This is a genomic window from Enterobacter sp. MF024 (genome assembly GCF_005843915.1).
Taxonomy (GTDB): Bacteria; Pseudomonadota; Gammaproteobacteria; order Enterobacterales; family Enterobacteriaceae; genus Enterobacter; species Enterobacter barmai.
The window spans coordinates 111,279-222,543 of the sequence record NZ_VCBB01000001.1 but is presented as its reverse complement, the minus strand read 5'-3'; the positions used below and the strand labels follow the sequence as shown (position 1 = coordinate 222,543).

The window sequence follows — 111,265 nt, the reverse complement described above, 5'->3', positions numbered from 1 at the left end:
TCACTGGTCTGGTTGAACGTCAGCCCTGCCGACTGTCCGTTTCTTGCCAGCATCAGCATGCGGTCGGCAGTCAGGCCTGCAGTGTTCCCCGAAAGTACCAGAGTTTTGTTGAAATCAGACAGAGTAGAAGAGCCCTGGTACCAGGCATAAAAAAGCGCGCCCGTTGCGACCGAAAGTGCACCGATGCCGAGCATCAACGGGGAAACCGTACCAGTCAGGGCTCTGAAGGTTGGCATGATCCCGCCAAAGGAATCTTTTACCTGCCCACCCTGCTGGAGCAAAATAAGCCAGGGGTTCTGACCACCCGCCAGCTGCGTTGCCACATCAGTAAACTGCGCCGGGAGCATACGCATTGCTGCGTTATACTGACCAACAGAGATTCCGGCCTTACGCGCGGCATTCTCCTGGCGGCTGAATGACTGCTGGATCCGCAAAGCAGAGTCGTTCGCAGCATTACCCGTTTGCCTGAATTCTTTTTTGACGTAGCTGATCTGCTCGTTAAATTTCGTCGAGTTGACGTCAAGATTAACGACCAGATCACCGACTGCCGTCTGGGCCATAGCGTATACCTCCAGAAATACCTTCCGCCTTCGCCATCAGCGCATCGTCGTCCGGCTCTGCTACATCAACGGGTTCAGATACAGGTGAAAGAATGCTGAAACTGTCCGGGGATAATTCCGGGTCGGCAAAAAACAGGGCTGAAATGGTGTAGAGCAGGCCGGAGAAATGGGCGTCCAGCTGCGCATCATGAAAGAAATTATCCTGGTAGAAGATTTTCCAGTCGCCATACTCCGTAGAGGACATGCCAGCAAGCATGGCGCGCCAGTCAGGGCGACTAAACTCACGCGCCAGTTTCAGGACGAACGTCAGCTCACTGGCGAGGGCTTTTCCGCCGTAACAGGCTCTGCAGGTTCGCTGATGCCAACCTGCGCATCTTCCAGCTGCGGTTCAATCATGCCGGAGAGGAGTTTCACCTTAAAATCCGCTTCAGCAATAAGCTCCGTCGGCCAGGTCTGCAGGACTTCATCCTGAATTTTCGCCACTTCCGCCGGCGCGCCATCAGGAAGCGTACCTTTCAGCGCATGACCATGCCAGAGCGACAACGCCACCAGGTAAGCACCATTTTTCACGGTGAGGGTGATAGCGGTCTGGAAATCACCTTCTTCAACCGCTTCCAGCTCTTTCAGGTATTCGAGGTGTTCAATGCGCTGCAGCGCGGACAGCTGGTACAGTGTCACGCTGCTGCCGTTATGCTCGAGCAGTTCAGTTTTAAGAAACATATTCACTCCGGAGTACGGGGCTCACGCCCCGGGATTCAGGAAACGGTCACCTTGCAGATTGCCGCAAAGTTACCGCTATTGGTCATGACAATAATTTCAACGGTGCCCGCCGCCACGCCGGTGACGGTCAGTACTGAACCATTGACCGTCACTGTTGCTTTCGACGGATCAGACGTCGCGACGCGGAAGGAAGCATCTGAAGCGCTGGCTGGCAGGACCGTCACTGCCAGTTGCGTGGTCGCACCGACAGCAACCGCTGCAGTGGATTTATCCAAGCTGATACCCGTCACGCCAATTACCGCAGTACCGCTGTCTTCTGCCAGTGAGGGTTTGCCGTTATTGGTGATCTTTGCCGTTCGGGTCATCACTTCTTTAGCCGAAACGGTCTTCCCAAGGCTGCTCACCCAGCCTTTAAAGACATCGACGGCGCCATTCGGGTACTTGATTTTGTATCCTTTAACCGTGCCGTCATCGAACCAGTTCACCAGGTCCTGCTGACCGCTTTCACCCGGCAGCCATGCCAGAGTAAAACTCGTGTCGCCTGCCGATTTCTGACCCTGCATGGATGAAGCCCAGTCGGCGTTGTCGTCATCGATATAGGTGTCGTCCTCTGACTCGGCGGTGAGTTCGCCTGGCTGCAGATCCTTGATCTTTGCCAGACGCAGCCAGTTAACATCCGAAAGGGGACTGGCGTAGGGATCGCCGCTTCCGGTGTAAATCCAGAGGGTGGTGCCGGCCCCTTTCGTCGGTGCCAGCGGGTTAGGTGTGGTCATAACGTCCTCACATTTCGTAGGTGATGGAATATTTCAGATCGGCTGAACTCCAGAGTCCGATATCATCATCGCGCTGGTAGTCATAGCCCTGCTGCACCATATTGGTGATAAGGGATGCAAGCCCCGGGATCTCCGCCAGAACCGGGTAAACACGCGCTTCCATCCATTCATCCAGCTCCGAATCAGGCACCCTGGCAGGAAGAAAGACTTCAACATGAAGAGTGGCCTGCCAGACATCGGCATCCAGGTCTTCCCCGGTATACTCCGCGTCGGTGAGATAAACGGCGACGGCCGGGAAATCTCCCTCTTCGAGCACTGCTGGCCTGCCGTCAAAATAAATGGCGTCAGTACCCATCGCGCTTTCCAGTGCGTCAAGAATCAACTGTCGGATATCACTGTGTTTCATTTTGTCATAATCAACCTGAGTTGGTTTGTAAGGGATGCCCGGAGCTCTTTGGGCATATCCGAGTCCATGAGCTTCGGCAGCTCAGCTTTAAATGCCGTGGTTAAAGGGGCTGCCAGAGGAATGCTGACCACTTCGATCGGATAACGGGGCTTTGCTGTTCGCCTCATGACGTGCCAGCGACCGTTTTTAAGCTGCTGAATGAATCCGCCCGGGAAACGGAACGGTCCAATGCGCAGCACGCTGTTGGCCCCTTTCTTATCCCGTTTTCTGCGGGAAAGGCGCACGCTGGCGGTACCCAGTTTTATGGCCGGTAAATTGCCTCGGTTTACACGGATAAGCGCGCGGGGTTTATTAACCGTCGCACGTCTCAGCCTGGCGCGTTGCTTTACCAGTTTTCGCGGGACCCGGGTATCTTTTGACACAACTGCCACGCTGCGGCTGACAGCCCGGTTTGCCACGCGGTTAACGGCCTGTGCCGACGCTCGCGGGACGGCGGTGTTGCTGATGCTGTTGAGATTCTCTATCGCCTGCTCAAGGCCTTTAATGGACATGCAGCCTCCTTAACGACGGCGGGTACCGGCGGGCGGGCTCCCGTTACCCAGCCAGATATGGCAGGAGCCACAATCGTCAGGGCCAATTCGCTCAACCCAGAAAGCCCGCCCGTTAATCATCAGAGTGTCCATACGCTCCAGTTGCTGGACAGTGGCTGATTTCACAAATAAAGACGGGCTGGTTCCTTCAATCCGTACCCCTGCCCCGGCATAACCAATATTCTCAGGATCATCGAAAACACCGTGGATCGTGACGCCCGACAAAGCGCCGGACGTCACCGTTGCATCAGCGCCCATGACGCCGCGAATCGTGTCATCCGCCCGTGACATAGCTGCATCAAAGAGATTATCGAAATCAGCCATGCGGTCCCCTTCAGACTTCTCTGGCCAGCCCCTTTGCGATCAGCTCGTCTGCATCCTGTTCGGATACGCGAATGATCACGCCGGGCTCAGCGATGGACACCGGTTCGTTACGCGTGGCATGCAGCGCGTCAATATGCAGGGTTGCCAGCGTTTCTACTGTTACCCGGTCATCGGTTGTGGTCGCTGTCGTTTTTTCTTTCGCCGCGTCAGCAATATCACCGTCGGTGCTGCCGGTGCTGCCGGTGCTGCCGGTGCTGCCGGTGCTGCCGGAAGCATTCTCCTCGCCATTTTCACCGTCAACCGGACCGGCATCTCCATCCAGCTCCTCTTCAAGCTCAGCAATACGCATCGACAGCTCCTGGATGGTGCCGCTGGTATTCACGTCACGGCCAAGCATTTTGCCCAGCTCTTTCAGCCGGGCGATCAGTGTCTCTTTTTCAGTCATGGAAGCTACTCCGAAAAATTGGCCCCGAAGGGCCACCGGGTGGAAGTTACGCGAGTTTGACGGACACAAACTCGTCCGCGTCTGCCAGCAGCATCAGCGGCGCGGACTGGATCATGGTGAATTCACGTGCCGGATCACCGGTCTGCACCCAGTTTTTTGGATAGCGTGCAGAGGCGTTAATGCCCTCGCGCTGCGCGTCCACATCCTGGATACAGCCATAGGTTCGCAGACCGCGCGCCTGTGTGTTACCCAGTACCATAGTGTTATCCGGCAGGTAATTCTTCTGCACGCCCCCTTCAACGTACTGACCGGCATACACGACGATTGCCACATCGCCGTACATACCCTTGTAGGAAACCGCCTGACCGAGATCCTTGAGTGCGGTTTCCAGCTCAGAGTTAGAGCCGCGGCGGGTATCCAGCTTGTCCTTGACGGCCTTGAAGGAACGGAACAGTGACCAGCCTTTTGGATCGAACACGATGATGTTGACCACGCCACTGGCATTCACCGCATACGTCTCGATGTCATCGGTCGGATCATAGGTTTCCTTGTCCCGGGCGGACCAGGCCGCAGCACCTGCCTGAACAATGTTGTTTCTGGCGCTGCGCTGCATATCCACCTCCACCGGCTCGAACGCCTCCCCGGTCATGGTGTATTTACCGCTGAGTACGGCGGATACGGCCTGCATCTCTTCTACCTGCGCAATCGCCAGCTCTTCATCCTTCATGTTCTGAAGAATGATGCGGCGGCGGCGATAGGCAGGATCCGCCAGGTTCTGTGGATCTTCATCCGGCAGACGACGCAGGGTCATCTGCGGGTTTATTTCGTGCTTGGGTTTGACATATCCAGGTGTAAATTCTGAGGTGGTACCCCCGCGGGAACGGATGACCTTGCCGGAAATAACAGGCGAGACATAGAGTGCCATGTTCACCAGGCCCGGGATTTGCGACAGGTACACTTTCTCAGTGCTGAAGGGATAGCTTTCGCGGAAGAAAATGCGCAGGAAAAGCGGATCGAACTTAAATTTCTTCTCATTGACCGCCAGCAACTGGGCAGTGGTATACGTTGACATAGATTTTTCCCGAAAAAAAAGCCGCGCTGGCGGCCTTTATGGATGAAAGAGACTGATATGAAGCGACTTAGACGATGCTGATGCCCGTGCCGGTGAATGCATTGCGCTTAATGTGGTCGTCGGTGACGGCAGAAGGCCAGAGCACATCTTCGATGCGGAATGAACCGGATTTATAAAATGCCAGTTCTGCACTGTTCTGGTCAGCAGTAACCGCCAGAATGCCGCATGCTGCACCTGCATGCTCGCCGTCCCAGATGGTCAGTTTACCGGACGTAGCATCGAGCATGAGCGGGGTCATTGCCGGGGCGGATGCCGTCAGTGCGCCCGGTGCATACGCGGTGTGTGCCGGATCGCTGTTACCGAGCGGCTGGTGATGAGTAAATACTTCAGTGATTGCCATGTTAGCCTCTTAAACGGGGGTGTTTAACAAATCGTCGCCGGCCTCAGCAGAGGCATTCCCTGTTGAAAGCGCACCTGGTGCGGTTTCCATCAGACGATCCAGCGCCGTATCGGTACGCGCCTGGGCGCTTTGCGGTGCCGCGGCCAGAATGCGCTGCGCACTCTCGACCGTCATGCCCGGCGTTTCGGCCAGCGCACGGGCCTGTGATTCGCGACCTTTTGCCTCTTCACAGTTCAGAATACCCATGATGCGACCATTCTCTGCGGCTACGGCTGCCGATACCTGAGCGCTGAGATCTGCCGGGGCCACCAAGGCAGCGGTTGTTGTGTCAACGGTAGTGACCTGCTCAGCCGGTGCAGTAGTCTGTGTAGCTGTCTGGTCAGCTGGCTGATTGGTCGCTGCAGATGCAGAAGGTGATGGCATAGTTCCTCCAGTGGTTGTTTTTTTGCGTCTGTCGAGTGCTTCACGCATCACGCCGAGCGCATCGGTATTGTTAACAAGTTCATCCGCCAGACCGTTATCCACGGACTCCTGGCCGGAGAAGACAGCCGCCTCGGTGTCTAGTACGGCCTGCACAGACATGCTGGTATAAGCGGAAACCTTTTCGGCAAACATCTGACGCGTGGCGTCGATCCGCGTCTGAAAATCATCGCGAACATCTTTCGGTAGTTTTTCGTAGGGGTTGCCATCAACCTTGTGATCGCCGCTGTAAATCAGTGTCACCTCGACGCCCTGCGTTTTCAGGGCAGCGCCGTAGTTGCTGTGCGCCATCATCACGCCGATTGAGCCCGTACGCGCGGTCTGGGTGACCAGGCGGCGGGAAGCGGCGCTGGCGATAAGCTGCCCGGCGCTGCAGTTCATATCGTTTGCCAGCGCCCAGATGGGCTTGATATCGCGCATCCGTGCAATAATGTCGGCGCAGTCGAATGCCCCGGACACCATCCCGCCAGGCGTATCCATATCGAGGAGAATGCCGTCGACGCCAGGATCGCTCATGGCCTGCTGCAGGCGGGCAATGATCCCGTTGTATCCCGTCATGCCGGAATAAGGCTGCAGCGAACGGGTTTTACTGACCAGCGAGCCGGAAACGGGTAGCACTGCGATGCCGTTCGTTATCTGGTAACTGCGCGCTGGCCGGGGTCCCATTTCCTCATCTTCGCCAAACAGTGCCAGCGGCTCTGCAATTTGTTCAGCGCCGAGCGTGACGCCCGACACCGTATCCGTCAGTCGGGTGATACCCAACTGGCCTGCCAGGGCGCAAAAGAAAACCCGCGCATAGGCGGGTTCTAGCATCAGCGGCTCATTAAAGGCCATGCTGGCAATATGCGGGAGATTACGAAGCTCTGGCGTCATCTTTATCCTCCTCGTTTGTTTTTTTCAGCCCGGATTCAAAAGCGGCTGCCGCCCAGGCCGGGGGGTTAAGGCCCGCGCTCCGGCGCTCCATAGTTTCACGTACCTGCTGAGAAAATATTTCCTGATAGTCATCCCCGCGTTTGGCGCACTCCTTCTCATAAGTACTGAGACCGGCCTCGATAAGCATTACAGCCTCCTGCACCTCCTTCAGGCCATCAATAGCCATGCGCCCCGAACCGATCCAGTTTGCGTTACCCCATGAAGTTCTCGCTTCCTGGAAGCTGAACCTGGCTTTGGATGGGAGGGTGACAACCCGGCGCGCAATCGCCTCTTCCAGCCAGCAGACAAACATCTGACAGGCCTGCCGGGCTGCGACGAACTTGCGTCGACCCATAAAGAACGCCCAGGATTCATTGGCGCTGGCGCGTGCGGTGGAGTAACTCATCTGGGAATAGTTACGCGAGAGCTGCTCGTATGAGACCCCCAGCCCGGCGGCGATATAGCGCAGCAGTGACTGCTCAAAGGTTGAAAAACCGTTATCCGTATCCTGCGCTGACTGCAGATTCAGTGAATCACCAGGCATCAGGTGCGGGACTTTGGCACCACCGAGCCGAACCGGCGCCGCGGTGTAATACGATGCCATCTCACCGAGCCAGCCTGTCATTTTGCTTTGCTGGTCTTTACTGTCAGAGCCGAGGATAAAGTCCATTGCCGTCTGCGTATCCAGTTCGCTTTCGATGGTGGCTGCATACATCGCTTTCACGATCGCACTCTGTAGTTGCGTGTTTTGCAGGGTGTCGAGCATCTTCATCTGCTCCATCACGCTGTAAAACACGTTGGCACCGCGGGTTTGCCCGTCTTCGAGCGGCTCGAACACATGGATAAACGATGGTCTGCCCCCGGGCAGTTCGCGGGGAATATACGTCCATTTCTGAGCCATCCAGCCCGGGTAACCGTCCTCACTCACGTAATAACCCAGCGCTGCACCAGCATCGTTTATGCTGACACCGGCACGGCAGTTCCGGGTGTCCCCCATGTTATTCGGGTTGCTCACGCGCTTCGGGCTGACCATTTTGAATTGCGTGCGGAAAAGCCGCGTTGAATCACTGTCCCAGGTGGGCTGCACGCACAACTCACCGTTGAATGCATGCGTCGCGACCCCCTCACGGATCATCATCGTAAACGTTCGCTTGCGCTCGGCATCAATTCCGCAAAAGTCATCTTCAGCATACTCATACCAGGCGGCTTCAACCTCCCTGGCAAACGCGCGGCTCTCCTCTTCTTTAATGCCGAGATAACGCCAGCTCGGGCAGTAACTCAGTCTGAAAAATGACCCGACTATGTGATCCTGGTGAAGTTGCACGGCGTTTGCTGCGTAGCCGTTATTTCGTACAAGATCGTCAGCACGGGCATTTCCACGTGAGAAATTAGGCAGGAGCGCCGCATCAGCACTTTCGATGGGCGGATTCCAGGATCGCAACTGGCCGCCAAATCCGCCGCCACCGCCGTGATACCCAGCATATTCGCGCAGGGATGTTTTACCGTCCGGCCCCACTAAAGCTGGTAATTTCATACATAAAACCCTGCCGGTCCCCGGCGCCGTGAAGTGGAGCCAACCTGAGATTCAAGGTCAGCAATATATTTTTTCAGCTCGCTGACTGAGGTAGCTGTAAATTCCACCCTTCGGCCATCTTTCTGTACCGTTGCCACCCGTTTACCCATCATGAGGTCATGTAATGCAGCGCGTGCTGCCTCCAGGTCAGCCTGTGTCGCCATTATTCTTCTCCGGATAATGCCCGGGCGTAATCAGCCAGGGTTTTGTGAATTTTACGCCCACTGTCTTCCTCCAGCAGACTTGCCAGAAGAGAATCGAGATTAAGCTGCCATCGCGAAATGCTGATCCGCAGGGCTGCAAGTGCGTAGACAAAGCAGTCGAGCGCCTCATTTCGTCGCTTTTTGCTGTCCCAGACGATCTTTTTCTTGCCGTCCACCCACTTTTCGACCTGCTCCTCAGCTGTCAGCTGCTGAGCTTCGGCTAAATCATAGATGTCAGGGTTATTAGGGAAATGAACTGCCCCGGCGAGGGGGTCACCGGTCTCTGGCACGAGGGTGAAACGGTTATAGATTTGCTCTTTAGCCGTGTCGGTGCCCACTTCCGTGAGATAAACACCGTTTTTGTTGCGTTTTCGCGGCATGCTGGCAACCGGTTTACCGTAGACAGATGCCCCTTTAATAGGTATCAGGCGGAACAGGCCATGCTTTTTCGAGCGGTTGTAGACGATGGTCGGGTCGATACCGCCGATATCCCAGCAGATGCGTGAAACCGACATTTCCACCCCATTTTTCCGGGTGTATGTCCGGTTGATAGCCTCATCAACCCTGAGCAGAGTGGCTTCATCGTCATGACGGCCCATGATGATCTGCCTGTCGATAAGCCAGCTTTCCTCGCCGGGCCCCCAGCCCCAGACCCGCATTTCATAACGGTCAAGCTGTGAATCGATACCGGCTGTCAGGTAGGCCACCCGCTCCGGTACCGCGGCGCCAAAGTGCTCCTTACGTTCGGCCATTACGTCAGCATCGGGACGGTCGCCAATTTTCGGCTCCCATGTCTCACCAAGCGTGGTGTTCACGAAAGTCTTACGCTTGCCGGTGTCCCCTTTGGTCTTGATCCAGTCTTTGACGATTTGTACCCAAGTCGTGAAGGGACTGTAGGCGGTCCAGATATGAAAAGTGATGCTGTCAGGTGGGTCAATTTCGGTACCGGATGATGAAAACCAGCACAGACCGTCCCGCGTCCAGATCCCCGTCTCCCCGCAAAGGTAACGGGCCTGCGCAAAATCGAGCTCCTGCTGCTTAATCACACAGGCATTATGCTCACAAAGGTAAAACACACTCGCAGGCTCACCCGGCGTCCACTTGAAGCCGAACGGTGTCTCTTTATCGCCGAATTTCAGGTACTGCTCTTCCCCGCAATGCGGGCAGGGAACATGGAACCGCAAAAAGTGCTGCGACTCTTTCGCGGCACGCTCAATCTGGCAGGTGCCCCTGACTTTTGGCGTGGATCCGCGGATGGACTTGGGCCAGACCGAGCCTTCAATACGCTTATCACCCAGAAACGTCGGGGACCCCTCTTTCTCGATATCTTCATCAAAGGCGGCCAGTTCGTCATAGCCCGCCACATCGACGGATTTCTCACGATAGTTTTTTGCGGCCTTCCCACCCAGACACCAGAATCCACGCCCGTTTGAAAAACGCTTCATACTGAGGGTATTGTCCCGGTGTTTTTTGCCATACCAGGGAGCAAGGGACAGGAGCGAGGGAATATCACGGATTGTCGGCTCGACATGCGACTTCATAAAGTTTTCGGCATCGCCGTCAGTCGGCAACCAGATAAGGGAGTTTCGCTGCTTATGCTGGATAAAATACGCATACACCCCGAGCAGCATCTTTGAATAACCAACACGGGCAGATTTCACGACATTCACTTCACGGATATAGTCGTTGCCCATGGCATTCATGATCGCACGCTGGAAGGGTAAGGTTTCCCAGCGCCCCTCCTGATAAGCAGACTCTTTCGGGAGGTAATAGTTATCGTCTGCCCACTCAACAGCTGTCTGCGGCTCGGGCCGGAAAAGCGAACGGAGTCCCGCACTCACAGAGTGCTGCAACCCCTTAGCCTGACTGTTCGATATATTCACTCAGCAACCCCGGTATCATTTCATCCAGCGCAGCTGCTTTGTTCATGGCCTTAATGACGTCCTTCTTGAGGAAATCAATATGTCGGTTTTCCAGTTCCGGGAAGCGCCGCTGAACCGACAGAGGCACTCCATCGAGAATACTGGCAATTTCTCCGGCTATCCGCGACAGCACGAACGTGCAGAATGCGGTCTCCACAACCTCAGCGGACTCTTTGGCATTTTTAAGTTCCTGAGCGTCAGCCTGTGCTCGGGTAAGACGGTGTCGCTCATATTCAATGGTGCCAGGTTGAAGATCGGACTCGGAGGCAATGCGCAGATCCTCAACCTCTTTCCGTAATTTTTCATTTTCAATGGCAGCATCCCGCGCGGAATACCATTCGATAACAGCGGCGGAATCATACATAACTTCGTTCCCTTTCCCGCCTCCTCGCGCTACCGGCATCCCCTGGTCCTGCCAGTTCTGGATGGTACGAACGCTGACGCCGAAAATCTCGGATAAGAGTTTTTTGTTAACCTCCATTGCTCACTCCTGGCATAAAACAGAGAAAGGAAACGACAGACGCCAAATCACCATTTCCTGGGCTTCACCATTTCCTTTCTATTGAAGGGGTGTTTTCAGTAAAAACAGCAAGATAGCCAGAAGAAGAACGGAAACGGCAAATACCCGAAAATTTTCATAAATAGCGATAATCTGCGAGGACGCCGCCCCGTAGCAGGCCGATATGCCGGAAAGGACCCGCAAACGATAATGAATATTAATTGCATTGATACGCATGCGATGTGCAATAAAAAAGGCCGCTTTTGCGACCTTGTGTTTAGAAGGTGAGATTAAAGTAGTTTAATTTTTACGTCGTAACCTTCAAGGCCTGTCATCGTTTCACGAGCAACAAATTGAATTTCAGAAATTTCTTTTCCGGTTTTTTTTCGTAGTTCTGAAATTTTTTTGGCTATCAGAGCAGCAATGTCTTCTTCTGCCTTTTGCGTCAGATCTTCAATTTTCATTTTTTACCTCTTCTAATTTATTTACCGTTTCCATTCTCCAGAACGGTGGCAGTTTTTGATTAATAGTCCTCAACCATAACTGTATATAAATTATAGACCATCAATATTGCAGACGCTGCATGCACAAGGAAATCGCTTGCATAATCATTTGCATAGCGACCTCACCATGTTAGTTCTGCTCACGTTGATGTCGATAAAAAGCCCCTGTATCACTACAAGGGCTTTGGGCATATGGTGCCGGGTGCCTCCCGGTGAGCCATTGGGGTAACCACCCGTGACTCGCTGCTTCAGACTTTCATGATGAGCGCCAGTGAAGAAGAGTCATCAGGTTAATTAGCCCCACCGCTTAGGGGGATTCACCATAGTTTGATGTTAGCGGAAAAATTCTCACCAACCTGTTTCATTTCCATAAAAGCTCGCTTGCAACACAAACTTTCTTTTTAAAGCCAGGTTTCAACTACTTTACAGAAATTTATTCACTGCATTTACTACTTCATCACGCGAAAGCTCCCTGTCAGAAGCGACATATATTTCAATTTGATCGCCCGTAATGGAGTGAATACCTGCAAGTGATATTGGCAAATGCATTTCTTCGCCACCAGGATAATTTCTCGCAATCGTAGTAACACCCTCCAGAGTCTCAACGACCTCTGCAGGGTTTGAATTAAAGAAAACCAGAACCTTTTTCATAGATTTGCCTCAATCCCGTCATACGTCTGTCTTAAGGCAAACGTGTTTTTGACATCGCTAAACGCTAATTTTTAGAAAAGGCCATGCAAATGCATGGCCTTTATTAGTACCGCTCATCTTTCAAGTCTTGATGCTCCGGAGCCACCCGGGAGAGCAAGGACTGAATGCTAACCGATACACCAGCCTGAATGACTATTCAGGTAAGGTGGGTTGAGTCTATACGTTAAAAAAAAACATAAACTCAAAAAAAAGGAATGGTTGTATTTATACCGCAGGATGGAACATATATTGGCATATATGCTTCCGATATAGCATATTGTTCTACTTTTTTTGCATGAAGATATTTTTTCAAGCCAACCCGCATATGAATTTTGCTATTGGGAGTCCCGATATTCATTTCACAGCGTTGTACCAGGCCTGCCAGCGGTATTTATCTAGCCGCAGCTGGCGCAGGCATTCCGCAGTTTCGATATCAGTCTGCAGGTCTTCGTCGCTATTGGTACCTGCATTACTTGCCCTGCACGGCTCCTGCATCAAATCCGCTGATGGAGTTGGCAGTGTCGATTGCACGCTGGCGCAGCTGCACAGCAGCATCGTCAAACTGGCACACAGTACGATCCGGAGACTGAACATATTTCACCACGTCACGGGTTATGGTTCGGTAGATGATCCGGCCTTCGTCGCTGGCCTGCGCGGCCTTCTGCTCAACAGGCTGAATCGCCTTCTGTGCTTTGGCGCGCTTATTGGCGGCCAGGGCGTTGATGTAGTCGGCGTGGGCACTCCAGCCAGAACGCCAGGCGATTATCCCGGTGACCGAGATAGCGACCACCAGCGCCAGCAGCACATATCGCAGCTTCATGACAGCGCCGCCTGCGCCCGACTGTAGCGCACCTTACGGTCAGCCAGCCCATTCTGCCCGCCGTTGATGATCTGAGTGACGCGCACGATATCTCCGGAGTACAGCAGGCAACCGCGTAACGCGAAGAACCAGGCCGCCGACCGGGCAGCGTGTCGCTCCTGCTCCAGCAACTCTGGCGTACTGACCAGATCCAACTTGAGGGCAGTGCCGCATTTGGTGTAGTTCTCACGCCCGGTGATCTGCAGCAGGCCACGGCCACGATATTTCCAGCCGTCGCCCTCAGCGATGTTGCCCATGCGTCCGCCGTATACCAGGTTGGCGATTTGAGACTGACGGGCCGTCTGCTTACCATCAACGCGGCCCAGCATCTCGCACTGATACGCCGTCAGGCGCTTGCCAAAGGTTTTCTTCAGGCCGTCGACCGAGTAGTTGAAGTTCTCCACCAGCGAGGTAAAGCCTGCCGACTCGTGACCCAGCTGCGCGATGAACATGGCCTGATCGTTAACCGCGCTGATGCCGAACTCTTTCATTGCCGCGTCGATATGCGTATACCAGCGCGCAGCTAACCCGGCGCTTAGTCCAGCCGCCTTCTGAAATTGTTTCTGATTCACTACTAACCCCTTATTAGGATCGGCGAGCATTAAGCTCCCTTGATGCTATGCAATCTATAAATCGAAGACATAAAAAACCCGCAAAAGCGGGACGGAAAATTTATGTTAATCAGTCAGCTTAGAGGTGGCTCTGTTAAACTGCTCTTTGAGCTCGTCGATGTGTCAGCATCGGCGCACATGCGAATGAGGGATAGCTGATTACCTCTGAAGGAGAAACTATGTGGGTTATTCATCAAATTTCATTTCTTAATCCAGAAACTGTCTCAACGAATATCAAACCAACACTTCACCTTACCGACAATCAGGGCGAAGGACGATCCATCAAGATTGATATGAGCCCTGAAGACATTCGCAAACTGTCCATAGGTCAATTGGAAGATATAGCTAACGGAAGGCTAACTATTGCTGAGGCTTTGCAATAGCCTGACTAAGCTTGGCAATGTCACTTGCCACTGAAGAATCAATGCAACTCAATGCGTTATTAGTATTATCGAGTTGCATTTTCAATTCTTTTACCTCTTTTTCTATTGCCTCTATGCGTTGCTCTAAGGTCATAATAATTCCTCGGAAACAGGAGAATGAAAAAACGCGACGGTTAACAAGTTGCCTACAGAAATTGTGCTTGTTTCATGGGGTTCCTCACTTGGTGTCACCACCAAAGCGGACGTTAATAACTCGGTTTGCCACCGAACGGACCTGCTCGACGCCGACAAAGCCCAGCGCCCCGCCGATTGCAATGGAGAGGGATTGAGGAAGGTTTACGTAATCCAGAGCGGATACAGCCGTTAACGTCATGGCGCCGCACATCAGGCCCTCCAGCAACATCTTTTTCCAGCCGCCGCCGCCGTAGGCAATTCTCAGCACTGCCATCACCACTGAAAGCAGTACAGCGCCAATGGGTGTTTCACCACGCCACCAGCTATGGAGCAGATCAATTAACTCCGTCCAGGAGTGAGGGTCGTTGTTCATTTTCATGTCTCTCACCTCGCTTGTTCGCGGGTGTCGTATGGGAAGGGGTCAGGCTCTCCGGATGAATTAACGACAGGACCTTGATGGGGGTTCCGGGAGCCTGAGATAAAAAAAGGCCCGCGTTTTAAGCGGGCCTAACTGAGTTGGAAATCTAAGTAGGTAGGCATTTTACCTCGCCATCATCCATACAGCAGCTGTGTCGGGCAGCGTTACTGGTCGGTCAGGATGTCCGGTTAATGGTTCTGGCTTGGCTCACGATTAAATAATAGCACTACTAACGAAGCGCATACAAAAAAGCCTGCTTTACTAGCAGGCGATATTTAACTCAGAAATGGAGAATAAGACAGGTGCCCGGTGCCTCACGGTGACTCGTTACCAGTTATACGAGCCGCAAGCATATTTACACTTTCATCAACTGGATTGCCCCACCGCACAGGGGGATTCACCACTTTTAAGCCTACACTATATATTGAAACGCAGCGGCCTTTTTTAAACGTGTGGCGGTGTTAATGGCCCAGCTAAAATCTCAGCCTCTCCGTTATCGCAAATATCATCGCCCTGTGTGAGGTGCCAGATACCTGTGATGATTCTGCCTGTTTCAAGGTCTTCGGTTTCGCCGTTGGTGTAGTAGGCAACCTGAACCCTGCCGTTGTGCTGTATCCAGTAGAAACCTTCTTTCATAAGGATTGTCCTCTGCAAGCTCTGACAGAACTCTTCAAGGCGACATTATCTAATCTGTAAGCCGGAATCCAGGCTTGCTGTGCGCTACATAATCTACATCAGGGCGGACAAAGAAATGCATGATTGGGTGTGATGCCGGGTGCCTCCCGGTGACTCTGCGCCAGACCACAGAACCGCGCTCTATACACCTGCCATGTCTGGTCGCCCCGCCGCATAGGGGGATTCATCACAGGCACAGCCTAGTCTTCTTCCTGCCATAAAGCTATTTATATTTGTATATTTATTCAGTATGAACAAAAAGACCAACAGTGCTGTGCTAGCCAGGGTCATGTAAAACAAAAAGGCCGCCAATCGGCAGCCTTAGAAATAAATGATATTGAAGATGTGATGCCGGGTGCCTCCCGGTGACTCTATGCTAGACCACAGAATCGCGTCATTCACCTCCCAGTCTAGTCGCCCCACCGCTTAGGGGGATTCACCACAGACGCAGCCTAATCGCTTTCCTGCAATAAAGCTAACTTTATCTGTTTATTTATTCAGTATGAACGAAAAAGACCGGCGGTACTATGAAGACCAGAATCATATAAAACAAAAAGGCCGCCAATCGACAGCCCTGTAAATAGATGATGCTGAGGTTGTGGTGCCGGGTGCCTCCCGGTGACCCTGTGCTAGACCACAGAATCGCGTTTACAAACCCGACTCGTTTTGCCTAGCCGCCCCACCGCTGAGGGGGATTCACCACCCGCGCACTGTACGTGGCTTGCATCTTAAAAGATACATATTATTTACTATTTATTAATAATAAAAAACCCCGCCGGAGCGAGGTTTCGTAATTTGTTTGATAAAGGCTTTTCGTCGCTGCCATCGTGGCGCAGCTCTGCCAAGCATGAATGAATTATTCATCTTTCTGGCCCGTTTTCAATATAAATTGAAATATATTTTAATTGGCCTCTCAGTTTTGCTCAGCTTTCATCTGCCGGTGTACGCTCAAAAAGACCTTTGCCTGGAAGATTTCAAGGCACCAGCGCACGCGTTTACGCGCTTCGCCGTCAGTTAGCCAGGGAGCCACGTGCTGCAATTCACGGGTGATGTCGGAGATCTTCTTCCGGGTGGTATAGAACTGCAGGCCAACCAGGTACACCGGGTCGTGCAGGTCGAAGGTGTTCAGCATGGTCTGCTCGATAAAGTCAGCATCATCGCGGCGCTCGCTCTCTTCGATTAACGTTGACAGGGTCACCGGCCACAAAATGGCCCGGGCACGCAACGCCGCCTGCACGCCACGGAACCCCTCTTCCCTCGCCTGCCCCAGCGCCTCAGTGATGCGCGACAGCTGACTGTCCGACCACTCCGATTGCTTAACCTCAGACCAGAACTGGCTGCAATTCTCTAGGCGGTATTGCGCGCGGGTTTTACCGCCGACGCATTCGCCCCAGACCGTCAGCAAGGATTTGATCCACGCTGACTGAACACCCGTTAATGGCGTGAACTTGCCGAGCCAGCTTTTGCGCGGTGCAGATGCTGCTTTACCCAGACCTTCGATATGAATGCGGCGTTGACGTGGTGTCATCCTGTACTGCTCCTTAAGCCAGAACGCCGAGCGCAAAGGCCCGGTCCAGCACTCTGATTATCATTTCCGGCTGAGTACCGTGCTTACGCTCGAATTTCACCGGATCGTTATGTAGTTCGGTATGGTGCTGACGGCACAGGGGGATCACGAGACTGTCGTGCGCCTTCGTTCCCATGCCTCCCTGGCCCCAGCCGATTAGATGGTGTGGATCATCTGACGGCCTGCCGCAGCACTCGCAGGGCTGCGTCTTAACCCATGCCAGATATTTGGGTTTATCCCAGCGGGTCCGTTTTGGCCGCTTCATCAGGGTCTGCGGGGACTCGGGATCCACCAGCATGCCTACGATTGGTTTAATGGCTGGTGCTGGTGGTACGCCTGCAGGTAATGAGCGGGCCTTCTCGGCGATGATGCTGGTGGCCGGTACCGCCGGTACGATCTCGCTCTCGCGGTAAGTTTCTTTCGCGGCAGGCAGACGTAAAGCTTCGCGGGCAACTGATTCTGGAAGCGCCTCGATAACGCCTGCACGCACAGCCCACCAGCACAGTTCAGCCAGAGAAATCTCTCGGGTTTTGTCGAGCGCCAGCGCGTTGCGGGCAATGTCCAGCACCCAGTTGATAACGTTCTGGCGCGCCAATTCTGCCAGGCGTTCGGTGAATTGCTCGCGCAGCTGGTTGTCGCAGTGGCCGCAGAGGAGAATCGCACCGGGCTCATGCCGCATGGTGGTCAGTTCGTGATAGTGATAGTCGCTATGCGGGTACTGGCAGGTGCCGCCGCCGTGTCGCAGCAACCAGTATTCCAGGCCAGCCAGCCCACCAGCAGCAGTGATCACTTTTCCGTTGAGGAAGAAAGGCCGCAGAGCCGGGTTAACCGCCAGCGGCTGACGCAAATCAGGCACCCGTCCGGTCTCAAAGCTGGTCATGCTGTCTGGCTGGCTTTCCACCAGCACGCGTCCTGAAATGAAGATGGGCATCAGCTCGCTGCCGGGCTTCAACAGCACAACGCCCAACTCCCGGGCGATAACCGGTTTCAGCAAGGCGCGCATCAGGCGATCTCCCCGATGATAATCTGCCCTACTTCTCCCCAGCGCTTCGTCACGCGTGAATCCCAGACATGGGCGTCATCCGCATAGATGGCGTCCATCAAGGCTTTCTCCAGATTATCTTTGTCAGGCTTCTGTTGGTGGGGTTTCCCCGCCATCTCCTGGCGCTTCTTCTTGCTCCAGCTCGGGGGCATCGGAAGGATAAACGTAATGTGTGAGCCTGCTTCCGGTAGCTCGACGCCCAGCAGCCGAACGTGATCGCAGAATGCGCGGTACCGGAGAACCTCCGGCCGCTTTTTCCACTTATCAGCGCGCGTCATCCTGGGCTTGCCCATCGGGGTGATGTTGTAGGTCTTCACGCTTCCCTCCAGAGCTTTTGCTGGAAGGTTTTATCCTGCCGTGGGGCTCTGTTTGCCTCAGGCAGATAGGCGGTGAGCGTCCAGTGGGTGAGATCGAAATCAAGGCTGCGCACAGTCCGCACGTCATTGACGCGATAGCGGGCCTCGAGTTCGTCCACTTCTTTCGTGGTGAGCTGAGTGTGAATAAAGCTGGTTTTCTTCATGCTGTCACCCCTGAGTGAGCATGCAAAAAGAAACCGCTGATTCCGAAAGGAACCAGTTTAGATGTTTTTTTGGTAGGTTTTTGCGCCATGGTATCTCTCCAGTGGCGCAGCAGGTATAGGTTGTTCAGGCCTATGACGGGAGTTTAACAGAATTAAGCGAAACGCGGTAACCTGCCCGCTCCAGCATCTGCGTAAAGAGAGTTGGCGACCCTACAATCTCATCATCCAGAAGCGGCGTAAACGACACCTCATCACCTCGCCTGTACATCAGCGCGCGATCAAATTCAGGAAATGAGTGCAGCCGTGCAACGATAACCCCATCGTGACATCTGATGACTGCATAACCCTTTTTTGGAAATTTTTCTGTTTCTTTCACCGCACCCTCCACCCAGGAAACTAATTACATGCTGAATTAATAAAACCAGTCGTCAGCGCTTTCCCAGGTCTGCTGAAGGATTTCTTCAACCGTCTTTTTAATCTCTTTCTCACCACCATAAACACTTAACCCATCCGAGCCTGCGCGACGTATCACCAGACTGCAATCATCGAAATGGTTCTGGAGTCGTTTTAATAGTTCTTTTTCCAGAGCCGGGACAGCGCCCTTAGGAAGTTCTTTAGTTCTATCAATGCTTAACTCAACTCTCATAATAGCCTCCGCTGCATTTACTGTATGAATATACAGTATACCTGTAGGCCGGTTTGATCAATGCTTTAGGCACACAAAATGCCAATAAGAACTATGAAAAATGAGAGCATAACCCCGTTTGCCGCACGGTGTGCAAATCGCTCGTTCCAGTCTGTAAAGTTCAATAAGCGCTAACAGAGTCCCGCTTACAGGGGAAGTTAAAGAATAACTTCCGTTTTGTGCCAATAGCGGACGTTATTAAGCTCATGCAGTATGGATTAACGAATAAAAGGCATTATATTTTGTCCTGATTTACACGGGATGAAAGCTCCTGATGGCTCTCTTTTCGCTCGCTGTAACGATCCGCAAGATAGCCGGTTTGTCCCTTAAGCAGCAGCGTGATTTTAAACAGCTCCTCGGCTACATCGACGATGCGGTCATACCATGACGAAGGTTTCATACGTCCATTTTCATCGAATTCCTGCCAGGCTTTAGCCACAGAAGACTGGTTGGGGATCGTAAACATCCGCATCCAGCGGCCCAGAATACGCATCTGGTTCACTGCATTGAAGGACTGGGAGCCGCCGCAGACCTGCATTACCGCAAGTGTTTTGCCCTGTGAAGGACGAACCGCGCCTTCACTTAATGGTATCCAGTCGATCTGCGCCTTCATAACTGCGCTCATAGCCCCGTGCCGTTCCGGAGAACTCCACACCATCCCGTCACACCATCTGACCAGACCGCGTAGCTCTGTGACTTTAGGATGCGTGTCCGGAGCATCATCCGGCAGGGGTAAACCGGAGGGGTTAAAGAGTTTTACTTCCGCGCCCATTGCCGTCAGCAGGCGACCAGCTTCTTCCGCGGCAAAGCGGCTGTAGGAGCGTTCCCTTACTGAGCCATACAGGATTAGAATCCGTGGCGGCTCCTGCAGGTGCAGGCGTTCAGCGATGTGTTGATCAAAGCATTCGGTGTTCAGGGCAGGAAATTGTTCCATTTTTCTCCTCCGGAAAGAATAGATGATTTCAAAGTCAATACATATGATTTACCATATGTATATTCTAAAGGGAATGGAGTGATAAATGCTACAACCTGTTCAGCTTTTCAAAATCCTGTCGGATGAAACACGGCTCACCATCGTCATGCTTCTCCGGGAGTCCGGTGAACTGTGCGTCTGCGATATCTGCGCGGCCACCTCCGAATCGCAGCCCAAAATCTCGCGACATATGGCTATCCTGCGCGAGGCCGGGCTGGTACTTGACCGTCGTGAAGGCAAATGGATCCACTATCGTCTGTCACCCCACATACCGGCATGGGCAGCTGAGACAATCACTACGTCCTGGCAGTGTATGCGGGAGGATGTGCGTGAATGGCTGGATAAATCAGCCTGCACCTCCTGCTGAGAAAGAAAAACACATTTACATAATCATATATAACGGAGTCTGAGATGCTTCTGGCAGGGAGTACATTTTTACTGACGCTGGTACTGGTGATCTGGCAACCCAGAGGCCTGAGTATTGGCTGGAGCGCGAGTATCGGGGCTGTGCTGGCGCTGGGAACCGGTGTCATCCATATCGCTGATATTCCCGTTGTCTGGAATATCGTCTGGAACGCGACAGCAGCATTTATTGCAGTCATCATTATCAGCCTGCTGCTCGATGAGTCCGGCTTCTTTGAATGGGCTGCACTACACGTCTCCCGCCGGGGTAACGGACGTGGCCGCCTGCTGTTTACCTGGATAGTGTTGCTCGGTGCCGCTGTTGCTGCGTTGTTTGCCAATGACGGCGCCGCGCTGATCCTGACGCCGATTGTGATTGCGATGCTGCTTGCACTGGGGTTCAGCCAGGGCACGACTCTGGCTTTTGTCATGGCCGCAGGATTTATCGCAGATACGGCCAGCCTGCCGCTCATTGTTTCTAACCTGGTGAATATCGTCTCGGCGGACTTTTTCGGTCTGGGCTTTACGCAGTACGCCTCCGTTATGATCCCTGCGGATGTGGCAGCGATTGCGGCCACCCTGGTCATGTTGCATCTCTTCTTCCGCAGGGATATTCCGGCCACGTATGACGTTTCGCTGCTGAAGACGCCTGCCAGTGCGATCAAGGATCCGGCAACCTTCAGGGCGGGCTGGATTGTCCTCTTATTGCTGCTTGTCGGTTTCTTTGTCCTGGAGCCGCTGGGGATCCCGGTCAGTGCGATAGCAACGGCTGGCGCAGCAGTGCTGTTTGTGGTGGCGAAAAGAGGTAATGCCATCAACACCGGGAAAGTCCTGCGCGGTGCGCCATGGCAGATCGTTATTTTCTCGCTCGGCATGTACCTGGTGGTCTATGGCCTGCGCAATGCAGGGCTCACGGATTACCTGTCTGGCGTGTTGAATCTTCTGGCAGATAAAGGGTTATGGGCAGCGACGTTCGGCACCGGTTTCCTGACGGCATTTCTCTCATCGGTGATGAACAATATGCCGACGGTACTGATTGGCGCGCTCTCGATTGACGGGAGTACGGCGACCGGCGTCGTCAAAGAGGCAATGGTTTATGCCAATGTGATTGGCTGCGATTTAGGCCCGAAAATCACCCCGATTGGCAGTCTGGCAACCCTGCTGTGGCTGCATGTGCTTGCTCAGAAAAATATAAAGATTACCTGGGGATATTACTTCCGTACCGGCATTGTCATGACTGTGCCGGTGCTGTTTGTTACTCTGGCCGCGCTGGCGTGGCGGCTCTCTGTCACTTTGTAATGAGATACTAATATGAGCAATATAACCATCTATCACAACCCGGCCTGTGGCACCTCACGCAACACGCTGGAGATGATCCGCAACAGCGGTAACGAACCGACGATAATTTATTATCTCAATACCCCTCCGACCCGGGATGAGCTTATTAAACTTATTTCAGATATGGGAATTACGGTGCGCGCCTTGCTGCGTAAAAACGTTGAGCCTTATGAGCAACTGGGACTTGATGAAGAGAAATTTAGTGATGAGCAGTTGATTGATTTCATGCTTCAACATCCGATCCTGATTAATCGGCCGATTGTCGTTACGCCGCTTGGCACTCGTCTTTGCCGTCCTTCAGAAATAGTGCTGGATATTCTACCGGAAGGCCAGAAAGGGGCGTTTACCAAAGAGGATGGCGAGAAGGTCATTGACGAAACGGGGAAGCGGGTTAATTAATCAACCCACTTCAAAATATCGGACGCCTGTTTACGCTATGCTGGCGCCCGATTTTCGCTCATAACCGCCCTAAAAATCCTTACCGGGCGGCTTGGTAATAGTTGATCCTCAAGCTTTAGTTTCATTTCGCCGTCATACGATGGGTGTAACGCTCCATGTCAAAGTCGATAACTGCCCGCTGGTCGCGGAAGACGCCGCAGCGTCCGTGGCGGATAAGATGACCCTGCTCTATGGCAGCCCGGATGTACTTCTCGGCGGTGGTGCGATGCAGGCCGAACATGGCGACGACATCACTGGTCGTAGCGCGGCCATTCTTTCTTACCAGCTCAATAATCCAGGCGATGAACAGGGTACGTTCCCTGTGTGTTTTTGGTCTTGGCATCAGTCAGGCCCTCCCCGCCTGGCGCAGGCACTCTTTGCGGCGTTTGGCGATCCGGGCAACCTCCACAGAGCTGCAGGCAATGCCGAACATGTCCGAATACACCGCTGCAGCGCGGCGCCACAGCCCCTTTTCTTCCAGCGCCTTCGCTTTCTGTTCAGCGGCCTGCATCTTCACCGGGTCGCTTTTCTCCTCCATGCACGGAAGGATCACATCCGGAATATCGGCATGTGGTACCGCCGCATAGGTGTACTGAACGCTGTTGCGGGAGCGGGTTATCACTCCGTCGTCACTCAGCTCGCGCAGCAGTTTGCCTGCTGTTGCACCTGACATATCCAGCGCTTCGGAAACATCGCCGACGGCGCAGTTCGGTTGGTAGCGCACAAAAACTGCCACCTGCTCTTTCTGGGTTAATGGTTTGGTCATTGGTCAAAACTCGTTTAGTTATTTCACAAGCCGTAAATGGCTCACGTTTTTGCGGTAACTTCCCCAGGTGAAATTCACCCAGATGCCGTTATCCATGGTCAGGCGATCCATTGCGCGCTCGCCAAGCGTTTTCGATAACTCCTCAAAGTTCAGGTTTGTCAGCACCCCCACAGGTTTCATTGCCGCCAGGCGGCGATCGATAATTTGATTCAGCAGCACCCACTCGTTACGTGTATCTCGCTGCACCCCAACTTCATCCAGCACCAGCAGATCCACTTTGCAAAGGTCGTCCAGCAATGCAGATTCGGACTGCCCCTCGTCGTAGCACTTGCGTGCACGCAGCATCAGGTCAGGAACGGTCACCACCAGAACAGTGTGATTACGCTGCAACAGGAAGTTGCCCACAGCTGCCGCAAGATGGTTTTTCCCGGTACCGCAGCCGCCACTAAACACAAAGCTGGCAAAACCGCTGCCGAAGTTCTGGGCGTAACTCTTTGCCAGCGTCAGCGCATTCTTCTGCCCCTCGTTGCTGACCTGGTAATTCGCAAAAGTACAGTTGCGGTGCAGATCGCAAATACCGGAGCGGCCAAAAATCTTCTCTGAACGTGCGCGCTGATTTTCTTTCTCCAGCTCCGCCGCTCTCTTACGCCCCTCCTCCTGCTGCCAGGCCATCAACTCCGCGGCGCTGGTAAACTTTGGCTGAATGCCTTCGGGGATCAGCCGATGAAGGCGCCCCAGAATGTCGCTCGTCGTTTTCATCGTTACCCCCTGAATCCCGGTGGTATTGCATTGTCAGGTGTCGATACTGACAGGGCTGGCTGGCGGCGCTGGCCTTTTGCCTGCACCGATGCTTTGGCGCGAGACGTTCTCAGACTGGTCGCAAAGGTCTGCTCCCACTGAATTTGGTGTTTTACTTTTCCCTCGCACTGCCAGTAATCGCGGAACTGCTGCAGCTCTACAGTGGTATACCCCGGATGCTCACCAAGGTTGATGCCCCATAGCGCAGCCTGACCTACGAAATCAGCGCCGGGGATCCAGTGGCTGGTGATCGGAAATTTTCCAAATGGTGGGGAAAATTGGTCTTGCGCGCTCTCCTCTCTCTCTGGGTTTTCTTTTAGATCTGTATCTGTATCTGTATCTGTATTTGTAGTAGCCGTAGGAGCGCTACAGTAGTCATCTACGTAACTACGCGTAGCATCTACAGTCGTTATTTCTCCTGCTACAACAGCCAAAATGACCGCTTTAATGCACTCGCTTTCAGTAAACCACTCGCCCTCAACCCGATACTGTTCAAAAGCGGCGTGAATTGAGCTCTCCGACTTTTCTACGGTCTTTATCGTAGCTACTACGGACAAATCACTACCGTAGTTCCTACGTAGTTCAGAAAGGCGAGCCCAAGGGTTTTTGGAGTAGCCAATTTTTATCAGCCCTGTGGCGGGATTTTTGATGAAATAGACATATCCATTGAAGCCCTTCAGGGTGTCTCCACCCGGTAACTTTTTCCCGCGGGGCGAGGTGAGCACTGCTTCGATATCACGTTCGATACGCAGGTGGATCCAGCTTTCGCCATCATCTTCAAAGAACTCTGTAAGAACGGGCTGAAGCTCAGCCCAGCGCGAATCAGATACGCGAGCAATCTTCGCCAGTCGGTTTTTAGGAATTGGCCTTCCTGTCTGCCAGTAATTGAACATCAGCAGCAGGTAAGCCCCGTGCTCTTCTGTAGACAGATGCATGGTGTCCGCCAGGTAATCAGCAATGTAGAGTTGCATATAGGGCAGCGCTGCCATGTTTACTCCTGTTGCCCGGCTTGCCGGGTCGTATGGTCATTGGTCAAAACTCGATTACGTAAAAAGTGGAGCCAACTCCTGAAGGTGGGCGATCACAACACCGGCCAGTTCTCCTGGCATCAGAGCTGCGTTGGCAAGAAGGTTTTCAAAACCTTCCTTCGCCTGCTTTTTGCTCGGTAGGCCCAGCAACTTCGCCTGGTGGTGCTCACTACTTTCTTTCATGGCTCTGGCCACTAATTCTTTCTCGCGTTCCACCAGCTCCATCTCATAAGCTGCTTTCTCTTCTTCAGTTTTTTCATCGAGTCTCCAGCCATGCTTCTTGGCGATTTCAAGCGGCATTGCCATGATGATTGAGTTCGCGAGTTGCATGACATAGGCGGTGTATTTGCCGGAATTGGTTTCGTTTTTCAGGTAGCGGTAAAGGTTTTGTTTATTCACAGTGATCCCCCGCCCACCGTCTTTTGCCCATTGCTCGGCCACCAGCTGCGTAACAACATCCTGAGACTGACCCGGGATAGTTGCCTCCCACTCACGAACGGCAGACAGAATCGTGCGATGGCGCGTTGAGTCCCGGCGCCGATGCTCAATCTGATTTCGGGTTTTCAGCGGAGCGGCGTTCTGCCGGTTAAGATGTTCAAACGTTACTGATTGCATTATTTGGCTTCCTTTTGAGGCAAACCATCAGTGGGGTTCGGGTAGAGATCAGGGCGCAACTCGTGCGGAGTTACCTGCCAGTCCAAAGCCCTGCAGGCATTAAGAACTTCAGTGCTGGCAACTTGAGTGCGAAACCAGACTGATACTGTCTGCGAGTTCTTACCTAGGCGACGAGCAAGTTCAGACTGACTTCCACACAAAGAAATAATTTTTTGTTGAATGGCTTCGTTCATGGTTCCTCCTAGTTTAAGAATCACATGATTGATAAATAATTTGTCAATGTCAAGAAACTTAATCAGTCACAACTGAAAAGAAACTTTGTATGCTTGCTGATAGGTTTAATTTGGATCCGAATATGAACTTCGAAGAACGACTATTAAGAGCTCTTGAGGAAGCTGGCATATCTCAATCTGAGTTAGGCAGGAGAGTTGGCGTCAATTCTCAAACAGTCAGTAACTGGTGTAATACAGGTAACTTTCCTCGCAAGGAAAAGCTCGCATTATTCCCTCAAGCCCTTGGAAAACCACTGTATTGGTTCTTCATGACTGACGAAGAAGAGGCTCAACTTAAGGCCACTACTGCCAGCAAAACAGTGTTAACTGAAAAGCAGGCTGCTTTACTAGAGGTGTTTGATCAGCTTCCAGAGGTAGAACAAACACGCTTCGTTCAGTCGGCTAGCGATCGCCTCGAAGAACTCGATAGGTTTATGGCAGAGTTCTTGAGCAAGAGAAAAATAGAACCGACCCCGAGCAAAGACTAAGACAGAACAAAAAACGCCGCTTTTAGCGGCGTTTTTTTTGTGCCTCACCAACCTAAAACCCCTTCTAAAACAATCATTGAAATAAAATATGTCATAATCAGTTTGACTGATGACAAATTTATTTGTAGTCTGATTTCACAAATTCAGTCATCCAGGCAGGACGCCCACGTAGTAGCTGCCGGCGGCACATGAAACACCGGATGAGATGACAAAAACTAACGCGCAGCAGGCTTTACCGTTCCGTCGGCCAGACGCAAAGGGCAACAAGGAGATAATCATGATCGACTACGCACGTAACCCCGTTGGGCAGCAGGCTATTCGCCTCAACATCGTTGAAGTTTTGATCCGCAAGTTCTGCTACCTCATGGCGCAGAAAGGTAATCCAGAGCTCAACGCATGACGCCTCTCTTCGCCTTAATCGTTACCGTCTGCGCCCTCACCGGGGAATGCTCAGACATCATGCTCGGCGTTTATAACACCGAGGCGGTTTGTGAAGCAGCTGCCGCAGAGCAGCACGTGAAAGGACAGTGTTACCCATACAAATCGGCTGACGACCAACAGCCAGCGTTACATTTTTAATCGAGTTTCGACCAATGGCTGTTACCAGCCTGATGCCAGGTGCACATGGCATCGTGATGGTAATCCCGCCATCTCAACCAAACAGGAGTCGATGACCTGTTCTGGTTAAATTGGAAAAGTTGTCTTTGCCCGTCACCCGTGGCGGGCCTTTTTTCCGGAGGATTTATGTCAGCAAACGAACTGGCATTGCGATACAGCAGCGCGCCAGCCGAGCAGTTAATTGGCGTTCTGCCTGTTCTTGAAGTTAAAGAGGCACTGCGGGTTGAAGTCGAAGAAGAAGTGATGGATGACGTCTGGCAGGAGCACCAGTTTGAAATGGAGGCTGTTGAGGAGCAGACCGAGGAAGCGAACCGCCTGGCTCAGAAGTTTGAACTGGTAGCGGAGACGTTCGGGACGGCGATTAAGCTGGCACTGACCCTTCCATACGGCGAAGCGATTCAGGTTCTGCAGGATGCTATTGAAGATAACCCTGGCTACGGCCGGGATCCGGTGAAGGGATAGACCATGGAATTTGGAATGAAACGAGTCATGGCATCTGTCCAGGCTGTTGCGGTTCTGGAAAGAATCTACTGCGGCAAGCCAGTGCCCCTCGCAACACTGAGTAAAGAATCGAAGCTCTCGGTTTCCTACCTGGAGCAAATTTTTAAGCGACTGCGCAGCGGCAAGCTGGTCACTTCGCACAGAGGACCGGGCGGCGGATATAGCCTTCGTGAAGGTGATATCTCAGTTTCAGCTGTCATCCGCGCAGTCAGCAAGATCCCGTCGAATACCACGTTCGACCCGGTGCTTGATGCACTTGATGGAGTGCTTATCTCTCAGCTGGCGAACAAGCCCAGCGCCCAATAAGCACAAAACCCGCGCAAGGCGGGTTAAGTACCCGGTCAGCCGACCAAAGCTTTCCGGAATCGAGTTTTGACCAATGACCACTACCTAAGCAGCGCTCATTAGCTGTTGGGTATCTTACACCCAAACGAGGCTCCAAGATGGAATTTTTTTATCATATTAAGGCGACTCAAAAATCCGGCAAACCTGACGGTGTTATCTGGTTCAGTGCCAATACGGCGTCACGCGCTGCGCTGCAGCTGGACGTCGCGCTGGAAGATGTAGGTATCGAAACTGGCCGCGGTAAAGACTACGCCAAGCCTGTCCGCACCGATTTCCCGGTGTTTAATGACCTGCCCGAAGAAAGCACCATCGATTACACCTGGTGTGAGCGCTATACCTTGGCCGACGACCAGCGCACCTGGAACGTGATCCCCGGCACTGCGCCACAAGTTGAGACCGCCCTCGCCCCGGCCAGCACCACCACCAGCGATGCGGATCTGCCTGCCGCGCCGGCAACCTCCATTGATACCGCAAACGCCGGCAGCACCTCTCTGCTTGAAAATCGCACCCCGGCTATCCGCTTCGCCGTCCATTTGCTGGGAGACAAATACCATTCTGAGATCAGCCAGGAGCAGCAGATCGTTGCCAACGAACTGGCGTTTGATGAGGGAAATGTTTACTTCCAGAACCTGCTACAGGCCAAAAATGATGTTCCTGAGTTGGACGATCTCAGCTTGCACGCCGAGTGGAAACTGGTGCAGGCCGTCAAAGACGTTTTCCCGCAGGATAAAGAACACGAACCCGCGCTGCTGGCCGCCTTCATGTCGGGCTGGATTAAAGCCGACGCTGGCGATCGCAATCAGCTGGTTGATGACTGGAAGAGTGGAAAGCTCCCGGCCAAGGATGAACCGGACTACTGGTATGAGAACGGCCTGCGGGTACTCAAAAACGACGATGGGTCTACTCGTTACGCGGTATGCAAACTGCCGTTTCGCCAACAGCTGCTGGCTCAACTGACTGTGGACGAACTGCGCCATCATGTCACCCGCGGCGAACATGCGGAACTGCATGCGCTGGAGAGTGATACCGACAATAGCTATGTCCAGACTCTTCTGCTTGCTGCTGAAAGCTGCCCAGAGTTGAAGGATTTCGATACCAAGGCCCTGTGGAGCTATACCGACGCGATCCGGAAAGTATTCATCCAGGAAAAACGTCAGGAACTGGCTCTGGTTCTTCGCTTCACCAGAATGTGGGTTGCCACTGAAGACTGTGACCACGAAACCCTGACCAGTGAATGGGCTGCCGGCCATCGCACTGAAGCTGTCGGTATTTCCAAAGACCAGCAATCAGAAGAGCCACAACCTTCCGAACCCTATAAACGCGCGGTGCCGCAGAACATGGCGAACCTGAGCATCGAGATTGCGATCGCCTTGCTGTACCCGGATACCATACCCGGCAAAATTAACCGCGCGCAGCTCATGGCGGCCAAAGAGCTGGCTGACAAAAAAGATGAGGCCCACGCCAGAGCGCTTAAGGTGCTCGGTAAAACATCTGACATTACCGATTACAACGCTGACAGTATTTTTGGTATTTCCCGTGCAATCCCCTGGGGTGGAGAGATAACCACGGTCGAACTGCGTAAGCAGGTTCGTGAATGGTTCACCGCGAACGGCATCTATGAAAATGGCGAGCGTTCGAAGGGCTATCCAGAGTGGGATGAAGATCCCCGTGCAGACCGCCAGGCGATAGTGGAAGAGCCAGCAACTACCAGCCAGCCGCAGGTCGCGAACCTCGGCGGCGGCGTCTTCTCCATCGAAGGCCTGATGAACGAAAACAAACCACAAACAGATGACCGTTCACCGGTTACAGAGGAGACCACTAGCGATGTGCAGATGGAAACGACTGACCCGGCGGAAGGAGAAAGTGTTGACGCGGTTCCACCAGGCCAAGGCGCTGATGCAGCAGCTGCGCAAACAAATGCCGTAGCGGGAACCATATGCACTGGTTGTGGTACCGAAGGCGGCGGCGGTTGCCCTGACTGTGGCGCCGCGGTTGGCGATGCAACTTCTATGGGAATGGAGGCGGGTCTGGAAGAGGAACTGGAGACTCTGGGGGCTGATACCTCAAACTCGGAAACCATGTTCACGCACATGATGGTGGATCTCGAGACAATGGGTAAAAAACCGGGCGCGCCGATCGTTTCTGTGGGGGCAGTATTCTTTGACCCGGCCAGCGGGAAAACCGGTGCTGAATACTATCAGGTGATTAGCTTGGAATCGTCGATGTCATTCGGGGCCAGGCCAGATGCCAGCACCATCCTCTGGTGGTTGAAGCAATCGCCGGAAGCACGATCTGCAATCGTGGTGGATGATACGGTCGGCCTGGTGGAAGCGTTGGAGCAATTCCTCGACTTCATTGCTGAAAACGCGGCTAATGGCTCGAAGAATGTGCAGCTCTGGGGGAACGGTAGCTCTTTCGATTGCTCACTTCTGGAAGCAGCTTTCGAACTAGCCGACACGCCTTTCACGATCCCGCACTGGAACTATCGGGATGTTCGTACTGTTGTCGAACTGGGCAAAGCTGTTGGGCTGAACTCGCGCTACGACATCCCTTTTGTAGGCGATCAGCATAATGCCCTGGCCGACGCCCGCCACCAGGTCAAATACGTATCAGCTATCTGGCAGCGCCTGACAGCAATCTGATTTCAGTTTTTCAGCCAATGGCCCGTTTCTGGGCCATTATGAGGTAAAGCATATGATCCAGATGTTAACTCTCGAAGAATGGGCCGCTGAAAAATATAGAAGCAACCCTCCAAGCGTGTCGACACTTCGACGATATGCGAAGCAGAATCAGTTCTCTCCACCTGCTATGAAGCAGGGCCGCTTATGGCGTGTTCGTGAAGATGCTGAACTGGTAGGTGAATTGACTGCGCCGGTAGTTAAGAAGAACGACTCCATATTGCTGCAAAGGATTTTGAACGATGGCTGCCAGACCACGTAAAAACAATGTATCTGTTCCGAACCTTTACCCCCTCTACAGCAGGAAGGTGAATAAGGTTTACTGGCGTTATAAACATCCAATCACTGGCAAATTCCATGCGTTGGGCACTGATGAGGCCGAAGCTGTAGCGATCGCCACGGAAGCAAACGAGCGCCTGGCAGAACAGAGGACCCGGCAAATTCTGGCGATCAGCGACAGGATCGCCACCAGCAAAGGTAAGGCGATTACGGTATCAACATGGCTCGACCGATACTGGAAAATTCAGGAAGAGCGTCTGGCGACGGGCGATATCAAGCTGAACACGTTCAAACAGAAAAGCAAGCCGGTTTCGTTGTTGCGAGAGCGTGTCGGAATGAAGTTGCTGCCATCAGTGGATGTCCGCGATATCGCCCAATTGCTTGATGAGTACGTCACAGCCGGTCAGCCGCGAATGGCCCAAGTAGTTCGGACAGTGTTGGTTGATATTTTTAAAGAAGCGCAGCATGCGGGTGAGGTTCCTCCGGGTTACGATCCTGCCTCAGCGACCAAAAAACCCCGCCGAAAAATCACCCGCCAGCGCCTTAGTCTGGAGGAATGGCAGAGGATTTTCGATATTGCAGACAGCACCCATCAATATATGGGGAATGCAATGCTGCTGGCATTGGTGACGGGCCAGCGCCTCGGTGATATTTCCAATATGAAGTTTAGCGATGTTTGGGATGATCACCTGCACGTACTTCAGGAAAAGACAGGGAGCAAAATTGCCATCCCTCTCTCGCTTCGCCTCAACGCAATAAACTGGAGTTTGCGGGATATAATTTCTCGTTGCAGGGATTATGCGGTCAGCCCTTATCTGGTTCATTTTTTCAGAGCCACCTCTCAAGCAGAACGAGGCTCGCAGGTTAGATCCAATACGCTGACCACAAATTTCAGCAAGGCACGTGACAAAGCAGAGATACCACTGGAAGAAGGCAAGACGCCGTCTACTTTTCACGAGCAGCGTTCTTTAGCGGAAAGGTTATATAAAGCGCAGGGTGTTAACACGAAAGAGCTTCTTGGACATAGGTCCCAGCAGCAGACTGATGGCTATCATGATGACCGTGGGAAGGACTGGACGACAATCGCGATATAGGATTTTGGGGTGGGGTTTTGATAACTTGTTTTGATAAACTTTTGATAACCGTTCGAAAGCTAATAATAAAAAACGGGAACCGTAAGGCTCCCGTTCGCATACAACCCGAAAAGCGGATTACATGTTTTCGATGATCGCGTCACCAAACTCTGAACATTTCAGCAGCTTAGCGCCTTCCATCAGACGTTCGAAATCGTAGGTCACGGTCTTGTTGTTGATCGCGCCTTCCATACCTTTAACGATCAGGTCTGCGGCTTCGAACCATTCCATATGACGGAGCATCATTTCTGCGGACAGGATGATTGAACCTGGGTTCACTTTGTCCTGGCCCGCGTACTTAGGTGCAGTACCGTGGGTCGCTTCGAACAGCGCGCACTCGTCGCCGATATTCGCGCCTGGTGCGATACCGATACCGCCAACCTGCGCCGCCAGGGCGTCAGAGATGTAGTCACCGTTCAGGTTCATACAGGCAATAACGTCGTACTCAGCCGGACGCAGCAGGATCTGCTGCAGGAACGCATCGGCGATCACATCTTTAATGATGATCTCTTTGCCGGTGTTCGGGTTCTTGATCTTCTGCCATGGGCCGCCGTCGATCAGTTCACCACCGAACTCTTCCGCCGCCAACTGGTAACCCCAGTCTTTGAACGAGCCTTCGGTGAACTTCATGATGTTGCCTTTGTGAACGATGGTCACAGAGTCACGGTCATTGGTGATTGCGTATTCGATCGCTGCACGAACCAGGCGCTTGGTGCCTTCTTCGGAGCACGGCTTGATGCCGATACCGCAATGTTCAGGGAAGCGAATTTTCTTCACGCCCATCTCTTCGCGCAGGAACTTGATCACTTTCTCTGCTTCTGCGGAGTCCGCTTTCCACTCGATACCTGCATAGATATCTTCGGAGTTCTCACGGAAGATAACCATGTCGGTCAGTTCAGGGTGTTTAACCGGGCTAGGCGTACCCTGGTAGTAACGTACCGGGCGCAGACAGACGTACAGGTCGAGTTCCTGACGCAGAGCAACGTTCAGGGAGCGAATACCGCCACCGACTGGCGTAGTCAGCGGGCCTTTGATGGCAACGCGGTAGTCACGGATCAGGTCAAGAGTTTCAGTTGGCAGCCAGACGTCCTGGCCGTAAACGTGGGTAGATTTTTCACCGGTGTAAATTTCCATCCAGGAAATTTTACGCTCGCCTTTATAGGCTTTCTCAACAGCGGCATCCACCACTTTCAGCATCGCTGGGGTTACGTCAACACCGATACCGTCACCTTCGATGAACGGGATAATCGGATTGTGTGGGACGTTCAGCTTACCGTCTTGCAGGGTGATCTTTTTACCTTCCGCCGGAACAACTACTTTGCTTTCCATTAACCTCTCCTTCGAGCGCTTCTGGTTGTTACTGATCTTATGTTAATAATTTGTAATGAGCCCATCGATAGTACCTGAATGTCTGGCGCCATGAAAGGCATTCGTTATTAGGCTATAATGCGGCAATTGATAACGTCTGAAAATACCATGCAGAAAACTTCTTTTAGAAATCACCGGGTTGAACGATTCAGCAAACGACAAGCGTCCAGACCGCGCAAGCAAAGCGCGCCGACACGCGTTATTTTGTTCAATAAACCTTACGATGTCCTGCCGCAGTTTACCGACGAAGCCGGACGCAGCACCTTGAAAGATTACATCCCTGTCCAGGGGGTCTATGCCGCAGGCCGGCTCGATCGCGACAGCGAAGGGCTGCTGGTGCTCACCAATGACGGTGAATTGCAGGCCAGGCTGACCCAGCCCGGTAAGCGCACCGGCAAAATCTACTATGTGCAGGTTGAAGGCGTGCCGGACGAGGCAGCGCTGACGGCGTTGCGTCACGGGGTGATGCTCAACGACGGTCCTACCCTGCCCGCAGGTATTGAGCTGGTCAATGAACCAGAGTGGCTCTGGCCGCGCAACCCACCGATCCGCGAGCGTAAATCCATTCCCGTTTCGTGGATCAAAGTGACCCTTTATGAAGGCCGCAACCGCCAGGTGCGTCGCATGACGGCCCATGTCGGCCATCCGACATTGCGCCTGATCCGCTACGCCATGGGCAGTTATACGCTGGATAGCCTCGCCAACGGTGAGTGGCGGGACGTAACTCAACAAGGAGAGCCTCATGTTTAAACCGCACGTCACGGTGGCCACTATTGTGCACGCCCAGGGCAAATTTTTAGTGGTGGAAGAAACCATCAACGGCAAGGCGCTGTGGAACCAACCTGCGGGCCATCTGGAAGCCGACGAGACGCTGGTTCAGGCGGCAGAGCGCGAGCTGTGGGAAGAGACCGGCATTCAGGCTAAGCCCCAGCATTTCATCCGTTTGCATCAGTGGATTGCCCCGGACAAAACGCCGTTTATCCGTTTTCTGTTCGCCATCGAGCTTAGCGAAACGTGCGCCACTGAGCCCCATGACAGCGACATCGACCGCTGCCTGTGGGTGGATGCTGACGCCATTCTCAACGCGACAAATCTGCGCTCGCCGCTGGTTGCGGAGAGTATTCGCAGCTACCTCTCCGGCCAGCGTCTGCCGCTGGAGACCATCGGGGAATTTAACTGGCCGTTTACAGAGGGTGTCAATGCCGGGGGCGCGTGATAGAATACGCCGCCTTGAAGTTCAATGTCGTGAGTATTCCAATGTCTGAAAGCCAAAAAAAAGTGATCGTCGGCATGTCCGGCGGCGTCGATTCTTCCGTCTCTGCCTGGCTGTTGCTGCAACAGGGCTATAAGGTTGAAGGCCTGTTCATGAAGAACTGGGAAGAGGACGATGGCGAGGAATACTGTACGGCTGCTGCGGATCTGGCTGATGCCCAGGCGGTCTGCGACAAGCTTGGCATTGAACTGCACACCGTCAATTTTGCCGCAGAGTACTGGGATAACGTCTTCGAGCATTTCCTGGAAGAGTACAAAGCCGGCCGCACGCCGAACCCGGATATTCTGTGCAACAAAGAGATCAAATTTAAAGCCTTCCTCGAGTTCGCCGCTGAAGATCTGGGTGCTGATTACATCGCCACCGGCCACTACGTGCGCCGCGCCGATGTCGACGGCAAAAGCCAGCTGCTGCGCGGTCTCGACGGCAACAAAGATCAGAGCTACTTCCTCTATACCCTCGGCCACGAACAGATTGCCCAAAGCCTGTTCCCGGTGGGCGAGCTGGAAAAACCGGAAGTGCGTAAAATCGCCGAAGAGCTGGATCTGATCACCGCGAAGAAAAAAGACTCCACCGGTATCTGCTTTATCGGTGAGCGCAAATTCCGTGAATTCCTTGGCCGCTACCTCCCTGCCCAGCCGGGTAAAATCATCAGCGTGGATGGCGATACCATCGGCGAGCACCAGGGTCTGATGTATCACACCCTCGGCCAGCGTAAGGGCCTGGGTATCGGCGGTATCAAAGAGGGTAGCGAAGATCCGTGGTACGTCGTCGATAAAGACGTCGAAAACAATATTCTGATTGTGGCGCAGGGTCATGACCATCCGCGTCTGATGTCCGTCGGCCTGATTGCCCAACAGCTGCACTGGGTCGACCGCGAGCCGCTGAAAGGCACGCTGCGCTGCACGGTGAAAACCCGCTACCGCCAGACCGATATTCCCTGCACCGTGACCGCGCTGGACGACGAACGCATTGAAGTGCGTTTCGACGAGCCGGTTGCTGCCGTGACCCCGGGCCAGTCTGCCGTCTTTTACAGCGGCGAGATCTGCCTTGGCGGCGGCATCATCGAACAACGCCTGCCGCTGACCGCGGTTTAATGCGATAACACACAGAAAGGAGCAAGTGTGGCGAAGAACTTTTATGACATCACCCTGGCGCTGGCGGGAATTTGCCAGTCTGCCCGTCTGGTGCAACAGCTTGCGCATCAGGGTCACTGCGATGCTGACGCGCTGCACGTTTCGCTCAACAGCGTTGTGGATCTGAACCCCAGTTCAACCCTCGGCGTGTTTGGTGGTAGCGAAGCGAATCTTCGCCTGGGTCTGGAAACTTTGCTCGGTGTATTAAATGCCAGCAGCCGTCAGGGGCTGAACGCTGAACTGACGCGTTATACCCTCAGCATGATGGTGCTGGAGCGCAAGCTGCATGCCGCCAAAGGGGCGATGGACACCCTCGGTGACCGCATTAGCGGCCTGCAGCGCCAGCTCGACCATTTCGAGCTGCAATCCGATACATTACTCAGCGCCATGGCGGGCATTTATGTGGATGTCATCAGTCCACTGGGGCCGCGTATCCAGGTCACCGGCTCCCCTGCCGTGCTGCAAAGCCCACAGGTGCAGGCCAAAGTGCGCGCCTCCCTGCTGGCCGGTATACGTGCCGCGGTGCTGTGGCATCAGGTCGGCGGTGGCCGCCTGCAGTTAATGTTTTATCGTAATCGCCTGACGACTCAGGCAAAACAAATTCTTGCTCATTGTTAACCTCCCGGAGTTGCGAACTATGGAATTATCCTCACTGACCGCCGTTTCCCCTGTCGATGGACGCTACGGCGATAAAGTCAGCGCGCTGCGCGGGATCTTCAGCGAATATGGCCTGCTGAAATTCCGTGTACAGGTTGAAGTACGCTGGCTGCAAAAGCTGGCCGCGCAGGCAGCAATCAAGGAAGTTCCTGCTTTTGACAGCCAGGCAAACGATTACCTCGATAAAATCGTCGCAGAATTCAATGAAGAAGATGCCGCGCGCATCAAAACCATTGAGCGCACCACCAACCACGACGTAAAAGCCGTTGAATATTTCCTGAAAGAGAAAGTCGCCAGCGTCCCGGCGCTGCACGCGGTGTCTGAATTCATTCACTTCGCCTGTACCTCAGAAGATATCAACAACCTCTCCCACGCGCTGATGCTCTCTACCGCGCGTGAAGAAGTGGTGCTGCCGTACTGGCGCAAAATCATCGACGCGGTCAAAGCGCTGGCGGTCGAGTATCGCGATATCCCGCTGCTTTCCCGTACCCACGGTCAGCCAGCGACCCCATCCACCATCGGTAAAGAGATGGCCAACGTCGCCTACCGTATGGAGCGTCAGTACCGCCAGCTGGAGCAGGTGGAGATCCTCGGTAAAATCAACGGCGCTGTGGGTAACTACAACGCGCACATCGCCGCCTACCCGGAAGTGGACTGGCACCAGTTCAGCGAAGAGTTTGTGACCTCTCTGGGTATCCAGTGGAACCCGTACACCACGCAGATTGAGCCGCACGACTACATCGCCGAACTGTTCGACTGCATCGCGCGTTTCAACACCATTCTGATCGACTTCGACCGCGATGTGTGGGGTTACATCGCCCTGAACCACTTCAAGCAGAAGACCATCGCCGGTGAAATCGGTTCGTCCACCATGCCGCACAAGGTTAACCCAATCGACTTCGAAAACTCCGAAGGCAACCTGGGTCTGGCGAACGCGCTGCTGCAGCACATGGCCAGCAAACTGCCGGTTTCCCGCTGGCAGCGTGACCTGACCGACTCCACCGTACTGCGTAACCTGGGCGTGGGCATTGGCTACGCGCTGATCGCCTATCAATCCACCCTGAAAGGCGTGAGCAAGCTGGAAGTGAACCGCGAGCGTCTGCTGGACGAACTGGATCACAACTGGGAAGTGCTGGCGGAGCCAATCCAGACCGTGATGCGCCGCTATGGCATCGAGAAGCCGTACGAAAAACTGAAAGAGCTGACCCGCGGCAAGCGCGTTGACGCCGAAGGCATGAAGCAGTTTATCGACGGTCTGGCCCTGCCAGAAGAAGAGAAAACCCGTCTGAAAGCGATGACTCCGGCAAACTACATCGGTCGCGCGATTGCGATGGTTGATGAGCTGAAATAACGCTTTTAACCCTCTTTCCGCCCGGAAAGAGGGTTCCTCCCCTTCGGTTTACGAAATGTTTATCCCCGCCGCAACATAATCAGCGTTAAACTACTCTGACCATTCATATTAGGGAGAAGCGATGATGCGCGTTCTGGTTGTTGAGGATAATGCGTTGCTACGCCATCACCTGAAAGTTCAGCTTCAGGAAATGGGACATCAGGTGGATGATGCCGAAGATGCAAAAGAAGCCGATTACTATCTCAATGAACACCTTCCCGATATCGCCATCGTTGACCTGGGTCTGCCTGATGAAGATGGCCTGTCGCTGATCCGCCGCTGGCGCAGCCACGATGTCTCTTTGCCGGTACTGGTCTTAACCGCCCGCGAAGGCTGGCAGGATAAGGTTGAAGTGCTCAGCGCCGGCGCCGACGACTACGTCACCAAACCTTTCCATATCGAAGAGGTCGCCGCGCGCATGCAGGCCTTGATGCGCCGTAACAGCGGTCTGGCCTCGCAGGTGATCTCCATCCCGCCGTTTCAGGTCGATCTCTCCCGCCGCGAGCTGGCGATTAATGACGAGGTCATTAAGCTGACGGCCTTTGAGTACACCATTATGGAGACGCTGATCCGCAACAGCGGCAAGGTGGTGAGCAAAGATTCTCTGATGCTCCAGCTCTACCCTGACGCAGAGCTGCGCGAAAGCCACACCATCGACGTGCTGATGGGGCGTCTGCGCAAGAAAATTCAGGCGCAGTATCCGGAGGATGTCATCACCACCGTGCGCGGCCAGGGCTATCTTTTCGAATTACGCTAAATGAAAAATCTCTTTCGTCACTTTCTGCCTCTGTCGCTACGGTTTCGTTTTCTGCTGGCGACAGCGGTAGTGGTGCTGGTGCTCTCGCTGGCTTACGGGATGGTGGCGCTGGTGGGCTACAGCGTCAGCTTCGACAAAACCACCTTTCGCCTGCTGCGCGGGGAGAGCAATCTGTTCTATACCCTTGCTCGATGGGAAGACAATAAAATCAGCATTGATATGCCGGACCATCTGGATCGCCAGAGCCCGACCATGTCGCTGATTTACGATGAAAAAGGCAAACTGCTGTGGGCCCAGCGCGACGTCCCCTGGCTGATAAAAAGCATCCGCCCGGAGTGGTTACGCACCAACGGTTTTCATGAGCTGGAAGCGAATGTCGATGCCACCAGCGTGCTGGTGGGTGACAATCACAATATGCAGCAGGAGCTGGCCGAGATCCGCGAGGACGACGACGACAGCGAGCTGACCCACTCGGTAGCGGTAAACATCTACCCCGCCACGATCGCGATGCCCCAGCTGACGATTGTGGTCATCGACACCATTCCGGTAGAGCTAAAACGCTCTTATATGGTGTGGAACTGGTTCGTGTACGTGCTAGCCGCCAACCTGCTGCTGGTGATCCCCCTGCTCTGGCTGGCCGCCTGGTGGAGCCTGCGGCCCATCGAGTCGCTGGCGAAAGAGGTGCGCGAGCTGGAAGAGCATCACCGGGAGAAGCTCAATCCGAATACCACCCGGGAACTCACCAGCCTGGTGCGTAACCTGAACCGTCTGCTGAAAAGCGAGCGCGAACGTTACGATAAGTACCGCACCACCCTCACCGATCTGACCCACAGCCTGAAAACGCCGCTGGCGGTGATGCAGAGCACCATGCGATCCCTGCGCAGCGCCAGGCTGAGCGCTGATGAAGCGGAGCCGGTGATGCTGGAGCAGATCAGCCGTATCTCCCAGCAGATCGGCTACTACCTGCACCGCGCCAGTATGCGAACCGGCAGTACCCTGCTGAGCCGGGAGCTGCATCCCGTTGCCCCGCTGCTCGACAGCCTGACCTCGGCCCTGAACAAGGTGTACCAGCGTAAAGGGGTGAACATCACTCTGGATATCTCGCCGGAAATCAGCTTCGTGGGCGAGAAAAACGATTTTATGGAAGTGATGGGCAATCTGCTCGATAACGCCTGTAAATACTGTCTGGAGTTTGTCGAAGTCTCTGCCCGTCAGGGAGAGGATCAGCTGCACATTATTGTTGAGGATGATGGCCCCGGGATCCCGCAGGGTAAACGCGACCAGGTCTTCGATCGCGGCCAGCGCGCCGATACGCTGCGTCCCGGCCAGGGTGTTGGTTTGTCGGTCGCCCGCGACATTGTGGAGCAGTACGACGGCAGGATCGAGACCAGCGACAGCCTGCTGGGCGGTGCCCGAATGGAGGCGATTTTTGGCCGCCAGCACCTGACCAGCGACGATAGTTGAGCGCCTGGGTGAAAAAAGCGTGATTCTCACACGCAGGCTGCCGTGCTTCCGTTATAATCCGAGCAAGTAAAAGCCTGCGGAATATAAATATGGATTATCAATTAGCGCTCAACTGGCCCGACTTTATCGAACGTTACTGGCAAAAGCGTCCGGTTGTTCTGAAACGCGGCATCGCCAACTTCGTCGATCCCATCTCTCCTGACGAACTGGCCGGCCTGGCCATGGAGAGCGAAGTCGACAGCCGTCTCGTCAGCCATCAGGATGGGAAATGGCAGGTCAGCCACGGTCCGTTTGAAAGCTATGACCATCTGGGCGAGAGCAACTGGTCGTTACTGGTGCAGGCGGTTAACCACTGGCACCAGCCCGCCGCAGCCCTGATGCTGCCGTTCCGCGCCCTGCCCGACTGGCGCATGGACGATCTGATGATCTCCTTCTCCGTGCCCGGCGGCGGCGTTGGCCCGCATCTGGATCAGTACGATGTGTTCATTATTCAGGGTACCGGCCGCCGCCGCTGGCGCGTGGGTGAGAAGGTGCCGATGAAACAGCACTGTCCGCACCCTGACCTGCTGCAGGTCGATCCCTTTGTCGGCATCATCGACGAAGAGATGGAGCCGGGCGATATCCTCTATATTCCACCGGGCTTCCCGCACGAAGGTTACTCTCTTGAGAACTCGATGAACTATTCAGTGGGCTTCCGCGCGCCAAGCGGTCGCGAGATGATCAGCGGGTTTGCCGATTACGTTCTGCAACGCGAGCTGGGCAGCCATCGTTTCAGCGATCCGGCGGTGCCTTCCCGGGAACATCCGGCCGATATTCTGCCGCAGGAGCTGGATCAGCTGCGCGGGATGATGCTGGATATGATCAACAAGCCTGAGCATTTCAACCAGTGGTTCGGGGAGTTTATCAGCCAGTCCCGCCACGAGCTGGACGTCTCCCTGCCGGAGCCGCCGTATCAGCCGGATGAAATTTACGATGCACTGCAGCAGGGCGACAAGCTGGCGCGTCTGGGTGGATTACGCGTGTTGCGCATTGGCGAAGATGTTTTCGTCAACGGCGAACAGCTGGATTCCCCGCACCGTCCGGCGCTGGAAGCCCTTGCCAGCCATATGGTGCTGACCGCCGAGCATTTCGGTGATGCACTTGAAGATCCGTCGTTCCTCGCGATGCTGGCGGCGCTGGTCAACAGCGGGTACTGGTTCTTCGAGGACTGAGTGGTTTTTACGTTGCCGGGTGGCGGCTACGCCTTACCCGGCCTACGAATGGGCCCGGAGAACCGGGCAATTCTCTACTGCTGCTTCGCCGTTAACTCGGCAATGCGCACAATCACCTGTACGGCTTTCTCCATTCCCTCGAGCGTCACAAACTCATGCTTGCCGTGGTAGTTATAGCCGCCGGTAAAGAGGTTCGGGCACGGCAGTCCCATAAAGGAAAGCTGGGCGCCATCGGTGCCACCGCGGATCGGTTTGAGCTGGGGTTCGACGTCGCAGTCGCGCATCGCCTGCTGCGCCACCTCGAGGATATAGGGATGCTCGATCACCTTTTCGTGCATATTGTAGTAGCTGTCTTCAATCACCAGCTCAATGTAGCAGTCCGGGTGCAGCCCTTTACCCACCTTTTTGGCAATGTCCATCATCTTGCGTTTACGCGCTTCAAACCCTTCGCGATTGAAATCGCGGATGATGTAGTGCATGTCCGCGCGATCTACCGTTCCTTTGATGCTGGTGAGATGGTAGAAGCCTTCATAGCCGTCGGTTTTTTCCGGGCTTTCCTCCGCCGGGACTTCGGCATGAATGCGGGCCGCCAGCGACAGCGCGTTGACCATCACCCCTTTCGCGGTACCCGGGTGAACGTTATTGCCAACGATGCGGATATTCACCGAAGCGGCATTGAAGTTTTCAAACTCCAGTTCGCCCACTCCGCCGCCGTCGACGGTATAGGCCCAGCGGGCATCAAACGCCGCAACGTCAAAATGCTTCGCCCCTTTCCCCACTTCTTCATCGGGGGTGAAAGCGACGCGAATATCGCCGTGCGGGACGTTATTATTTTTCAGTACCGCCAGCGCGGTCATGATCTCGGCCACGCCCGCCTTATCATCGGCACCCAGCAGCGTTTTGCCGTCGGTGGTGATCAGCGTCTGGCCGAGCAGCTGGTGTAACACCGGGAACATCACCGGCGAAAGCACTTCATCACCGATGCCGAGGGCGATATCGCCGCCCCGATAATTCTCAACAATCTGCGGATTGACGTTTTTACCGCTAAAATCCGGTGAGGTATCGACATGGGAAATAAAGCCGATGGCAGGAATATCACCGCTGACATTCGCAGGTAGCGTGCCCATCACAGTCCCCTTTTCGCTTAAGGTCACGTTGATGAGGCCCATCTCCTCCAGCTGGTTTTTTAACAGCTGTAACAGTTTCCACTGGCCTTCGGTGCTCGGCACCTGGCGGACACCCGGCTTAGATTGGGTATCCAGCGATACGTACTGTAAAAAACGCTCAAGTAATTTATCCATGCAGTCACCCTCACTTTTTGTGACAACATTATCAATAAGCATCAAAACCCAAATATTGCGTCAGGTCACTTTTATCCCGTAAACGAGAATATTTCCGTTTATCTCGCCGTTTGCTAATAAATGTAGCTTATCAATGGGTAACAAGGATTGGCGATTGCAGAGGTTTCCCGTAGAATGTCCGCCCTCATTACGTTTCACCAAGGTGGTTAACCACAAACCCCGCTGCGATAAGTATTTGCAGCGTCGATATGGGACTGAATCAAAAATTGAATACACAACCAGCTTCACTGTCACCGTTGGTGCAACTGGCCGGAATTCGTAAGAGCTTTGACGGAAAAACCGTCATTTCCGACCTCGATTTAACCATCAACAACGGCGAATTTCTTACACTACTTGGCCCCTCGGGCTGTGGTAAAACGACAGTGCTTCGCCTTATCGCCGGGCTGGAAAACGTCGACCGCGGTCATATCCATCTGGAAAATCAGGACATTACTCAGGTTCCTGCTGAACACCGCCACGTTAATACCGTCTTTCAAAGTTACGCGCTTTTTCCGCACATGACGGTTTTCGAAAACGTCGCCTTTGGTCTGCGGATGCAAAAAACCCCCGCCAGTGAAATCACCCCACGCGTTACCGATGCCCTGCGCATGGTGCAGCTGGAGGAGTTTGCCCAGCGTAAACCGCACCAGCTGTCGGGTGGACAGCAACAGCGTGTCGCCATCGCCCGCGCCGTGGTCAATAAGCCGCGCCTGCTGCTGCTGGATGAGTCCCTCTCCGCGCTGGACTACAAGCTGCGCAAGCAGATGCAGAACGAATTAAAAGCGCTGCAGCGTAAGCTCGGGATCACCTTTGTGTTTGTCACCCACGATCAGGAAGAGGCCCTGACCATGTCCGATCGCATCGTGGTGATGCGCGACGGCAAGATCGAGCAGGACGGCACCCCGCGCGAGATCTACGAAGAGCCAAAAAACCTGTTTGTTGCCAGCTTTATTGGCGAAATCAACATCTTCAGTGCTACCGTTATTGAACGTCTCGACGACCAGCGCGTGCTGGCTAACGTCGAAGGCCGCGCCTGCAATATCTTCGTTAACTTTGCCGTAGAGCCGGGACAGCAGCTGAACGTCCTGCTGCGTCCGGAAGATCTGCGCGTTGATGAGATCCACGACGAAACCGAAGTTGAAGGGTTAATCGGCTATATTCGCGAGCGCAACTACAAAGGGATGACGCTGGAGTCAGTCGTTGAGCTGGAAAACGGCAAGATGGTGATGGTCAGCGAATTCTTTAACGAAGACGATCCTGATTTCGACCACTCGCTCAATCAAAAAATGGTCATTAACTGGGTAGAGAGCTGGGAGGTTGTGCTGGCTGATGAAGAACACAAGTAAATTCCAGAATGTGGTGATCGCCACTATCGTCGGTTGGCTTGTGTTGTTTGTCTTTTTACCCAACCTGATGATCATCGCCACCAGCTTCCTGACCCGTGACGACGCGCACTTCGTCTCGCTGGTCTTTACGCTGGATAACTACGCGCGCCTGCTCGATCCGCTCTATTTCCAGGTGCTGCTGCATTCGCTCAACATGGCGCTGATTGCCACCCTGGCATGCCTGATACTTGGCTATCCCTTCGCCTGGTTCCTGGCGAAGCTGCCGACGAAGGTGCGCCCGCTGCTGCTGTTCCTGCTGATTGTGCCGTTCTGGACCAACTCGCTGATCCGCATTTACGGCCTGAAAATCTTTCTCAGCACCAAAGGCTACCTGAACGAGTTCCTGCTGTGGCTGGGGGTGATTGATACCCCGATCCGCATCATGTTCACCCCCAGCGCGGTGATCGTCGGGCTGGTCTATATCCTGCTGCCGTTTATGGTGATGCCGCTCTACTCCAGCATTGAGAAGCTGGATAAACCCTTACTGGAAGCGGCAAGGGATCTGGGTGCCAGCAAAATGCAGACCTTTATCCGCATCATCGTTCCGCTGACCATGCCGGGGATCATTGCCGGCTGCCTGCTGGTGATGCTGCCGGCGATGGGTCTGTTCTACGTCTCCGACCTGATGGGCGGCGCCAAAAACCTGCTGATCGGCAACGTCATCAAGAGCCAGTTCCTGAACATTCGCGACTGGCCGTTCGGCTCGGCCACCAGCATCACCCTGACTCTGGTAATGGGCCTGATGCTGCTGATCTACTGGCGTGCGTCTCGCCTGCTTAACAGTAAAGGTGATCTTGAATGATCGGTCGACTGCTCCGGGGCGGTTTTATGACCGCCATTTATGCGTATCTCTACATTCCGATCATTATTCTGATCGTGAACTCGTTTAACAGCTCGCGCTTTGGCATCAACTGGCAGGGTTTTACCACCCAGTGGTACAGCCTGCTGATGAACAACGACAGCCTGCTGCAGGCGGCGCAACACTCCCTGACGATGGCGATCTTCTCGGCCACTCTCGCCACCCTGATTGGCTCGCTGACCGCGGTGGCGCTCTACCGCTACCGTTTTCGCGGCAAGCCTTTCGTCAGCGGCATGCTGTTCGTGGTGATGATGTCCCCGGACATCGTGATGGCCATTTCGCTGCTGGTGCTGTTTATGCTGCTGGGGGTGCAACTGGGTTTCTGGTCCCTGCTCTTCTCGCACATCACCTTCTGCCTGCCGTTTGTGGTGGTGACGGTTTACTCCCGTCTGAAAGGCTTTGACGTGCGGATGCTGGAGGCGGCAAAGGATCTCGGTGCCAGCGAGATGACCATCCTGCGCAAAATAATCCTGCCGCTGGCGATGCCCGCCGTGGCGGCGGGATGGTTGCTCAGCTTTACTCTGTCGATGGATGACGTGGTGGTTTCGTCGTTTGTCACCGGGCCGAGCTATGAAATTCTGCCGTTGAAGATCTATTCAATGGTGAAAGTCGGCGTCTCACCGGAGGTGAATGCGCTGGCGACCATTCTGTTGATGTTATCGCTGGTTCTGGTGATCGCCAGCCAGCTTATTGCTCGTGATAAAACAAAATCTCAGGGGACGTTAAAATGAAAAAATGGTCACGCCACCTGCTCGCGGCAGGCGCTCTGGTAATGGGTATAAGCGCTGCGCACGCGGACGACAGTAAAACGCTCTACTTCTATAACTGGACCGAGTATGTGCCGCCAGGCCTGCTGGAGCAGTTCACCAAAGAGACCGGCATCAAGGTGATTTACTCGACCTACGAGTCGAATGAAACCATGTACGCCAAGCTCAAAACCTATAAAAAGGGCGCCTACGATCTGGTGGTCCCGTCGACCTATTTTGTCGACAAGATGCGCAAAGAGGGCATGATCCAGAAGATCGACAAAACGAAGCTGACCAATTTTTCAAACCTCGATCCTGAGATGCTGAACAAGCCGTTTGACCCGAATAACGACTACTCTATTCCCTACATCTGGGGCGCAACGGCTATCGGGATCAACAGCGAGGCGATGGATCCGAAATCGGTAACGAGCTGGGCCGACCTGTGGAAACCGGAGTATAAGGGCGGGCTGCTGCTGACCGACGACGCCCGCGAAGTGTTCCAGATTGCCCTGCGTAAGCTGGGTTACTCCGGTAACACCACCGATCCGAAAGAGATTGAAGCGGCTTATCACGAGCTGCAAAAACTGATGCCTAACGTCGCCGCCTTCAACTCCGATAACCCGGCTAACCCGTATATGGAAGGGGAAGTGAACGTGGGGATGGTATGGAACGGTTCAGCGTACGTGGCGCGCCAGGCCGGCACGCCGCTTGAAGTGGTGTGGCCTGCCGAAGGTGGGATCTTCTGGATGGACAGCCTCTCTATTCCGGCCAATGCCAAAAACGTGGACGGGGCGCTGAAGCTGATTAACTTCCTGCTGCGTCCGGATGTGGCAAAACAGGTGGCAGAGACTATTGGTTACCCGACGCCAAACCTCGCCGCCCGCAAGCTGCTGAGCCCGGAGGTGGCAAATGACAAGTCGCTCTATCCGGATGCGCAAACCATCAGCAAAGGCGAGTGGCAGAACGATGTCGGCGACGCGAGCCGCCTGTATGAAGAGTATTATCAGAAGTTAAAGGCGGGACGTTAATTTCGTGCGGTCTGGGCCCCTCACCCTAACCCTCTCCCCTATGGGGAGAGGGCCGGGGTGAGGGGAAATATGCCTACAATCCCTTTAATAATTTATCCACGAATTCCGGCACCACAACGCTTGCCAGTCCGTAGGTTTTCTCTTCAAATTCGCTGCCCACCTGGCTCGGCTCTAGGTTTAACTCCACCGTGTGCGCCCCATGCAGCTTCGCTTCGTGAACAAATCCCGCCGCCGGATAGACATGCCCGGAGGTGCCGATGGCGATAAACACGTCCGCCATCGCCAGCGCGCTGTAGATGTCGTCCATCCCCAGCGGCATTTCGCCAAACCAGACCACGTGCGGGCGCAGCGTAGACGGGAACTGGCAGCAGTGGCATTTGTCATCGCTGGTCACGTCGCCGGTCCAGTTAAAGACCTGCCCGCTGCCGGAACAACGCACCTTCAGCAGTTCACCGTGCATATGAATCACGTTGCGGTTGCCCGCGCGTTCATGCAGGTTATCGATGTTCTGCGTCACCAGCAGAAAGCGGTCGCCCAGCGCCTCTTCCAGCTTCGCCAGCGCCAGATGCGCCGCGTTAGGGGCGATCTCCGGCGACTGAAGCTGACGGCGGCGGGCGTTGTAGAACGCCTGCACCAGCTCAGGATCGCGGGCAAAACCTTCCGGCGTCGCCACGTCTTCAACCCGATGCTCTTCCCACAACCCGTCGGTCGCGCGAAACGTTCGAATGCCCGACTCGGCGGAGATCCCCGCCCCGGTCAGGACCAACACTCTTGGTTTTTCCATCAGTTCTGGCAGTGCCCCATCCTGGAAGAAGATTCGCTGGCGTAAGCGCTCACGCAAGCGGCGTTTGTTTTTGCGAAAACGGCTGAGTCGAAGTGACCGACGCGACAGCATAAAAACCTCGTATGGCTAACGGGTGAGATGGAGGAACGCGGCGCCGCGCATTCCCCCGGCATCGCCATGTCGCGCGCGCTCAATGCGCGGGACGCGGGCAACCGGCAACAGATGACGCGGCAACCGGCCGGACAACCGCTCGGCGATAGCCGTAAAGTTCGACAATCCTCCGCCGATCACCAGCAGGTCTGGATCGACAATGGTCAGGATGTTACCCAGACAGACCGCCAGCAGATCGAGATAGCGCTCGACGTGTGCAACGGCCTGTTCATCGCCCTGCTCCCACAGCGCAATGATTTCTGGTGCCTCACGTTTTTGATGATAGAAGTGTTCATAAAGCCATGCAAATCCACGGCCGGAGAGGTAATTTTCGATGCAGCCGTGCTGGCCGCAGCCGCAGCGGATCAACGGGAAATCGCGCCCGACCACCTCCAGCGCGTCCACCGGGAGACGAATATGACCAAACTCGCCGGTGATATAGCTGCGCCCGGTCACCGCTTTGCCGTCGACCACAATCCCTCCGCCAACGCCGGTCCCGAGGATCAGACCCATCACCAGCGGATACTGCTGGAACTCATCGTCCCAGGCTTCGGAGAGGGCAAAACAGTTGGCGTCGTTGTCGAGGCGCACGTCGCGCTCAAGAAGACGTGTCAGGTCGGCGCGCAGCGGCTTGCCGCTGGCAGCAGGGACGTTGGCGGCATAGAGCGTACCGTCGTCGGTTTCCGGCATCCCGGGAATGCCAATCCCGACAGTGCCCTTCACGCCGAAGCGCTCATCGGCCTGGGCCACCAGCGCGGCAATGGCGGTTAAAAATTCATCATAGCTTTCGCGGGGAGTGGGGACACGGGTTTCCCACTGCAGCTTCAGGTTGGTATCAAATACGCCCAGCGCGATTTTGGTGCCGCCAATATCAAATCCGTAATACATAGTGCATTCCTCTTTCTGATTCAGCGGCCTCGCGACCGCTAAATCATGACGTAATTACTGGCCACTTAATACCCTCGCCGGATCAATTCGGCTTGCGCGACGCGCCGGATACCAGCTTGCCAGCAGACTCAGTAAAAGTGCCGTTACCAGCACATAAAAAACGTCCAGCCAGTGCAATTCAGACGGCAGGAAGTCAATAAAATAGATATCGCCCGACAGGAACTGATGGCCAATCAGGGCCTCAATACCGTTGATAATCGGCGTCAGCTGCAGGGAAACCACCACGCCGATGACCACGCCGCACAGGCTGCCCAGCAGCCCCGCCAGCAGACCATACCAGACGAAGATGGCACGAATAAGACCGTCTTTTGCCCCAAGAGTACGCAGCACCGCAATGTCGCCGCTCTTGTCTTTCACCGCCATCACCAGCGTAGAGACGATGTTAAAGCAGGCCACGCCAATCACCAGCACCATCGCCAGGTACATGATGGCGCGGATCATCTGAATATCGCGGTACATATAGCCGTAGGTGCCGATCCAGCTCTTGATGTAGACGTAGCTGTCGGTCACTTCTCCGGCGTCGCGCACCAGCTTGTTGGCGTTAAAGACGTCGTTCACCTTGATGGCGATGCCGGTGACGCTACTGCCCATATCCAGATACTGGCGGGCATCTTCCAGCGGCACCATGGCGAAGCTGTGATCCAGCTGGCCGCTCAGCTGCAGAATGCCGGTGACGTGCAGACGCACGCGCTTCGGCTGCTGCAGCTTATGATCGGCGCTGGCGTTTGGGATCATGATCGACACCCAGTCGCCCTGCTTGACCTTCAGCGCGTCGGCGACGCCCTTGCCGATAATGATCTGCTGATCGCCGGCCTTAAAGTTCGCCCAGGCATCTTTCTGGATAAACTGCGGCAGCGCGCTGAGCTTCTCTTCCTGGCGCGGGTTGACTCCTTTCACCTGAATGGCGCGCAGGTTTGCGCCGCTCTCCACCAGCCCGGTGAAGTTGATGTACGGCGCGGCCGCGGCAATGCCCGGCACTTTTTCCACCTTGTTAAGGGCGTCGTTCCAGTTATTCCACGGCTGGTTAACCGGCTCGATTTCACCGTGCGGCACTACCGCCAGAATGCGGTTGTTCAGCTCACGCTCGAAACCGTTCATGGCGCTGAGGCCAACAATCAGCACCGCCACGCCCAGCGCGATACCGATGGTGGAGATAACAGAGATCAGCGACACCATGCCGCTGCGACGGCGGCCCCGGCTGAAACGCAGACCGATGAGTAACGATAACGGTGAAGCCATCAATCTGCCCCCATCAGGGTCAGCTCGGTATTCAGATGCCCGTCACGCATCTCCAGCTGGCGGGACATGCGTTTCGCCAGCTGCAGATCGTGGGTCACCACCAGAAACGCGGTGCCCTGGGAGGCATTCAGCTCGCCGAGGAGCTGGAAAATGCTGTCGGCGTTGCGGGCGTCCAGGTTACCGGTCGGTTCATCTGCCAGCACCAGGCGCGGGTTGTTCACCAGCGCACGGGCAATTGCCACGCGCTGGCGCTCGCCGCCGGAGAGTTCCGAAGGACGGTGATTGCCGCGATGGCCCAGCCCGACCGCCTTCAGCATATCGCTGGCGCGGGCGTTGATTTCAGCCGGTTTCTTTTTGCCGATCAGCAGCGGCATCGCCACGTTTTCCAGCGCCGTAAAATCAGGCAGCAGGTGGTGGAACTGGTAGATAAAGCCCAGCTCGCGGTTACGCAGCTCGGCCTTGGCGCTCGATGACATCGTACTCAGCGGGGTGCCGGAGAAGACTACGTCGCCGGAGGTTGGCGTATCCAGCCCGCCGAGCAGGTGCAGCAGAGTACTTTTGCCGGAGCCGGAGGTGCCGACGATCGCCATCATCTCCCCAACGCCTACGCTGAAGCTGACATTGTGCAGGACATCCGTCTGCACCGTGCCTTCCTGATAGCGTTTGCACAGGTTGTCGCATTGCAACAGGATCTTATTCATAACGTAAAGCCTCAGCGGGTTGAGTGGCGGCAGCGCGCCATGAAGGATAAAGCGTGGAGAGTAAGGCAATGGCCATCGCAGCCAGCGCAATGCCCACCACCTGCAGCGGCTCAATGGCCACCGGCAGCGCCGCGCCGTCGAGCAGCGCGCCGATAATCGGCATTAAATTGTTCAGCTGGCTGGCAAGCAGCGTACCGAGCACCGCGCCCAGCAGCGCTCCGACAATCCCGGCGCTGGCGCCCTGCACCATAAAGACCGCCATGATCTGCCGCGGCGTCAGCCCCTGGGTTTGCAGGATCGCCACCTCGCCCTGTTTCTCCATCACCATCAGGCCAAGGGAGGTAATAATGTTAAACGCGGCGACCGCCACAATCAGGCTCAGCAGCAGGCCCATCATGTTTTTTTCCATCCGCACGGCCTGGAACAGCTCGCCCTTGCGTTCGCGCCAGTCCTGCCATTTTGTCCCTTCCGGCAGCGTTTGCTGGCTTAAGACATCCACCTTCAGCGGCTCGTTGAGCCACAGACGCCAGCCGGTGATATTACCGAGCGGATAGCGCATCAGACGCGACGCGTCCTGGATATTCACCAGCATCTGGTAGCCGTCCACTTCGCTGTTGGCGGCGAAGGTGCCGATCACGTTAAACAGGCGCTGGCTCGGCAGACGTCCCATCGGGGTGAACTGGCTGGCAGACGGCACCATCACCCGCAGCTGGTCGCCCCGATTGACGCCCAGCTGTCCGGCAAGCTGTTCGCCGAGGATGACGTTGTACTGGCCGGGAGCCAGATCGGTCTGTTTGACGTTAACCAGGTATGGCGTCAGGGGATCTTTTTGCGCCGGGTCGATGCCCAGCATCACCCCCACCGCCACGCTGCGGGCGCTTTGCAGCACCACGTCACCGGAGGTGATCGGCGCCACACGGCTGACGCCCTGCAGCTTCACGGCGCTTTCGGGCAGCTGCTGCGGATTAACCGACCCGTTGCTGGATGAGAGGATGGCCTGCGGCATCAGCCCCAGAATGTTGTTTTGCAGCTCGCGCTCAAAGCCGTTCATGACGGAGAGAACCGTCACCAGCGCCATCACGCCAAGCGTAATGCCAATGGTTGAAAGCCAGGAGACAAAGCGACCGAAGCGGTCCGCGGCGCGCCCACGCATATAACGCAGGCCTATGAATAGTGCGACAGGTTGGTACATGAAATCCGTCTGTTTGCTGATAGCAGACCCACGAGTATATAAGCGAATCCGCAAAGGGTAAATGACTGAAACCCTAAGCTTTGCTTACCGGTTGTCTGAAAAAGCACGATAAATCAGCGTAATAACCGCATCTGCCCGCAAGCCTGACGCCCGGGGTTGTTTGCAGCTTTTCTGAAAATCGTACGGATACAGACTCTTACCCATTACATCCTGCCCGCCGCCCAACACACTTACCCGTTCGAACAAGGTAACAACAGGACCCGGTAAGCGATGAAACAAAAAACACTATGGATTAACCAGATAAAGGGGCTCTGCATCTGCCTGGTGGTGATCTACCACTCGGTCATCACCTTTTATCCCCATCTGAACGCGCTGCACTCACCGCTGTCGGCGCTGCTTGCCAAATGCTGGGTCTATTTCAATCTCTATCTCGCCCCGTTTCGCATGCCGGTGTTCTTCTTTATTTCAGGCTATCTCATCCGCCGCTATATCGACGAGGTGGACTGGAAAAACAGCCTCGATAAGCGGCTCTGGAGCATTGTCTGGGTTCTGATGCTGTGGGGCGTGTTGCAGTGGCAGGCGCTGACCCACCTCAACGCCTGGCTGGCACCGGAGCGCGAGCTTAACACCACCTCAAACGCCGCCTACGCCGACTCGCTGACCGGCTTTATCACCGGCATGCTCACCGCCAGCACCAGCCTGTGGTATCTCTACGCCCTGGTGGTCTATTTCACCCTCTGCAAGCTGCTGAGCCGCTGGAAAGTGCCGCTGGTCGGGCTGCTGGCCCTGGCGAGCATCGCCATTAACTTTATGCCGCTGCCGTGGTGGGGGATGAACAGCGTGGTGCGCAATATGATCTATTACAGCCTGGGAGCCTGGTACGGCGTGCAGCTGATGACCTGGATGCAGGCCAGGGTGTGGCGACGCGACTGGGTGGCGGTTGCGGCTTTCGCGGCGGTTTCGGTCGTGCTGTGGTTCGCGAACGTGCCCCTGCCGCTGTCGCTGCTCTCTATTTTACTGATCATGACCCTGTTCTCGCGTCTGGAGCAGCGCTTCGCCGTCGGGCCAGACAATCTGCTGAACGTGATTGGCTCGAACACCATTGCGATTTACACCACCCACCGCATTCTTATCGAAGGGATGAGCCTGTTTTTGATTCACGAGCTGAATGGCGGCGCATGGCCGGTATGGGCAGAGCTGACCCTGGTGCTGTTCTACCCGTTTGCCAGCCTGCTGCTCTGCACGCTGGTGGGCCTGGCTGCCCGCAAACTCTCCACTGCGCTGACAGGGGATTTCTTCTTTACCCCGCCTGCCCGTCTTACGCCGGTTCAGGCCGCGCGCTAACGCCCCTCAGGGGGCGTCTTCACCCTGTGTGCGGTTACGGTTTGCTAATGTAAAACGATCAAGGATAATAAAGACATTGTGTATCAGTGATATGCCCATAAGAGATCCTGACAAAGCCATGCCTGAACAAAATCGTTTTTCCCTGCCCGGCAAAGCGGGCGACCAACGCCAGTTGGGTGAACTGACCGGGGCAGCCTGCGCCACGCTGGTTGCGGAAATTGCAGAGCGTCATCAGGGCCCGGTGGTGCTGGTCGCGCCTGACATGCAAAACGCCCTGCGTCTGCATGATGAGATCCGACAGTTCACCGATCAGCTGGTCACCAGCCTTGCCGACTGGGAGACGCTGCCTTACGACAGCTTCTCGCCGCACCAGGAGATCATCTCCTCGCGCCTCTCCACGCTCTATCAACTGCCCACCATGCAGCGCGGCGTGCTGATTGTGCCGGTTAATACGTTGATGCAGCGCGTCTGCCCGCACAGCTATCTGCACGGTCACGCCCTGGTGATGAAAAAAGGCCAGCGCCTCTCAAGGGATGGCCTGCGCGTGCAGCTCGACAGCGCCGGCTATCGCCATGTCGATCAGGTGATGGAGCATGGGGAATACGCCACCCGCGGCGCGCTGCTCGACCTCTTCCCGATGGGCAGCGCACAGCCTTATCGTCTGGACTTCTTCGATGACGAAATCGACAGCCTGCGCCTGTTTGATGCCGACACCCAGCGCACGCTGGAGGAAGTGGAATCCATCAACCTGCTGCCGGCCCATGAATTCCCCACCGACAAAACCGCCATCGAGCTGTTCCGCAGCCAGTGGCGCGATAAGTTTGACGTCAAGCGTGACGCCGAGCATATCTACCAGCAGGTGAGCAAAGGCACCCTGCCGTCGGGGATCGAATACTGGCAGCCGCTGTTCTTCAGCGAGCCGCTGCCTCCCCTGTTCAGCTATTTTCCGGCGAATACCCTGGTGCTGAACACCGGCGATCTGGAGGCCAGCGCCAACCGCTTTGAGAGTGAAACCCGCGCCCGCTTTGAGAATCGCGGTGTCGATCCGATGCGTCCGCTGCTGGAGCCCGAGCTGCTGTGGCTGCGCACTGACGAACTGTTCAGCGAGCTGAAACGCTGGCCGCGCGTGCAGCTCAAAACCGAAAGCCTGCCGGACAAAGCCGCCAACACCAACCTCGCCTATCAGCCGCTGCCGGACCTCGCGGTGCAGGCGCAGAATAAATCGCCGCTGGATAACCTGCGTAAATTCCTCGAATCCTTTACCGGGCCGGTGATCTTCTCTGTAGAGAGCGAAGGCCGTCGTGAGGCGCTGGGCGAACTGCTTGGCCGCATCAAAGTAGCTCCGAAGCGGATCCTGCGTCTGGACGAAGCCAGCGGCACCGGGCGCTACCTGATGATCGGCGCTGCCGAACATGGGTTTATTGATACCATCAATAATCTGGCGCTGATCTGCGAAAGCGATCTGCTGGGTGAGCGCGTGGCGCGCCGTCGGCAGGACAGTCGTCGCACCATCAATCCCGACACGCTGATCCGCAACCTGGCGGAGCTGCATACCGGCCAGCCGATTGTCCATCTGGAGCATGGCGTAGGCCGTTACGCGGGGATGACGACCCTGGAGGCCGGTGGCATCAAGGGCGAATACCTGATGCTGATGTACGCTAACGACGCCAAACTCTACGTGCCGGTCTCCTCCCTGCATCTGATCAGCCGCTACGCGGGCGGTGCGGAAGAGAACGCGCCGCTGCATAAGCTCGGCGGTGACGCCTGGGCCAGAGCACGGCAGAAAGCGGCGGAAAAAGTGCGCGACGTGGCGGCGGAGCTGCTGGATATCTACGCCCAGCGTGCGGCGAAAGCGGGCTATGCCTTCAAGCACGATAAAGAGCAGTATCAGCTGTTCTGCGACAGCTTCCCGTTTGAAACCACGCCGGATCAGGCCCAGGCGATTAACGCCGTCCTCAGCGACATGTGTCAGCCGCTGGCGATGGACCGGCTGGTCTGCGGCGACGTGGGCTTTGGTAAAACCGAAGTGGCGATGCGCGCCACCTTCCTGGCGGTAGAAAACAACAAGCAGGTGGCGGTGCTGGTGCCCACCACCCTGCTGGCGCAGCAGCACTACGATAACTTCCGCGACCGCTTTGCCAACTGGCCGGTGCGCATCGAGATGATGTCGCGTTTTCGCAGCGCCAAAGAGCAGGCGCAGATCCTGGAGCAGGCAAGCGAAGGCAAGATCGATATTCTGATCGGCACCCATAAGCTGCTGCAGAGCGACGTGAAGTGGAAAGATCTGGGGCTATTGATTGTCGATGAGGAGCACCGCTTCGGCGTTCGCCACAAGGAGCGCATCAAAGCGATGCGTGCCGACGTGGACATTCTGACCCTCACCGCCACGCCGATCCCGCGTACGCTGAACATGGCGATGAGCGGCATGCGCGATCTGTCGATTATCGCCACCCCGCCTGCCCGTCGTCTGGCGGTGAAAACCTTTGTCCGCGAATACGACAATCTGGTGGTGCGTGAGGCGATCCTCCGTGAAGTGCTGCGCGGCGGCCAGGTCTACTATCTCTATAACGATGTGGAGAATATCCAGAAAGCGGCCGACCGGCTGGCGGAGCTGGTGCCGGAAGCGCGTATCGCCATCGGCCACGGCCAGATGCGCGAGCGCGAGCTGGAGCGGGTGATGAACGACTTCCACCACCAGCGTTTTAACGTGCTGGTGTGTACCACGATCATTGAAACCGGTATCGATATTCCTACCGCCAACACCATCATCATCGAGCGGGCCGATCACTTCGGCCTCGCGCAGCTCCACCAGCTGCGCGGTCGCGTCGGGCGCTCGCACCATCAGGCCTATGCCTGGCTGATGACCCCGCATCCGAAAGCGATGACCACCGATGCGCAGAAGCGCCTGGAAGCTATCGCCTCGCTGGAAGATCTGGGTGCCGGTTTTGCGCTGGCCACCCACGACCTGGAGATCCGCGGGGCGGGTGAGCTGCTCGGGGAAGATCAGAGCGGCTCGATGGAGACCATCGGCTTCTCGCTCTATATGGAGCTGCTGGAAAACGCCGTCGATGCGCTGAAGGCGGGGCGCGAGCCGTCGCTGGAAGATCTCACCAGCCAGCAAACGGAAGTGGAGCTGCGCATGCCAGCCCTGCTGCCGGATGATTTTATCCCGGACGTTAACACCCGCCTCTCGTTCTACAAGCGTATTGCCAGCGCCAAAGACGAGGCCGGTCTCGACGAAATTAAGGTAGAGCTGATCGACCGCTTTGGCCTGCTGCCGGATGCAGCGCGTAACCTGCTGGATATCGCCCGGTTACGCCAGCAGGCGCAGAAACTGGGGATCCGCAAGCTGGAAGGGAATGAAAAAGGCGGCATGATTGAGTTTGCCGAGAAGAACCATGTCGATCCGATGTGGCTGATCGGCCTGCTGCAGAAACAGCCCCAGCACTACCGGCTTGATGGCCCGACGCGCCTGAAGTTCACCCAGGATCTGGCTGAGCGCAAAACCCGCATGGAGTGGGTGTGCAACTTTATGCGTCAGCTGGAAGAGAACGCCGTAGCCTGACCCCGTGCCGGGCGATGTTGATATCGCCCGGCATGATTTCCCCCGCGCAATTTACAACTCTTTGCAATCCGCCTGGACTTCCCGACACACTCATTCGCCATAATTATCGATTAACGTTCAGATAATAATAATCTTTATTGCTATGGATTCTGGTGATGAAAAAAACGTCGCGTTTTACCCGTTGGATACCCCTGGTTGCGCTCCTCGCGACCCTGGCGCTTGCCCTGCCCGCCCGGGCCAATACCTGGCCCTTGCCCCCGGCGGGCAGTCGGCTGGTGGGCGAAAATCGTTTTCATGTGGTCGAGAACGATGGTGGCTCGCTGGAAGCCATTGCCAAAAAATATAACGTCGGTTTCCTGGCCCTGTTGCAGGCAAATCCGGGCGTTGACCCCTACGTTCCCCGCGCGGGTAGCGTGCTGACTATCCCGCTGCAAACCCTGCTCCCCGACGCGCCGCGGGAAGGAATTGTGATCAACCTGGCCGAGCTGCGGCTCTACTATTACCCGCCGGGTAAAAATGAGGTCACGGTTTACCCCATCGGCATTGGTCAGCTGGGGGGCGATACCCTGACGCCAACGATGGTGACTACGGTGTCGGACAAACGCGCCAATCCGACCTGGACCCCAACCGCCAACATCCGCGCCCGCTATAAAGCCCAGGGTATCGATCTGCCTGCGGTGGTGCCCGCCGGGCCGGAAAACCCGATGGGACATCACGCCATTCGCCTCGCAGCCTACGGTGGGGTGTATCTGCTGCATGGCACCAATGCCGATTTTGGCATCGGCATGCGCGTGAGTTCCGGCTGTATTCGCCTGCGGGACAATGACATCGAGACGCTGTTCCGTGTCATCCAGCCCGGCACCAAAGTGAATATCATGAATACGCCGATCAAGGTGTCGGAAGAGCCAGGCGGCGTGCGTCTGGTGGAGGTACACCAGCCGCTGTCGAAGCAGCTGAATGACGATCCGCAAACCCTGCCGATTATCCTCAATGCCGCCCAGCAGGGTTTTAAGGCCAGCGCTGACGAGGTGGTGATGGAGCGCGCCATGGAAGCGCGTTCGGGTATGCCGGTGGACGTGACGCCACATCCTGTAACCCAGTCGATGTAAACTGCACAAACAAAAAACGCTCTGCACAGGCAGAGCGTTTTTTTTCGCAGTGGCATTAATGAGGGTTAAGCCATGCTTATTTGTAGATCACCGCAGTACCGTGCAGGGTGTTTGGGCCGGTAACGGAAGTGATACGGTAAGATTTCGCACCCATTTCATCCGCTTTTTGCGCTAACTGGCTTTCCAGTGAATCCAGGTTAGTCCCACCCGTCGCGGCGATAGTGCCCACTTTTTGTTGATCGGCAGGGGTAGACTGCACCTGAACTGCTGCAAAGCTGGCAAATGAGAGTGAGCTAAGTACGGCGGCGGCGATCACTGTTTTTACGTTTTTCATGATAAAGACCTTTTGCAAGTGAAGGGATGTCGTAAGCATTAACTTAACGATCGATAACAAAATGATAGGTGTGATCTGCATCACACGTCAATTTATTTTTATAACGATCATTAAAATAATTTTAAAAGCGTTAAAATTCATATTGATATGATGAATAAATTTTTATCCATTCAGCGCTGGTCGCAGAAAGGGATTATTTTTATAATGGTCGTTCAACAAACCAACAGAGGTACAACGGCTCATGACAACCGATGACACGCGTTGCGAAAAGAAAAGCCGTGGCCGACCAAAAGTGTTCGACAGGGAAGCGGCGCTGGATAAGGCCATGACGCTGTTCTGGCAGCATGGGTATGAAGCGACATCGCTGGCAGACCTGGTTGCCGCGACGGGGGCGAAAGCGCCTACGCTGTATGCAGAATTTACCAATAAAGAGGGGCTGTTCCGCGCGGTGCTGGATCGCTATATCAGCCGCTTCGCCGCACGCCATGAAGCGCAGCTGTTCTGCGAAGAGAAGCGCGTCGAACAGGCGCTGGAAGACTACTTCACCGCAGTGGCGACCTGCTTTACCAGCAAAGATACGCCTGCGGGCTGCTTTATGATTAATACCTCGGCGACGCTTGCTGCCTCTTCGGAAGAGATTGCCCACACGGTGAAATCACGCCATGCCATGCAGGAAGAGACGCTGTGCCGGTTTTTACAGCAGCGTCAGCTGCGCGGTGAGATCCCGGCCCAGAGCGATCCCCATAAACTTGCCCAATATCTGAACTGCGTTTTACAGGGCATGTCCATCAGCGCCCGGGAAGGCGCCAGCCTGGAAAAACTGCTGACCATAACGCAAATTACCCTGCGTCTGTGGCCCGAACTTCTGAAAGCCTGATCGTCAGGGCGGCCTGCCGCCCTGATCCCCTCCTCTCAACTATACTTTCTCAAAGCTTGGCAAAAATTACTCCCCTGGCTCTGCTGTTTGCTATTCTTTATTGTGTGATTATTGATGTGCTAATGATTAGGCGCATGAGTTGTGGCGGAGAAGTTCTGGCTATACACATTCAGAAGGAGAATATAAATGATTTTGCTATTACCTTTATTCAAGGTGTTAATAGTAATTACATTGTTATTCGGTCTCTGGGTTTTATGTGGTGGGTCAGTTTTATTTGCTTTTCTTTCCGTACTGATAACGGGATTTTTGCTGCTACGCCAGTATCACGAATTCGACCTCTAACCACTCTTACCCTGCTGTATCCCGATAAAGACCTTAGTCATCGCGCAACCGGCGCCGGTGTTAAGGTCTTTTTTTTGCGCAAAAAAAGCTCCCCAGCCTGAGCGAATGGGGAGCTAAATGCAGAGAACAGATTTTTTTATGCTTTGTTATTCAGTACCAGCTGACCGTCGCCGTTAAGCGGGATCTGGGTGCCGGGATCTTTATCCATACGGATCTTGCCCTGCTGATCGCCAATTTTATAGGTCACATCATAGCCGAGCATTTTCTCTGATTTGTCATAGACCGTCTTACAACGCTGTTGGGTCGTGGTGTAGGTATCGCGCTCCTGCAGAGCACCCTGCGCCTGATTCCCGGCGTAACCACCACCTAAGGCACCCACTACCGTTGCGACATCTTTACCGCGGCCGCCACCAAACTGGTGACCAATCACCCCGCCGGCTACCGCGCCAAGAACGGAACCGGCGATACGGTTTTCATCCTGCACAGGGCGGCGATGCGTTACGGTCACGTTGCGGCACTCCTGGCGCGGTGTTTTTACCGTCTCTTTGATAGGTGTAGCCGAAACCACCTGCGCATATTGTGGGCCACGATCAAAAACATTAAGACTGGCAACGGCCGCCACACCTAATGCGGCAACCACGCCAATCCCTATACCTGCCACCATGGATTTATTCATGTGACGTTCTCCTTTTTATTGCTATTAGTAACAATTTTGCAACGAAAGGTGTACGCAGGCAAATCAGAGAAAGGATTAAAAATGCGGCGACAAGCGCAAAACTGGCTGGTTTAGGAGGACTCTTAGACCCTGAGAGGGCGTTTTGCAGAACGATATGCTAAAAAAGCCCCACCGCGGATGCGGAGGGGCTTAGAACTCAGTGCAGTTTCAGTCGCGGACGGATCACGCGGTTGATGCTGCCAACCACCATCATCAGCCCGGTTTTGAAGTAACCGTGCAGCGCAACCTGGTGCATACGGTACAGGGAGATGTAGACGAAGCGGGCAATGCGCCCCTCGACCATCATTGAACCGCGCATCAGGTTACCCATCAGGCTGCCCACGGTGGAGAAGTTCGAAAGCGAAACCAGGGAACCGTGATCTTTATAGACGTAGCTCTTCAGGGTTTTGCCCTTCGCCTGGGCCAGGATGTTGTGCAGCGCCAGGCTTGCCATCTGGTGAGCAGCCTGAGCGCGCGGTGGTACGAATCCACCCTCCGGGCGGGCGCATGAGGCGCAGTCGCCAATGGCGTAGATGTCCGGATCGCGGGTGGTTTGCAGCGTTGGCTCAACCACCAGCTGGTTGATGCGGTTGGTTTCAAGACCGCCGATCTCTTTCATGAAATCAGGCGCTTTGATCCCTGCCGCCCAGACCATCAGATCGGCTTTGATGTGCTCGCCGTCTTTGGTGTTCAGGCCGTGCTCATCGGCACTGGTCACCATTGTCTGGGTCAGAACACGCACGCCCAGCTTGGTCAGTTCGCTATGTGCAGCGCCGGAGATACGCGGCGGCAGTGCAGGCAGAATACGTTCGCCCGCTTCCACCAGCGTCACGTTCAGCGCGTCGTTGGTTAAGCCTTTATAGCCGTAGCTGTGCAGCTGTTTCACCGCATTGTGCAACTCCGCAGAGAGCTCAACGCCCGTCGCGCCACCGCCGACAATAGCAATATTTACCTTGCCGCTTGCGCCGAGGTTATTGGAATATTTCAGGAACAGGTTCAGCATCTCCTGATGGAAACGACGCGCCTGATGCGGGTTGTCGAGGAAGATGCAGTTCTCTTTTACGCCCGGGGTGTTGAAGTCGTTGGAGGTGCTGCCCAGCGCCATCACCAGCGTGTCATACGCCAGCTTGCGCTCCGGCACCAGCAGCTCGCCCTTCTCGTCACGCAGCTCTGCCAGCGTAATAGTTTTGCTTTCACGGTTGATATCGACCACTGAACCCAGCTGGAACTGGAACCCGTGGTTGCGCGCATGCGCCAGATAGCTCAGCGCGTCCACGCCCTCATCCAGAGAACCGGTGGCGACTTCGTGCAGCAGCGGTTTCCACAGGTGGCTGTGGTTGCGATCGACGAGCGTAACTTTGGCTTTTTTACCGCGGCCGAGCTTCTTACCCAGCTGCGTAGCCAGCTCCAGCCCGCCTGCGCCGCCGCCCACAATCACTATCTTTTTCAATGGTGTAGTCAACGTGACCCCCTAAATTATTAACCAATTGTTAACTAAAAGTTATTAAAATAACCTTTAATTAACAACAGGTTACAGCACTGAAACCATTCAAGCGTCATGAGAATAACATGTTCGGTGCATTGGTCATACCAAAATTGATGTGCATCAAGTTTTGCCGCTTAAAATTCACCCAAGCTTAGCAAAAAGAAAGCCCGGCTCACGAAAGTGGCCGGGCTTAGTTGGAAAAATGAGCCTTATCCTAAAGTCTTGAACGCTTTGATACGCTGCAGATGGGGGGCAATATTCTTGAACTTGTGCGTCTGCTCTTCGTCCCAGACAATTTCGTAGTAGTGGTGCAACAGCTCCGCTGCACGGGGGCTGTTCAGCGCCTCATCGTTGCGGGAGAGGATCACCAGACAGCGATCGCGGTTTTTCTCACGAAAATTGCTCACGCACTTGGTAGCGATATCAACATACTCTTCCGGCCTGTCGATTTTGCCTTCCATGTTCTCGTTCGGGAACAGGTTAGGATTGAACACCACCTGGCGAATATCACACAGGAACCCAATGCGCTCAGCCCAGTACCCTCCCAGGCCGACGCCACAAATCAACGGACGGTCGTCAACGTTCAGCTGCAGCATTTTGTCCACTTCTTTCAGCAGATGCTGCATATCATGCTTCGGATGGCGCGTGCTGTAGCTAATCAGACGCACATCCGGATCGATAAACTGCAGCTGCAGTACTTTCTCGTGATTACCGGGACTGTTCGAATCAAAACCGTGCAAATAGATGATCATCGTATCCTCGCCACACTACGCTTGTCAGGAGGGATTACTGCCCCGCTTTATGCGCTTCCCAGCGCTCATGAAGCGCCTGTAACTGCGCGTTCACGGTTTTCCAGCGTGCGGAATCCCGCAGCTCCTGACGGCTAAAAGAACCTTTATGATACAATTGTGTAACACGTTCAGCCTTGATCGGCGACAGGTTATCCAACACGCTCACTGCGCCTTTACGATTATTGCAGACCAGGATCATATCGCAACCCGCATCCAGCGATGCCTGACCCCGTTCAGCGTAGCTGCCCATGATCGCCGCCCCTTCCATCGACAGGTCGTCGGAAAAAATCACCCCGTTGAAGCCCAGCTCCTGACGCAAGACCGTTTTCAGCCAGTGCGGCGAGCCGCTGGCCGGACGGGGATCGACATCGGTGTAGATCACATGCGCGGGCATGATGGCGTCGAGCTTGTTGTCGCTGATAAGCGATTTGAAAATCGACATATCCCGGGCGCGGATCTCCGCCTGTGGCCGTGGGTCGCGCGGGGTCTCTTTATGGGAGTCCGCCGTGACGGCGCCATGACCCGGGAAGTGTTTACCCGTGGTTTTCATCCCCGCTTCGTGCATCCCGTCGATAAAGCGGGTCGCCACCTGCAGCGCCTTCTGCGGTTCATCATGGTAAGAACGCTCGCCGATAGCGGCGCTGATATGGCCCACGTCCAGCACCGGGGCGAAGCTGATATCAATATCCATGGCGATCATTTCGCTGGCCATCAGCCAGCCCGCCTCCTGCGCCAGCTTGCCGCCCTCTTCCAGCCCGAGCAGTGCCGCAAAGGACTGGGCAGCCGGCAGACGGGTAAAGCCGTCGCGGAAACGCTGCACGCGTCCCCCCTCCTGATCCACCGCCACTACCAGCCGGTGATGGGAAGCGTCGCGGATCTGGCGGACCAGCTCGCGCAGCTGCGCCGGATCGTGATAATTACGGGTAAACAGGATCAGGCCACCCACCAGCGGGTGCGCCAGGATCTCGCGCTCCTCCGCATCCAGCTCATAACCTTCCACATCCAACATGACCGGACCCACACGAACCTCTCTTATTCTCTCGTTGCTAACTGGCGCCAGACTTCATCGGCCAGGGTTATAAATTGTTTGTTTTGTGATTGCTGCCAGCGCAGCTCAAACCAGCCCGCCATCAGCATCAGCACCCAGGGGCGCCAGCGCTTCACCTGTCGTTGCAGCTGCGTCAGGTCAAGCTGTGCGGCCTCTGCATAGGCGGCGAGCAATGCCTGACGCCCGGCGTCACCATCGGTCCAGACGCTGGCAAGCTCCAGCACCACGTCACCATCACCGGCGTACTCCCAGTCCAGCAGCCGACTGCCGAGGTCGGTATGCACGATATTACCCGCATGAACGTCCATATGCAGCGGCGCCAGGCGCAGCGGGCGCGGCTCTCCTCGTTTTAGCAGGCGCTTGTGCCATCTCAGCCATAGCGGCGTGCGTCGGGAGGGCGAGGCCTGTAGCCAGTACTGTTCCAGCAGCGGCGTCAGGGTGATGCGCCAGCCGAACGTCGGCTGTTGATGGAGATGATACAGCATTGCGGCCAGCGCAGGTGCGGCGGGCAACGTGGTTTTGATATCGCCCGCCAGATAATCCACCGCCATCCAGCCAGGACTGTAAAAACGCGGTTGAGGAGCAATGTCGGCGGGAAGATGGCGCAGGGCATGGTACTGACGGCGAAAATGGGCAGGCGTTGCCAGCCCGGCATGGCACTGGCGCAGCACCAGACGGTGTCCAGCATGCTCAATAATGCAGCTCGCGCCGCTCAACCCGGCGTGGGCTGGCGGCGCGATGATGCGAAACTGCGGGAAAAAGCGCGACAGCAGCGTGTCGCGCGTCAGGTTACTGTTGCTGAACTGCACCTTTACCCGACCAGATAATTTCACCTGTCTGAACCAGCATCAACTGCATTTGCAGCGCCGGGGAGTTAACATTACCGGTCGCGCTGGAATAGAGCACGTACTGGGCGCCCACGTTACGGGCAATACCGATAGCTTTGCTGCGCGAGCCCAGGCTGTCCTGCGCAGAGAGGCCCAACTGCTGTTTGGCCACCGCAAGCTGCTGCGCGGATACCAGCGTGAACTTCCCGTTATTCGCCAGCGCATTACGCAGCGTTTCGGTGGCTTCACCCGCATTCAGGCTGCCGTTAGTGCGGTTGTTGACGCTGTCCACCAGCAGCACGCTGCCCGCTGTCACGCCCTGCGCCTGCAGCATCTTGCCGACCATCGGTTGCATTGCCCCGTTCCAGTCGTAGTGACGTTCACGCGGTGTGGGCTGAGCAGGCTGCTCCTGATGCTCGATCGGGCCTGGCTGCTCCGGTACTGACGGCACGGTCGGTACGGTTGGGACTGGCTGGGTTGGCTCAACCGGCTGCTCAACGCCCGGTTTAACCTCTTCCACCGGTGCCGGTGGTTGCTCAGTGCGGCTAATACAGCCCGACAGGAACAGTGCAAAAGCCGTGACAAGCGCGTAACGACTGAAGTTATTAATCAAAATTCACCCCTCAGAGATATAAATAAAGTCTGACCTTATGCGCACCCAGGTAGTTTGCGCTGCCGTAAAGCTTAACCGACGATTTTGCCGGTATGATTACGCTGCGCGGCGCTTCCAGTGGATGCATCTCCAGGCCACGGTTGTCATACCAGAAAAAGCGGTAGTGAACGGTAACCGGCTCATCTCTTTCATTAAACAGCACAGAGGAGGCGGACGGTTGAATTTCGCTAGTGGTAAGCGAAGGCTGATCCGCGGTGATCCCTGCAGCCAGCACCGATGACTCCATTACCAGCGTCTGATCGTCATTGACGGGTATCGAGGGTTGCGAGCTGCATCCCGCTAACACCGTCGCCATGACCAGAGCCGCCATCCATCCTCTTTGCATCTTAGAGACCTTTATGCGCCAGCATCGGGCCCAGCGGACGTCCGCCCAGCAGATGCATATGAATGTGATAAACTTCCTGCCCACCGTGGCGGTTGCAGTTCATGATCAAACGGTAACCCTCCTCGGCAATCCCTTCCTGCTCAGCGATTTTCGCTGCTACTGTCAGCATACGGCCTAATGCCAGTTCATGCTCAGTTTTCACGTCATTTACCGTAGGAATCAGAATATTGGGGATAATAAGAATGTGGGTAGGCGCCTGCGGGGAAATGTCGCGAAAAGCAGTAACCAGTTCATCCTGATAGATGATATCTGCCGGGATCTCGCGGCGGATAATTTTACTGAAAATGGTTTCTTCAGCCATGAGGTTTTCCTTATTCATTTAATCTGGCGACGTGACCGGAGACAACCCGCCCGGTGCAGGCGCATTATTTTGTGACACGACTCAAGAGTATGAGCGACTTTCTCCAGTCCTTTCAACCTTATCCCACGATTTCTTTGCTGGTTCGCCCCGATCTGCTCGCTGAATGACCATCTCTTCCCTGCTCCGTCTGAAACATTATTTCACTTACCACCGCAACATCTGTTTACAGTGATAAATCGAATGCGTATATTTCGCATTTGCATTTTCATGCGCAATTAATACCTAGAAAACTATTTCAGCTCGCTTAAGAGACTGATGCACACCATTCACCGTTCATAAGGGTTTGATGATGTCTTTCACCATTCAATCCAGGGAAGGGCAATCTCAGTCTGTCGCAACACCTTCGTTGCTGGCAGCCTGCATTGCTATGGCATTGATGCCTACCGCCAGTTTCGCTGCTCCTTCTGAGGAAACCGTCATTGTCGATGGTACCTCACAGTCCGATGCATCTGGCGATGACAGCCAGGACTACAGCGTAAAAACCACAACCGTCGGCACCAAAATGCAGATGGTCCAGCGTGACATTCCGCAGTCGGTCACTATCGTCAGCGAGCAGCGCATGGAAGACCAGCAGTTGCAGACGCTGGGCGACGTGATGGACAACACGATGGGGATCAGCAAAAGCACCACCGATTCCGATCGCAGCAACTTCTACTCCCGTGGGTTTGAAATCGACAACTACATGGTCGATGGCATCCCAACCTACTTCGAATCGCGCTGGAATCTGGGTGATTCTCAGTCTGACACTGCCCTGTTTGAGCGGGTTGAAGTGGTGCGCGGCGCCAACGGTCTGATGACCGGAACAGGCAACCCCTCTGCGGCGATCAATATGGTGCGTAAGCATGCCACCAGCCGCGAATTTAAGGCCAATTTGTCTGCGGAATACGGTAGCTGGAACAAACAGCGCTACGTGATGGACATGCAAAGCCCGCTGACGGATGACGGCAATCTGCGCGGCCGCATCGTGGCGGGTTATCAGGACAGCGACTCCTGGCTCGACAACTACAACCAGAAGCGGACCTTCTTCTCCGGAATTCTTGACGCCGACCTGGGCACCAGCACCGCGCTGTCGGCGGGCTACGAATACCAGCGTATCGACATCAACAACCAGACGTGGGGTGGTTTACCGCGCTGGAACACCGATGGCAGCGTCAGACACTACGATCGCGCACACAGCACGTCACCAGACTGGGCCTACAACGACAAAGAGTTCAATAAGGTCTTCTTTACGCTGAAGCAGCGTTTTGCCGACGACTGGCAGGCCACGTTAAATGCGACCCATACCGAAGCGAAATTCGACAGTAAAGCGATGTACCTTGATGCCTATGTCAACAAGAGCACCGGCATGCTGGAAGGTCCTTACGTGAACTACGGTCCGGATTACGGCTACATTGGCGGTACCGGCTGGAACAGCGGCAAGCGTAAAGTGGATGCAGTGGATCTCTTTGCTGACGGTGGTTACGAGCTGTTAGGTCGTCAGCACACCGTGATGATCGGCGGCAGCTTCAGCCGTCAGACTAACCGTTACACCAACTCCTGGGCCAACGTCTTCCCGGATGAGTTCGGCAGTTTCTACGACTATGACGGTAACTTCCCGGAAACTAACTGGGGATCGCAGTCCCTCGCCCAGGACGATACCACCAACATGAAGTCGCTGTATGCGGCAACCCGTATCTCGCTGGCCGATCCGCTGCACCTGATCCTCGGCGCGCGCTATACCAACTGGAGCATTGACACCCTGACCTACGGCATGGAGAAGAACCACACCACGCCTTACGCGGGTCTGGTCTACGACATCAACGACAACTGGTCTGCCTACGCCAGCTATACCTCTATCTTCCAGCCGCAGAACTACCGCGACAGCTCGGGCAAATATCTCGACCCGATCACCGGTAATAACTACGAAGCGGGTCTGAAATCCGACTGGATGAACAGCCGTCTGACGACCACCCTCTCCGTCTTCCGCATTGAGCAGGATAATCTGGGACAAAGCACCGGCCGGACCATTCAGGGCTCGACGGATACGGCTTACGAGAGCGTAGACGGTACCGTGAGTAAAGGCGTTGAGTTTGAAATCAACGGCGCGCTGACGGATAACTGGCAGATGACCTTCGGTGCGACGCGTTACGTTGCAGAAGATAACCAGGGCAAGGCGGTTAACCCGCAGCTGCCGCGTACCACGGTGAAACTGTTTACCAGCTATCGTCTGCCGGTCATGCCTGAGCTGACCGTAGGTGGCGGCGTTAACTGGCAAAACAGCGTGTATACCTATCAGGACACGCCGTACGGCACATGGCGAGCGTCACAGGGCAGCTACGCGCTGGTTGACCTCTTCACCCGTTATCAGGTCACGAAGAACTTCTCTCTGCAGGGTAATGTGAATAACCTGTTTGATAAGACTTACGACACGAATATTGAAGGCGCGATTGTCTATGGCGAACCGCGTAACGTCAGCGTGACCGCAAGCTATCAGTTCTGATACAGCATCCGTTACCGAAGGGAGCCAGAAGGCTCCCTTTTTATTTATGTAACTATATGATTTTTAATGTGTATCTCTTTTATTGATCCACATATTGACCATAAGTGGCGATTGCTGGTTCTTCATAGCACAAGCGATAGCTGATCCTCTCCATGATGACTTCGCGGAAAAACATTCTGAGGAACCAGGGCGCCGGGGGCTGGCTGAGTCTGGTTTAGTGAACCGTCTATTTCCGTCATGCTGGTGAAACAGTATCCGCACAACATATTTTGACATTGATGATAGCTGCGCCGCACAAGCAAACTCAGCTCTACGCTGGTTCTGGTTTTTGCTACTGCACGGCAGCGAGGACAGCGCATTGCCATACGCGGGCCTCCTTTTTGGACTGGTTAATATCACGGCAATTATAACGCCTAAGACGACTAATCGTCACTCTCCGCTGTCCAGTCATCGATTTTTACTTCCAGTTCCAGCGACGTGGTAAACCCTCCGGCGCCAATGTCATGAACGCACCGCGTTATCGTCCAGCTTCCGCTGTCGATCGTGGACTTAAAGCCGTAGACACTGGCGGGCTGCTCAGGGTACAAATCCGCGCGGCCACGCGCCAGGGTGATGCTGAACGTAGCCGCCCCGCGCTGTAACTCACGCCACTTAGCGGCGGCGGCACGCTTTGCCGCCTTTTCCGTTTTGAATGTTTTGCGGATCACGAAAACGTTGCCCTCAGCCCCGGCAAGATAATCCCCCTCCTTGCTACTGGATGCAGATGCTTTCTTGTTTGCCTGGCTGGTTCGGCGCTTGCTGGCAGTTTTCTTCACAGAAGTGGAGGGTTTTTTGCCAAAATTGAGATCAAGCCAGTACGCAGTTACGCCCGTGTATGCGTCTCTGTCGGCGATATTAAACCGGTGCTTGTCACCGCTTGACCTGACTATCTCGATCGCCGGAAGCGGCTTGCCGCTTTGCGTCACTCCTTTGCCCGGCGTGATAAACAGAAGCATACCGTTTTTAATGGTTGCCACCGCGCCCAGCATTTCGGCCATGCGCGTTAAGAAGCTGATATCTGATTCACTCGTCTGATCTGCATGGTCTATCTCAACCTTCGCCAGTTCTTCGCTGACACCCGCACGCAGATCGTAGCGGCTGGCAATACTGGCGACCACATCCCCTACGGTTATATCGTGCCAACTGTATTCCCTTTTCACGTTGAAGGTATCGCGAAAATCCGCGCTTCTGGCGCTGATCGTTAACTGATCTGGTGGGCCAGCGTGTCCGATCTCGTCAACCGTATACAGGCCCTTAAAAACCAGCGGATCATTATCCCAGCCCAGCGCCACCGATATCTTTGCGCCGCGTGATGGTAATGCTACCTGACCGTCTGCATCATCCAGCGTCAGATCCAGCGTATCCGCTTCAAAGCCCCGGTTGTCTGTCAAACAAAGAGAGATCAACCGGTTATCCAGCGCTGTAAGCTGCTTACCTTCAATCTCAATACTGAACGCCGGGCGCGGCGAATATCGGTTTTCTGTTGTGTCCATAGGCACCCCTTAACATGATGGGGTACATCGTCGCCACGCGCGCGCGTATGAACAACGCCCGGTCATTGTTGCGGGTTGCTGACAATCCTTATTCATCGCATCCGCCAGTTATTGCCGCAATGATATACGCAGTCATTAAACTGGCGAGGCAAATACATGGCCCTTAACTACCATCACGGTGTAACCGTCACGGAAACCACCGACCTTAGCACGATGATCACCGACATTGATTCGGCGGTGATCGGCGTTGTCTGCATTGCTGATGATGCAGACGAAACAGCGTTTCCGCTGGATACACCTGTACTGATCACCCGCGCGGCTAACATGCTCGGCAAGGCAGGTAAAACCGGCACCCTGTTTACCACCCTGAAAGCGATTTCAGACCAGGCCAGTCCGCAAACTATCGTGATCCGCGTTGCCGATGCTGCGAATGTCGAACCGCCAGAAGGCGGCACCGCACAGACGCAGGATCAACTGGTTATTGGCGGCACCGATGCAAACGGGCGCTTTACCGGCATGTACGCGCTGCTGTCTGCCGAAATGCGTGTAGGTGTGCGCCCGCGTGTCCTGGCTGTTCCCGGGCTTGATACGGAAGCGGTGGCCGCGCAGCTCGGCGTCATTGCCGAAAAGCTGCGCGCGTTTGCATACGTGGCAGCAAACGGCTGCAACACGATCGCCGAAGTGAAGGAATACCGCCAACAGTTCGCACAGCGCGAAATGATGGTTATCTGGCCTAACTTCATCTGCTACGACACCAACGCCGGGGCCAATGCCACCGTGCCCGTGGGTGCCCATGCGGTTGGGATGCGCGCCAAAATCGACGCAACGCAGGGCTGGCATAAAACCATTTCTAACGTGCCCGTTAATAACGTGCTGGGGATGGATCGGGATATCTATTTCACCTTGCAGGGCACCGATACCGACGCCGACGAACTGAACGCCGCAGGCGTTACCACGCTGATTAAGCAGGACGGCTACCGCATCTGGGGATCGCGCACCTGCGATGCGGAAACGTATATCTTCGAAAGCTATACCCGAACCGCACAGATCGTTGCGGATACCATCGCCGAAGCCCATTTCGCCTACGTTGATAAACCGCTTACCCCGTCGCTTGTTAAGGACATCGTGGACGGCATCAACAGGAAACTGACCTCATATGTGACGGCTGGCAAACTGCTGGGCGCGCGGTGCTGGTATGACCCGGAACCGAATACCTCGGAAACCCTGCGCAATGGTCAACTGACCATTAAGTACAACTACACCCCTGTTCCGCCGCTGGAAAATCTCAGCCTGGTACAGGAGTTCACCGACGAATATTTCGCTACGTTTTCCAGCGCAGTGAATAACTAACCGGGGGCGCTTATGGCACTGCCTAAGAAACTCAAATATTTCAATATGTTCTTTGACGGGGATAACTACTTCGGCATGGTGCCGGAAATCACCCCCGCCAAACTCACCAAAAAAACCGAAGACTACCAGGCGGGCGGTATGCCGGGTTCGGTTGCGGTGGATCTTGGCTTCGACGCTGGTGCCCTGGATATGGATATCACGCTGGGCGGTCTGGATGCCGGATTGCTGAAAAAATGGGGCATTACCACCGCTGACGGAATGCAAACACGTTTTGCTGGCTCTTATCAGGATGACGCGACCGGCGACGCTGTACCGTGCGAAATCCAGACGCGTGGGCGCTTCACTGAACTGGATCCCGGTTCGGCAAAAGTCGGGGATGACACTTCGCATAAGTACACTCTGAAAAACACGTATTACAAGCTGACCATCAACGGTGAAGAGATTATCGAAGTTGATGTGCTCAACATGATTTACAAAGTTGCCGGTGTGGACGTGCTGGAAAAACACCGCGCTAACATCGGCCTATAAGGAAACCCGGCACCATGAGCAAGACCAAAGAAAACACCGTTATTCTTACCGCCCCTATTACGCGCGGTAAGACCAAAATCACCGAAGTGGCGATCACTTCCGTGCTTAAACAGGCTGGATCACTGCGCGGCTTAAAAGCCTATGACGTTCTGACGTCAAACTATGACGCGCTGGTTATTCTGCTGCCCCGCGTCACGGCTCCGGCACTAACCGCCGATGAAATTGCCCGCATGGATACCTGGGATTTCTGCCAGTTAGCCAACGCGGTGGTTGATTTTTTGCAACCCTCTTCGGATCTGACCGCGACGGATACGGGCAACGAATCATCCGATGCCCCTGCGAACGCATAGAAGACCTGATGGCAGATATCGCCGTCATATTCCACTGGCGGCCGGTAGAGATGGACGCCATGACGGTACAGGAAATACTGTTATGGCGTGATCAGGCGGCTGCGCGCAGTGGTGGAGATCACTAAATGGCAGACCGCAATTTAAATATCAGGGTGGCATTCAGCGCCCTGAATAACATGTCCCGTCCTGTCAACGCGGCGCGCCAGAGTGCCGCCGCGTTGGCGTCTCAAATCAACCAGACCAAAACCAGCATTAAAGGGCTTGAGCGTCAGGCAACCAGCTTTGACCGCCTCACCGCAGCCAATAAAAAAACCACCGAACAACTGGCCCAGGCGAAAGAACAGGCCCGGCAAATGGCGGCGGCTTATGGCCCGTTACGCCAGCGCAGCGCCGAACAGGTTGCCGCCCTCAATCAGCAACGAGCAGCCATTCGCCAGTTAACCCAGCAGCAGAAAGGCGAGCAGACGCAGCTTAACCAGTTGCGTGCCAGTTTCTACAGCGAAGGCATTGCGATCAGTAGCGCCAGCCGTGCGACGGAACAGATCAACCAGCGCACCGCGCAATACAACCGCCAACTTGCTGAACAGCAGCGACGGCTTGACGCTGTTAACCATGCGCAAGCCCGGTATAGTCGCTCTAAAGAAACCGGCGAAAAGATGATGAGCGGGGGGATGAAAACCGCCACCGTGGGCGCGGCAACCCTCGCACCTGTCGCCGCTGCGGTGAAATCCTACAGCAGCCTTGAAGACGCGATGAAGGGCGTAGCCAAACAGGTAAACGGCTTACGCGACGATAGCGGCAACCGCACCCCGCAGTATCAGGAAATGCAGCGAGCGATCATGGAGGCCAGCGAAAAGCTGCCGATGGCTAACGGTGCTGTTGACTATGCCGCGCTGGTCGAGGGCGGCGCGCGTATGGGTGTAGCTAACAGTGATGATCCGTGGCAAAAACAAAAGGCCGATCTGCTGTCTTTTGCCAGCATGGCGGCAAAGGCTTCGGTAGCCTTTGAACTGCCCGCCGATCAGCTTTCTGAAAGCCTGGGGAAAATTGCCGGGCTGTATAAAATCCCTACTCAGAATATTGAACGGCTAGGCGACGCCATCAACTTTCTGGACGATAACGCGAAGTCGAAAGGCTCCGACATTATCGACGTTCTGCAGCGCATTGGCGGGCTTGCCAGCCAACTGGATTACTCACAAGCTGCAGCGCTGGGCTCCACATTCCTGACGCTTGGATCAACTACCGAAGTTGCCGCCAGCGCCACCAATGCAATGGTGCGTGAACTGTCGATCGCCACAGTGCAAAGCGATAAATTCCTGGGTGCGCTGAATGAAATCGGCGTCAATGCTGAAAAAGTCCAGAAAAGCATGTCAGTGGACGCAATGGGCACGATTATTTCAGTCCTTGAAGCATCGAAAAAACTGGCACCAGATAAGCAGGTAGCCAACCTTACCCAGATTTTCGGCAAAGAATTCGGCGACGACGCCCAGAAACTTGCCAACAATCTGCCCGAACTCCGGCGACAGATCGAACTGACGCAGGGCGCAGCCGCTAAAGGTTCCATGAGTCGGGAATCTGATATCAATAAAGCCTCTCTTTCAGCTCAGTGGCAGCTGACCAAAACCGGTGCGGTTAACGCATTCAGTTCAGCAGGTGAAACGCTCCGCGAACCGCTGATGGATATCATGCTTACCGCCAGCAAGGTGGTTGGCAGCGTCCGCCGCTGGGTTGAGGCAAACCCCGCACTGGTTGGCTCAATCATGAAAGTCACCGCAGCCATAGGCGCGTTGCTGGTTGTCGTGGGTGGCCTGATGCTGTCCATCGGCGCAGTGCTCGGCCCGATGGCACTTGTTCGCCTCAGCTTCACCACGCTGGCCGGTGAAGGAGGCATAGCCCGGCTCAGTGGCGGCGTAATGCGTCTGGGTGGCGCGCTCCAGTGGCTTGCTGGCTCCCCCATGCAGGCACTATCAAGCGCCGGGCGCATGGTATTCGGCCCGCTGATCACGCTGCTGGCTGGCATTTCCGCCCCGGTCTGGGGGCTGATAGCGCTCTTTGCGACGGCGGCAGTGGCCGTCATTAAATTCTGGCAACCAATAAAGGCATTTTTCAGCGGATTCTTTACCGGCCTCATGGCTGGCCTTCAACCAATCACGCAGGCGTTTAACGCCGTATTCGCACCACTGGCCCCGATTTTTAACAGCATCGGCAACGCGATTAGCGGCGTCTGGGAATGGTTTACCAAACTACTGGAACCGATCCAGTTTTCCAGTGAAGCGCTGGCATCCTGCACCAGTGCAGGGGAAACATTCGGCAAGGTGGTAGGGGCGGCAATCAGCGCACTGACGCTTCCCATTCAGGCAGTAGCCAAAGGGCTGGGCTGGATTCTGGAAAAGCTGGGCGCCATTCCCGACGCAGCAAAAGCAGCGCAGCAGGTTGCGCAGCAAATGGCGCCGGATGCGGTCAACAATCTGGCAGACCGGGTTAACGCCTTTTCTGGTGACGTGCAGGCAGTCGCGAAGGAAAGCAAAAAGGCCGAAGAGAAAAAGAAAACCGAAGAGCAGAAAAAACAGGCAAACCTGATTAACTCGCTCAAAGGCCCGGCCAACATTGCTCCCAAAATGAGTAGCAGCCTGGACAAGATCGCCGCCAATACTGACAGAAAGAAAGACGGCCCGGGCGAAATCGTCTTCAAGAATAAGCAGCCCTATATCCCGATCCCTGGTGGATATTCGGAACCGCTTAAGCAGACTCAGCGCCAACTACCATCCCTCACAGACTGGGTGACGCAGCAGGCCGGATCGCTCATCGCTTCCGTTACCCCGTGGCAAATTGAAAAACCTGCCGCGCGGGTGCCTGTTTCTGCATCGCCGTCTGCAGCTTCCGTCGCTGCGCTGATGCCTGCGCCTGGTGGTGACGTGTATAACCTCAACTTCGACTTTAGCGGCCAGAAACTGGATGAAGAAACCATTATCAGGCGCGTGCGCGAAGAACTTGCGTTAGCGAAGCAGCAGGCTGACAGGCGTAAGCGTTCTCAACTGACCGATCACATTTAAGGGCAATATCATGATGATGATTCTGGGGATGTTTCCCTTTCTACTGCTAACCACGCCTTACCAGAGTGCGAATAAAACCAACTCCTGGCGGCACGTTAAAAACGATCGTGTTGGTAAATCCCCGCGCTATCAATTCATCGGTGCGGATGAAGAACCCTTCATCCTCAGCGGCACGCTATACCCCGAAATAAGCGGGGGCGATGTGTCGCTTACGATGCTTGAAACGATGGCATATTCCGGGCGCCCGTGGCCTTTAATAGAGGGCACCGGAAAGATCTACGGCATGTATGTAATTGAGCAGATCACGCAAAACCGGTCGGAATTTTTTAAGGACGGGAAGGCGAGGAAAATTGATTTTACGCTCAACCTGAAGCGGGTAAGCGAGGACATACGGGAAAAACTGGCCGAAACGACCACCGACGATCTCTTCTCTCTGGTGAAAACCAACCTTTCGATATAAGAAAAGCGGGCCTTTGCCCGCTTCCCCTCCTGGTGACACCGCCATAACTGACCGTACTGCAGCACCGTTAAAAATGACTGTACTCGATACGCACGGCCAGCACTGTTAAAACCGGCCATGCGTGCCGGAACGTGAATTTATTCCGGCTTATCCGGCCAGGTGATATCCGGTGCGTTCGACGTATCCACTGCCTGCACTGCTTTGATGTAGTTCATCCAGGCTATCAGGCTGGCCTTATCGCCATCACTGATGACGCCTAACTGCAGTTCCGTTTGCCAGAAACCAATGGTTGCCTGCGCCTCGATCAATAAAGCTGCCCTGTGGCGCTCTGCTGCTTCTACATCGGCGGCGTGCTGCGCTTCGGCATCCGTTACCCACTCGCTACCGTTCCATGTATCGTAGGGCGTGGCGGGCGCCAGCTTGGTTGTGTTCTCCGGATAGTCGCCGGGGTGAGAAATGATCGCCTCTTCGCCTGTTTCGGTGGTGTATACCGTCTCGCCCCGGTGATCTGGCAGATACTCCCAGGCCGTAAAATCCGCAGTTCGACAAATAGCAAAACCGTCTTTACTTTCGCCCGGGGCATCAGTACAGGAATTAGCAGGCAAGCCAACACCTACAGCCAGAAATTCAACTGACGAATGAAGGTATTCCCGCGTTTTACCATCATAATTAAATACGGTGATATCGCCCTCCACGGTGGCGATAAGATCATTGTTTAATTCTGCCTGCGCCATTATGCAGCCCTCACAATGTAGTTAAAAGCGACGTTAAACGGTCTTGTATCACCTGGAATAACCTCAATTGCAGTGGTCGGAAGATCGGCACCATCATCGTGGAAAGAACCGTTTACCCCGCCGATAGTCACTGAATCGGTAATAATTATCGATCCCGTGCTGGCGAGCATCTGATATGTAGAAAGACTGAAATTCAGGTAACCAACCTTATTAGCTTGTCCGCTTAATAAAACCCTACCGGCATCCTGGCCGCGCGAATCATCCCAGCCACGGATAAAATACCCCCTCAGATCTGGTAATTTTCCAGACGGGTAAGCCGCGGCTAACTTCGGGAATTTATCTTTATCAAAGGCCGCACCATTGCACTTAATCCAGCCCCCCGGTGGCGTGGCCTGCGGCCACGGTAGAGGGAAACCGACAGGAATATATTTATCAATATCTGTTTCAAGCAGGTACTGCTGATGCGGATCAATGGCTGCTATATGCGACGCTATTTGCTGATCAACATATCCTTTAACCTGAATATCCCGATCATCAACATACTGGCGGGTAGCAAGCACCACAGACGGATCAATCTTGAGCGTAATCGCCTGGGTGCTGCTGACGATTAGGATAATTCGAACTACCTGCACGCGCCCGCTACCCTCCTGCAATAACGGTTTATAGGTTTCTGCGCAGTTTGCCACTGCGAGCATATCGCCATCACCGTCATACAGGCCAATCTCACGGATCCACCACCCGCCCGCATCCTCCGGGATCACCTGTTCGACAATAATCTGATTAGTATTTACCGGGTCATTAGTCAGAGTGTTGATCGACGCACGACGCAACTCATGCACAAGCGAAGTTTGAGCGGGGTCAGGTGTCGGCAGGACGCCGTTACCATCTCCCACCGCCATCTGTGTAATTTCAAGCTGTACCCCTAATGCCGTGGCGTTTGCCAGCTTTGCAGCGCCGACATTAGTTAACAGGGCAAAATATTTAGTTGCCACCGGGTAAGACCTCCATGGTATCTATCAAATGAAGTGCGCTACCCACATATTCACCACCGCCAACTGAAATGGTTTCGGGAAAGTAGGGGTACACTGTCAGCGTGTCGCCCAGATAAGCTGACGCGCCAACGTTTAAAGCGCCGACAGTCTGTAAATGCAGGCGCAGGCCCAGCATATGGCGGCTGCACGGCTTAACATCAGTCACGAGCCGCACCAGTTCATGGTATGTTTCGTCGCTGATGCCCTTATCTTCGATGCCGATATCCAGCGTGAACGTGCCCGGGGCGGTGTCGATGTTCCACCACTCATTAACGCAAATGAAGTAGCCGAACGGTTCCACCACGCGGCGCATCGCACCTGTTGTACCCTTGTACTTATGCAGGTAAAAAGCATCAGCTACCGCTTTGCGTTTCGTGCTTGTAGGCCATAACTCATCCCAGCGATCGACTGAAAAAGCCCAGGCAAGGTAAGGCAACAAATCCGCCCGGCACGTCCACGGGTTCCATAACTGGCGCAGTGGCACGGGCACTTCACCCAGCGACGCACAGACGCGCGCGGCGACGCGCTCGATTCTGCTGGCGCTTGGCGGTAACAGGTCATTCATCGTAACCACCCACCGTTATGGTGTATTCGGTGCAGCGCGAAGCCTGGAAGTCATTTAACACGATATCCGCCACAGGTTGCGCCAGTTCAACTCGCTGGACGCCTTCGACGTGCAAGGCGGCGTAGATAGCAGAAAGACGGATATCACGCCCTAAGCGATTCTGCGCGGAAATATACGCCTGTAGCTGCTGTTCTGACGCCTGCCGGACGGGTTCAACTTCCGGCCCCGGATATATGTAAAGCGTTGCATCAATCTGGTACGGCACGATCTCCGCAGACTGCACAGTTACTCTGTCGGCCACCGGACGCACTTCTTCATCGTTCAGCGCGGCAGCGACTACAGAGATCAGATCATCGCTTGCCGTTCCGTCCCCCTCACGGGAAAGAACCGAAATTGTGACGCAGGCAGGGGTTGGGCTCACCGCAGAAATATCAGCTACGCGCCCGTCTGCCGAACGTCCCCAAAATTCATACGCCGCCGTTGGCCCGGCCACGCTCAGACCTTCAAAAGCCTGCTGGGTACGTATGCGTAAATCCTGGTCTGACTCCATTACGGCATCAATGGGAGGGGTAACGCTGCTGTCTTCCTCATGAATGGTCAGGCGTTCAACGTCGAAATTTACTGCCAGATTATCAAGATCGCTATCCGAGGAATAAGCCAGCATTACCGCCCTGGCGGCTTCGTTCACACGCTGGCGTAACAACAGCTCGCGATAACAGTTTTCTTCCAACTGCATAGTAAGCGGCTCAGATTCAAGCTCAAGCGTGCGCGCGTACTGCTCCCGTTTGTCTTCTGGGCAAAGCGCCAGAAATCCCGCTTTGCGCTGGGCAAAAAGCATTTCGAAGTCCAGCGGTTCAATCACCACGGGCGGCGGTAGTTGCGATAAATCGATCGTTCCGCTCATGCTCGGCCCCTCAATGGAATGACTGCGCTAAATGGCGTCTGATTGTCGGTGCGGTTACCCTGAATATTGGCGACCAGCCTACCGGCGTCCGGCGCGCTCAGGCCGATATTGGTCAGCGAGATACGCGGTTCCCATAAATACAAAGCACTGTAAATTGCAGACATAACGCGCAGCTTAGTAATAGCGTTATCGACCGGCTGATCTATCAGGTTGAAAAGCTGCGAACCGTAAGCGCGGCGCATTACACGGGAACCGATCGGCGTTAAAAGAATATCGCCGATAGACTGCGCTATATGTTCGTTATCTGAGATAGCACGACCGGAACCGGCATTCATGCCTGTGTAGCGGGCTGTGTTCATTTCGGCCCTCCACTTAAGTCTTTTCCGCTTTGAACCATTTCATGCACATGAAAATGCACAATGACGCTGTTGGACATAAAATTGCCGCGCATGTGAGTAAAATCACCGAATAACTCACCGCCTTCCTGAACCTCGATCGTTTCAGTCCTCAATAAGTGGGTGCAGGTAACTGTCGGCGAATTCAGCGTTATTTCGGTTGTTGCGTTAACCGTCATGGTTTCAGTATTCACTGTCATATCTTTGGTATTGAGCGTAATAAATTCTGTTGCCGTGCAGGTAACCTGCCTGGTGTCAACAGTGACGGAGTCGAACGCCTGCACGTAAGCAGATTTAACGCCGGTAACGCGAAGCGCGCCGGTTTCCGGCTCATATGAAATGCGGGCGCCATCCGGAAACAGGATTACAGCCGATTCTTCGCCGTTATCGGGTGGCACCACGCTTGCGCTGTATAAGCTGCCCATAATTACGGCGTTTTCCAGACCACCGCCCGGGGCAAAAAGTAAAACCTGCTCGCCTGGGGTTGGCGCCCACCATGTAACAGCCGTTCCGGCGCGCATGGTCGCCCAGCGGATCCAGTCAGTTTCATTTTCACCGGTCGAGACTCGCGCAACGGGCGGCTCTGCATCAAGGTCAACCTCAGTAACCGTACCGATACGGACGATATTGCAGATCAGGCGATAAAGTTCATTCAGATTCATAAGCTGGCTGGCATTCGTAAATTTAAAGCCAGTTTCGTGATCCGCGCGCGCGTAGGCAACGCGGCGCGATTGTGGCGGGATGGTGACAATCAGATGTCTTGCATAAAGGCTGCAACGGTATCAGCCAGCCAGTCTAAATCCCCCTCAGTCATGCCCAGAAGTTCGCGCACCGGGTAGCGCGCGCTGGCACCCTGTACCACGTTATCGACTTCACCATACTGGTGAACGCTGGCGATTTCGGCGGTATGCCCCTGAAAGCCAACCACGGCCAGGCCGCCCGTACCGTAAGCCTTAAGAAAGCGCGCGGTACGCAACTTACGGAACATCGGATCTTTTCTGGTTCGGTTTTGCTTTGACTGGTTGAGATTGATTTCAATATAGCGCTGGATATCGCGCTTATAGAACGTGCGCAGGGCACCGCGATCCACGTCATAGCCGGTGATTGCGCGGTGCTCACCCCTGCCCGTGGTTCGCCAGTTGCGTAACTCCCGGGCCTCATCATTCCATATAAATTTTATCCCGCCCTGGGTGCGCAGGATTTTGCGGCGCCGTGCCTGATAGCTTTCACCGCTGGGGTTCTTCTGGCTGGCAATGCGTTTTTGCTGGCGCTTCCATAGCCCGATCGCAACGTCGCGCGTCAGCTTGCGACGGTGCCCCGGTGAAAGCTGCGCGGCAACGCTGGCTAACCAGTCGTCTAACTGCTGGAAGAGGGGATCGGTTTGTTGTCCTGCCATGTTTCGCCGCTGACCTCATCAACAAATACCAGTGACCACGCGCCAGTTTCTGGCCCCGGGGCAGGGTCAGCACGGTGACGGGTGATAATCTCACCATCTTCACGGGTGACGATCACCGCTTCATCAGCCTGAATCTGGATCAGCACGTCCATTGTGCTGTTACTCAGGATATCGGCTTCGAATGTTATTCCGTTCTGTTGCCTGTCCGGGTTAAACAGCAGATCGGGCTGATATAAGCGCGCCCATGCCAGCACCGGCACGCTGATAGTATCCAGAGATTCAGGGTAATCCATCACCAGCACTTCCAGCGTATAGCGATACTCAAAGGCTGCAGACCGCTGGCCGGTGCTAACCATCCGACCTTTTCGCAGGTAAACAGCCAGATTATCGGGATTCTCACGAAGCCAGGGCACATGCTGGCTTATCATCTGGCGCAGCAAATCAGGCTTAAGCATCCCTTTTACTCCCAGGTCGTTACGATAACTTTCGCTTTGCTACTCGGCCCTGAACGGATCCAGATCTTCATTGGGGGAGTGAATTTAATTTCATCGAGTAACCGATGAACCGCAGCGCCTGTTAACGGCTCAGCGTCTGAATCACACCAGTACGCCATGCCGGTTTCAATCTGTAAAAAAGCAGACTGATTACCGCTTGTAAGGCTTACCCATTCTGCTGTCAGTTCTATTGATTGTGTTGCCATTTAGCCTCCTGCGCTGAACATGTTCTGGCCTCTCGCGCCTCACGATTTAAGGTATTCGCATTTACTGATATAGCGCGTTCCCCAGTCAAAAATAGCGGCAGGGATATCAACATCATCATTGCCATTAAAATCAAATAGCTTACTGGTCCCATCGGTATAAATAACCCGTACTGATGTAGCCATCCTGCCAGGGTTTTTAATTCTCACGGACGAATCAGCACGTGTTACAGGCTCACCGTTGGTAATAATTGGCGATGTCGCGATCTCGCCAGCTTCGATCTGCGGCATTCCTAGAATCTGCGTTCCACTTTCGGTATTTGTCACAGCGGTCATCATCCGCTGCTCTAATTGCGTCAGGGCATTGTCAGTTGATACGGAACAGATACAGCGATAACTATCAAAAAAACGCTGCGCCGTGATGCGCTTGAAGTCACCCAGTAAAACGGCTGTTTCTCCAGTGGTTATATTCACGGCAAATGTGCGATCGAGGGAAGGATGTTCCATTCCGTAACATATCGGTCGCCCGATCGATGTAATTGCATTTGTCGTTTCGTTGTAGAGGCCGTAGTAGCTAAGCGTATACGTGCCCGCGCCTGATATGTCCGTGGGGCATGGAATGTATTTGTCATTGCCTTCGGGAAACGTACAAAAAAATAACGGCAAACCGTGGTAATCAACACCATTGCCCACAAAAGCAGAGCACGATTGAAAATTGGCAACGTACTGATTGTGATTCGTAGCCTGCGGTTCTGGCTCATGCCTGCCAATCGCAATCCCATCGCGATATTCAAGCGGCCACACGTCCGGGCTTGCAAATTGCACCGTGCCATCAGCCGCAATAAAAGCGTGACTGCTCATGCACTGATATTTTATGCGGCTATCGAGCGTCGCAGCCGTCAGATCAATATCGGAAAGATCGGCCCCGGTCGTTTGACCTGCATTGCCAATCGTCAGAAGTGATTTTCTAAAGATACTCATTTAGTAAGCCCCTGATATGCCGCCTCACATGCTAATCCTCGTATCCGTGCCTGATCAGCAATTGCCGCCAGTTCTCTCGCTCGCTTGTCAGCTTGTCTAAACAGGACGGCGAGCAGTTCAGCGCCGCTGGTTTCTGTCTTGCTTCCGCCGGTAGTTCCGGCACCGCAGGCGCGTTCACGGTCTGCCAGTTGCCTGGCGAGTTTGTCGGCCTTGTCGTGCAGCCCACGAGAAGCAGCACGGGCACGATCGGCATCAGCCTGCACGCCAGCAAGCTGCTGGCTGGTTTGTTTTCTGATCGCATCGATTTCACCCTGTCGGCGTTGTTCTTCTGCCCTGGTCTCTGACTGTCTTTGCGCCAGCGCGGTGGCGTCGCGTGCATCACGTTGCGCCCACTCTTTACGCCAGTGCCGATCGGCATCACCATAACCGGCGCTGTAGCGCCAGTTGCTAAAGCCCCATACAACTGCAGCGGCCAGCACAAGACAAGCGATCACTTTCCAGCGTGACAACAACCCCATATCAAAACCTCTCGCCAGCTCGCACCGTCAATAACGGACATACTGCAGCACTGTCAAAAATGACCTGCGTCACCCATTACGCAGGATAACCGGCATAAGGCAACTGGAAGTGCGGCCCGTCTTTGAGAGTCTTCCAGTCACCGCCCCACTCAATGGGAATACCCAGATTTTCCCCTGCCTGCTTAAACGCCCGGGAAATTTGCTGGTAATACTTCCACTCCCATGAACCGGCTGGCGTCGGATAAGCAAACACATCAACCGCGTGGCCGGAAAGATGCCTGCTATTCATCGTCTGGCTTTTACCTTCGGCAACCAGCTGCTTCTGACGCTCAACAGTGCGCAGACCTTCAGTAATGCCGAAATCAACCGGCGATAGTTCCAGCGCCAGCCTGACAACCTTCACCAGATCCTGATGTACATCGCGCAGGTTTTTTTCACTTCGCTGACTGAAAATAAATTTACTCGGCATCTTTAATCCCTTTTTGCCCTCGGCAAAAAAGCCCTCCGACTTTATCCCGGAGTTTTTCCGCACCCATAAAACCGATAGATGCGCCGATAAACGTTACTGCGCTGCCCGGCAGGCCGAAAAATTCCAGCGATCCAGCCACTGCCAGCGTTAAAATTCCGCACGCCAGTGACCCCGTGGCCGTTTTGATCAACGATTGTCCGTCATAAAGACTCATCAACGCTGAGATACTCAGCGCGGCGCCAGCCGCGTAAAACGTTGGCAAATAATTAACAAGCCATTTAAGCAACTGCTCTTCAAAAACTCCCGGCGGAGCACCGTGCATACTTCCTCCTGTTAATCCCATAGCTGCACCGTTTCCCGCTGGGCTGGCGGCTGGATATCTGGCAGGTAGACTATCTGCCCGGCCTGCAACTCAGTGGCGGCGGAAATGCCCTTATTGGCATCAATCACCGCTTCGGTAACGCCTGCTGTTCTGCCGTAGTAGCGCCAGCAAAGCAGGTCGATCGTGTCGTTCTGCTGCGCCTGCACGTTCATTACACCAACTCCGCCAGGCCCCGGCTTTCATCCTGGATGTCACGGATTGACCAGCGCAGATCCCGCCACAGCGTATCGATCTGCGTGCTCAATGCCGCCGCGTGGTCTTCGCCTTTACTTGTGGTGTCGATATCGCGGTAGCCTTCAATCAACAGCGCTTTCGTGAGTGAATACACGGCGTTTTTATAGCGCCAGACCTTCACCGATTCGCCATTCACCGGACTGGCCGGAATTTCTGCCAATGACTCATAGCCCGCATCAATCTGCACCTGGCGCCACAGGAAAAGCTGATCATTGATATGGGCCACCGCTTCCACCGTTCGCGACATCAGGCGATCGGTTGTCACCTGCCCATCAAGACGCATCGCGCGGCGTAGTTCAGCCAGCGAAATGACCGGCCAGAATGGCAGGCTTTCAACTTTCGCGCCGCCATCATCAGGCACCGGATCGGATGGTGGCCGTACTGGCTCAGTGGCTACCAGACTCATGATCTCTACTCCGTAAAAGTCAGGCGGTGGACGGCAGGACGAAGACGCGGCGTTGCCTGTTTTCGCCTGCCGTGCCGCCTGGGTGCGCGGGGGCACGTTCGGTTATGACGCCGCCTTCTGGCGGGTGGTCGTTGTTCTTTTCTTCGCTGCTGGCTTGCTTTTAGCGGCGGGCTTTTTGGTTTCCCGCTTCGCTTTTTGCTGGGCTGGCGGCGTTGCCGTCTGGGTTTCGGTGCGGGTTGCTTCTGGTTTGCCGTCTGCGCCGTCACCGTCATCAGGTTGCCCGGACTTCTTAAGCGCACGCTGCAGAAGCTCAATATCACGGGTTACACCTGCTTTTTTCGGGTTCAACACTGCCGCCTGGCGCAGGTATTCAACCGCAGCGGTAAGCGATTCAACATTGTCAGTCAGGCGCAGCGTATAGCCCAGCGCCTTAAGCAGCTTTGAGCGCACCTCATCCGGCATATCTTCGTTCAGGGTTAAACCCCGTAACGCTTCCAGCATGTCAGCGGCGACCGGCGCAACAGCCGGGTTAGCCTTGAATGCAGCCAGGACGGGATCGCAGATTTCTTCCACAAGTACGGTGGCAGTGGTGCGGCGATACTGATCCGGCATCGGCAACTTATGGCGCAATACGTACTGACCAATGCGCAGGGCTTCGGCGATGTTTCCGCAGTCACAACACCAGATCATGACGGTGGTCAACACGTCGTCAGCCTGGCCGGAATCTGCCGTAAGTACGCCTTCGATCCACGGCTGATAATTCGGCAGGAATTCGCGTTTCAAATCCGCTTTAACCTTCTGGGACTGGACACGACTCAAACGGGCTTTATCCAGTCGCAGGCGGTGAAGCATGGTTTCGTATGCCGTCATTTCAAGCTGCGACGGCTCACGGCTGGCGTGGCGGCGTTCAGCCATCACGCGATTAAAATGTTGTTGAGCAGGTGTCAACATGATGCCCCCAAAGCGGCCAGCACTGCGCTGGCCTTGCTGCTGTTATGCTGGTTCTGCGGCGGTAATGCCTTCGATAAGACAGCCATAGCCAAAATCTTCAATGACATAAGCGTCATTAGATGAACTGTAGGTAGCGACGCGGTTATATTCCGGCTCTTCCACAATTCGGCGACGGTGCGCACCTTCTTGCCAGTAAATCGACAGGTTTTCCCACGAAGTGATAAACATGCTGCCATCCGGGAAGAAAGGCGCGACGAAAGAAGGCAGGTTGCCAATCGTCTTACGGGATGCAATCAACTGACCGGCCATCGCTTCAGAGTTCGGGTTACTGGTGCTTACGGCGTTAATGATCGGGAAGGAACGGCTAACCGTCAGGTTGCGCCCGGTAATCACCACCAGATCGGGCGAATCCTTGTACCATTCGTCCATCAGTGAATTAACCGCGTCGTAAACCAGAGAATCGTAGTTACCGTAATTACCCTTAGCGATCACCTGGTTGGTGTCGTCGCGACTGGTTACGGTGATATCTTTCATAACGCGCTGCGGTGCGTTCGCCCGGTACTGCTGGAGCCAGCCGATACCACAATCCTGCAACAGCGGATTGGCATTGCGGTCTGATTTAGCCGCGTAGCTGGTACCGTTAAAGCCGATCATGATGCGATCCAGGGCGATACGTTTAATGATCTGATTGCTCAGGCGCTGCTGGAAATCTGGGAATTTTGCCCAGGCATCAAGCTGCGTATAGGATGTGAAAGTGTCAGCATTCACCTTTTTACAGTCGTAACCGGTCGAATCCAGTGCCGTGGCAGAAACAGGTTCACGGCGATCGGTGGTGGAATTGTTGGTACTGGACACCGGGCCACCAACGCCCAGCCCGATTTTTTCACCGGACTGGTCATTTACGCCGTAGATGTTGATTAGCTTCAACATTTCAGAAGACTGCTGCACTTTATCTTCAAGCGTCTGCTCAATGCTCGGCTCAACACTGAACGATTTTGTTACGTGGGATTTGCTGATGTGATTCAGTTCGGCCTGCCGCTCAAGGTAAGCATCAAACAATTCACGGGTAGAATTACGCATAGTTTAATTTCCTGTACTGTTCCTTCGTTACTGGCGGCTATCAGCAGTCAGCAAGCTGGGCGTTAGATTTTTCATTCGCGCCGGTCGCCTCCGGGCGGCGGTAGTTGCTGGCGTCTTGGGTAGAAAGCTGCGCTTTCATCTCGTCGAACTCAGAGCGCAATTTCTCCATGGCTTCGGCGGTTTGATTGCTCTTAAGCTGTCCTGCGCTCAACTTCTCCACCTTGTCCAGCAATTCGCCCTGGCTCTCTGCAACCAGTTCAACAGCCTGACGGATCTCGCCATTTTCGCGATCGAAGTGCTGACGGGTACCGGTGAGCATTTCTTTGATACGGGAGAAAAACTTTTTCCCGGTTTCGGATGCTGGCAACTCTTCACGCGCAAATTCGAGGCATGATTCCATTGATTCCGTGAAGAAACATTCAGGTGAATAGTGACGCGCGGCCAGTGGATTGGCGCTGGCGTTCTGGGCGCAAAACTTCATCATTTCAGTGCCCAGGCTCGCCGGGTTATCCGTACAGGCCAGCCCCATCAGGTAGGATTTACCGGTGTCCGCAAAGGACGGATGCACCTCAATGCTGTGATAAATTTTCTGACGTTTTTTCTTCAGCTCGATCAGTTCATCAGTGGCATCGACCTTTACCAAAAGAGCTAACTTGCCCTTTAGCGGGCCGTCGGTAATCTCTTCGGTCTTGGCCTCAATAACATCACCAAATGCACGGAAATCACTGTTTGGAGACCAGCCTAAAATGTGCTCCAGATTGACGCGAGCGCCATAGACCTGGGGATCGTACTGTTCGGCCATTTCGGCAATGTGCTGACGTTCCAGCACGCGACCGTCACAGGTTGCGCCTTCGACTGCGACGCGGAAAAAATTTGTCATTGGCATGGTGACAAAACTCCGGGTGGGTAAGCGATTGATATTAACCAGTGCCCCAATCATTCCCTTTACAGCCAGATGGCGCAAAGCCTTCACCTTGTCGGACTCAGGCGACAACAAGCGGCGATACTGTTGCGCGCGCGGGCGCGATAGCCTGTTGCCATGAATACAGCCGAAGACCTCAGCACAAAAGCCAAAAGCCTTTACTGGCAGGCGTTCAGCATCACCCAGATCTCTAAGGAAATCGGGGTGAGCATTAACACGATCTACAGTTGGCGCCGCCGCTATGAGTGGGATAAAGCCACCCCCATGCAGCGGGTGCAGGATCGCACGCATGTTCGCTTTTTGCGCCTGGTGGAAAAGGACGATAAGACCCCGAAGGACTTCAAAGAAATTGACCTGCTGGCGCGCCAGCTTGACCGCTTTGAACGGCATGAGCGACGCGACCAGGAGAAAGAGAAGAAGGCGAAGATCCCGAAAAACCATTTTACCGAAGAACAGATACCCCAGCTTCGCACCCTGGTCTTTGATTCGCTCTACGAGCATCAAAAACGCTGGTTCAAACAGTGGAACCGGCGTAACCGCTTTATCCTCAAATCGCGCCAGATTGGTGCCACCTGGTACTTTGCCCGCGAAGCGCTTTTGCGTGCGCTGGAAACCGGAAATAACCAGATATTCCTGTCAGCCAGCCGCGCCCAGGCGTTCCAGTTCAAGCGGTTTATTCAGAAGCTGGCAAGGGAAATCGGGGTAGAACTTAAGGGCGGTGATGCGATTGAGTTAAGCAACGGTGCGATCCTGTACTTTCTTGGCACCTCCGCAGCGACGGCCCAGAGCTATACCGGCGATCTGTACCTGGATGAGGCCTTCTGGATCAGCAACTTCATCAACCTGCGAAAAGTCGCTGCAGGCATGGCGACGCAAAAAGGGCTACGCCGCACTTACTTTTCGACACCTTCCAGTGAAGAGCATGAAGCCTATCCTTTCTGGACTGGCGATCAGTTCAATAAACACCGCCCCCAGGCCGATCGGGTGGATATCGACACCAGTTATAAGGCACTGAAAAACGGCAAGCTATGCGGGGATAACATCTGGCGCCAGATAGTCACGCTGGAAGACGCCGTGAAACTCGGCTTCGATCTGGTTGATACCGATGAAATCCGTAACGAAAACTCCCCCGACGAATACGCCAACCTGTACGGCTGCACGTTCGTTAAAGCCGGGGAACGCGCCTTCGACTACAACGCAATTCTTGGCTGCGGTGTTGATGGCTACATGCCTGAGGCATGGCCTGACTGGAACCCGTTTGCACCCCGCCCGCTGGGTAATCGCCCTGTCTGGGTTAGCTATGACCCCAACGGCAGCAGCGGCAAAGGCGACAGCGCCGGGCTGGTTGTACTGGCCCCGCCAGCCGTGCCGGGTGGTAAGTTCCGCGTGGTAGAGCGCCACCAGTTACGCGGCATGGAGTACGAAGAGCAGGCCAAATTTATCAAAGAGATCACCAACCGCTACAACGTGCAACACATTGCGATCGACGGCACGGGGATCGGCGATGCGGTTTATCAACTGGTGATCAAGTTCTTCCCGCAGGCAGTCAAACATACCTATTCACCAGTTCTTAAGCGGTCAATGGTGCTCAAAATGCTGATGGTCATTCGCGCCGGTCGCTTTGAGTTCGACGCCGGAATGATGGATCTCGCACAGTCATTCATGACAGTGCGTAAAGTCACCGCTGGCGGCGTTATTACTTACCAGTCCGATCGTGCCCGGGGCAGCAATCACGGCGATCTGGCCTGGGCAACTATGCAGGGCATTTACAACGAACCGATCGGCGCGGAAGTGACCGGCGATAACGGCAGTTTTGTGGAGGAGTTTTAATTGAGCGGCAAAAAGAAATTCAGGGCGCCTAATGCTGCGCCAGCCAGCACGGGCAGCGACGTGGCTACGCCGCTGGAAAGCGTGGAATCTTTCAGCTTTGGCGACCCGATCGCAGTCAACGATCGCGCGTCTCTTATGGAGTGCCTCGAATGCCATAACAATGGCCGCTGGTATGAACCCCCGGTCAGCACGTATGGGCTGGCGCGCATGTTCGACGTTGCCGCATATCACCAGTCACCGCTGATATTCAAACGCAACGTTATCGCCAGCTGCTACATACCCCACCCGCTTTTAACCCGGCAGGAGTTCACCGCCTGGGTGCAGGACTATTTGATTTTCGGTAACTGTTACATGGAATGCCGCCGCAACCGGTTAGGCCAGCCGATCGAGCTGCGGCACAGCCAGGCAAAATATACGCGGCGTGGCATAGACCCGGCTCAATTCTGGTTTGTTCCGCGTTACGTTGACGATCACGCGTTCGAACCGGGCAGCGTCTGCCAGATCAAGAACCCCAGCCCGCACCAGGAGATCTATGGCGCGCCTGAATATCTGGCCGCGCTACAAAGCGCCATGCTGAACGGTGAAGCAACGGTATTTCGCCGCAACTACTACATTAACGGCAGTCATGCGGGCGTGATCGTCTACCTCACTGACCCGGTGGCGAATAATAACGATGTGGAAAAGCTTAAGAAGTCGCTGAAAGACGCACGCGGTAACGGTGCTTTTAAAAACCTGTTTGTTTACGCGGCGGGCGGGAAAAAAGACGGCCTGCAAATTATGCCGTTCAGCCAGGTGGCTGCAAAGGATGAGTTTACCGGCATCAAAGACGCCACCCGCGACGACCTGTTAGCCGCGCACCGCGTGCCGCCCGTTCTGATGGGGGTAATGCCGAATAACTCCGGTGGCTTCGGCGACGTAGAGAAAGCGGCGAAGGTGTTTTCCATCAACGAACTGGCCCCAATACAAGAAAGCCTGAAAGAGTTAAACGACTGGCTGGGGATCGACGTGGTGCGCTTCAACCCTTACGCACTACTGCAGGCAGCGATCTGACGCCAGCCCGGACACACCCACCACCGCCGTGGAACGGCCAGCACGGCCATAAATGACCACTCCGCACATAAGCCCCTCAGCAGCCCGCTGGCAGGGGCTTTTCTTTTGCCTCAAACCACCACAACGAACCGAAAACGACGCAGCTGCGAGGCGCAGCGGCGCGAAAATCGGGGCATATACTATCGACCCTATCCCACCCCTCAGCGCGCGCTCATTCCCCCGCCTCGCCCGCACGCAGAAACCCCGCTTTTTTGTGCAAATGTTCACTCATCATGAGGTAGACATTACACTGCCTGGAGAAGACATTGAGACGACGAATTTATTGTGCATACTTGTGCACTTTCTTGCATTGATTACAATAGCTTTCACTACACCTAATATGCTTACTAAGTTCATTGGTAGTTCTGTCAACAAACTTAAGCTCGGAAAGCATCAATCATGGAACCGGAAAGGATGAATAACACAATCCCAAAAATCTCTTTGTTTAATGTTGATGATGACGTTACAAAGAATCTAACTAAGGCTGGATTTAACACATTTCCTCATAAATTGAATGGGAAACATCACTTTATAAATGATTATGGTAAAAGTACTAGGACCTTCGACTTTTATCACGATATCCCATCTGACTTGCATGAATCTGATGTAATTGTCATTGATACTAAAGCATCAACCCCACTAGCAAGCCTCGAAGGAAGTCCTTTTAAATTATATTTCCAAACAGTCCCCCGCCATATAGATTTAATGCCTGCTGATATATACCTTATCCGAGAGCAAATTAACTCAAGTCATAAAAAAAGATGCATAATAATATTTTGTGAACAAACATCAACCGAGAGTTATAAATTGCTTGATGAAAAAACCGATACATATTCCGAATTCAAATCTGCAACATTGAACATTGGTTTATACATAAGGCCTGTTTCTAAACATGGTTCCAGATGGAAGTCTGCTAATGATGGAAAAGTAAATCCATTAGCTCTATGTATTTCTAAACATTCTAACGACCTTACATATGGAGTCGCATTTGAGGCAACAAACTCTAAAGATGTAATTTTCCTAACAAATGAAAGCAATGAAGTTATTGCATGGTCCAGAATAGAAAACAACTCATTATACTTATTCCTTCCAACTCTCAAATCAAAACCCGACTTTATACTTGATTTATTAACAAATGTTTTACCTGAACTAGCTTTTACTTCTGAAATCTTTCCAGAACATGGCGCTTTTAAATGGGAAAATGATTTTGCATATATATCTAAAGAGGAAAAAGATATTGTCAATCGTTCAATTGAGATTGATGCGCAATACGAGAAAGACAAAACTCTCATTACTGAAGAATTAAATACAACCAGAGAAAAAAAGGAAAACCAACTTCTAAAAAATCTTTTGAAGGAAACAGATGATGAATTAGTTTATGCTGTTCAATGGTTCTTGTCATATATAGGGTTCGAAAATGTACAAAACCCAGATAAAAATGTTAAAAGCGGTGAAATTTTTGAAGAAGATCTTAGAATTGATGGGAATGAAACCTGTTTGCTTTTTGAGGTAAAGGGAATAGGCGGTACATCTACCGATGCACAATGCTCACAAATATCAAAAATAGTTCTCAGAAATCGAAAAGCTAATCCGCATCAGAAGTTTCATGGTATTTATATTGTAAATCACCAGCGTTATAAAGCACCTCTTCAACGGTCTATACCTCCATTCAATGATAAACAAATAGAAGATGCTGAAATTAGTTATCGTGGTATGACTTATACCTATGAGCTTTTTCAAATTTATCACATGATAGAGCAAGGGATATTAACAAAGCAACAAGTTAAAGAAGCCTTTCTAGATATTGGGCTTTTAAATTTCAAATCCAGTTTAATAAAACTACCGAAACCACATGAGTATCCAAACCACAATGTATATTCTTACGATCTTGGTGAAGATGAATCTATATTAATAAAGGATAATGATTACATCGTTATCTGTGATGATGAATCTCATTGGCACAAACTCAAGATCATTAGTATGCAAGTTGACAAGAAAAATGTAAAATCCGTCAACAAAGATAAGGTTGGAATTCAAGTCAATGCATTAATAGCCAAAGCTAAAGAACACTATCTTTTACAACTATAAAGTCCATATGCGACAGAAGTGTAATGAGATTAATTACACTTCTGTTATTTTCAAATCACTATATCATCACAACGCACACAGTTTATCTTCCTTCTTTGTTATGACAACATAGTATCCAGTCTAGAGGCTGAACGATTGTTCGAAATCAATCTTTCACCCTATGCCGTTGTAGCTGCTAACCCTACTAGATATTTTTAACACCTCCACTCCACACTTTTCATAACCCACAAAGCAACCCCTCAGAAATTCTGCTATGATTTTCAACGTAACGCGGCGTCGTCAATTCCCTTTTCCAAAACACCCATTTGGATCACACAAAAATCGACAACCGCCCCAACCATTTCAGGATCTTTTTCATAGTCTTGGCGCAGTTCCGCCCTGCTGTAACTCAGCCTTTGGCCCTTATACTCCCAATCCCAAAACATTGTTAAAATCTGCCCGTCCCTTTCAAATCGTACACTAGCTTCTGGCCGGGCTTTTCTTGCTTCCACTGTGAGCTGTCTTTCAATTGCCATATTCATTTCCTCGTTAGTTATATCGACGATCAGAATATAGACGATCTCCGGGCACTCAATGGCCCGCGTCAACCTCGTTAAGCGCCACCATGATCGCCAGCCGTTCAGCAGGTGGAAGGGCTGCATATTTCGCGCGCCAGCGCTCAACTTTGCGCTTTATACGGTGACGGTCGTTGTAATCTTTTCCGGCAAAAGCGTGCGAATAAGCGCGCCCCTCCGGGTAGTTCATCCATATTTTTTCTGTTCGCACGCCGCCGCGTGTCATGGCCTGAAATTCTTTGCTGCGCCAGCCTGTTAACCGCTCGTCATAAAGCTGCGATGGGTAGCCGGAAAGAATAACGGAAACGTTTTTCGGCAGGCTAACCAGGCAGGACAATAACCGCTCATGATCTTCAACCGAATATTCAAAGCGATATCGCGCGTTGCCGGTGCGTGTTTCTGGCAGATAAGGCGGATCGGCATAGATCAGGACGCGGCCCGCACGATAAAAATCATAATTGTTCAGATAGTGCACCGCGTCAGCCCGAACCAGATCAATGTAAAGACGGTTATGATCATGTGCGAAATCTTCAAGTGTTTGCCCGTCAACATCGATCCCTATATTGCACATCGCAGGCGGCTTACGTAGCATCACAGCACCGCCCCCGAGATGGGTTTCAATGTAGGTATCATGGGGGGGCATTTCAGCAATAATATTCTGATAAACCCCACTGGCCGCTTTACTTCCCAAATAGCTCATCCTCTTTCTCCTTCAGCTGACACAGTCAATTCTGTCCGTCCTGCAGCACTGTTAAAAATGACTGTTCTCGATGTATGGCCAACACTGCCGAAAATGGCTGTATTTGCCGGAATCCGGTACCGCACCGTCAAAGCTGACCGTTCCGGCCATCGCGGTAATTCGGTACCACACTTTCAAAGCCGATCATGCCGATCGACGCTCTAATCTCGCCCGGTAAATGCAGCCTTCATCCGGTTCACGAGATCACCTGTCATTTTCTTCGCCTCCATCACCTGCGACGGCAGCTTATCCAACCCGGACGCGGCGCGGTTGCGGGATACCAGCCGCCCGTCCTGCACGGACATAACGAGATCACCGCACGCAACTGACGCACCGGCCACAATCGATCTGACCATTCCGGCGCTGACATCAATCCCACGCAGCGCCAACAGTTCACTGATCTGCTGCTCTTTCACTGACAAACCGGCCCCTTCAATCCGTTCCGATGGCCGCTTTTTACGCTTACGCCGCACATCGTCACTAAGCCGCTGCGCAAGTTCCCGCTTTTCCTGGCGTGATAGCGCATCAAAATTCACCGTCTCGCCAGCTGGCACCGTCATTTCTGACCGTCCTGCAGCTTCGCTGGCGGCATGTTCAACACCGTCAGCACCTGTCGCGGGATCCCGCGTACAGTTATTGACAGAACTCCGAGGGGCGGCGCTGCCGCCTGAAAAATCAACGTCAACGGCCACACCGTCAGCGCCCTGGCGCTTCGGCACAATTTTGAATTGAGCGGTGCGGGTAAGGATCAAAGAGTCACGGCCAGTGAGAGGGCTGTAGATACCGGTAATTCGCTGGACGTCATCGCCGTAAGCGTTGCCGTTTTCAGTTGTTTCATAGTTCAGGCGGATGCGCAGATTATCACGCTCTACCAGCGGCCCGCCCTGGGCTAAAACGTAGTTATCCCATTCGCCTGCATCAGCGGCCTGCCGTGCGGTTTCCAGTTCAGGATGTAACACCAGTTCACGATTGCCCAGGCGGCGAAGCTCACGGTATACCGTGACCGGCGCACCGCCGATCTGTTGAAACTGGCGGATTGACCAGCGCGACGCCCATGCGCTGACGCGTAGCGACATCTCTTTCAGATCTTCCCCGGTTTCGTCGTCCTTCTCACCATCAAGCGCGAAGCCGTCAATATTCTTTGAAATGTATTTCGCTATGTAGCCGGTTGCGCTGCCGTGGGCATCGTCGATTGGCACAACCTGAAAGCGGTTTTCCTGCGCTCCCGATTCGTGGCCGTCTTCTTTCAGGGCATATTTACGGAAGATTTCGCGCGCCTGTTCGACACGTTCCGGGAGCATGAAAAGGAGCAAATGCCAGTGCGGCGTTGCATCGTGATGCGGCTCAACCACACGGAAGCCAAAGACACGAATCCCTTTTCTTTTCCACGCGGCGCGGGTTCTCGCCCAGACCTTGCAAAGATATTGCTGCGTCTCACGTGGCGACGCGCCACAGTATTTATTATTGCGGCGCCCGTTATGCTGCATGGAGTGGTAACGGGAAGGGGCTGTCAGCGTGTAGAAATCACCGGCCAGCCCTTCCAACTTCGCCAGTTCTTCAAATCCGCGCATTCTCGTCATAAGCTCGCGGCGACGGTTGGCCGGGTTGGCAACACTACCGGCTACTTTATCGATCAATGAAATTCGCTCGCCCGTGTCCTGGTCTTCCAGTTCCATGGCCTTAAGATATTCGCGATTGGCCTTTTTCTGGGCCAGCCATTCCGAAAGACAAGGGGCGCTGCTGTATGGGGAGGATTTTTTCTGGACGTATCCCGCGGCGATCATTAAATGCTCACGCCAGCGGGCATGGATCAGGCGCAGGCGGTTTAACCACCATCGTGGTGATTCAAGACGAAGGGCCGCGCGTAACGCGTCCTCCGCTTCCAGTTCTTCATTGCAATATGCCGTCCAGCCAGGGATTGGCGTTTTAAGATGAGCCGCCAGCGAGGCGATGCGGCCATAACCAGAAAGCGCGGCGAACCATGGATCGCCGGTACGCGCCAACTGGTGATCGGACTCGCGTATAAACTCGCTGGTAAAGATATCGGCAAGCGTATAAGCCAGTCTTTTTAACTCTTTTTTCCCCGCCCAGAGTATGCGGAAAAGCTGATCGCGGATAGGCAGCAGAACACCAGGCATCACGCTGTCAGGCTGGTAAATGCTGTTCACGCTATCGATACGCGTTAATACGTGACGCTCAAAGGTATTAACCAGCCAGAGATCTGCCGCTTTAGGGTCTTTCGCGTCCAACGCATCCAGCTTCGTGGCAAAGTGACGGCGAACATACTGCGGGAGAGAAGCCAGGCGGCGGCGCAACACCTTATTGCGTTCCGGCTTTTCGTTCTCTTCTGCCAGATCGGCAATATCAATATGCTTTCGGATACCGTCCGGCGTCAGGTAGTCAAAGCCTCGGCTGGAAAGAGGGGTATCACGGCCAATAGCCTGACCGGGTTTATTCCATGCCCAGGCGTACCGGGTAGCATCAGCAGCACTACCCGGAAACGGTGGAGGTGGAGAGGGGACGCGACAGCCTTTAGAATCTTGCATCGTCACGCCTACAGCTCAAAAGTTAACTGCGGCGTGAAACGATCCTTTTCCGCGTCATAGCAGAGTGAACTTGCGCTGTTGTGCGACTCGATACGCTCTACAAGCGTAAAAGCTCTGGTTTCTTTACTTGCAGGTGAGTAAGCCCCCTTCCACGCTTTGTCTATTGAGATATTGCGTGCCACGTTGGTACTGTCAGCGGATGAGAGTGGGATGTGGGTAAATACATCCTTATTCAGCATCCTAAGCCCATGCAACTTAGCTATTGGGTAGCCGTTTTTATCCACCACCTTGCTGATCAAGTCGCGCAATTTTGCCCGGCAAGCCCGTGGTTTTTTTGCGTCGTATTCCCCCATGGAGCCGATCGCAACGCGGGGGTATTCATGGCAAAGTCTGATAAACCTTTCATCAGGTTCAGACATATGCCATACCGGACACCCCACAAATTTACCGTGCGGCCACTCCGCTAAAAGCGCGTCATTCTCGGCGCTGGTGCCGCCAATAACGTCAGGTATGCAGGCAAATGCAAAGCGGGGATGATTCTTCCACTCATCAACGAATGCATAATAATTACGCCAGTCCACCACGCGTTTTTTTGTCCAGAAGCTATAAGCGCCGTTATCAAGCGCGAAGCTTTGACACACCTCACTTGCCAGCCCGATCTGCTGAGGGTTGGCGAAGCTGATAAATGCGTGCCGGCCTTTCCATGCTCTCAATGCGCAAGTGTCCGGCGTTATTGGGCCACCATGAAAATGAATCACGGGCAACCCTCCATATACGCAGCTATAAACTCTTCCGCGACCGGCGCAACGATGGCATTACCGAAGGCGCGCAACTGACCCACTCGTCCGGCAACCCCATCAACCAGCGGCTTAAGTCCGGGTTTAACTGGCCTCCACTTTCCATCATGGCAAAAGAGCCAGTCAGCAATTCCCCAGAAACTGCTAACCGCATCGGCCCCGCTATTGCCGCCAAATCCTGCAACCTTTTCTGAATTTTCGCCCCGTTCTCCCGGTAACTCGTCAGCGCATTTTGCTGGTTCGGCTTGCGATCGTTGCTTGTTGTCGGTGTCTGCCAGCCCGCAAGTTGTGCCGTTACATCCAACCGATCCGTTGAAATCTTCCCGTTTCGAATCCTTCCGCCCAAATATCCGCCCCTCCCGTCCGTTGCTGTCGGAGTGTTCCAGCCCGCCAGACAGGCAAAGTCCTGTAAATTCGACTGCCGCCCCGCCAGCTTTCTGGCCATAACCTTCTGTGGATCCTGATAGGCGTTTTTGATGTTGCTTGCGTTTGGAGTCGGCCACCCAGAAGAGCCGTTGCCGGATGTGCGGGGCACCGAAGCCCGCAGCGCAAAGATCGAGCGCCGCGAAGGCGTAAGCCGCTCCTTCCAGGTTAGCTTGTACATCGTCGAGCCAGTCGAGGCCGTCTTTGCTTGCAACCTGCTCACCAAAGACAACGCCAGGGCGGCACTTCGATAACAGATCGAACCATACGGGCCAGAGGTGGCGCCTATCGCTTTTCCCTGCTTTTTTTCCGCAGGCGCTGAAAGGCTGGCAGGGGCATGAACCTGTCCAGACGGGGCGATCATCGGGCCATCCTGCACGGCGCAATGCGTAAGACCAGACGCCGATTCCGGCGAAGAAGTGGCATTGCGTGAATCCTTTAAGGTCATTTGCGGTTACTTCCTCAATTGAGCGAGTGTCAACGACGCCCGGGGCGATGTGCCCAGCGTCGATCAGGTTGCGCAGCCATTGCGCGGCGAAGGGATCGATTTCGTTGTAGTAGGCAGTCATAGAGGGCGTCTCACAGTGGAATCGGGTTTTCTTCTGATTCCCAATAGCCTGGGAGCACATCGCTATCGGATTCATCTCCGCATCCGGCTGAATACCCAGCGCATGGGCCACAGTCAGGGCAACAGCCGCCACCGTGCCGCCCGCAGCCATCACAAACAGGCAGCACGCCGATCACTTCGTTGGCGACACCCCTGGTTATGCCGTTTGCACTCACAGAGCGGTTAACGCTGATCTCATGAAAATCGAAAGGCTGGTAAATCGCGCGAGTGGCTTCGGTGTCGCTGTTTGAAATGACGACCTTCACGCCATGCTTACGGTTAACATCCAGCAGCGCCTGGACTAACTGGCGGTGGCTGTCTTCTGTAAACGGTTCAGTGTGGTACTGGGTAAAATTGGCGGTATCGCTGGCGGGCAAGTACGGCGGATCGCAGTAAACGGCTTCATCCATTCCAACCATTATTTTGAGAGTGTTTTGAAACGAGCAGCACAGGAAAATAGCTTTTGTGTCGTTGGCCTTCTGCGCGAACTGGCGGATCTCCGCTTCCGGGAAGTAAGGCGCAGATTTATGCTGACCAAACGGCACGTTATACCCGCCGCTCTGGTTATAACGCACCACGCCGTTGTAGCCGTGACGATTGAGATAGAGAAACAGCGCGGCGCGATTCACATCAAGCAACCCTTTAGACCGGTTGAAGATGTCGCGATAGCGCAGGAATTCGTCCTTTGAATTGCCGTTAGCAAAAAGCGGGCGCGCGAGGCCGATCACCAGTTCGGGATTGTTCTTCACTTCCCGATAGAGCCGGATCAAATCAGGGTTGATATCCGCCAGGATATAGCGGCGATAATCGGTATTGAGGAACACGGAAGCGCCGCCGACAAACGGTTCAACCAGACAACCAGCTTTCGGTAAATGCCGCAGCAGTTCAGGCATTACCCGGCTTTTGCCGCCGGGCCATTTAAGGAGGGAACGGATCATAGGTTTAAACTCCGTAAGGAGAAAATGGAACTGCAGGACGCGATAAAGCCTCGCTCAGGCGCTGGCGCATATCGCGGATAAAGTCGGTAACAGACGGATCGGAAGATAAGAGCGTCATTTCGCCAGCGGTGCGGGTTTTAATTGTTAAACCCTCCTCCTGAATGGCTGGCAAAAGCACATGAAGAATAAAATTATATTGCTCACGTTTAGACATACCGGACATAGGTATACCCTCTTTAAGGATGAGTTAAGCCGCCGCCAATTAATAAAAAGGCGGAGAATGCAGAATTAATTTTTTAAAACAGAATTACTTAATTAGCGCTTTAAATAATTTACTCAGTGTAAAACGGGAACCTTTATTTATTCTTTGGATATAAATAAACGGCTTGCTTTTACCTTTGATAAATTGAACCTTTGCCGGGTCAGGTCTGAAGAAGCGCCCATCCGGGCATTCAATCCAGCCGCGCGTGTGGCGGTGGTGCGTGACCTGGCACCTAGACTTAAGCAGGCTGGCGAGTGATGGGGCTTGTGCTGCGTTCATTGCTGCGCTCCTTTACGGATTGCGTCAACGGTTTTGATAGCCTCTGCTAAAGCAAAGTCACGCCCGAAATAATCGCCATTACTGGAAATTCTGTAAGAGTGTTTCATTGTTAAAGGATTGCGCGGACATTTCTGAATAGTGAATCCGCGATATAAATATGAATGACGGCTTAGTTGAATTACCTGAGATATAAAATCTCTTCCACCATTATTTTCATTACTTTGATTTGTGTTCGCCATTTCTTTGCCCCCGCTAAGAATCCGGCCTTAATTAAAAGTGGTCGCACGTTCAAGGCACTGCTCAGCAGCGAGAAAGCTGCGCGCATACCAGGCGACCATGTTGATCATCTTTAACTCACGGCGATTCGGATCCCGGCGCGGCATCAGCGGCAAGTAACCGCGTTCCGCATCGCTCTGAACCTTGCGCAGCGTATGCCCGAAGAAGTCGGCAAACTCCTGCATCGTGAAAACTGGCTTGATGCCATTCGCAGCTAGGTGCGCCAGCGAGCGATCAAGCGCGGTCTGTTCTTTGGTAGAGAGGTAAGCGCCAGCTCTGGCACCCGCCGCCATCGCGCCGCGTTGGCGCGGTGCGACAGGTAAAAAACTGTCTCGTTTTGAGCTCATTATGGGCTATCCTTTACGGTCGGTTTAAATTGGTTTTGTAGGGGTTCTTTAAGGAACCCTTGAGCAGATATTAGGGTGCCTTGGAGAACCCTGTCAATGACGATTGGAAAAAAATTACGAGAAATCAGAGAAGCTGAAGGGTTAACTCGGGAAGAACTTGCTGAAATTACAGGGATTCCGGTAGCCACGATGAAGCGTTATGAAACTGGCCGAATCGCAAACATCGGAAGCGATACGCTAACAAAATACACGCAACATCCCAGATTTATGAAATATTCCCTCTGGCTTATGACCGATCAGATTGCGCCAGACTCCGGGCAGGTATCCCCGACTCTTTCACCTAATGAGCATAACAAAACGCCTAGTTCATCAAACGACCAGAAGGCTGGTTAACTGCTAGTAAATCATGAGAACCTGGTTACGGCAGAATTTACTTTAATAAACATGTGGGGTTAGTTAAATATTTTTTATTGTAAGTTAAAGGAGACTAAGTATGGAAACTGAATACAGCAAGTTCAATTATGTCCGTAATAAAGATAAACTTTTAACAAATCTAATTAGTCTGATTGATGGGGTTTTAAGTGACGGAATAATCACTAAAAACGAAGTGCTTTTCCTTGATACATGGCTTATGGAAGCCGACATAATATGCCGCAACTATTGTGTCCGCACCATACGAAACAGAGCCGCCGATATCCTTGCTGATGGCGTAGTCTCTGAAGCCGAGCTTAATTTTTTTAAAGCTGACCTTCTAAAAGTTCAAAAACAACTTCTTGATACCCCAAGTCTGGATCTTTACTCAGAAGAAGCAGATCGCCACCTTTTGGAGGGGCTTTGCAAAGGTATGCTTGCAGACCACCAACTACTTGATCAAGAGATTAAATATCTTAATTGGTGGCTCACAAGCAATGGGGCTTTAAAAAATAATTATCCTGGCAAAGAACTGTATCTATTAGTTTCTGAAATTCTTAAAGACGGAATTATAACTTCCTCCGAGCGAGAATTGTTAAAAGAAGGACTTATTGCTTTTACTGGTTGCGATTTGGCAAACGGCGTGGTCGATGGAATGTCTACGCGATTACCTATAGATGTCATTGAATCCCTCGATTTATCAGGGGCAACTGTATGTCTTACTGGCGACTTTTTACATGGCAAAAGAAGTAAATGTAAGGCCGACATCGAAGCAGCAGGCGCAACTGTATGCGACACCGTGACAATGAAAATTAACTATCTCATTGTTGGCACTCTAAGCTCAAAAGACTGGATGTATCAAAGCCACGGAAGAAAGATCGAGAAGGCAGTTAATTACAGAGATAACAAAAATATTCCATTAAAGATTATCAGTGAAGAACAATGGCAATGTTTTATGGTTTGACCGGGTATAACAAAACGAAGCTTATGATCTAATTACAGGGTTTTTATGTGCGCCTGCATGGGCGTACATAAGGACCCATCCGTTATACTGGGCGCATAATTCCGCATGTAAATTAGTTATTCTTAACAGACAATTCATTCAATATTTAAATAATTGTTTTTTATAACAAGAAAATTTTCCGAATAAAATACATAGCAATATTAATCAAATTAGTATTTAAAACGAACAATACATTTACGCCTTCAATGTTTCTAATATAGCAATAGAGGTGAATATGTCATTGCGTAAGCGCTTGTTTTTAATAATCAATACCGAAAATCTCACAATCAAGGATTTTGCAGGAATTTGCAGCATCCCATTAAAAACACTGGAAAACTTTATGAATCGAAGAGTGGACGCATTGCCGGATATTGAGCTGCTCAAAATAACCGGGCACCCCAGATTTAATAAATACACGTTATGGATGATGACGAACAAAACAGCACTTTCATCCGGGCAAATTGACCCGGCAATTTTCCCTCTTTGCCCGGACGAACAATTTATTAACTGCTGCACCTGACTGGCAACAAATCGATCGGTTACTAACTGCAGTGCGACAAATACAGATTGCTGTTTCAGCGAATGATGATATTCAGGCTCAGGAGGCGTAATGACAATTTCAAAGCAAGATAACGGGAAATACCTGGTAGATATTCGCCCGGCTGGCCGCACGGGTAAACGCGTTCGCCGCTCGTTCCCGACCAAAGGCGAGGCACTGGCTTTTGAGCGCTGGACACTGGCAAACCAGAACAATAAAGACTGGCTTGATAAACCTGCCGACCGCCGCCAGCTTTCTGAACTTATCGACCTGTGGTGGAAGAATCACGGGCAAACACTGACTGACGGGCCCAAAACCTACTTAAAGTTAAAAGCAACATGCAACAGACTCAACTGTCCTCGCGTGGATCAACTCACGCAGGGCATGTTTGCGAGCTATCGCACGGAACGGCTTGCGAGCGGCAAGGCGCCGAAGACCTTAAATTGTGAGTTACGTTCGCTGAAAGGAGTTTTCAATAAGCTCACACAGTTAGGCCTGTATCACGCAGCTCTGCCGCTGCATGGCATGACAGAGCTTAAGCTGATGCAGACTGAACTCGGCTTCTTAACAAAATCGCAGATCTGTGACGTTCTGGGAAGACTCACCGGCGACGATCTAATGGTGACGAGGTTGTGCCTTTCGACAGGCGCACGATGGAACGAAGCCGCAAAATTGCCGCGCCGCCGTCTGCACACCGACAGGGTGGAATACGCCAAAACTAAAACGGGTAAAAATCGTATAGTGCCGATCAACCAGGCGCTGGCGGCTGAAATCCTGGAGGGTAGGGAAACTTCATCCTTATTGTTTCCGAAGGCGGATTACACCAACGTCAGAACCATTATCAAAGAGGTTGCACCAGATTTGCCCCGGGGCCAGGCGACGCACGTTTACCGACATACTTTCGCCAGTCATTTCATGATGAACGGCGGAAATATCCTGGTTCTGCAGCGCATCCTCGGCCATGCGAAAATTCAGCAGACGATGGTCTACGCGCATTTCGCGCCCGACCATTTGGCGGAGGCCGTCACGTTAAACCCTCTGGTCGATCTGAATGAGATCGCCGGGTAATGGAGCCGGTTTGAATTGGGCTAGATTGGTTTACCTTGATATACAGGGGCAGCGGCTATAATATGTCCGTATAGACAAAATCTTTTGCAAACATCAGCCGCTTATCCAGCTGAACAGAGGAGAAATGTATGAAAAAATTTGACGAGTTCGACGGTTTCTAACTCACACCCTTTCACACGCGGAGCACTGGCTCCGCTTTTTTTTGTCTTAATACCGGAGCTTAAATGGAACTGAGTCCTGTAGCCTGGCAAGTAATCAGCAACCTGCTTGTTTTTGGCGGCATTTGTACCGCCGTCATGACCATTCGTTACAACGTAGAAATGGCACGCAAAACCCAAACCGCAACCTTCCTTTTCGAGAGCCGGAAGGACGGCGAATACATTGATAGTCTGCATACACTCCGACGCATTCGCGATTCCGGCAAATCATTTCGCTCTTACGTGTTTCCCCCTGCCGGTTCTCTGTCTGATAGCGAAACCGCCGAGGGCCGCAAAATTCAATATATCCTCAATTTTTATGAACGCGTGGCAGTCAGCATTAAAGCTGGCATCTACGAGGAGGACATGATCAAACAGGCATCCTACACAACCGTGATGGACACCTACGAGACTGCGGAGCCACTGATCAAGGCGCTGCGAGAAAAACTGCGTAGTTCTCTCACCTATCAGGAATTTGAGTGGCTGCATAAACGCTGGAAGAACAAACCACCGAAGTGCAATAAATAAAGCACCGATCCACAATTTGACCACATTACCCCGCTTTAGAGGGGTTTAGAGCGGGCTCCTGATGGTGGTAACTCACTGATTAAGTTATAACTAATTGATTGTCAAACAATAAAAAAGGAGCCAGAAGGCTCCCTTTTTTGTACGCGCGGTTTGCCTGCGGCCCAGGATATGTAGGCCCGTGCAAGCGCAGCGCCGCCGGGCATTTCCCAAATCTCAGGCAATAAAAAAGGCAGCCATTTGGCTGCCTTAGTCTCCCCAGGTCACCACTTAGTTGCCGCGGATGTACTCATCCATTTCGGTTTTCAGGTTATCGGATTTAGTACCGAAGATAGCCTGTACACCGGAACCTGCAACAACTACGCCAGCTGCGCCCAGTTTTTTCAGACCTGGCTGGTCAACTTTCGCGACATCGGCGACGCTAACACGCAGACGAGTGATACATGCGTCCAGGTTAGTGATGTTCTCTTTACCGCCGAAGGCTGCAACCAGTGCTGGAGCCATTTCGCTGGTCGCACCCGCTTTGCTGTCTTCTGTTGCATCTTCACGACCTGGTGTTTTCAGGTCCAGTGCTTTGATCAGCACGCGGAAGATGGTGTAGTACAGCACCGCGTAGCCCGCACCAACGATTGGGAACAGCCACAGTTTGCTGCTGTTACCGGACAGTACGATGAAGTCGATCAGACCGTGTGAGAAGGACGTACCGTCACGCATACCCAGCAGGATACAGATTGGGAACGCCAGGCCAGCCAGAATCGCGTGGATAACGTACAGGATCGGCGCAACGAACATGAAGGAGAACTCGATCGGCTCGGTGATACCGGTCAGGAACGAGGTCAGCGCTGCGGAGATCATGATACCGCCCACTTTTGCACGGTTCTCTGGTTTAGCAGAGTGCCAGATTGCAATCGCAGCAGCCGGCAGGCCGTACATTTTGAACAGGAAGCCGCCAGACAGTTTACCTGCAGTTGGGTCGCCTGCCATGTAGCGTGGGATATCGCCGTGGAATACCTGGCCCGCCGCGTTGGTGAATTCGCCGATCTGCATCTGGAAAGGAACGTTCCAGATATGGTGCAGACCAAACGGCACCAGGCAACGCTCGATGAAGCCATAGATACCGAATGCCAGTACCGGGTTCTGGTAAGCAGCCCACTGAGAGAAGGTCTGGATAGCGGAACCAATCGGTGGCCAGATGAAGGAGAGGATCACACCAGTGAAGATCGCCGCCAGACCAGAGATGATTGGAACAAAACGCTTACCAGCAAAGAAGCCCAGATACTCAGGGAGCTTGATGCGATAGAAGCGGTTAAACATATACGCCGCAATAGCACCCGAGATGATACCGCCCAGAACACCGGTGTCAGCCAGGTGTTTTGCTGCGATCTCTTCCGGTGGCAAGTGCAGCACCAGAGGTGCAACCACAGCCATGGTTTTAACCATGATGCCGTAGGCAACAACAGAGGCCAGCGCAGACACGCCGTCGTTATTAGTGAAGCCAAGCGCAACGCCGATAGCGAAGATCAGTGGCATGTTACCGAAAACAGAACCGCCTGCTTCGGCCATCACGTGGGAAACTACGGCTGGCAGCCAGCTGAAGTTTGCAGAACCGACGCCCAGCAGGATACCTGCGATAGGCAGTACGGATACCGGCAGCATCAGCGATTTACCGACCTTCTGCAGGTTAGCAAATGCATTCTTAAACATAATTGAGAGTGCTCCTGAGTATTTGTGCTTTTTTTACGTTTTCACGCATTGGCCCGGGGGGAGAACCGTGCCGTGGACAGGACATCTAAGCGCCCTTTATTTATTACGCAGAGTAAAATAAATCTGCGGATCTTTGTTTGACGGCTATCACGTTTCAGCGCTCGGCAGCTGAAAAACTTTCAGATTTTTACAAAATAGATTGCCAGATGTTACCAGAAACGCATTCACCGCCCCCATTTGGGCGGTGAACTGTACTCGCTTTAGCTATTAATTACGAGCCCAAAAAAAACTGTCTTATCAGGCAGATTGCAGGCGGGAGGGATCGATGTGAAACAGACTGGCGAAGTTGTGGGTGGTAATGCGTGCCAGTTCTTCAACGTCGACGCCTTTCAAAACGGCCATGTACTCGGCCACATCCCGTACCATCGCGGGTTGGTTCTCTTTACCGCGATGCGGCACCGGTGCCAGATAAGGGGAATCTGTTTCCACCAGCAGGCGATCGAGCGGCACGTACCGCGCAGCGTCACGAAGCTGCTCGGCGTTACGGAACGTTACGATCCCGGAAAACGAGATATAAAAACCCAGATCCAGCAGCTTGCCCGCTGTTTCTCTGTCTTCTGTGAAACAGTGTAGTACGCCACCACAATCCGTCACCTTTTCTTCTTTCAGGATCGCCAGCGTATCGGCCCGGGCATCGCGGGTATGGACAATCACCGGCTTGTTCAGCTCCCGGCCAACACGGATATGGTCGCGGAATGACGTCTGCTGGCGGTCTTTCGTTTCCGGGGTGTAAAAATAATCCAGCCCGGTTTCGCCCATCGCCACCACGCCCTCTTCCGCCGCCAGACGGCGTAAATCCTCGACGTCATAGGCTTCATCCTGGTTCAGGGGATGCACGCCGCAGGAGAAAACCACGTTGTCGCGCACGCCCACCAGTTCGCGCATGGTGCGATAGCCGGGCAACGTCGTGGCGACCGCCAGACAAAATTTCACATCGCGGGCGGCCGCTTTTTCCAGCACGTCATCGACGTTTTTATGCAGGGATTGATAATCCAGGCCATCGAGATGGCAGTGTGAGTCGACTAAAAACATAATGTCTCTCTCAGAGATGGGATACAGGCAGCGTCGTGCCCGGTTGCAGGTAATGCTCGATAGTGAGTAACAGGTCGGTCAGCACAAGCTCCCGGTTCAGCCCCGTTACGCTGAGTAATTGTTCGCGACACTGGCATACGTCATGAAGAATAGCCCGCAGTGCCACGCCTGGCAGGCGATGGGCGAGATTATTCACAAGTTGCCAGACGTCGGCATTGCTGAGCAGGGTCGCGCCCTGTTGAATTTTAAGCGCATCCAGCAACAACGCTGCCAGCCAGTGCAGGCGATCTGCCGCCTGCTCATGATTAAGTACCGGCAGCAGGCTCATCCAGTCGCCGCTGTCGGACACCGCCCCGAGCGCCTGACAAAGCTGTTCGCGTTGGGTCCAGACTTTAGGCTGCAACAAGGCCAGCGCCGCGGCGGGCGCCCCACCGCACAGGCGCAGCGCACTCAGCGCCGCTTCTTGTGACGTTGTCACTTCTCTTGCGAGCCAGCTGATAGCCCACGCCTCTTGCGGAACGCTGAGATGATGCAAACGACAGCGGCTGCGCAGAGTCGGCAGCAATCGCCCCGGTTCACGGCAGGCCATCAGAAACCAAGTATTTTCCGGCGGCTCTTCCAGGGTTTTTAACAGCGCGTTGGCGGCCGCTTCGGTCAACTGGGCGGCATCTTTCAGCCAGACAACTTTTGCCCCGCCCAGCCGCGCGCGTTCGTACAGCTTCTCGCTAACCCCGCGCACCGCATCAATGCCAAGGGTCGTTTTGCCCTTTTCGGGCTCCAGGGCGTAATAGTCCGGATGGGTTTGCGCCTGCATCAGCTGACAGCTACGGCACTGGCCGCAGCTCTTATGCCCCTGCGGCTGCTGGCACATCAGGAAACGGCTGATGGCATAGATAAGCGCATCATCCCCCATCCCCGGCAGCGACTGGATCAGTAACGCATGATGCCCCCGACCGGACTGATAGCCGTTCACCAGCTGTTCAAAGTGCGGGCGCAACCATGGATACCATTTCATGCCTGTTGTTCCTTCAGCCAGTTAGTAACGGTGGCACAAATGTCCCCCATCACCGCTTCCAGAGGCTGCGTCGCGTCGATGGTGCGGATTGAACTGTCCTGTGCCGCCAGCTCCAGGTAACGGGCGCGGGTACGGTTGAAGAAGTCCAGCGACTCCTGTTCGATACGATCCAGTTCCCCACGGGCGCGGGCCCGCTTCAGGCCCACTTCCGGCGTCACGTCTAAATAGAGCGTCAGGTTCGGGCGGAAATCACCCAGCACCGCGTCGCGCAGCGTGGCGAGCATATTCTGGTCAATGCCGCGACCTCCACCCTGGTAAGCCTGGGTGGAGAGATCGTGGCGGTCGCCGATGACCCAGCAACCGCGCGCCAGCGCAGGTTTAATCACGGTTTCAACCAGCTGAACACGGGCAGCGTAAAACATCATGACTTCGGCTTTGTCGGTAATCACTTCGTCGCCAACCGATTTGATGTCCAGCACCAGGCTACGCAGTTTTTCCGCCAGCTGTGTGCCGCCCGGTTCGCGGGTGAAGATCATCTCTTCGATGCCACACTGTTTCAGCGTCTCAACCACCGCGTTGCGTGCGGTGGTTTTCCCGGCGCCTTCCAGCCCCTCAATGACGATGTAGTTACTGCGCATTTTTTTCCTTAAGTGCCTTCAGATAGTCCTGAACCGAACGATTATGACCGGCAAGATTGGTGTTAAAAGTATGTCCACCCTTTCCGTCAGCGACGAAATAGAGATACGGCGTTTTTGCCGGATGCGCGGCGGCATTCAGCGATGCCTGGCCCGGTGTGGCAATCGGTCCTGGGGGTAATCCGCTAATGACGTAGGTATTATAATCGGTTGGGGTTTCGAGGTCTTTACGTGAGATCTTGCCCTTGTAGTTCTCACCCATCCCGTAAATCACCGTTGGGTCGGTCTGCAAGCGCATGCCGATACGCAGGCGGTTAATAAACACCGACGCCACCTGATCGCGCTCGCTGGCCACCGCCGTCTCTTTCTCGACGATAGACGCCATGGTCACGAACTGGTTTTGATCTTTATACGGCAGGTTTTCCATCCGCCCTTCCCAGGCTTTCTCCACCGCCTCGACCATCTTTTTATGCGCACGCTGCAGCAGCGCCACATCGGTGGTGCCCGCCGTGTACATCCAGGTATCCGGCCAGAACCAGCCTTCTACCCATTCAGGATGTTCAAACTTCAGGGCTTCAGCGACGGCGGCATAGCTGTCATCCGGCAGCGTGTGCTTGATGTATGGCGCATCGCGCAGCTGTTTCAGGTAATCGCTCAAGCGCATCCCTTCAACAAAACGCAGCGGGAACTGGGCCTCTTTACCGCTTTCGAGCAGCTCCAGCATCTCCTTAACGGTCATGCCTGGCGTAAAACGGTAAGTACCGGCTTTGAAATGCGACAGCTCCGGCTGCACGCGTAATAACCACTGGAACACCCGCGGGCGATTAATGACCTTTTCGCCATACAGCTGCTCGCCCAGCGCCAGTCGTCCGGTGCCTGGCTTCAGGGTAAATATCGTCTCATCCGCGATGAGGATTTTGCTGTCCGCCAGCTGGCGAACCTTCCATATCCCCACGCCAGCGGCAATGCCCAGCACGACAACGACGAGGAGAATAAAGCGCAACATTTTCTTCATGACTATCTGGTTTGCTCACACAGAGGGGCTAAAAACAGGTGCAACTCACGCGATGAAAAATGGTGAGGACCATACTGGCGCACCGGCACCACAGGCATCAGCGCATTGCACACGACGATCTCGTCGGCATCCTTCAGCGCAGCTTCGCACGCCTGCACTTCGACAACGCGAAAGGCGGAGTGTGCCAGCTGTCGCAGACAAAACTGGCGCATCAGGCCATCGACGCCCGCCTGATCCAGACGGGGGGTAAACACATCCTTACCCTGCCGCCAGAATAAATTCGCCGCACAGCATTCCGTAATGAACCCTTCGCTGTCAAGGACCAGCGCCTCGTCGGCGTCCGTCTGTTCAAGATGGGAGCGGATCAACACCTGTTCAAGCCGGTTAAGGTGTTTTATCCCCGCCAGATGCGGATTACGGCCAAGACGCACCGGACTCAATGCCAGGGCGATCCCCTCGGTCCGCCAGCGATCGTAATGGGCCGGATACGCCGACACGGAAAGAATGCGAACCGGCTGCAGACAGCCAGCTGCGCTGTATCCCCTGCCGCCGCTTCCCCGGCTGATAATCACCTTCAGTACGCCACGATCGATGCCCAGCGCCTGCTCTGCCATTTCCTTTTCTAACTCTGCCCACTGGGCAAAGGGAATGAACAATCTTTCACAGGCCGTCTGCAAACGGTGCACATGCGCGTTAAGCAAACAGACTTTGCCTTCGACAATGCGCGCCGTAGTAAAGCATCCGTCACCAAACTGGATAGCCCGGTCATTTGCCGGAAGCACTGCCTGCTTTATGCCATTTATCAAGAACATGATGGCTCCTTTAAGATGGTCAAATAGTCTGGCAGGAAGGTGAGCCCGGGACAAGGGAAGAAAACCGAATAAAAAAGGCCCGACAAGCGGACCTTTTTTATCAGTGTGCCGGGAAGCAAGACTATCGCCCCGGCGATTAGCCTCAGACCTTTTTGAAGATCAGAGAGCCGTTGGTGCCGCCAAAGCCGAAGGAGTTACACAGGGTGTACTCCATTCCGCTGACCTGGCGTGCTTCGTGTGGAACGAAGTCCAGATCGCAACCTTCATCCGGGTTATCCAGGTTGATGGTTGGCGGAACGGCCTGGTCGCGCAGTGCCAGGATGGAGTAGATAGACTCTACTGCACCCGCCGCACCCAGGAGGTGGCCGGTCATGGATTTGGTGGAGCTGACCATTACGCGGCTGGCTGCATCGCCAAACACAGACTTAACGGCCTGCGCTTCTGCGATATCGCCCGCAGGCGTAGAGGTGCCGTGCGCATTCACATAGCCAATCTGACCCGGCTCGATACCCGCGTCACGGATAGCGTTAACCATCGCCAGCGCAGCACCTGCACCGTTTTCCGGTGGAGAGGTCATGTGATAGGCATCGCTGCTCATGCCGAAGCCGACAACTTCTGCATAAATTTTCGCGCCGCGTTTCTTCGCATGTTCGTACTCTTCCAGTACGACCATACCTGCACCGTCACCCAGCACAAAGCCATCACGGTCTTTATCCCACGGACGGCTTGCCGCCTGCGGATTATCGTTGCGGGTAGACAGGGCACGCGCTGCGCCGAAACCGCCCACGCCCAATGGGGTGCTGGCTTTTTCTGCGCCACCGGCGACCATCGCATCAGCATCGCCATAGGCAATCATACGCGCTGCCTGACCGATGTTATGCACACCAGACGTACAGGCCGTAGCAATCGAAATGCTTGGGCCACGCAGGCCGAACATGATGGTCAGGTGACCTGCCACCATGTTAACAATCGTTGACGGAACGAAGAACGGGCTGATTTTACGTGGACCACCATTCACCAGAGAGGTATGGTTTTCCTCAATCAGGCCAAGACCGCCAATCCCGGAGCCGATAGCGGCGCCGATACGGGTTGCGTTCTCTTCCGTAATTTCAAGGCCAGAATCCTGCATGGCCTGAACGCCAGCGACAATTCCATATTGAATGAAGGCATCCATCTTGCGCTGTTCTTTGCGCGAGATGATCTCTTCACAGTTAAAATCCTTTACTAAGCCAGCAAATTTCGTTGCATAGGCGCTAGTATCGAAATGGTCGATTAGGCTAATGCCACTCTGACCGGCAAGGAGAGCGTTCCAGGTGGACTCTACGGTATTGCCGACAGGAGATAACATGCCAAGTCCGGTCACAACTACACGACGCTTAGACACGCTTGTCCTCCAGGGAGGGATAAAAAAAGAAAATCGAGGGACTACAAAAGAAAAAACACAGGCGGTCGAATGACCGCCTGGAGATGCTCACTTACGCCTGGTGACCGTTGATGTAATCAATGGCAGCCTGAACGGTGGTGATTTTCTCAGCTTCTTCGTCCGGAATCTCAGTATCAAACTCTTCTTCCAGAGCCATTACCAGCTCAACGGTGTCAAGAGAATCTGCGCCCAGGTCTTCAACGAAAGAAGCATTGTTGGTCACTTCTTCCTGCTTAACGCCCAGCTGTTCGCCGATAATTTTCTTAACGCGTTCTTCGATAGTGCTCATACTCTTAAATTTCCTATCAAAACTCGCTTTCGCGATGGTTTTCGTAGTGTATAAAATGTTGAAAAATTTGCAACTAAATCCCGGCAGGTCTTACCACGATTTTACGTTATTTTGAGGCCATTCCCCCTCATAACGCAAATATTTTCTATCGTGGTTAAACCATATACATCCCGCCATTGACGTGGA

Annotated in this window: 131 protein-coding genes and 3 pseudogenes (2 of these 134 only partly in view); 43 read left to right on the top strand and 91 right to left on the bottom strand. The window is 54.0% G+C overall.

From position 1 onward, the window contains the following. The 29 genes and pseudogenes from FFB58_RS01255 to arsH form a co-directional block, all read right to left on the bottom strand. On the bottom strand, nt 1–560 hold the 5' end (the start) of the coding sequence (locus FFB58_RS01255) for a phage tail tape measure protein (RefSeq protein WP_138368733.1). The gene continues 1,936 nt to the left of window position 1, outside the view; the window shows 560 of its 2,496 coding nt (coding positions 1–560); its start codon is at nt 558–560; the stop codon falls past the left edge of the window. Beyond that, nucleotides 544–870 (bottom strand): annotated as a pseudogene (locus FFB58_RS01250) (phage tail assembly protein T); the annotation flags it as partial. The gene FFB58_RS01255 and the pseudogene FFB58_RS01250, both read right to left, overlap by 17 nt. After that, a complete protein-coding gene (locus FFB58_RS01245) occupies nt 867–1,280 on the bottom strand; it encodes a phage minor tail protein G (protein WP_138368731.1) in 414 nt (137 codons plus the stop codon). The pseudogene FFB58_RS01250 and the gene FFB58_RS01245, both read right to left, overlap by 4 nt. 35 nt (nt 1,281–1,315) lie before the next feature. After that, nucleotides 1,316–2,053 carry a phage tail protein gene (locus tag FFB58_RS01240; protein ID WP_138368730.1) on the bottom strand — a complete coding sequence of 246 codons (738 nt, stop codon included), beginning with the start codon at nt 2,051–2,053 and terminating at the stop codon, nt 1,316–1,318. A 7-nt stretch (nt 2,054–2,060) separates the two neighbouring features. Then, a complete protein-coding gene (locus FFB58_RS01235; RefSeq protein WP_138368729.1) occupies nt 2,061–2,459 on the bottom strand; it encodes a phage minor tail U family protein in 399 nt (132 codons plus the stop codon). Then, nucleotides 2,456–3,010 (bottom strand): phage tail protein, encoded by a 555-nt coding sequence (locus FFB58_RS01230; protein WP_138368728.1) that lies wholly within the window; start codon nt 3,008–3,010, stop codon nt 2,456–2,458. Before FFB58_RS01230 ends, FFB58_RS01235 begins: the two co-directional genes overlap by 4 nt. A gap of 9 nt (nt 3,011–3,019) precedes the next feature. Beyond that, nucleotides 3,020–3,373: a head-tail joining protein gene (locus tag FFB58_RS01225; protein ID WP_138368727.1), complete on the bottom strand. Its 354-nt coding sequence runs from the start codon at nt 3,371–3,373 to the stop codon at nt 3,020–3,022. Nucleotides 3,374–3,383: 10 nt separating this feature from the next. Next, nucleotides 3,384–3,818: a DNA-packaging protein FI gene (gene gpFI, locus FFB58_RS01220; RefSeq protein ID WP_138368726.1), complete on the bottom strand. Its 435-nt coding sequence runs from the start codon at nt 3,816–3,818 to the stop codon at nt 3,384–3,386. 46 nt (nt 3,819–3,864) lie between these two features. Continuing rightward, nucleotides 3,865–4,890, bottom strand: coding sequence for a major capsid protein (locus FFB58_RS01215; RefSeq protein ID WP_138368725.1), 1,026 nt, complete (start codon nt 4,888–4,890; stop codon nt 3,865–3,867). A gap of 67 nt (nt 4,891–4,957) precedes the next feature. Next, nucleotides 4,958–5,290, bottom strand: coding sequence for a head decoration protein (locus tag FFB58_RS01210; RefSeq protein WP_138368724.1), 333 nt, complete (start codon nt 5,288–5,290; stop codon nt 4,958–4,960). A gap of 9 nt (nt 5,291–5,299) precedes the next feature. Beyond that, nucleotides 5,300–6,643 carry a S49 family peptidase gene (locus tag FFB58_RS01205; RefSeq protein WP_138368723.1) on the bottom strand — a complete coding sequence of 448 codons (1,344 nt, stop codon included), beginning with the start codon at nt 6,641–6,643 and terminating at the stop codon, nt 5,300–5,302. Next, nucleotides 6,624–8,216 (bottom strand): phage portal protein, encoded by a 1,593-nt coding sequence (locus FFB58_RS01200; protein WP_138368722.1) that lies wholly within the window; start codon nt 8,214–8,216, stop codon nt 6,624–6,626. The genes FFB58_RS01205 and FFB58_RS01200 overlap by 20 nt, the downstream gene beginning before the upstream one ends. Beyond that, nucleotides 8,213–8,419, bottom strand: coding sequence for a gpW family protein (locus tag FFB58_RS01195; RefSeq protein WP_138368721.1), 207 nt, complete (start codon nt 8,417–8,419; stop codon nt 8,213–8,215). Before FFB58_RS01195 ends, FFB58_RS01200 begins: the two co-directional genes overlap by 4 nt. After that, nucleotides 8,419–10,341, bottom strand: a complete 1,923-nt coding sequence (locus FFB58_RS01190; RefSeq protein ID WP_138368720.1) for a phage terminase large subunit family protein — start codon at nt 10,339–10,341, stop codon at nt 8,419–8,421. The genes FFB58_RS01195 and FFB58_RS01190 overlap by 1 nt, the downstream gene beginning before the upstream one ends. After that, on the bottom strand, nt 10,316–10,861 hold the full coding sequence (locus FFB58_RS01185; protein WP_114387374.1) for a terminase small subunit: 546 nt from the start codon (nt 10,859–10,861) through the stop codon (nt 10,316–10,318). Before FFB58_RS01185 ends, FFB58_RS01190 begins: the two co-directional genes overlap by 26 nt. A gap of 308 nt (nt 10,862–11,169) precedes the next feature. Further along, on the bottom strand, nt 11,170–11,343 hold the full coding sequence (locus FFB58_RS01180; RefSeq protein WP_138368719.1) for an addiction module toxin, GnsA/GnsB family: 174 nt from the start codon (nt 11,341–11,343) through the stop codon (nt 11,170–11,172). Between the two features lie 462 nt (nt 11,344–11,805). Then, nucleotides 11,806–12,033: a hypothetical protein gene (locus tag FFB58_RS01175; RefSeq protein ID WP_138368718.1), complete on the bottom strand. Its 228-nt coding sequence runs from the start codon at nt 12,031–12,033 to the stop codon at nt 11,806–11,808. A gap of 508 nt (nt 12,034–12,541) precedes the next feature. Next, the gene (locus FFB58_RS01170; protein ID WP_138368717.1) at nt 12,542–12,892 is read right to left on the bottom strand and encodes a hypothetical protein; all 351 of its coding nucleotides are present in this window, start codon (nt 12,890–12,892) and stop codon (nt 12,542–12,544) included. Continuing rightward, nucleotides 12,889–13,503 carry a glycoside hydrolase family 19 protein gene (locus FFB58_RS01165; RefSeq protein ID WP_138368716.1) on the bottom strand — a complete coding sequence of 205 codons (615 nt, stop codon included), beginning with the start codon at nt 13,501–13,503 and terminating at the stop codon, nt 12,889–12,891. The genes FFB58_RS01170 and FFB58_RS01165 overlap by 4 nt, the downstream gene beginning before the upstream one ends. Before the next feature lie 399 nt (nt 13,504–13,902). Next, on the bottom strand, nt 13,903–14,058 hold the full coding sequence (locus tag FFB58_RS22830; RefSeq protein WP_171029916.1) for a hypothetical protein: 156 nt from the start codon (nt 14,056–14,058) through the stop codon (nt 13,903–13,905). 84 nt (nt 14,059–14,142) lie between these two features. Continuing rightward, nucleotides 14,143–14,478, bottom strand: a complete 336-nt coding sequence (locus FFB58_RS01160; RefSeq protein WP_039028981.1) for a phage holin, lambda family — start codon at nt 14,476–14,478, stop codon at nt 14,143–14,145. Between the two features lie 483 nt (nt 14,479–14,961). Then, nucleotides 14,962–15,153 carry a hypothetical protein gene (locus FFB58_RS01155; RefSeq protein ID WP_138368715.1) on the bottom strand — a complete coding sequence of 64 codons (192 nt, stop codon included), beginning with the start codon at nt 15,151–15,153 and terminating at the stop codon, nt 14,962–14,964. Between the two features lie 952 nt (nt 15,154–16,105). Further along, nucleotides 16,106–16,720, bottom strand: coding sequence for a hypothetical protein (locus FFB58_RS01150; RefSeq protein WP_138368714.1), 615 nt, complete (start codon nt 16,718–16,720; stop codon nt 16,106–16,108). Nucleotides 16,721–16,733: 13 nt separating this feature from the next. Continuing rightward, on the bottom strand, nt 16,734–17,762 hold the full coding sequence (locus tag FFB58_RS01145; RefSeq protein ID WP_138368713.1) for a DUF968 domain-containing protein: 1,029 nt from the start codon (nt 17,760–17,762) through the stop codon (nt 16,734–16,736). Beyond that, nucleotides 17,762–18,118 carry a RusA family crossover junction endodeoxyribonuclease gene (locus FFB58_RS01140; RefSeq protein ID WP_171029915.1) on the bottom strand — a complete coding sequence of 119 codons (357 nt, stop codon included), beginning with the start codon at nt 18,116–18,118 and terminating at the stop codon, nt 17,762–17,764. The genes FFB58_RS01145 and FFB58_RS01140 overlap by 1 nt, the downstream gene beginning before the upstream one ends. Beyond that, nucleotides 18,115–18,321 (bottom strand): hypothetical protein, encoded by a 207-nt coding sequence (locus FFB58_RS01135; RefSeq protein WP_138368712.1) that lies wholly within the window; start codon nt 18,319–18,321, stop codon nt 18,115–18,117. The genes FFB58_RS01140 and FFB58_RS01135 overlap by 4 nt, the downstream gene beginning before the upstream one ends. A 130-nt stretch (nt 18,322–18,451) precedes the next feature. After that, nucleotides 18,452–18,697 (bottom strand): hypothetical protein, encoded by a 246-nt coding sequence (locus tag FFB58_RS01130; protein ID WP_138368711.1) that lies wholly within the window; start codon nt 18,695–18,697, stop codon nt 18,452–18,454. A 36-nt stretch (nt 18,698–18,733) separates the two neighbouring features. Continuing rightward, nucleotides 18,734–18,967: a DinI-like family protein gene (locus tag FFB58_RS01125; protein ID WP_138368710.1), complete on the bottom strand. Its 234-nt coding sequence runs from the start codon at nt 18,965–18,967 to the stop codon at nt 18,734–18,736. 274 nt (nt 18,968–19,241) lie between these two features. Then, nucleotides 19,242–19,940: an arsenical resistance protein ArsH gene (gene arsH / locus FFB58_RS01120; protein WP_114387384.1), complete on the bottom strand. Its 699-nt coding sequence runs from the start codon at nt 19,938–19,940 to the stop codon at nt 19,242–19,244. Nucleotides 19,941–20,025: 85 nt separating this feature from the next. On the opposite strand from arsH, the gene FFB58_RS01115 reads away from it, so the two are divergent. Genes FFB58_RS01115 through arsC form a run of 3 tightly spaced genes read left to right on the top strand, consistent with a single transcriptional unit; the run spans nt 20,026 to nt 22,118 of the window. Beyond that, entirely contained in the window at nt 20,026–20,346 is a 321-nt protein-coding gene (locus tag FFB58_RS01115; protein WP_114387385.1) for a transcriptional regulator, read from the top strand. Between the two features lie 44 nt (nt 20,347–20,390). Continuing rightward, on the top strand, nt 20,391–21,680 hold the full coding sequence (locus FFB58_RS01110; RefSeq protein ID WP_138368709.1) for an arsenic transporter: 1,290 nt from the start codon (nt 20,391–20,393) through the stop codon (nt 21,678–21,680). Nucleotides 21,681–21,692: 12 nt separating this feature from the next. Continuing rightward, nucleotides 21,693–22,118 (top strand): glutaredoxin-dependent arsenate reductase, encoded by a 426-nt coding sequence (gene arsC / locus FFB58_RS01105; protein ID WP_114387387.1) that lies wholly within the window; start codon nt 21,693–21,695, stop codon nt 22,116–22,118. Nucleotides 22,119–22,260: 142 nt separating this feature from the next. Here the strand turns inward: arsC and FFB58_RS01100 are convergent. The 7 genes and pseudogenes from FFB58_RS01100 to FFB58_RS01070 all read right to left on the bottom strand — a co-directional run. After that, nucleotides 22,261–22,500 (bottom strand): annotated as a pseudogene (locus tag FFB58_RS01100) (DUF977 family protein); the annotation flags it as partial. A gap of 3 nt (nt 22,501–22,503) precedes the next feature. Further along, a complete protein-coding gene (locus tag FFB58_RS01095) occupies nt 22,504–22,923 on the bottom strand; it encodes a PerC family transcriptional regulator (RefSeq protein ID WP_138368707.1) in 420 nt (139 codons plus the stop codon). 18 nt (nt 22,924–22,941) lie between these two features. Then, complete coding sequence (locus FFB58_RS01090) at nt 22,942–23,682, bottom strand: ATP-binding protein (RefSeq protein WP_138368706.1); 741 nt, start codon at nt 23,680–23,682, stop codon at nt 22,942–22,944. A 2-nt stretch (nt 23,683–23,684) separates the two neighbouring features. Continuing rightward, nucleotides 23,685–24,446 carry a DnaT-like ssDNA-binding domain-containing protein gene (locus FFB58_RS22825; protein ID WP_286172531.1) on the bottom strand — a complete coding sequence of 254 codons (762 nt, stop codon included), beginning with the start codon at nt 24,444–24,446 and terminating at the stop codon, nt 23,685–23,687. Next, nucleotides 24,444–24,710, bottom strand: a pseudogene (locus tag FFB58_RS22980) (DUF1376 domain-containing protein); the annotation flags it as partial. The pseudogene FFB58_RS22980 and the gene FFB58_RS22825, both read right to left, overlap by 3 nt. Nucleotides 24,711–24,764: 54 nt before the next feature. After that, the gene (locus FFB58_RS01075; protein WP_138368705.1) at nt 24,765–25,364 is read right to left on the bottom strand and encodes a toxin YdaT family protein; all 600 of its coding nucleotides are present in this window, start codon (nt 25,362–25,364) and stop codon (nt 24,765–24,767) included. Continuing rightward, on the bottom strand, nt 25,364–25,597 hold the full coding sequence (locus tag FFB58_RS01070; RefSeq protein ID WP_138368704.1) for a YdaS family helix-turn-helix protein: 234 nt from the start codon (nt 25,595–25,597) through the stop codon (nt 25,364–25,366). The genes FFB58_RS01075 and FFB58_RS01070 overlap by 1 nt, the downstream gene beginning before the upstream one ends. Nucleotides 25,598–25,719: 122 nt before the next feature. Between FFB58_RS01070 and FFB58_RS01065 the strand changes: the two genes are divergently transcribed. From FFB58_RS01065 to FFB58_RS01035, 8 genes are all read left to right on the top strand, one after another. Continuing rightward, nucleotides 25,720–26,124: a helix-turn-helix domain-containing protein gene (locus tag FFB58_RS01065; RefSeq protein WP_286172415.1), complete on the top strand. Its 405-nt coding sequence runs from the start codon at nt 25,720–25,722 to the stop codon at nt 26,122–26,124. A gap of 277 nt (nt 26,125–26,401) precedes the next feature. Further along, entirely contained in the window at nt 26,402–26,524 is a 123-nt protein-coding gene (locus FFB58_RS22975; protein ID WP_286172414.1) for a hypothetical protein, read from the top strand. Beyond that, nucleotides 26,521–26,703 (top strand): DUF1482 family protein, encoded by a 183-nt coding sequence (locus FFB58_RS01060; RefSeq protein WP_138368702.1) that lies wholly within the window; start codon nt 26,521–26,523, stop codon nt 26,701–26,703. Before FFB58_RS22975 ends, FFB58_RS01060 begins: the two co-directional genes overlap by 4 nt. 165 nt (nt 26,704–26,868) lie before the next feature. Then, entirely contained in the window at nt 26,869–27,204 is a 336-nt protein-coding gene (locus tag FFB58_RS01055; protein WP_138368701.1) for a hypothetical protein, read from the top strand. A 3-nt stretch (nt 27,205–27,207) separates the two neighbouring features. Further along, complete coding sequence (locus tag FFB58_RS01050; protein ID WP_171029913.1) at nt 27,208–27,549, top strand: Rrf2 family transcriptional regulator; 342 nt, start codon at nt 27,208–27,210, stop codon at nt 27,547–27,549. Between the two features lie 137 nt (nt 27,550–27,686). Continuing rightward, nucleotides 27,687–30,230: an exonuclease gene (locus tag FFB58_RS01045; protein WP_138368700.1), complete on the top strand. Its 2,544-nt coding sequence runs from the start codon at nt 27,687–27,689 to the stop codon at nt 30,228–30,230. A gap of 52 nt (nt 30,231–30,282) precedes the next feature. Beyond that, nucleotides 30,283–30,528, top strand: coding sequence for an excisionase (locus FFB58_RS01040; RefSeq protein WP_059359847.1), 246 nt, complete (start codon nt 30,283–30,285; stop codon nt 30,526–30,528). After that, on the top strand, nt 30,509–31,639 hold the full coding sequence (locus FFB58_RS01035; protein WP_138368699.1) for a phage integrase Arm DNA-binding domain-containing protein: 1,131 nt from the start codon (nt 30,509–30,511) through the stop codon (nt 31,637–31,639). The genes FFB58_RS01040 and FFB58_RS01035 overlap by 20 nt, the downstream gene beginning before the upstream one ends. Before the next feature lie 117 nt (nt 31,640–31,756). On the opposite strand, the gene icd is transcribed toward FFB58_RS01035, so the two are convergent. Further along, nucleotides 31,757–33,007, bottom strand: coding sequence for an NADP-dependent isocitrate dehydrogenase (icd, locus tag FFB58_RS01030; protein ID WP_039029011.1), 1,251 nt, complete (start codon nt 33,005–33,007; stop codon nt 31,757–31,759). 117 nt (nt 33,008–33,124) lie between these two features. Between icd and rluE the strand changes: the two genes are divergently transcribed. The 8 genes from rluE (at nt 33,125) to FFB58_RS00990 (ending at nt 40,931) form a co-directional block, all read left to right on the top strand. Continuing rightward, nucleotides 33,125–33,796: a 23S rRNA pseudouridine(2457) synthase RluE gene (rluE, locus tag FFB58_RS01025; protein WP_138368698.1), complete on the top strand. Its 672-nt coding sequence runs from the start codon at nt 33,125–33,127 to the stop codon at nt 33,794–33,796. Further along, nucleotides 33,789–34,262, top strand: a complete 474-nt coding sequence (locus FFB58_RS01020) for an NUDIX hydrolase (protein WP_138368697.1) — start codon at nt 33,789–33,791, stop codon at nt 34,260–34,262. Before rluE ends, FFB58_RS01020 begins: the two co-directional genes overlap by 8 nt. A 41-nt stretch (nt 34,263–34,303) precedes the next feature. Beyond that, nucleotides 34,304–35,413, top strand: a complete 1,110-nt coding sequence (gene mnmA, locus FFB58_RS01015) for a tRNA 2-thiouridine(34) synthase MnmA (protein ID WP_138368696.1) — start codon at nt 34,304–34,306, stop codon at nt 35,411–35,413. A 27-nt stretch (nt 35,414–35,440) separates the two neighbouring features. After that, nucleotides 35,441–36,070 (top strand): high frequency lysogenization protein HflD, encoded by a 630-nt coding sequence (hflD, locus tag FFB58_RS01010; protein WP_039029007.1) that lies wholly within the window; start codon nt 35,441–35,443, stop codon nt 36,068–36,070. Between the two features lie 19 nt (nt 36,071–36,089). Next, entirely contained in the window at nt 36,090–37,460 is a 1,371-nt protein-coding gene (purB, locus tag FFB58_RS01005; RefSeq protein WP_138368695.1) for an adenylosuccinate lyase, read from the top strand. 124 nt (nt 37,461–37,584) lie between these two features. Then, nucleotides 37,585–38,256: a two-component system response regulator PhoP gene (gene phoP, locus FFB58_RS01000; RefSeq protein WP_039028964.1), complete on the top strand. Its 672-nt coding sequence runs from the start codon at nt 37,585–37,587 to the stop codon at nt 38,254–38,256. After that, a complete protein-coding gene (phoQ, locus tag FFB58_RS00995) occupies nt 38,257–39,720 on the top strand; it encodes a two-component system sensor histidine kinase PhoQ (RefSeq protein ID WP_039028963.1) in 1,464 nt (487 codons plus the stop codon). It begins immediately after the preceding gene. An 89-nt stretch (nt 39,721–39,809) separates the two neighbouring features. Next, nucleotides 39,810–40,931, top strand: coding sequence for a cupin domain-containing protein (locus tag FFB58_RS00990; protein ID WP_039028962.1), 1,122 nt, complete (start codon nt 39,810–39,812; stop codon nt 40,929–40,931). Nucleotides 40,932–41,005: 74 nt separating this feature from the next. Here FFB58_RS00990 and pepT read toward each other — a convergent pair whose 3' ends face one another. Further along, nucleotides 41,006–42,232, bottom strand: a complete 1,227-nt coding sequence (gene pepT / locus FFB58_RS00985) for a peptidase T (RefSeq protein WP_039028960.1) — start codon at nt 42,230–42,232, stop codon at nt 41,006–41,008. Nucleotides 42,233–42,480: 248 nt separating this feature from the next. Between pepT and potA the strand changes: the two genes are divergently transcribed. Genes potA through potD form a run of 4 tightly spaced genes read left to right on the top strand, consistent with a single transcriptional unit; the run spans nt 42,481 to nt 46,289 of the window. Next, a complete protein-coding gene (gene potA, locus FFB58_RS00980) occupies nt 42,481–43,617 on the top strand; it encodes a spermidine/putrescine ABC transporter ATP-binding protein PotA (RefSeq protein WP_138368694.1) in 1,137 nt (378 codons plus the stop codon). Next, on the top strand, nt 43,601–44,458 hold the full coding sequence (potB, locus tag FFB58_RS00975) for a spermidine/putrescine ABC transporter permease PotB (RefSeq protein ID WP_138368693.1): 858 nt from the start codon (nt 43,601–43,603) through the stop codon (nt 44,456–44,458). Before potA ends, potB begins: the two co-directional genes overlap by 17 nt. Beyond that, a complete protein-coding gene (gene potC, locus FFB58_RS00970; RefSeq protein WP_039028957.1) occupies nt 44,455–45,246 on the top strand; it encodes a spermidine/putrescine ABC transporter permease PotC in 792 nt (263 codons plus the stop codon). The genes potB and potC overlap by 4 nt, the downstream gene beginning before the upstream one ends. Next, nucleotides 45,243–46,289, top strand: a complete 1,047-nt coding sequence (gene potD / locus FFB58_RS00965; RefSeq protein WP_138368692.1) for a spermidine/putrescine ABC transporter substrate-binding protein PotD — start codon at nt 45,243–45,245, stop codon at nt 46,287–46,289. Before potC ends, potD begins: the two co-directional genes overlap by 4 nt. Before the next feature lie 73 nt (nt 46,290–46,362). Here potD and cobB read toward each other — a convergent pair whose 3' ends face one another. Genes cobB through lolC form a run of 5 tightly spaced genes read right to left on the bottom strand, consistent with a single transcriptional unit; the run spans nt 46,363 to nt 51,303 of the window. Continuing rightward, nucleotides 46,363–47,184 (bottom strand): Sir2 family NAD+-dependent deacetylase, encoded by an 822-nt coding sequence (cobB, locus tag FFB58_RS00960; protein WP_138368691.1) that lies wholly within the window; start codon nt 47,182–47,184, stop codon nt 46,363–46,365. A gap of 15 nt (nt 47,185–47,199) precedes the next feature. Beyond that, nucleotides 47,200–48,111, bottom strand: a complete 912-nt coding sequence (gene nagK / locus FFB58_RS00955) for an N-acetylglucosamine kinase (RefSeq protein ID WP_138368690.1) — start codon at nt 48,109–48,111, stop codon at nt 47,200–47,202. A gap of 54 nt (nt 48,112–48,165) precedes the next feature. Then, nucleotides 48,166–49,410 (bottom strand): lipoprotein-releasing ABC transporter permease subunit LolE, encoded by a 1,245-nt coding sequence (gene lolE / locus FFB58_RS00950; protein ID WP_138368689.1) that lies wholly within the window; start codon nt 49,408–49,410, stop codon nt 48,166–48,168. After that, entirely contained in the window at nt 49,410–50,111 is a 702-nt protein-coding gene (gene lolD, locus FFB58_RS00945; protein ID WP_138368688.1) for a lipoprotein-releasing ABC transporter ATP-binding protein LolD, read from the bottom strand. Before lolD ends, lolE begins: the two co-directional genes overlap by 1 nt. Further along, complete coding sequence (gene lolC / locus FFB58_RS00940) at nt 50,104–51,303, bottom strand: lipoprotein-releasing ABC transporter permease subunit LolC (protein WP_039028951.1); 1,200 nt, start codon at nt 51,301–51,303, stop codon at nt 50,104–50,106. The genes lolD and lolC overlap by 8 nt, the downstream gene beginning before the upstream one ends. 270 nt (nt 51,304–51,573) lie before the next feature. Between lolC and FFB58_RS00935 the strand changes: the two genes are divergently transcribed. The 3 genes from FFB58_RS00935 to FFB58_RS00925 all read left to right on the top strand — a co-directional run bounded on the left by FFB58_RS00935 (nt 51,574) and on the right by FFB58_RS00925 (nt 57,321). Beyond that, a complete protein-coding gene (locus FFB58_RS00935; RefSeq protein ID WP_138368687.1) occupies nt 51,574–52,647 on the top strand; it encodes an acyltransferase family protein in 1,074 nt (357 codons plus the stop codon). A gap of 118 nt (nt 52,648–52,765) precedes the next feature. Continuing rightward, nucleotides 52,766–56,212, top strand: a complete 3,447-nt coding sequence (gene mfd, locus FFB58_RS00930; protein WP_138368686.1) for a transcription-repair coupling factor — start codon at nt 52,766–52,768, stop codon at nt 56,210–56,212. A 155-nt stretch (nt 56,213–56,367) separates the two neighbouring features. Continuing rightward, nucleotides 56,368–57,321, top strand: coding sequence for a L,D-transpeptidase family protein (locus FFB58_RS00925; protein WP_039028948.1), 954 nt, complete (start codon nt 56,368–56,370; stop codon nt 57,319–57,321). 76 nt (nt 57,322–57,397) lie between these two features. On the opposite strand, the gene bhsA is transcribed toward FFB58_RS00925, so the two are convergent. Then, complete coding sequence (gene bhsA / locus FFB58_RS00920; protein WP_138368684.1) at nt 57,398–57,655, bottom strand: multiple stress resistance protein BhsA; 258 nt, start codon at nt 57,653–57,655, stop codon at nt 57,398–57,400. Nucleotides 57,656–57,896: 241 nt separating this feature from the next. On the opposite strand from bhsA, the gene FFB58_RS00915 reads away from it, so the two are divergent. Together FFB58_RS00915 and FFB58_RS22820 are read left to right on the top strand one after the other, a co-directional pair. Next, a complete protein-coding gene (locus FFB58_RS00915) occupies nt 57,897–58,532 on the top strand; it encodes a TetR/AcrR family transcriptional regulator (RefSeq protein ID WP_039028946.1) in 636 nt (211 codons plus the stop codon). After that, the gene (locus FFB58_RS22820; protein ID WP_171029912.1) at nt 58,508–58,975 is read left to right on the top strand and encodes a hypothetical protein; all 468 of its coding nucleotides are present in this window, start codon (nt 58,508–58,510) and stop codon (nt 58,973–58,975) included. Before FFB58_RS00915 ends, FFB58_RS22820 begins: the two co-directional genes overlap by 25 nt. 35 nt (nt 58,976–59,010) lie before the next feature. On the opposite strand, the gene FFB58_RS00910 is transcribed toward FFB58_RS22820, so the two are convergent. The 8 genes from FFB58_RS00910 to hinT form a co-directional block, all read right to left on the bottom strand. Continuing rightward, entirely contained in the window at nt 59,011–59,550 is a 540-nt protein-coding gene (locus FFB58_RS00910; protein ID WP_039028945.1) for a glycine zipper 2TM domain-containing protein, read from the bottom strand. 196 nt (nt 59,551–59,746) lie between these two features. After that, nucleotides 59,747–61,051, bottom strand: a complete 1,305-nt coding sequence (locus FFB58_RS00905; RefSeq protein WP_039028944.1) for an NAD(P)/FAD-dependent oxidoreductase — start codon at nt 61,049–61,051, stop codon at nt 59,747–59,749. 233 nt (nt 61,052–61,284) lie between these two features. Next, nucleotides 61,285–61,827 carry an alpha/beta hydrolase YcfP gene (gene ycfP / locus FFB58_RS00900; protein WP_032617568.1) on the bottom strand — a complete coding sequence of 181 codons (543 nt, stop codon included), beginning with the start codon at nt 61,825–61,827 and terminating at the stop codon, nt 61,285–61,287. A gap of 34 nt (nt 61,828–61,861) precedes the next feature. Next, nucleotides 61,862–62,887, bottom strand: a complete 1,026-nt coding sequence (gene nagZ / locus FFB58_RS00895; protein WP_138368683.1) for a beta-N-acetylhexosaminidase — start codon at nt 62,885–62,887, stop codon at nt 61,862–61,864. An 11-nt stretch (nt 62,888–62,898) separates the two neighbouring features. Beyond that, nucleotides 62,899–63,723 (bottom strand): thiamine kinase, encoded by an 825-nt coding sequence (gene thiK, locus FFB58_RS00890; RefSeq protein ID WP_138369230.1) that lies wholly within the window; start codon nt 63,721–63,723, stop codon nt 62,899–62,901. Then, nucleotides 63,704–64,354 (bottom strand): penicillin-binding protein activator LpoB, encoded by a 651-nt coding sequence (lpoB, locus tag FFB58_RS00885; protein WP_255296447.1) that lies wholly within the window; start codon nt 64,352–64,354, stop codon nt 63,704–63,706. The genes thiK and lpoB overlap by 20 nt, the downstream gene beginning before the upstream one ends. Before the next feature lie 10 nt (nt 64,355–64,364). Next, the gene (locus FFB58_RS00880; protein ID WP_138368682.1) at nt 64,365–64,739 is read right to left on the bottom strand and encodes a YcfL family protein; all 375 of its coding nucleotides are present in this window, start codon (nt 64,737–64,739) and stop codon (nt 64,365–64,367) included. A gap of 1 nt (nt 64,740) precedes the next feature. Next, nucleotides 64,741–65,100: a purine nucleoside phosphoramidase gene (gene hinT / locus FFB58_RS00875; protein ID WP_138368681.1), complete on the bottom strand. Its 360-nt coding sequence runs from the start codon at nt 65,098–65,100 to the stop codon at nt 64,741–64,743. 349 nt (nt 65,101–65,449) lie between these two features. Between hinT and fhuE the strand changes: the two genes are divergently transcribed. Beyond that, nucleotides 65,450–67,639: a ferric-rhodotorulic acid/ferric-coprogen receptor FhuE gene (fhuE, locus tag FFB58_RS00870; protein ID WP_039028938.1), complete on the top strand. Its 2,190-nt coding sequence runs from the start codon at nt 65,450–65,452 to the stop codon at nt 67,637–67,639. Nucleotides 67,640–67,761: 122 nt separating this feature from the next. On the opposite strand, the gene FFB58_RS00865 is transcribed toward fhuE, so the two are convergent. Both FFB58_RS00865 and FFB58_RS00860 read right to left on the bottom strand, forming a co-directional pair. Next, the gene (locus FFB58_RS00865; RefSeq protein ID WP_286172530.1) at nt 67,762–67,998 is read right to left on the bottom strand and encodes an ogr/Delta-like zinc finger family protein; all 237 of its coding nucleotides are present in this window, start codon (nt 67,996–67,998) and stop codon (nt 67,762–67,764) included. Nucleotides 67,999–68,061: 63 nt separating this feature from the next. After that, nucleotides 68,062–69,171 (bottom strand): phage late control D family protein, encoded by a 1,110-nt coding sequence (locus FFB58_RS00860; protein ID WP_138368679.1) that lies wholly within the window; start codon nt 69,169–69,171, stop codon nt 68,062–68,064. A gap of 156 nt (nt 69,172–69,327) precedes the next feature. Between FFB58_RS00860 and FFB58_RS00855 the strand changes: the two genes are divergently transcribed. The 6 genes from FFB58_RS00855 to FFB58_RS00830 are packed head-to-tail and all read left to right on the top strand — an operon-like array spanning nt 69,328 to nt 74,912. Beyond that, a complete protein-coding gene (locus FFB58_RS00855) occupies nt 69,328–70,521 on the top strand; it encodes a phage tail sheath subtilisin-like domain-containing protein (protein ID WP_138368678.1) in 1,194 nt (397 codons plus the stop codon). Between the two features lie 12 nt (nt 70,522–70,533). Beyond that, nucleotides 70,534–71,049, top strand: coding sequence for a phage major tail tube protein (locus tag FFB58_RS00850; RefSeq protein ID WP_138368677.1), 516 nt, complete (start codon nt 70,534–70,536; stop codon nt 71,047–71,049). A 14-nt stretch (nt 71,050–71,063) separates the two neighbouring features. Then, a complete protein-coding gene (locus tag FFB58_RS00845; RefSeq protein ID WP_000047593.1) occupies nt 71,064–71,399 on the top strand; it encodes a hypothetical protein in 336 nt (111 codons plus the stop codon). 8 nt (nt 71,400–71,407) lie between these two features. Next, complete coding sequence (locus FFB58_RS23115; RefSeq protein ID WP_000763324.1) at nt 71,408–71,524, top strand: GpE family phage tail protein; 117 nt, start codon at nt 71,408–71,410, stop codon at nt 71,522–71,524. Next, nucleotides 71,525–74,452, top strand: coding sequence for a phage tail tape measure protein (locus FFB58_RS00835; RefSeq protein WP_138368676.1), 2,928 nt, complete (start codon nt 71,525–71,527; stop codon nt 74,450–74,452). A 10-nt stretch (nt 74,453–74,462) separates the two neighbouring features. Beyond that, nucleotides 74,463–74,912: a phage tail protein gene (locus FFB58_RS00830; RefSeq protein WP_138368675.1), complete on the top strand. Its 450-nt coding sequence runs from the start codon at nt 74,463–74,465 to the stop codon at nt 74,910–74,912. Nucleotides 74,913–75,049: 137 nt separating this feature from the next. Here the strand turns inward: FFB58_RS00830 and FFB58_RS00825 are convergent, their stop codons facing one another. The 18 genes from FFB58_RS00825 to FFB58_RS00740 form a co-directional block, all read right to left on the bottom strand. Continuing rightward, on the bottom strand, nt 75,050–75,646 hold the full coding sequence (locus tag FFB58_RS00825) for a tail fiber assembly protein (protein ID WP_138368674.1): 597 nt from the start codon (nt 75,644–75,646) through the stop codon (nt 75,050–75,052). Then, complete coding sequence (locus FFB58_RS00820) at nt 75,646–76,638, bottom strand: phage tail protein (RefSeq protein WP_138368673.1); 993 nt, start codon at nt 76,636–76,638, stop codon at nt 75,646–75,648. The genes FFB58_RS00825 and FFB58_RS00820 overlap by 1 nt, the downstream gene beginning before the upstream one ends. Then, nucleotides 76,628–77,242, bottom strand: a complete 615-nt coding sequence (locus tag FFB58_RS00815) for a phage tail protein I (protein ID WP_138368672.1) — start codon at nt 77,240–77,242, stop codon at nt 76,628–76,630. The genes FFB58_RS00820 and FFB58_RS00815 overlap by 11 nt, the downstream gene beginning before the upstream one ends. After that, a complete protein-coding gene (locus FFB58_RS00810) occupies nt 77,235–78,146 on the bottom strand; it encodes a baseplate assembly protein (RefSeq protein ID WP_138368671.1) in 912 nt (303 codons plus the stop codon). Before FFB58_RS00810 ends, FFB58_RS00815 begins: the two co-directional genes overlap by 8 nt. After that, nucleotides 78,143–78,505, bottom strand: a complete 363-nt coding sequence (locus tag FFB58_RS00805) for a GPW/gp25 family protein (RefSeq protein WP_138368670.1) — start codon at nt 78,503–78,505, stop codon at nt 78,143–78,145. Before FFB58_RS00805 ends, FFB58_RS00810 begins: the two co-directional genes overlap by 4 nt. After that, complete coding sequence (locus FFB58_RS00800; protein WP_138368669.1) at nt 78,502–79,203, bottom strand: phage baseplate assembly protein V; 702 nt, start codon at nt 79,201–79,203, stop codon at nt 78,502–78,504. Before FFB58_RS00800 ends, FFB58_RS00805 begins: the two co-directional genes overlap by 4 nt. An 89-nt stretch (nt 79,204–79,292) precedes the next feature. Then, entirely contained in the window at nt 79,293–79,937 is a 645-nt protein-coding gene (locus FFB58_RS00795; RefSeq protein ID WP_138368668.1) for a phage virion morphogenesis protein, read from the bottom strand. Beyond that, a complete protein-coding gene (locus FFB58_RS00790) occupies nt 79,898–80,392 on the bottom strand; it encodes a phage tail protein (RefSeq protein WP_138368667.1) in 495 nt (164 codons plus the stop codon). The genes FFB58_RS00795 and FFB58_RS00790 overlap by 40 nt, the downstream gene beginning before the upstream one ends. Nucleotides 80,393–80,397: 5 nt before the next feature. Beyond that, nucleotides 80,398–80,637, bottom strand: a complete 240-nt coding sequence (locus FFB58_RS00785; RefSeq protein ID WP_138368666.1) for a hypothetical protein — start codon at nt 80,635–80,637, stop codon at nt 80,398–80,400. Between the two features lie 39 nt (nt 80,638–80,676). Continuing rightward, nucleotides 80,677–81,615, bottom strand: coding sequence for a hypothetical protein (locus tag FFB58_RS00780; RefSeq protein WP_138368665.1), 939 nt, complete (start codon nt 81,613–81,615; stop codon nt 80,677–80,679). Further along, nucleotides 81,612–82,133 (bottom strand): DUF2514 family protein, encoded by a 522-nt coding sequence (locus FFB58_RS00775; protein ID WP_138368664.1) that lies wholly within the window; start codon nt 82,131–82,133, stop codon nt 81,612–81,614. Before FFB58_RS00775 ends, FFB58_RS00780 begins: the two co-directional genes overlap by 4 nt. Nucleotides 82,134–82,209: 76 nt before the next feature. Then, nucleotides 82,210–82,602: a M15 family metallopeptidase gene (locus tag FFB58_RS00770; protein ID WP_138368663.1), complete on the bottom strand. Its 393-nt coding sequence runs from the start codon at nt 82,600–82,602 to the stop codon at nt 82,210–82,212. After that, nucleotides 82,592–82,924 carry a phage holin family protein gene (locus tag FFB58_RS00765; RefSeq protein WP_138369228.1) on the bottom strand — a complete coding sequence of 111 codons (333 nt, stop codon included), beginning with the start codon at nt 82,922–82,924 and terminating at the stop codon, nt 82,592–82,594. Before FFB58_RS00765 ends, FFB58_RS00770 begins: the two co-directional genes overlap by 11 nt. Before the next feature lie 11 nt (nt 82,925–82,935). After that, a complete protein-coding gene (locus tag FFB58_RS00760; protein ID WP_138368662.1) occupies nt 82,936–83,136 on the bottom strand; it encodes a tail protein X in 201 nt (66 codons plus the stop codon). Beyond that, the gene (locus FFB58_RS00755; RefSeq protein WP_138368661.1) at nt 83,136–83,624 is read right to left on the bottom strand and encodes a head completion/stabilization protein; all 489 of its coding nucleotides are present in this window, start codon (nt 83,622–83,624) and stop codon (nt 83,136–83,138) included. The genes FFB58_RS00760 and FFB58_RS00755 overlap by 1 nt, the downstream gene beginning before the upstream one ends. Before the next feature lie 102 nt (nt 83,625–83,726). Then, nucleotides 83,727–84,575 (bottom strand): phage terminase small subunit, encoded by an 849-nt coding sequence (gene gpM, locus FFB58_RS00750; protein WP_138368660.1) that lies wholly within the window; start codon nt 84,573–84,575, stop codon nt 83,727–83,729. Nucleotides 84,576–84,617: 42 nt separating this feature from the next. Continuing rightward, on the bottom strand, nt 84,618–85,655 hold the full coding sequence (locus FFB58_RS00745; RefSeq protein WP_138368659.1) for a phage major capsid protein, P2 family: 1,038 nt from the start codon (nt 85,653–85,655) through the stop codon (nt 84,618–84,620). 40 nt (nt 85,656–85,695) lie between these two features. Then, entirely contained in the window at nt 85,696–86,541 is an 846-nt protein-coding gene (locus tag FFB58_RS00740; protein ID WP_138369227.1) for a GPO family capsid scaffolding protein, read from the bottom strand. 153 nt (nt 86,542–86,694) lie between these two features. Between FFB58_RS00740 and FFB58_RS00735 the strand changes: the two genes are divergently transcribed. The 3 genes from FFB58_RS00735 (at nt 86,695) to FFB58_RS00725 (ending at nt 91,584) form a co-directional block, all read left to right on the top strand. Beyond that, complete coding sequence (locus FFB58_RS00735; protein ID WP_138368658.1) at nt 86,695–88,407, top strand: terminase family protein; 1,713 nt, start codon at nt 86,695–86,697, stop codon at nt 88,405–88,407. Nucleotides 88,408–88,467: 60 nt separating this feature from the next. After that, complete coding sequence (locus FFB58_RS00730; protein WP_286172529.1) at nt 88,468–89,457, top strand: phage portal protein; 990 nt, start codon at nt 88,468–88,470, stop codon at nt 89,455–89,457. Between the two features lie 453 nt (nt 89,458–89,910). Next, the gene (locus FFB58_RS00725) at nt 89,911–91,584 is read left to right on the top strand and encodes a hypothetical protein (protein ID WP_138368656.1); all 1,674 of its coding nucleotides are present in this window, start codon (nt 89,911–89,913) and stop codon (nt 91,582–91,584) included. A gap of 260 nt (nt 91,585–91,844) precedes the next feature. Here the strand turns inward: FFB58_RS00725 and FFB58_RS00720 are convergent, their stop codons facing one another. From FFB58_RS00720 to FFB58_RS00675, 10 genes are all read right to left on the bottom strand, one after another. Beyond that, nucleotides 91,845–92,099 carry a hypothetical protein gene (locus FFB58_RS00720; RefSeq protein WP_138368655.1) on the bottom strand — a complete coding sequence of 85 codons (255 nt, stop codon included), beginning with the start codon at nt 92,097–92,099 and terminating at the stop codon, nt 91,845–91,847. Nucleotides 92,100–92,154: 55 nt separating this feature from the next. Next, complete coding sequence (locus FFB58_RS00715) at nt 92,155–92,838, bottom strand: DNA adenine methylase (RefSeq protein ID WP_138368654.1); 684 nt, start codon at nt 92,836–92,838, stop codon at nt 92,155–92,157. 200 nt (nt 92,839–93,038) lie between these two features. Beyond that, nucleotides 93,039–95,423: a replication endonuclease gene (locus FFB58_RS00710; RefSeq protein ID WP_138368653.1), complete on the bottom strand. Its 2,385-nt coding sequence runs from the start codon at nt 95,421–95,423 to the stop codon at nt 93,039–93,041. An 8-nt stretch (nt 95,424–95,431) separates the two neighbouring features. After that, on the bottom strand, nt 95,432–96,181 hold the full coding sequence (locus FFB58_RS00705) for a hypothetical protein (protein ID WP_138368652.1): 750 nt from the start codon (nt 96,179–96,181) through the stop codon (nt 95,432–95,434). Continuing rightward, entirely contained in the window at nt 96,178–97,212 is a 1,035-nt protein-coding gene (locus tag FFB58_RS00700) for a DNA cytosine methyltransferase (protein WP_138368651.1), read from the bottom strand. The genes FFB58_RS00705 and FFB58_RS00700 overlap by 4 nt, the downstream gene beginning before the upstream one ends. Before the next feature lie 10 nt (nt 97,213–97,222). Continuing rightward, nucleotides 97,223–98,188: a Dam family site-specific DNA-(adenine-N6)-methyltransferase gene (locus tag FFB58_RS00695; protein ID WP_138368650.1), complete on the bottom strand. Its 966-nt coding sequence runs from the start codon at nt 98,186–98,188 to the stop codon at nt 97,223–97,225. Nucleotides 98,189–98,192: 4 nt separating this feature from the next. Continuing rightward, nucleotides 98,193–98,411, bottom strand: coding sequence for a hypothetical protein (locus FFB58_RS00690; RefSeq protein ID WP_286172411.1), 219 nt, complete (start codon nt 98,409–98,411; stop codon nt 98,193–98,195). Nucleotides 98,412–98,495: 84 nt separating this feature from the next. Continuing rightward, nucleotides 98,496–98,729, bottom strand: coding sequence for a phage filamentation protein Fil family protein (locus FFB58_RS00685; protein ID WP_138368649.1), 234 nt, complete (start codon nt 98,727–98,729; stop codon nt 98,496–98,498). Then, the gene (locus tag FFB58_RS00680; RefSeq protein WP_138368648.1) at nt 98,726–98,968 is read right to left on the bottom strand and encodes a DUF4761 family protein; all 243 of its coding nucleotides are present in this window, start codon (nt 98,966–98,968) and stop codon (nt 98,726–98,728) included. Before FFB58_RS00680 ends, FFB58_RS00685 begins: the two co-directional genes overlap by 4 nt. A 27-nt stretch (nt 98,969–98,995) precedes the next feature. Next, complete coding sequence (locus tag FFB58_RS00675) at nt 98,996–99,352, bottom strand: hypothetical protein (protein WP_138368647.1); 357 nt, start codon at nt 99,350–99,352, stop codon at nt 98,996–98,998. A 96-nt stretch (nt 99,353–99,448) separates the two neighbouring features. Here FFB58_RS00675 and FFB58_RS00670 point away from each other — a divergent pair, with 96 nt between their 5' ends. The 5 genes from FFB58_RS00670 to FFB58_RS00650 all read left to right on the top strand — a co-directional run bounded on the left by FFB58_RS00670 (nt 99,449) and on the right by FFB58_RS00650 (nt 103,097). After that, nucleotides 99,449–99,745 (top strand): helix-turn-helix transcriptional regulator, encoded by a 297-nt coding sequence (locus FFB58_RS00670; protein ID WP_138368646.1) that lies wholly within the window; start codon nt 99,449–99,451, stop codon nt 99,743–99,745. 100 nt (nt 99,746–99,845) lie between these two features. Continuing rightward, nucleotides 99,846–100,727, top strand: coding sequence for a BRCT domain-containing protein (locus tag FFB58_RS00665; protein ID WP_138368645.1), 882 nt, complete (start codon nt 99,846–99,848; stop codon nt 100,725–100,727). A 274-nt stretch (nt 100,728–101,001) separates the two neighbouring features. Further along, nucleotides 101,002–101,286 carry a transcriptional regulator gene (locus tag FFB58_RS00660; protein ID WP_138368644.1) on the top strand — a complete coding sequence of 95 codons (285 nt, stop codon included), beginning with the start codon at nt 101,002–101,004 and terminating at the stop codon, nt 101,284–101,286. 90 nt (nt 101,287–101,376) lie between these two features. Then, nucleotides 101,377–102,372 carry a tyrosine-type recombinase/integrase gene (locus FFB58_RS00655; RefSeq protein ID WP_138368643.1) on the top strand — a complete coding sequence of 332 codons (996 nt, stop codon included), beginning with the start codon at nt 101,377–101,379 and terminating at the stop codon, nt 102,370–102,372. A gap of 224 nt (nt 102,373–102,596) precedes the next feature. Further along, nucleotides 102,597–103,097, top strand: a complete 501-nt coding sequence (locus tag FFB58_RS00650; protein WP_138368642.1) for a DUF4760 domain-containing protein — start codon at nt 102,597–102,599, stop codon at nt 103,095–103,097. Nucleotides 103,098–103,364: 267 nt separating this feature from the next. Here the strand turns inward: FFB58_RS00650 and ptsG are convergent, their stop codons facing one another. The 9 genes from ptsG to fabG form a co-directional block, all read right to left on the bottom strand. Further along, nucleotides 103,365–104,798 (bottom strand): PTS glucose transporter subunit IIBC, encoded by a 1,434-nt coding sequence (gene ptsG, locus FFB58_RS00645; RefSeq protein ID WP_138368641.1) that lies wholly within the window; start codon nt 104,796–104,798, stop codon nt 103,365–103,367. A 297-nt stretch (nt 104,799–105,095) separates the two neighbouring features. After that, nucleotides 105,096–105,890, bottom strand: a complete 795-nt coding sequence (locus tag FFB58_RS00640; RefSeq protein WP_039028936.1) for a metal-dependent hydrolase — start codon at nt 105,888–105,890, stop codon at nt 105,096–105,098. Between the two features lie 10 nt (nt 105,891–105,900). Then, nucleotides 105,901–106,905: a DNA polymerase III subunit delta' gene (holB, locus tag FFB58_RS00635; RefSeq protein WP_039028935.1), complete on the bottom strand. Its 1,005-nt coding sequence runs from the start codon at nt 106,903–106,905 to the stop codon at nt 105,901–105,903. Continuing rightward, nucleotides 106,902–107,543, bottom strand: coding sequence for a dTMP kinase (tmk, locus tag FFB58_RS00630; RefSeq protein ID WP_138368640.1), 642 nt, complete (start codon nt 107,541–107,543; stop codon nt 106,902–106,904). Before tmk ends, holB begins: the two co-directional genes overlap by 4 nt. After that, nucleotides 107,533–108,555: a cell division protein YceG gene (gene yceG / locus FFB58_RS00625; protein ID WP_138368639.1), complete on the bottom strand. Its 1,023-nt coding sequence runs from the start codon at nt 108,553–108,555 to the stop codon at nt 107,533–107,535. Before yceG ends, tmk begins: the two co-directional genes overlap by 11 nt. 2 nt (nt 108,556–108,557) lie before the next feature. Next, nucleotides 108,558–109,367: an aminodeoxychorismate lyase gene (pabC, locus tag FFB58_RS00620; protein WP_138368638.1), complete on the bottom strand. Its 810-nt coding sequence runs from the start codon at nt 109,365–109,367 to the stop codon at nt 108,558–108,560. 142 nt (nt 109,368–109,509) lie between these two features. Then, nucleotides 109,510–110,751 carry a beta-ketoacyl-ACP synthase II gene (gene fabF / locus FFB58_RS00615; RefSeq protein ID WP_138368637.1) on the bottom strand — a complete coding sequence of 414 codons (1,242 nt, stop codon included), beginning with the start codon at nt 110,749–110,751 and terminating at the stop codon, nt 109,510–109,512. Between the two features lie 91 nt (nt 110,752–110,842). Next, on the bottom strand, nt 110,843–111,079 hold the full coding sequence (gene acpP, locus FFB58_RS00610) for an acyl carrier protein (RefSeq protein WP_000103754.1): 237 nt from the start codon (nt 111,077–111,079) through the stop codon (nt 110,843–110,845). A 154-nt stretch (nt 111,080–111,233) separates the two neighbouring features. Beyond that, nucleotides 111,234–111,265 carry the end of a 3-oxoacyl-ACP reductase FabG gene (gene fabG, locus FFB58_RS00605; protein WP_039028930.1) on the bottom strand. 703 nt of this gene lie beyond the right edge of the window, so the window shows 32 of its 735 coding nt (coding positions 704–735); the start codon falls outside the window, past its right edge; its stop codon occupies nt 111,234–111,236.

Coding starts and splice junctions, on each gene's coding strand:
- FFB58_RS01245 (WP_138368731.1), bottom strand. CDS start 1,280: ATGTTTCTTAAAACTGAACTGCTCGAGCATAACGGCAGCAGCGTGACA.
- FFB58_RS01240 (WP_138368730.1), bottom strand. CDS start 2,053: ATGACCACACCTAACCCGCTGGCACCGACGAAAGGGGCCGGCACCACC.
- FFB58_RS01235 (WP_138368729.1), bottom strand. CDS start 2,459: ATGAAACACAGTGATATCCGACAGTTGATTCTTGACGCACTGGAAAGC.
- FFB58_RS01230 (WP_138368728.1), bottom strand. CDS start 3,010: ATGTCCATTAAAGGCCTTGAGCAGGCGATAGAGAATCTCAACAGCATC.
- FFB58_RS01225 (WP_138368727.1), bottom strand. CDS start 3,373: ATGGCTGATTTCGATAATCTCTTTGATGCAGCTATGTCACGGGCGGAT.
- gpFI (WP_138368726.1), bottom strand. CDS start 3,818: ATGACTGAAAAAGAGACACTGATCGCCCGGCTGAAAGAGCTGGGCAAA.
- FFB58_RS01215 (WP_138368725.1), bottom strand. CDS start 4,890: ATGTCAACGTATACCACTGCCCAGTTGCTGGCGGTCAATGAGAAGAAA.
- FFB58_RS01210 (WP_138368724.1), bottom strand. CDS start 5,290: ATGGCAATCACTGAAGTATTTACTCATCACCAGCCGCTCGGTAACAGC.
- FFB58_RS01205 (WP_138368723.1), bottom strand. CDS start 6,643: ATGACGCCAGAGCTTCGTAATCTCCCGCATATTGCCAGCATGGCCTTT.
- FFB58_RS01200 (WP_138368722.1), bottom strand. CDS start 8,216: ATGAAATTACCAGCTTTAGTGGGGCCGGACGGTAAAACATCCCTGCGC.
- FFB58_RS01195 (WP_138368721.1), bottom strand. CDS start 8,419: ATGGCGACACAGGCTGACCTGGAGGCAGCACGCGCTGCATTACATGAC.
- FFB58_RS01185 (WP_114387374.1), bottom strand. CDS start 10,861: ATGGAGGTTAACAAAAAACTCTTATCCGAGATTTTCGGCGTCAGCGTT.
- FFB58_RS01180 (WP_138368719.1), bottom strand. CDS start 11,343: ATGAAAATTGAAGATCTGACGCAAAAGGCAGAAGAAGACATTGCTGCT.
- FFB58_RS01175 (WP_138368718.1), bottom strand. CDS start 12,033: ATGAAAAAGGTTCTGGTTTTCTTTAATTCAAACCCTGCAGAGGTCGTT.
- FFB58_RS01170 (WP_138368717.1), bottom strand. CDS start 12,892: ATGAAGCTGCGATATGTGCTGCTGGCGCTGGTGGTCGCTATCTCGGTC.
- FFB58_RS22830 (WP_171029916.1), bottom strand. CDS start 14,058: ATGACCTTAGAGCAACGCATAGAGGCAATAGAAAAAGAGGTAAAAGAA.
- FFB58_RS01160 (WP_039028981.1), bottom strand. CDS start 14,478: ATGAAAATGAACAACGACCCTCACTCCTGGACGGAGTTAATTGATCTG.
- FFB58_RS01155 (WP_138368715.1), bottom strand. CDS start 15,153: ATGAAAGAAGGTTTCTACTGGATACAGCACAACGGCAGGGTTCAGGTT.
- FFB58_RS01150 (WP_138368714.1), bottom strand. CDS start 16,720: ATGACACCACGTCAACGCCGCATTCATATCGAAGGTCTGGGTAAAGCA.
- FFB58_RS01145 (WP_138368713.1), bottom strand. CDS start 17,762: ATGCGCGCCTTGCTGAAACCGGTTATCGCCCGGGAGTTGGGCGTTGTG.
- FFB58_RS01135 (WP_138368712.1), bottom strand. CDS start 18,321: ATGAAGAAAACCAGCTTTATTCACACTCAGCTCACCACGAAAGAAGTG.
- FFB58_RS01125 (WP_138368710.1), bottom strand. CDS start 18,967: ATGAGAGTTGAGTTAAGCATTGATAGAACTAAAGAACTTCCTAAGGGC.
- arsH (WP_114387384.1), bottom strand. CDS start 19,940: ATGGAACAATTTCCTGCCCTGAACACCGAATGCTTTGATCAACACATC.
- FFB58_RS01115 (WP_114387385.1), top strand. CDS start 20,026: ATGCTACAACCTGTTCAGCTTTTCAAAATCCTGTCGGATGAAACACGG.
- FFB58_RS01110 (WP_138368709.1), top strand. CDS start 20,391: ATGCTTCTGGCAGGGAGTACATTTTTACTGACGCTGGTACTGGTGATC.
- arsC (WP_114387387.1), top strand. CDS start 21,693: ATGAGCAATATAACCATCTATCACAACCCGGCCTGTGGCACCTCACGC.
- FFB58_RS01095 (WP_138368707.1), bottom strand. CDS start 22,923: ATGACCAAACCATTAACCCAGAAAGAGCAGGTGGCAGTTTTTGTGCGC.
- FFB58_RS01090 (WP_138368706.1), bottom strand. CDS start 23,682: ATGAAAACGACGAGCGACATTCTGGGGCGCCTTCATCGGCTGATCCCC.
- FFB58_RS01075 (WP_138368705.1), bottom strand. CDS start 25,364: ATGCAATCAGTAACGTTTGAACATCTTAACCGGCAGAACGCCGCTCCG.
- FFB58_RS01070 (WP_138368704.1), bottom strand. CDS start 25,597: ATGAACGAAGCCATTCAACAAAAAATTATTTCTTTGTGTGGAAGTCAG.
- FFB58_RS01065 (WP_286172415.1), top strand. CDS start 25,720: ATGAACTTCGAAGAACGACTATTAAGAGCTCTTGAGGAAGCTGGCATA.
- FFB58_RS22975 (WP_286172414.1), top strand. CDS start 26,402: ATGATCGACTACGCACGTAACCCCGTTGGGCAGCAGGCTATTCGCCTC.
- FFB58_RS01060 (WP_138368702.1), top strand. CDS start 26,521: ATGACGCCTCTCTTCGCCTTAATCGTTACCGTCTGCGCCCTCACCGGG.
- FFB58_RS01055 (WP_138368701.1), top strand. CDS start 26,869: ATGTCAGCAAACGAACTGGCATTGCGATACAGCAGCGCGCCAGCCGAG.
- FFB58_RS01050 (WP_171029913.1), top strand. CDS start 27,208: ATGGAATTTGGAATGAAACGAGTCATGGCATCTGTCCAGGCTGTTGCG.
- FFB58_RS01045 (WP_138368700.1), top strand. CDS start 27,687: ATGGAATTTTTTTATCATATTAAGGCGACTCAAAAATCCGGCAAACCT.
- FFB58_RS01040 (WP_059359847.1), top strand. CDS start 30,283: ATGATCCAGATGTTAACTCTCGAAGAATGGGCCGCTGAAAAATATAGA.
- FFB58_RS01035 (WP_138368699.1), top strand. CDS start 30,509: ATGGCTGCCAGACCACGTAAAAACAATGTATCTGTTCCGAACCTTTAC.
- icd (WP_039029011.1), bottom strand. CDS start 33,007: ATGGAAAGCAAAGTAGTTGTTCCGGCGGAAGGTAAAAAGATCACCCTG.
- rluE (WP_138368698.1), top strand. CDS start 33,125: ATGCGGCAATTGATAACGTCTGAAAATACCATGCAGAAAACTTCTTTT.
- FFB58_RS01020 (WP_138368697.1), top strand. CDS start 33,789: ATGTTTAAACCGCACGTCACGGTGGCCACTATTGTGCACGCCCAGGGC.
- mnmA (WP_138368696.1), top strand. CDS start 34,304: ATGTCTGAAAGCCAAAAAAAAGTGATCGTCGGCATGTCCGGCGGCGTC.
- purB (WP_138368695.1), top strand. CDS start 36,090: ATGGAATTATCCTCACTGACCGCCGTTTCCCCTGTCGATGGACGCTAC.
- phoP (WP_039028964.1), top strand. CDS start 37,585: ATGCGCGTTCTGGTTGTTGAGGATAATGCGTTGCTACGCCATCACCTG.
- phoQ (WP_039028963.1), top strand. CDS start 38,257: ATGAAAAATCTCTTTCGTCACTTTCTGCCTCTGTCGCTACGGTTTCGT.
- FFB58_RS00990 (WP_039028962.1), top strand. CDS start 39,810: ATGGATTATCAATTAGCGCTCAACTGGCCCGACTTTATCGAACGTTAC.
- pepT (WP_039028960.1), bottom strand. CDS start 42,232: ATGGATAAATTACTTGAGCGTTTTTTACAGTACGTATCGCTGGATACC.
- potA (WP_138368694.1), top strand. CDS start 42,481: ATGGGACTGAATCAAAAATTGAATACACAACCAGCTTCACTGTCACCG.
- potB (WP_138368693.1), top strand. CDS start 43,601: ATGAAGAACACAAGTAAATTCCAGAATGTGGTGATCGCCACTATCGTC.
- potC (WP_039028957.1), top strand. CDS start 44,455: ATGATCGGTCGACTGCTCCGGGGCGGTTTTATGACCGCCATTTATGCG.
- potD (WP_138368692.1), top strand. CDS start 45,243: ATGAAAAAATGGTCACGCCACCTGCTCGCGGCAGGCGCTCTGGTAATG.
- cobB (WP_138368691.1), bottom strand. CDS start 47,184: ATGCTGTCGCGTCGGTCACTTCGACTCAGCCGTTTTCGCAAAAACAAA.
- nagK (WP_138368690.1), bottom strand. CDS start 48,111: ATGTATTACGGATTTGATATTGGCGGCACCAAAATCGCGCTGGGCGTA.
- lolE (WP_138368689.1), bottom strand. CDS start 49,410: ATGGCTTCACCGTTATCGTTACTCATCGGTCTGCGTTTCAGCCGGGGC.
- lolD (WP_138368688.1), bottom strand. CDS start 50,111: ATGAATAAGATCCTGTTGCAATGCGACAACCTGTGCAAACGCTATCAG.
- lolC (WP_039028951.1), bottom strand. CDS start 51,303: ATGTACCAACCTGTCGCACTATTCATAGGCCTGCGTTATATGCGTGGG.
- FFB58_RS00935 (WP_138368687.1), top strand. CDS start 51,574: ATGAAACAAAAAACACTATGGATTAACCAGATAAAGGGGCTCTGCATC.
- mfd (WP_138368686.1), top strand. CDS start 52,766: ATGCCTGAACAAAATCGTTTTTCCCTGCCCGGCAAAGCGGGCGACCAA.
- FFB58_RS00925 (WP_039028948.1), top strand. CDS start 56,368: ATGAAAAAAACGTCGCGTTTTACCCGTTGGATACCCCTGGTTGCGCTC.
- bhsA (WP_138368684.1), bottom strand. CDS start 57,655: ATGAAAAACGTAAAAACAGTGATCGCCGCCGCCGTACTTAGCTCACTC.
- FFB58_RS00915 (WP_039028946.1), top strand. CDS start 57,897: ATGACAACCGATGACACGCGTTGCGAAAAGAAAAGCCGTGGCCGACCA.
- FFB58_RS00910 (WP_039028945.1), bottom strand. CDS start 59,550: ATGAATAAATCCATGGTGGCAGGTATAGGGATTGGCGTGGTTGCCGCA.
- ycfP (WP_032617568.1), bottom strand. CDS start 61,827: ATGATCATCTATTTGCACGGTTTTGATTCGAACAGTCCCGGTAATCAC.
- FFB58_RS00880 (WP_138368682.1), bottom strand. CDS start 64,739: ATGCAAAGAGGATGGATGGCGGCTCTGGTCATGGCGACGGTGTTAGCG.
- hinT (WP_138368681.1), bottom strand. CDS start 65,100: ATGGCTGAAGAAACCATTTTCAGTAAAATTATCCGCCGCGAGATCCCG.
- fhuE (WP_039028938.1), top strand. CDS start 65,450: ATGTCTTTCACCATTCAATCCAGGGAAGGGCAATCTCAGTCTGTCGCA.
- FFB58_RS00865 (WP_286172530.1), bottom strand. CDS start 67,998: ATGCGCTGTCCTCGCTGCCGTGCAGTAGCAAAAACCAGAACCAGCGTA.
- FFB58_RS00860 (WP_138368679.1), bottom strand. CDS start 69,171: ATGGACACAACAGAAAACCGATATTCGCCGCGCCCGGCGTTCAGTATT.
- FFB58_RS00855 (WP_138368678.1), top strand. CDS start 69,328: ATGGCCCTTAACTACCATCACGGTGTAACCGTCACGGAAACCACCGAC.
- FFB58_RS00850 (WP_138368677.1), top strand. CDS start 70,534: ATGGCACTGCCTAAGAAACTCAAATATTTCAATATGTTCTTTGACGGG.
- FFB58_RS00845 (WP_000047593.1), top strand. CDS start 71,064: ATGAGCAAGACCAAAGAAAACACCGTTATTCTTACCGCCCCTATTACG.
- FFB58_RS23115 (WP_000763324.1), top strand. CDS start 71,408: ATGGCAGATATCGCCGTCATATTCCACTGGCGGCCGGTAGAGATGGAC.
- FFB58_RS00835 (WP_138368676.1), top strand. CDS start 71,525: ATGGCAGACCGCAATTTAAATATCAGGGTGGCATTCAGCGCCCTGAAT.
- FFB58_RS00830 (WP_138368675.1), top strand. CDS start 74,463: ATGATGATGATTCTGGGGATGTTTCCCTTTCTACTGCTAACCACGCCT.
- FFB58_RS00825 (WP_138368674.1), bottom strand. CDS start 75,646: ATGGCGCAGGCAGAATTAAACAATGATCTTATCGCCACCGTGGAGGGC.
- FFB58_RS00815 (WP_138368672.1), bottom strand. CDS start 77,242: ATGAATGACCTGTTACCGCCAAGCGCCAGCAGAATCGAGCGCGTCGCC.
- FFB58_RS00810 (WP_138368671.1), bottom strand. CDS start 78,146: ATGAGCGGAACGATCGATTTATCGCAACTACCGCCGCCCGTGGTGATT.
- FFB58_RS00805 (WP_138368670.1), bottom strand. CDS start 78,505: ATGAACACAGCCCGCTACACAGGCATGAATGCCGGTTCCGGTCGTGCT.
- FFB58_RS00800 (WP_138368669.1), bottom strand. CDS start 79,203: ATGAATCTGAATGAACTTTATCGCCTGATCTGCAATATCGTCCGTATC.
- FFB58_RS00795 (WP_138368668.1), bottom strand. CDS start 79,937: ATGGCAGGACAACAAACCGATCCCCTCTTCCAGCAGTTAGACGACTGG.
- FFB58_RS00790 (WP_138368667.1), bottom strand. CDS start 80,392: ATGCTTAAGCCTGATTTGCTGCGCCAGATGATAAGCCAGCATGTGCCC.
- FFB58_RS00785 (WP_138368666.1), bottom strand. CDS start 80,637: ATGGCAACACAATCAATAGAACTGACAGCAGAATGGGTAAGCCTTACA.
- FFB58_RS00780 (WP_138368665.1), bottom strand. CDS start 81,615: ATGAGTATCTTTAGAAAATCACTTCTGACGATTGGCAATGCAGGTCAA.
- FFB58_RS00775 (WP_138368664.1), bottom strand. CDS start 82,133: ATGGGGTTGTTGTCACGCTGGAAAGTGATCGCTTGTCTTGTGCTGGCC.
- FFB58_RS00770 (WP_138368663.1), bottom strand. CDS start 82,602: ATGCCGAGTAAATTTATTTTCAGTCAGCGAAGTGAAAAAAACCTGCGC.
- FFB58_RS00765 (WP_138369228.1), bottom strand. CDS start 82,924: ATGCACGGTGCTCCGCCGGGAGTTTTTGAAGAGCAGTTGCTTAAATGG.
- FFB58_RS00760 (WP_138368662.1), bottom strand. CDS start 83,136: ATGAACGTGCAGGCGCAGCAGAACGACACGATCGACCTGCTTTGCTGG.
- FFB58_RS00755 (WP_138368661.1), bottom strand. CDS start 83,624: ATGAGTCTGGTAGCCACTGAGCCAGTACGGCCACCATCCGATCCGGTG.
- gpM (WP_138368660.1), bottom strand. CDS start 84,575: ATGTTGACACCTGCTCAACAACATTTTAATCGCGTGATGGCTGAACGC.
- FFB58_RS00745 (WP_138368659.1), bottom strand. CDS start 85,655: ATGCGTAATTCTACCCGTGAATTGTTTGATGCTTACCTTGAGCGGCAG.
- FFB58_RS00740 (WP_138369227.1), bottom strand. CDS start 86,541: ATGCCAATGACAAATTTTTTCCGCGTCGCAGTCGAAGGCGCAACCTGT.
- FFB58_RS00735 (WP_138368658.1), top strand. CDS start 86,695: ATGAATACAGCCGAAGACCTCAGCACAAAAGCCAAAAGCCTTTACTGG.
- FFB58_RS00725 (WP_138368656.1), top strand. CDS start 89,911: ATGAATAACACAATCCCAAAAATCTCTTTGTTTAATGTTGATGATGAC.
- FFB58_RS00720 (WP_138368655.1), bottom strand. CDS start 92,099: ATGGCAATTGAAAGACAGCTCACAGTGGAAGCAAGAAAAGCCCGGCCA.
- FFB58_RS00715 (WP_138368654.1), bottom strand. CDS start 92,838: ATGAGCTATTTGGGAAGTAAAGCGGCCAGTGGGGTTTATCAGAATATT.
- FFB58_RS00710 (WP_138368653.1), bottom strand. CDS start 95,423: ATGCAAGATTCTAAAGGCTGTCGCGTCCCCTCTCCACCTCCACCGTTT.
- FFB58_RS00700 (WP_138368651.1), bottom strand. CDS start 97,212: ATGACTGCCTACTACAACGAAATCGATCCCTTCGCCGCGCAATGGCTG.
- FFB58_RS00695 (WP_138368650.1), bottom strand. CDS start 98,188: ATGATCCGTTCCCTCCTTAAATGGCCCGGCGGCAAAAGCCGGGTAATG.
- FFB58_RS00690 (WP_286172411.1), bottom strand. CDS start 98,411: ATGTCCGGTATGTCTAAACGTGAGCAATATAATTTTATTCTTCATGTG.
- FFB58_RS00685 (WP_138368649.1), bottom strand. CDS start 98,729: ATGAACGCAGCACAAGCCCCATCACTCGCCAGCCTGCTTAAGTCTAGG.
- FFB58_RS00680 (WP_138368648.1), bottom strand. CDS start 98,968: ATGGCGAACACAAATCAAAGTAATGAAAATAATGGTGGAAGAGATTTT.
- FFB58_RS00675 (WP_138368647.1), bottom strand. CDS start 99,352: ATGAGCTCAAAACGAGACAGTTTTTTACCTGTCGCACCGCGCCAACGC.
- FFB58_RS00670 (WP_138368646.1), top strand. CDS start 99,449: ATGACGATTGGAAAAAAATTACGAGAAATCAGAGAAGCTGAAGGGTTA.
- FFB58_RS00665 (WP_138368645.1), top strand. CDS start 99,846: ATGGAAACTGAATACAGCAAGTTCAATTATGTCCGTAATAAAGATAAA.
- FFB58_RS00660 (WP_138368644.1), top strand. CDS start 101,002: ATGTCATTGCGTAAGCGCTTGTTTTTAATAATCAATACCGAAAATCTC.
- FFB58_RS00655 (WP_138368643.1), top strand. CDS start 101,377: ATGACAATTTCAAAGCAAGATAACGGGAAATACCTGGTAGATATTCGC.
- FFB58_RS00650 (WP_138368642.1), top strand. CDS start 102,597: ATGGAACTGAGTCCTGTAGCCTGGCAAGTAATCAGCAACCTGCTTGTT.
- ptsG (WP_138368641.1), bottom strand. CDS start 104,798: ATGTTTAAGAATGCATTTGCTAACCTGCAGAAGGTCGGTAAATCGCTG.
- FFB58_RS00640 (WP_039028936.1), bottom strand. CDS start 105,890: ATGTTTTTAGTCGACTCACACTGCCATCTCGATGGCCTGGATTATCAA.
- holB (WP_039028935.1), bottom strand. CDS start 106,905: ATGAAATGGTATCCATGGTTGCGCCCGCACTTTGAACAGCTGGTGAAC.
- tmk (WP_138368640.1), bottom strand. CDS start 107,543: ATGCGCAGTAACTACATCGTCATTGAGGGGCTGGAAGGCGCCGGGAAA.
- yceG (WP_138368639.1), bottom strand. CDS start 108,555: ATGAAGAAAATGTTGCGCTTTATTCTCCTCGTCGTTGTCGTGCTGGGC.
- pabC (WP_138368638.1), bottom strand. CDS start 109,367: ATGTTCTTGATAAATGGCATAAAGCAGGCAGTGCTTCCGGCAAATGAC.
- acpP (WP_000103754.1), bottom strand. CDS start 111,079: ATGAGCACTATCGAAGAACGCGTTAAGAAAATTATCGGCGAACAGCTG.